The following is a 106,671-nucleotide window of genomic DNA, read 5'->3' as shown; positions in this document are numbered from 1 at the left end:
CTTTCTATCTGTCAAGCTGTTTTTCGAAGAATTTTTTCTTTCTACTCAACAACTTAGCGCTTCAGTTGACTTCGTCTTCTTCAGCGAGGGGCGCATTCTACATCACCCCGGTACCGCGTCAAGTTGTTTTTTGAAAATTTCTTTTCGTTTCAACAACTTACTCGCTTCGGCGGAGCGTTCCGCTTCAGCGAGGCGCGCATTCTACATGAGCGGGGATGGGTGTAAACCCCCATTTTGAAAAAAGCTGAATCTTTTGTTCAAACGGTCAGGAATCACCCTTCCCCTCTCTATATAGAAAGAGTCAGATAACCTGCTTGTCGCGCAGCGTCGCGATAGCGCCGCCGTCCAGCCTCAGTACCCGCGCGAGCACTTCATCGGTGTGTTCGCCCAAGCGCGGCGGCGCGAGGCGGTATTCCACAGGGGTGTCGGACAACCGCAGCGGGCTCGCCACCTGGGCAACCAGTCCCGACAGCGCGTGCGGCAGCTCCACCTTCAAGCCACGGGCCAGCACCTGGGGATCCTCGAACACTGCCGCCAGGTCGTTGATCGGCCCACAGGGCACGCCAACCTCCTCCAGCGCCGCCACCCACTCGGCTGTGGTCTTAAATACGGTGGCCTGGCGGATCAGCGGGATCAGCTCAGCCCGGTTCGCTACCCGCGCCTTGTTGGAAGAAAAACGCGAGTCGTCAGCCCACTCCCGGTGGCCGGCAACCTCGCAGAACTTGCGGAACTGCCCATCGTTGCCGACGGTGAGGATGAAATCCCCGTCTGCGGTGGGGAAGTCCTGATACGGGACGATATTGGGGTGCGCATTCCCCAGCCGACGCGGCGCGTTGCCCGTGGTGAGGAAGTTCATCGCCTGGTTGGCCAGGCAGGCCACCTGCACGTCCAGCAGCGCCATGTCGATGTGCTGGCCACGCCCGGTCGTCTCCCGTGCGGTCAATGCAGCGAGGATGGCGACAGAGGAATACAGCCCGGTGAGGATATCGGTCAGCGCCACCCCCACTTTCACCGGCCCGGCACCCTCCTCCACATCAGAGCGCCCGGTCAGGCTCATCAATCCCCCCAGCCCCTGGATCATGAAGTCGTAGCCCGCGCGCTTGGCGTAAGGCCCGAACTGGCCGAAGCCGGTGATGGAGCAATAGATGAGGCGCGGATTGATCGCCTTCAGGGATTCATAGTCCAGCCCATAAGCAGCCAGTCCACCCACCTTGAAGTTCTCGATGAGGATGTCCGACTCCGCCGCCAGCTTGCGCACCAGCGCCTGCCCTTCGGCCTGGGTGAAGTCGATGGTCACCGATTGCTTGTTGCGGTTGGCGGAGAGGAAGTACGCCGCCTCGCTGGTATCCCGGCCATCGGCGTCCTTCAGGTAGGGCGGCCCCCAGGAACGGGTGTCATCCCCCGCGCCCGGGCGCTCCACCTTGATCACCTCGGCGCCCAGGTCGGCGAGTATCTGCCCGGCCCAAGGGCCAGCCAGCACGCGGGAGAGATCGAGCACGCGGATATGCGAAAGGGCACCGGCCATGGAATCACCTGAAGGAGGAAGTAAAGGCAGGCACCACTCCCTCTATATATAGAAGGAGTGGCACGCCATGGATCAGAAGAACGCCTGGATACCGGTCTGCGCGCGACCGAGGATCAGCGCGTGCACGTCATGGGTGCCCTCGTAGGTGTTCACCACTTCCAGGTTCACCAGGTGACGGGCGATACCGAACTCGTCGGAGATGCCGTTGCCGCCCAGCATGTCGCGGGCCAGGCGGGCGATGTCCAGCGCCTTGCCGCAGCTGTTGCGCTTCATGATGGAGGTGATCTCCACGGCGGCGGTGCCCTCGTCCTTCATGCGACCCAGGCGCAGGCAGCCTTGCAGGGCCAGGGTGATCTCGGTCTGCATATCGGCCAGCTTCTTCTGGATCAGCTGGTTGGCAGCCAGCGGGCGGCCGAACTGGTGGCGGTCCAGCACATACTGGCGCGCGGTGTGCCAGCAGAACTCGGCGGCGCCCAGGGCACCCCAGGAGATGCCATAGCGAGCGGAGTTCAGGCAGGTGAACGGCCCCTTCAGGCCACGCACCTCGGGGAAGATGTTCTCTTCCGGTACGAACACGTTATCCATCACGATCTCGCCGGTGATGGACGCACGCAGTCCCACCTTGCCGTGGATGGCCGGAGCGCTCAGGCCTTCCCAGCCCTTCTCCAGCACGAAGCCACGGATATCGCCGGCATCGTCCTTGCCCCAGACCACGAAGACATCGGCAATCGGGCTGTTGGTGATCCACATCTTGCTGCCGCTGAGGCGATAGCCACCGTCCACCTTGCGCGCGCGGGTGATCATCGAGCCCGGGTCGGAACCGTGGTTAGGCTCGGTCAGGCCGAAGCAGCCGATCCACTCGCCGCTGGCCAGCTTGGGCAGGTACTTCTGCTTCTGCGCCTCGCTGCCGAACTCGTTGATCGGCACCATCACCAGGGACGACTGCACGCTCATCATCGAGCGGTAGCCGGAATCGACACGCTCCACCTCGCGGGCGATCAGGCCGTAGCACACGTAGTTCAGGCCGCTGCCGCCGTATGCCTCCGGGATGGTCGCGCCCAGCAGGCCGACATCACCCATCTCGCGGAAGATCGCCGCGTCGGTCTTCTCATGGCGGAAGGCTTCCAGCACGCGGGGGGCCAGCTTGTCCTGGGCGAACTGCTCGGCGCTGTCGCGCACCATGCGCTCTTCTTCCGTCAGTTGCTGGTCCAGCATCAGCGGGTCGATCCAGTTGAAAGCAGCTTTGGCAGCCATGGAGGAATCCTCGGTAAGCGGTGGATGCGGAACGGGTCGCGCCCGTCTTGTCGTATGCATTCATCCTAGACAGTGCTGGGCGAGAGGGGCAAACGAGGATTTCGCACCCTCTTGTGCTAATTTCTCACTCCGAAACCGCCATGACCGCCATTTAAGCCGCTCAATTGTGAGGCAGAGGTACAGCATGCGTCGCAAGATCCCCAGTACCAGCGCCCTGATCGCCTTCGAGTCCGCCGCGCGGCACCAAAGCTTCACCAAGGCCGCCGAAGAACTGGCCCTGACCCAGAGCGCGGTCTGCCGGCAGATCGGCGGGCTGGAAGAATTCCTCGGCCTGGAGCTGTTCCGCCGCTCGCGCCGTGGCGTGAAGCTCACCGAAGCCGGCCTCGCCTATTCCCGGCGCATCGCCACCCAGCTGGATGCCGTGGAACGCGACACCCTCGCCGTGATGGGCCAGCAAGGCGCCATGGCCATCGAACTGGCCGTGGTGCCCACCTTCGGCACCCAGTGGCTGGTCCCCCGGCTAGCGGACTTCCAGCGCCTGCACCCGGAAGTGACGGTCAACCTCACCAACCGCACCCGCCCCTTCCTCTTCGCCGACACCGCCTTCGACGCCGCGCTCTACTTCGGCGACGCCGACTGGTCCGGCACCGAATCCCACTTCCTCATGCACGAACTCTCGGTGCCGGTGTGCAGCCCGCGTCTGCTGGAGGGCCGCGAGCGGCTCAGCGCCAGCGAGATCGCCCGGCTGCCGCTGCTGCAGCAAACCACTCGCCCCTATGCATGGCGCCAATGGTTCGGCTCCCTCGGCCTCAACATCGCCCGCGACATGAGCGGCCCGCGCTACGAGCTGTTCTCCATGCTCGCCCAGGCAGCCACCCACGAGATGGGCATCGCTCTCATCCCGCCCTTCCTGATCCAGCGCGAGCTGGCCGACGGCAGCCTGGTCACCGCCCTGGACCACAGCTTCCGCAGCGACAAGGCCTATTACCTGATCATCCCCGAGCGCAAGGTCGAGTCCGCCGCCCTCGGCGCCTTCCGCGACTGGCTGGTGGAAGCCGCGCGCCTCTATCGCCAGCAGGCCGGGCAGGACTGAGGCGCCAGCGCCCCGCACTGTCACGCAAAGTAGCAGCGCACCCCGCCAGGCCATCCCGCGCCGGCGCCAGCACCCGGAAAAGCCCCCGCAAAGCCCCGCCCGGGTGACGGCGTCACCCACCCGGGTGATAGGCGAAATCGCCCGTTCAGGCAGTTATGGGCAGACTTTCGGCTGATTAGCATGAGGCCTCCTTCATCCTTCACTGGAGAGCCGCATGACAACAAGAACAATGCGCGGAATCTTCCGGCCGCAAGCGCTGGCCGCCGCCGTGGCACTGGGGTGCACCGCCCCCGCCTTCGCCATCACCTTCAACATCGGGGAAATAGAAGCGCAGTTCGACTCGTCGCTGTCCGTCGGCGCGAGCTGGGGCACCCGCGCGCCGGACCCGGAATTCATCTCCGTCGCCAGCGGGGGCGAAGCGCTGTCGCGCACCTCCGATGACGGCCGCCTCAACTTCAAGAAGGGCGAAACCTTCTCGAAGATCTTCAAGGGCATCCACGACCTCGAGCTGAAGTACGGCGACACCGGCGTCTTCATCCGCGGCAAGTACTGGTACGACTTCGAGCTGAAGGACGAGCATCGCGAGTTCTACGACATCGACGACCACAACCGCAAAGAGGGCGCCAAATCCTCCGGCGCGCAGATCCTCGACGCCTTCATCTACCACAACTACAACCTGGGCGACCTGCCCGGCAGCGTGCGCGTGGGCAAGCAGGTGGTCAGCTGGGGCGAGAGCACCTTCATCGGCAACTCGATCAACAGCATCAACCCCATCGACGCCGCCGCCTTCCGCCGTCCCGGCGCCGAGATCAAGGAAGGCCTCATCCCGGTCAACATGATCTACCTGTCCCAGAGCCTGACCGACAGCCTCTCGCTGGAAGCCTTCTACCAGCTGGAATGGGACCAGACGGTGGCCGACAACTGCGGCACCTTCTTCAGCACCGCCGACGTGGTCGCCGATGGCTGCGCCGACCGCCTGATCGTCAACGGCCCGGACCTGCCCCCCGGCGTCTCGCCCAACACCGGCGCCACCCTCTACATTCCCCGCGCCGGCGACAAGGACGCCCGCGACAGCGGCCAGTTCGGCGTCGCCATGCGCTGGTTCGTCCCGGAATTCAACGACACCGAGTTCGGCGCCTATGCGATGAACTACCACAGCCGCGGCCCGATCTTCAGCACCATCCGCACCACCACGCCGAGCGGCGCGGTGATCCCCGGTGCACCGGGCGCCCGCTACTTCATCGAATACCCCGAAGACATCCGCCTCTACGGCGTCAGCTTCCAGACCAACATCGAAGGCACCTCGGTCGCCGGTGAGCTGAGCTTCCGCCCCAACATGCCGTTGCAGCTGAACAGCACCGACCTGTCCTTCGCCGCCCTGGCCGTGCCCTCCTCGCCGATCTTCGAAAGCGGCCACGGCAGCAACACCTCCGGCGCCATCCTCCATGGCTATGAGCGCAAGCCCGTCACCCAGGCCCAGGTCACCGCCACCCAGTTCGTCGACCAGGTCATGGGCGCCAGCCGCCTCACCCTGGTGGCCGAGGTCGGCTACAACCACATCGGCGGTATCAGCGATGACATGGGCTCGCTGCGCTACGGCCGCGACCCCATCTACGGCCCCGGCCAGCTCTCCTCCGAAGCCACCTGCCTGGCGCTCACCGCCACCAGCCCGGCCCAGCGCGAGTGCAACGACAAGGGCTTCTACACCAGCAGCTCCTGGGGCTATCGCGCCCGTGCCGCCCTGGACTACAGCAACGTCTTCGCCGGCATCAACCTCACCCCCAGCGTCGCCTGGTCCCATGACGTCGACGGCTACGGCCCCAACTTCAACGAAGGCAGCAAGGCCATCAGCCTCGGCCTCAACGCCGAATACCAGAACACCTACACCGCCAGCCTCAGCTACACCGACTTCTTCGGCGGCCACTACAACACCACCACTGACCGCGACTTCATCGCCCTCAGTTTCGGCCTGAACTTCTGATCAACGACCGCATAGGACTCGCACAATGAGAACCACAAGAATCCTGCAAGGCGGTGTGCTGGCCCTCAGCCTGCTGGCCGCTACCGTGATGGCCGCTGTATCGCCCGACGAAGCGGCCAAGCTCGGCACCAGCCTCACCCCGCTGGGCGCCGAGAAGGCCGGCAACGCTGACGGCAGCATCCCCGAATGGACCGGCGGCCTGCCCAAGAACGCCGCCGCCATCGATGCCAATGGCTTCCTCGCCGACCCCTTCGCCAGCGAGAAGCCGCTGTTCACCATCACCGCCGCCAACGCCGCGCAGTACAAGGACAAGCTCTCCGAAGGCCAGCTGGCGATGTTCAAGCGCTACCCCGAGACCTACAAGATCCCGGTCTACACCACCCACCGCACCGCCGCCGCGCCGGAGGCCATCTACGCCGCCGCCAAGCAGAGCGCGGTCAACACCCAGCCGGTGGATGGCGGCAACGGCCTCTCCAACTTCGCCGCCAGCCACTACTACGCCTTCCCCATTCCCAAGGACGGCGTCCAGGTGCTGTGGAACCACATCACCCGCTACCGCGGCGGTAACGCCCGGCGCCTGGTGGTGCAGGTCACCCCGCAAACCAACGGCTCCTTCTCCCCGGTGCAGTTCCAGGACGAAGTCGCCTTCCCCGGCGACATGACCGACCTCGATCAGGACAAGGCCGCCAACATCCTCCTCTACTTCAAGCAGCGGGTCCTCGCCCCCTCGCGCCTGGCGGGCAACGTGCTGCTCGTCCACGAGACCATCGACCAGGTCAAGGAGCCGCGCCTGGCGTGGATCTACAACGCCGGCCAGCGCCGCGTGCGCCGTGCCCCCCAGGTCGCCTATGACGGCCCCGGCACCGCCGCCGACGGCATGCGAACCGCCGACAACTTCGACATGTTCTCCGGCGCGCCCGACCGCTATGACTGGAAGCTCATCGGCAAGAAGGAGATGTACATCCCCTACAACAGCTACAAGCTCGACTCCACCTCGCTCACCTACAAGGACATCGTCCAGGCCGGCCACATCAACCAGGACCTGACCCGCTACGAGCTGCACCGCGTCTGGGAAGTCGAAGCCACCCTCAAGTCCGGCGAGCGGCACATCTACGCCAAGCGCCACATGTACATCGACGAAGACAGCTGGCAGGTGGCCCTGGTGGACCACTACGACGGTCGCGGCCAGCTCTGGCGCGTCGGCGAAGGCCATGCCGAGTACCACTATGGCCAGCAGGTTTCCGGCTACACCCTGGAAGCCCTGTACGACATCATCGCCGGCCGCTACATCGCCCTGGGCCTGAAGAACGAGGAGAAGCACGGCACCGAATTCGGCTTCAAGGCCAGCGGCGCCGACTACACCCCGGCCGCCCTGCGCAACGCCGGCATCCGCTGATCCAGCCAACGCTCCAACCGCTGCAAACGCGCCCCGGCCTGTCCGGGGCGCGTGCGTTCCGGGGTTGCGTTATGGCGCACAATCATTCGCGGCCATAGCGCTTCAACTGTGGCCGCCTTGGGTCTAGTCTCAATGACCACGGTTCATCCCATAACAACAACATCCGCGAGAACCGCCATGCCCCGCAGCAGCTCCGGCGTTCCGTCCGTTCGCGCCCCCCACCCCAGCATCCCGCGCCTGCCGCCGGCCCACGTGCCGCGCCCCCGGCTCACCGAACGCCTGCTCGCCGAACAGAGCCGCCTGCGCCTGCTTTGCGCCCCCGCCGGCTTCGGCAAGAGCGTGCTGTTCAGCGAACTGCTGCTGGGCCTGCGTGACCCGGGCCAGGTGCTCTGGCTCAACCTCGCCGGCCAGGCGCTGCAACCCCAGCAACTGGTCGCGCAGATCGCCACCGCCCTGCAGCGCCCGGTGCCCGACCTGCCCGCGCCGCTGGCCCTGCTGCAGTTGCTGGACGGCGGCAACCAGCCCCTCTGGCTGGTGCTCGACGACTACCCCAGCCAGCCGCCCGCCGAGCTCGACGCCTGCATCGACCAGCTCCTCGCCCGCGCCCTGCCCAACCTGCAGCTGCTGGTCAGCGCCCGCCAGCGGCCGGACTGGAACCTGCCACGCCTGTTGCTGGCCGGCGAGCTGCAGGAGCTGGACGCCACCCAGCTCGCCCTCACCCGTGACGAACTGGAGCGCCTGGTCGACCAACTCGCCCCCCAGGCCAGCGAAGCCCAGCGCCAGGAGCTCTGGGAAGAAAGCGAAGGCTGGTGCGCCGGCACCCGCCTGCAACTGTCCAGCCGCAACCACCCCCACGCCGGCAACGCGGCAGCCACCACCCACTGCTGGCTCAAGGAATACCTCGACCACGAGCTCCTCGCCCGCCTGGGTGAGGAAGAAGCCCGCTGCCTGTTCGCCCTGGTGCACCTGCCCAAGGTCTCCGCCGACCTGTGCCGCCAGCTGTGGGAAGAAAGCGACGGCGCCGACCTGTTCTCGCGCCTGCTCGCCCGCCAGGCCTTCTTCATGCCGCTGGACGACGACGGCCACTGGTACCGGGTACTCCCCGCCGTGGCCAAGGTCCTGCGCAACCGCATCTCCGCCACCGCCGCCGCCCACCTGCACCTGGCCGCCTGCCGGGTGTTCATCGCCGCCGGCCAGGTGGAAGACGCCATCGAGCAAGCGCTCTGCGCCGGGCAACCGGAAGTCGCCGCCAACTACCTGGAACACCTGGGCCAGGAATGGCTCACCGGCGAACAGCACCTCGCCCACCTGCTGGCCTGGCGCGGCCGCCTCCCCGCCCTGCTGCTGGAAAGCACGCCGCGCCTGCTTACCCTCAACGCCTGGGCCCTGCTGCTGGCCTGGCGCCTGGACGAAGCCGAAGACTGCATCCACAAGCTCGGCCGCTTCCTGCCCCAGGCCGACGGCCGCCGCAACCGCAAGCTGCTGGCCAACTGGCAGGCCCTGCACGGCGTGCTCGGCGCCCTGCGCGGCCGCCCCGGGCAGGACGCCACCCTGCACTGCCAGCAAGCCCTGGAACACCTGCCCGAACGGGACTGGATGCCCATCCTGCTGTGCCACTCCGCCCTCGCCCGCATCGCCATGGCCAGCGGCCAACCCGACCTCGCCCCGGTGTGCCTGCACGACGCCCTGGAAATCGCCCGCCGCCAGGGCAGCCTGCTCTTCGAAACCCTGATCAACCTCGACCGCACCCGCCTGCTGCTGCTGCGCGGCGAACTCGCCCGCGCCCAGGGGCTGGTGACCCAGAGCTTCGCCCTGATCGGCCAGCGCAAGGCGGTGGACGGGCTGCTGCTCGGCCGCCTGCACCTGATCCAGGGCGAACTGCACCTGATCCACGGCCGCCTCGACGAAGGCGAAGCCGAGCTGCGCATCGGCCTGGCACAAGCCCTGGAATGCGCCGACCCCTTCGCCCTGCACGGCTACCTCGGGCTGGCCGAGCTCTGCTCGCGGCGCGGCGAGTTCGACCAGGCCTTCGTCCACCTGCGCGATGCCGAGCGGGAGATGCATTGCCGCCAGGTCTGGCGGCTGTCCTTCAACGGCGTGCTCAGCCTGCAGAGCATGCGCGTGCTCGGCCGCCAGCAGCGCTGGGATCGCGTCGAACCCGTGGGCCTGCGCATCCAGCGCTACTTCGAAGGCGACAGCCCCTGGATGCCACCCCTGGACTACCCCACCCTGCCGCTGCGCAACCTGCTCCTGCTGGCCCGTGTGCACCTCGCGGAAGGTCGCGCCGAACAGGCTGAGGCCATGCTGCGCCCGCTGCTGCAGCGCTGCGAATTCCTCCAGTTCCGGCCGCTGGCCTGTGAAGTGGGCCTCGCCCTGGCCGAATCGGCGCGCTGGCTCGGCCTCGAAGACGCCGCCAACCTGGAGCGCGATGCCCGGCAACAGGCCGCGAGCCTCGGCATGCAGGGCCTGCTGCAGGAATGGCCGGCCGCCGGCAGCGCCACCGGGCGCCCCGGCGTGGCGGGCGAGACCGACAACAGCAACCTGCTCAGCCAGCGCGAACGCTCGGTGCTGCAACTGCTCGCCGAAGGCTTCTCCAACCAGGAGATCGGGAGCTACCTGTTCATCTCGGTGAACACGGTGAAAACCCACACCAAGAAGATCAACAGCAAGCTCGGCGTGAAGCGCCGCACCCAGGCTGTGATGCGCGCCAAGAGCCTCGGCCTGCTGGTTTGAGGCCTACCCGCGACAATCCACCACAGGGCGCACCCGCCCTGCCTGTATATCCCCCTCTGGAATGGGCCTTTCGAGAATATTTGACCCTGTAGTCAAATATTCATCAAAGCTACAGAAGCCCCGTTTTCCAGACACTTATGGCAACTATAAAAAACGCTGACTAACAGTCGCGCCGCCAATAACGGCAGGATGTCGCGGCCTCCCCAGTGGGTCCGGCATGGCCTGATGGACAGCCATTCATGTCAGGGATGTCATTTCCCGCCCACAGGGCCTCCGGATAGGCTTCGCAGCCAGTCCGGGCGGTGCTTTGAATCAAATGGCCGTTTCACCGGTCAATTGGTGACTTGTAGTTACTGCCGCGTTTAGCTTCAGAACTCCTTGAAGCACTCGCGGTTCGCCTGCAAAATGCCGCGCCCGCCGGTTCGCACCCTGTGCACCAGCGGTTTTGTGCTGATCCGCCCCCGCCAGAGCGCCAACGTAGTGCGCTGGTCAATCACAACGATCACGCAGGAGAATTTACGTGCACATCGGTGTTCCTCTCGAAACCCTGGCCGGTGAAACGCGGGTAGCCGCGACTCCCGAGACCATCAAGAAACTGATCGGCCAAGGCCATCAGGTCACCGTCCAGAGCGGTGCCGGCGTCAGCGCCAGCATCACCGACGCGGCCTATGAAGCCGTCGGCGCCACCATCGGCAGCGACGCCGCCGCCTTCGGCGCCGACCTGGTGCTGAAGGTCGTGGCCCCGTCCGACGCCGAACTGGCCCTCATGAAGGCCGGCGCCGTGCTGGTCGGCATGCTCAACCCGTTCAGCAACGAGACCATCGCGCGCATGAATGCCCGCGGCATCACCGCCTTCGCCCTCGAAGCGGCGCCGCGCACCTCCCGCGCCCAGAGCCTCGACGTGCTGTCGTCCCAGGCCAACATCGCCGGCTACAAGTCCGTGCTGCTGGCCGCGCACCACTACCCACGCTTCATGCCGATGCTGATGACCGCCGCCGGTACCGTTAAGGCCGCGCGCATCCTCATCCTCGGTGCCGGCGTTGCCGGCCTGCAGGCCATCGCCACGGCCAAGCGCCTGGGTGCGGTGATCGAGGCGTCCGACGTACGCCCCGCAGTGAAAGAGCAGATCGAATCCCTCGGCGCCAAGTTCGTCGACGTTCCCTTCGAGACCGACGAAGAGCGCGAATGCGCCCAGGGCGTTGGCGGTTACGCCCGCCCGATGCCGGCCTCCTGGATGGAGCGCCAGGCCAAGGCGGTGCACGAGCGCGCCAAGCAGGCCGACATCGTCATCACCACCGCACTGATCCCGGGCCGCAAGGCACCGACCCTGCTGCACGAGGCGACCGTCGCCGAAATGAAGCCGGGCTCCGTGGTCATCGACCTGGCAGCGGCACAAGGCGGCAACTGCCCGCTGACCGAGGCCGAGCAGGTCGTGGTCAAGCACGGCGTCACCATCGTCGGCTACAGCAACCTCGCGGCCCTGGTGCCGGCGGACGCTTCGGCCCTCTATGCGCGCAACCTGCTGGACTTCCTCAAGCTGGTCCTCGACAAGGACGGCCAGTTCCACGTCAACCTCGAAGACGACATCGTCGCCGCGTGCCTGATGTGCCGCGACGGGCAAGTCGTCCGCACCAACGGCTAAGGGGCAGCGGACATGGATATGATTTCTGACGGCATCTACAACCTGATCATCTTCGTGCTGGCGATCTACGTCGGCTACCACGTGGTCTGGAACGTCACCCCCGCCCTGCACACCCCGCTGATGGCCGTGACCAACGCCATCTCGGCGATCGTGATCGTCGGCGCCATGCTGGCCGCCGCCCTCACCGTCACCCCGCTGGGCAAGGCAATGGGCACCCTGGCCGTGGCCCTGGCCGCGGTCAACGTCTTCGGTGGCTTCCTGGTCACCCGACGCATGCTGGAAATGTTCAAGAAGAAAGCGCCCAAGGCGTCGGCGGAGAAGCACTGACCATGAGCATGAACCTGATCACTGTTCTCTACCTCGTCGCCTCGGTGTGCTTCATCCAGGCACTGAAAGGCCTGTCGCACCCGACCACGTCCCGTCGCGGCAACCTGTTCGGCATGATCGGCATGGCCATCGCGGTGTTCACTACCGTCGGCCTGATCTACAAGCTCGGTGCCGAGCTGGCCACCCAGGGCATCGGCTACGTAATCGTCGGCCTGCTGGTCGGCGGCACCGCCGGCTCGATCATGGCCAAGCGCGTTGAAATGACCAAGATGCCGGAGCTGGTCGCCTTCATGCACAGCATGATCGGTCTGGCCGCCGTGTTCATCGCCATCGCCGCCGTCGTCGAGCCCCAGTCCCTGGGTATCGTCGCCGCGCTGGGCGACGCCATTCCGAAGGGCAACCGCCTGGAACTGTTCCTCGGCGCAGCCATCGGTGCCATCACCTTCTCCGGTTCGGTGATCGCCTTCGGCAAGCTCTCGGGCAAGTACAAGTTCCGTCTGTTCCAGGGCGCCCCCGTGGTGTTCAAGGGCCAGCACATGGTCAACCTGGCCGTCGGCCTGGCGATCCTCGGCCTGGGCCTGTACTTCACCTTCACCGGTGACATCCGCGCCTTCGCCCTGCTGGTGGCCCTGGCCTTCGTCATCGGCGTGCTGATCATCATCCCGATCGGCGGTGCCGACATGCCGGTGGTGGTGTCGATGCTCAACAGCTACTCGGGCTGGGCGGCGGCCGGTATCGGCTTCTCGCTGAACAACTCGATGCTGATCATCGCCGGTTCGCTGGTGGGTTCGTCCGGTGCCATCCTCTCGTACATCATGTGCAAGGCGATGAACCGCTCGTTCTTCAACGTCATCCTCGGCGGCTTCGGTGCCGATGCGGATGCCGGCGCCGCCACCGGCAGCAAGGAACAGCGCCCTGTGAAGTCGGGCTCCTCCGACGACGCGGCCTTCCTGCTGACCAACGCCGACACCGTCATCATCGTCCCCGGCTACGGCCTGGCGGTGGCCCGTGCCCAGCACGCGCTGATGGAACTGGCCGAGAAGCTGACCCACCGCGGCGTGACCGTGAAGTACGCGATCCACCCGGTTGCCGGCCGTATGCCGGGCCACATGAACGTCCTGCTGGCCGAGGCCGAAGTGCCTTACGAGCAGGTGTTCGAGATGGAAGACATCAACTCCGAGTTCGGCCAGGCCGACGTGGTCCTGGTGCTCGGCGCCAACGACGTGGTCAACCCGGCTGCGAAGAACGATCCGAAGTCGCCGATCGCCGGCATGCCGATCCTCGAGGCCTACAAAGCCAAGACCGTGATCGTCAACAAGCGCTCGATGGCCAGCGGCTACGCCGGCCTGGACAACGAACTGTTCTACCTCGACAAGACCATGATGGTCTTCGGCGACGCCAAGAAAGTCATCGAAGACATGGTCAAGGCGGTCGACTGACCCCTGCCTGGCTCCACCGAAAACCCCGGCCTCGTGCCGGGGTTTTTCTTTTATGCACGCCCACGGCACCTGCCGGCCCTGGCGACGCTACGCATCGCTTGGCGAATGAATTCGCCCCTACAGGCGTCTCCCTGGTGACGCGTAGGGCGGGTGAAACCCGCGGCTCCATCGCAGCGGAACGCCCCCTGTTCTCCTTCCTGCCTGCGTCTCATCGACCGTCGGCTCTTCGACCTTGGTATAGAAGGCGCCGGCCCCCGGAGCCCCTAGACTGCGCGGCTCGTCTCCCCCGTTGTCCGAGGTTCCACCCCATGTACCCTGATCGCGTACGCCTGCCCTCGTTGCTGGGCAAGGTAATGAGTGCGGCTGAAGCTGCGTCCCTGATCGAAGACGGCATGACCATCGGCATGAGCGGCTTCACCCGCGCCGGCGAAGCCAAGGCCGTGCCCCGGGCGCTGGCCGAGCGCGCCAAGCAGCAGCCGCTGCAGATCACCCTGATGACCGGGGCGAGCCTGGGCAACGACCTCGACAAGCAGCTCACCGAAGCCGGCGTGCTGGCCCGGCGCATGCCCTTCCAGGTGGACAGCACCCTGCGCAAGGCGATCAACGACGGCAGCGTCATGTTCATCGACCAGCACCTGTCGGAAACCGTCGAGCAGCTGCGCAACCACCAGCTCAAGCTGCCCGACATCGCCGTGATCGAAGCCGTGGCCATCACCGAGGAAGGCCACATCGTGCCCACCACCTCGGTGGGCAACTCGGCCAGCTTCGCCATCTTCGCCAAGCGGGTGATAGTCGAGATCAACCTGGCCCACGACACCAACCTCGAAGGCCTGCACGACATCTATATCCCCACCTACCGGCCGACCCGCACGCCGATCCCGCTGACTCGCGTGGACGACCGCATCGGCGCCACGGCCATTCCCATCCCGCCGGAGAAGATCGCCGCCATCGTCATCACCGAGCAGCCCGACTCGCTCTCCACCGTGCTGCCGCCGGACGCCGAAACCCAGGCCATCGCCGACCACCTGATCGCCTTCTTCGGCCGCGAGGTCGAGGCCGGGCGCCTGTCCAACAGCCTGGCGCCCCTGCAGGCCGGCATCGGCAGCATCGCCAACGCCGTGATGTGCGGGCTGATCGACTCGCCCTTCCAGGACCTCAGCATGTACTCCGAGGTGCTGCAGGACTCCACCTTCGACCTGATCGACGCCGGCAAGCTCAGCTTCGCCTCCGGCAGCTCCATCACCCTCTCCGCGCGCCGCAACGCCGACGTCTTCGGCAACCTCGAGCGCTACAAGGACAAGCTCGTGCTGCGCCCGCAGGAGATCTCCAACCACCCCGAAGTGGTGCGCCGCCTGGGCATCATCGGCATCAACACCGCCCTGGAGTTCGACCTCTACGGCAACGTCAACTCCACCCATGTCGGCGGCACCAGGATGATGAACGGCATCGGCGGCTCCGGGGACTTCGCCCGCAACGCCCACCTCGCCGTGTTCGTCACCAAATCCATCGCCAAGGGGGGTGCCATCTCCAGCGTGGTGCCCATGGTCAGCCACGTGGACCACACCGAGCACGACGTCGACATCCTCGTCACCGAACAGGGCCTGGCCGACCTGCGCGGCCTGGCGCCCCGCGAGCGTGCCCGGGCGATCATCGACAACTGTGTGCACCCCGATTTCCGCGCCGCGCTGGGGGACTACTTCGAGCGCGCCTGCGCCAAAGGAGGCCACACACCCCACCTGCTGCGCGAAGCCATGGACTGGCACATCAACCTGGAAGAAACCGGGCGCATGCTCGCCAGTTGAACACCGGTACAGCAGGCTTTTTACTGACATACAGGTCAAAAAACAGCTTGCGGTGAAAAGCCAACTGTACTGCTGACAAACCCTGCCGAAGTTCACTTCGGCAGGTAAAACTGCGGTTTCCGGTCGTTTGCCGAGGGTTTCAACGGGACACCATTACAGCTGATCGAAATATTGCCGGCACAGTTAGTTAGCTTGCTCAGTACTACCCGTACAATTTCAATCAGCTGTGACTACAGGGTCGTTTGTTCTGGACAGAAAATAGGCACCAGACAAACCCCTCTAGCCCCGCCACAAGCGGGAAGGAAGCGCCACCATGGAACGTACCCTCAGTTCCGACCTGATCTTCAACACCGAATCGACCGTCAAAGCCGCCTGGCCGCTGCGCGTCATCTCCACCCTGCTGATGTGGCAACGTCGTATCTCCAGCCGCCATCAGCTCGCGATGCTCGACTCCCGTCTGCTGGCCGACGCCGGCATCAGCGAGGCGCAGCGCGAACTGGAGCTGAACAAGCCCTTCTGGCGCTAAGCCCGAAGCGGCGCCAGCCGCACTGCAACACCTGACAGAACCCGCCGCAGATGTATTGCCGGCGGGTTTCGTTTTTTCAGGGCCGCGAAAAGCGAACGGAACAGCCCGGCGCAATAAGGCCGATACAGTTGCCGCCACGCAGCCACTGACCCAATACAATTGCGCCTTGCTGTCTCTGCCGCGCGGCGCACCCGCACGCCAATATGGTCTCCCATAACCCGAACCCGCCCTGGAGCGGGAAGGAAGACCGCCATGGAACGCAGCTTCGTTTCCCCTGCCCCCGCCGACTCCCCCCAGCAGCGCACCCCGCTGGCCATCCGCCTGTTCGCCCGTGTCGCCGAGTGGCAGCGCAACATGCGCACCCGCCATCAACTGGCACAGTTGAACGCACAGCAACTGGCGGATATCGGGCTCAGCGAGTGCGACCGCAGCCAGGAACTGGACAAGCCTTTCTGGCGCTAGGCAAGCAAGCCGTCGGGCACGGGGGCTTTTCGCCAGCACTGGAAGGGCTCCTGCCGCTTCGCTAGGCTTCACGCCATGGGGCGCCGCGCGTGCGGTGCCCTTCGTCCCGTACAGGAGTTATCCCCATGTCCCTCTCCCGCCTGCTTGGCGCGGCCACGCTGCTGGCCCTGGCCACCAGCGCCTCGGCCACCAGCTTCGTGGTCACCACCGATGCCGTCGTCGGTGCCGTCGGCGCCACCATGGATGCCACCTCGGATGTCACGTCCTCCCTGCGTGACGACAAGCTCGTGCTGGCCGCCCGCGACGACGCCGCCAGCTTCGTCGCCAGCTCCGGCGACATCCGTGGCGCGCGCCTCGAGGCCGCCCTCGTGCACATCCGCAGCGCCCAGCCGCAGCTGCTGGCCAGCGACCTGCAACTGGCCGAAGCCATCCTCGCCCTGTGACGCCCCTCCCGGCAGGCGCGCCCCGCGCCTGCCGGCCCTGGCCCTGAACCCCGCATTCCGCTAGCCTTGGCGCCCGCCGCGCCCCTGGCCCGGCAGCCCTTTGCGCCGCTTCGCTCGGTTGGAACTGCGCCCGGGGTTTTTCGTCCAATGACCCGTACAGTTTTCACCTTCGGAGAGACCCCATGCGTCGCACGCTGATTGCCGCCGCCACCGCCCTCACCCTCGTTGCCGGCGCCGTCCAGGCACAGACCCTGGTTGCCACCAGCAATATCATCGTCCGCGCCTTCGGCCGCAGCATCGACTTCACCTCCGACACCACCACCTCGGTCCGCGACATGAAGGTGGTCCGCGAGGCCCGTGACGACGCCGCCAGCTTCGTCGCCAGCTCCGGCAACATCCGTGGCGTGCAGCTGGAAGCCGCCTTCAGCACCCTGCGCGAGCGCCTGCCGGAGGCCCGCGACGCCAGCGACGAAGCCCTGGCCCAGGCCATCCTCGCCCTCTGATCAGCGCCTTGAACCCGCGCCTGCCCACTGTCCTGCGCTGGCTTTGCCTCGCGGGGATAGTGGCGAGCGCAACAGTTCGGGCCGACCTGCAACTGGACCTGAACAGTGATGGCCTGAGCGCTCCCCAGCGCCAGGCCAGCCAGCAGTTGCTGGATGAAGCCCTCGCCGCCCTGCCGCCGAGCTTCATCCAGCGCCTCGACCGCCGCGTCGAGGTCACCTGGGCCGATGACCTGCCCGACAACGCCTACGGCCGCGCCACCCGTATCGACGCCCTCGATCTCAACCGCGCCCTGCTGCCGGCCCTGGCCGATGGCAGCGCCGCCAGCGAGAAGACCCACCGCCCCCACGGCACCGTGCGCCGCGAACTGCTGGCCACCGTGCTCCACGAACTCACCCACCTCTATGACCGCGCCCGCTGGCGCACCGCGGCCGAGCGCAGCCAGCAGTTCCGCTGCGGCCTGGCGGCCAGCAGCACCGGCCTGGTGGGCCAGCGTGGCGAATGCCGGGGGCAGGTGGCGCGCCGCTTCAGCCTCAGCGACGACCCGCGCCTGCTCGACCTCGCCGGCTGGCCGCAACAGGTCGGTCGCCGTGGCGCGCGTGAAGCGGAGAACCACCAGGCCGCGCGCAGCCCGGATCTCTACGAGCTGAGCAACCCGCGCGAATTCGTCGCGGTGAACATGGAGTACTTCCTCCTCGACCCCGCCTTCGCCTGCCGCCGCCCGGCGCTGTACCGCTACCTGCGCCAGCACTTCGGCTGGGCCCCGGCGCAGCAGGCCGAGTGCGGCAAGGACCTGGCCTACCTCAACGCCGGGCGCGACTTCGGCCGCCAGCCCCTGGGCCGCCTCGACCCCGAGCGGGTCTATGAAGTGGATTACCTGTTCGCCGAGGCGAACGACAACTGGGTCAGCCGCTGGGGCCACAGCATGCTGCGCCTGGTCATCTGCGCCCCCGGCCGGCCCCGTGGCCCCGACTGCCGCCTCGACCTCGACCAGCACCTGGTGCTGTCCTACCGCGCCTTCGTCGGCGACGTGCAGCTCTCCAGCTGGGATGGTCTCACCGGCGCCTACCCCTCGCGCCTGTTCGTGCTGCCGCTGTCCCAGGTGATCGACGAATACACCAAGGTGGAAATGCGCAGCCTCGCCTCGGTGCCGCTCAAGCTCGACCGCGAGCAGGTGGAACAACTGGTGGAGCGCGCCGCCGAGATGCACTGGAGCTACGACGGCGACTACTGGTTCCTCTCCAACAACTGCGCAGTGGAAACCCTCAAGCTGCTGCGCAGCGGCACCGGCGACCCGCGCCTGAGCGATCTCGACAGCATCATGCCCAACGGCCTGCTGGCCCTGCTGGAAGGGCGCGGCGTAGCCGACCCGGAACCGCTGCGCGACCCCAGGGAAGCCCTGCGCCTGGGCTACCGCTTCGATTCATTCCGCGACCGCTACCAGGCCATGTTCAGCATCGCCCGCGAGCGCCTGAAGCTGCCGCAAGCCGACGTGGAAACCTGGCTCGACCTGCCCGGCGACCAGCGCCGCCCCTGGATCGCCAACGCCGACCTGCGGGCCAGCGCCGCCCTGCTGCTGCTGGAGCAGGCCGCCATGCGCAAGCAGATGCTCCTGGCCCAGGACGAGCTCAAGCGGCGCTACCTCGACAGCCGCGAGACACTCGGCAACGCCGAGTTCTCCAAGGCCGGCGGCACCCTGGAGCAGATCCTCGCCAACAGTGGCTTCCTCAGCCGCCCGGCGGACATGCTCGAAGGCGGCTACGGCCTGCCCCAGACCAGCGAATGGCAGCGCCTGGAAGCCGAGAGCAGCAACCGCCAACTGAAGCTGCGTGGCCTCACCGATGATCTCGACCGCGAGCTGCACCAGCTTATCGACCCGCGCATCCTCGCCGAACTGGACGCCGTGCAGCTCAACCTCGACCAGCTCAGCGCCCACCTGCGCCAGCTGCACAAGGACGCCGGCGGCATCGAGCTGCCCTGATGGCCTTGCCCTACAGATAGCCCCAACGGTGGGCTGAAGCCCACCCTACGAGCGGGCCGCAGGTCGGGTGCAACCCGACAACCCCGTGGCCAGACCCGGTCAGAGCGCCTCTTCCTGCTCTTCCGGCAGGCTCGGGTCCAGGTGCAGCCAGGGCAGACGGCTGCGCACCCAGATGTGCCGGTCCGGCAGGGCCTGGGCCACGTCGTCCATCGTCGCGGTGGTCACGTCCATGGTGTCCGGGGCCTGCTGGGTGAAGAGGCCGAGCAGGCAACCGCAGCCACCGCAGAAGTATCGCGAGCAGCCGGGGGAGGAGTGGTATTCCGCCGGCTCGCCACGGGTCCAGGTGAAGGACGCCAGGGGCACGGTGATCCAGGTGGTGACGATGCCGCCGCTGGTGCGCCGGCAGTCCGAGCAATGGCAGTGGGCGATATCGGTGAGCGGGGCGTCGAAGCGATAGCGCAGCCGTCCGCAATGGCAGCCGCCCATATGGACCTGGGTCATGGGTACATCCTCCTGTGCAGTGAGAAAACCTAGACGCTGAAATGCACCTCGGCCAATGGTCGGCTTGCGCACGGGCGCAGCCTTGCACAAGATGGCCGCCTCTCCAACCGGACCACCGGAAGTCGCTGTGATCCCATTGCTAGAGGCCCTCTGGCCCCTGTTCGCCCTGATAGTCGGCGGCTACGTGCTGCGCCTGAAGGGCTTCCCCGGCGATGCCTTCTGGCCTGCCGCCGAACGCCTCAACTACTTCATCCTCTTCCCCGCCCTGCTGTTCAGCAGCCTGGCCACCGCGCCGCTGGATAACCCCGCGCTGCCGCGCCTGGCCCTGGCGGTGCTGCTGGGCCTGGGCGCCGGCTGGGTGGCACTGCTGCTGGCCAAGCGGGTGCTGGGCTGGCCGGCGGCACGCTTCGGCGCCATCACCCAGGGCGTGCTGCGCTTCAACACCTACCTGGGGCTGGCGGCCATCGGCAGCCTGTTCGGCAAGGAGGGCCTGGCCATCGCGGCGCTGATGCTGGCGCTGATGGTGCCCACGGTGAACCTGCTGTCGGTGTGGTCGCTCACCGCCGAGCGCGGCGTCAGCTTCAAGGGCCTGCTGCTGCCGATCGCCAAAAACCCGCTGATCCTCGCCTGCCTCGCCGGCGCTGCGTATAACCTCGCCGGCCTCGGCCTGGGTGGCGGCATCGACCGCCTGCTCAACCTGTTCGCGGTGGCCAGCCTGCCCCTGGGCCTGCTCTGCGTCGGCGCGGCCCTGCAACCCCGCGAGCTGAGCGGCGAGCTGCCGGCCCTGGGCTGGAACTGCGCGATCCGCCTGCTGGCCATGCCCGCCCTGGCCTTCGCCGTGGCGCACCTGCTCGGCCTGCCGGCGATGGAGAGCAGCATCCTGGTGCTGTTCTTCGCCCTGCCCACCGCCCCCACCGCCTATGTGCTGACCCGCCAGCTGGGCGGCGACGGCCACCTGATGGCAGGGATCATCACCCTGCAGACGCTGCTCTCCGGGGCGACCCTGCTGCTGGTGCTGGCCCTGCTGCAGGCCATGACATGAGGGCCCGCTGGCTCCTGGGGCTGCTGCCCTGCCTTGCGGTCCAGCCGGTGCTGGCGGAGATCGAGAAGGACCCGCTTCTGCTGGGTTCGACCTACGCGGCGATCCTCACGCTGTCGCCCTTCTTCACCACCACCCTGAGCGTGCGCTCCATGGGTGGCGGCGAGCCCAAGCTGGCCCTGGCGCGTGACGATGCGGCGAGCTTCCTCGCCAGTGACGGGGCCATCCGTGGCGCCCAGCTGGAGAGTGCACTGCAGCTGCTGCGCCAGCGCGAGGAGCTGGCCGGGCACAGCGACCAGGCGCTGGCCGAGGCCATCCTCGCCTACACGCCCTGAGTGCCGCCCGTCCGGAATTCGCCGCACGTTCACCGCCCGTTCGCCGCGAAAGCTGGCTGAAAGCTTCGCCCCTTAGCATCGTCCCACTGCCGGCAAAGACCGGCCGCCGGGCGCTGCATCCGCTCCGCCCGGCAACCCCGACAACAACAAGATGGGTGATTGCCATGCTCCGCTCCTGCCGCCTTCACGGCCTCGTTCCGCCCCCTCTCCGTACCCGACCCGCGCGCTGAACCCGCCCCGCCCTCGTCGCCCCCTCGTCCGGAGATTCCCATGCTGACCTTCCTTGGCTTCGCCATGGTCATGACCTTCATGTACCTGATCATGACCAAGCGCCTGTCCGCGCTGATCGCGCTGATCATCGTCCCCATCGCCTTCGCCCTGCTCGGCGGCTTCGCGGCCGGCATCGGCCCGATGATGCTGGAGGGCATCGGCAAGCTCGCGCCCACCGGCGTGATGCTGATGTTCGCCATCCTCTACTTCGCCCTGATGATCGACTCCGGGCTGTTCGACCCCGCCGTGCGCGCCATCCTGCGGGTGGTCAAGGGCGACCCGCTGAAGGTTTCGGTGGGCACCGCCGCCCTGGCGCTGATCGTCTCCCTCGACGGTGACGGTGCCACCACCTACATGATCTGCGTCGCCGCCCTGCTGCCGCTGTACAGCCGCCTGGGCATGAGCCCGCTGATCATGGCGGGGCTGATCATCCTCGCCGGCGGCATCATGAACATGACCCCCTGGGGCGGCCCCACCGCCCGTGCCGCCAGCGCCCTGCACGTGGACCCGTCGGACATCTTCGTGCCGATGATCCCGGCCATGGTCGCCGGCGCCGTGGCGCTGTTCGCCCTGGCCTGGGTCTATGGCAAGCGTGAGCGTGCCCGCCTCGGCGTGCTGCAACTGCCGGACGAGCAGATCAGCCACGACGAGATCAGCGTTTCCCAGTACCCGGAAGCGCGCCGGCCGAAACTGCTGTGGGTGAACGCGGCGCTGACGGCCGCGCTGATGGTGACGCTGATCGCCGGCCTGCTGCCGTTGCCGGTGCTGTTCATGATCGCCTTCAGCATCGCCATGATCATCAACTACCCCTGCCTGCAGCAGCAGAAGGAGCGCGTCGCGGCCCATGCCGGCAACGTGCTGGCGGTGGTCGGGCTGATCTTCGCTGCGGGCATCTTCACCGGCATCCTTTCCGGCACCGGCATGGTGGAGGCGATGTCCAAGAGCCTGCTGGCAGTGATCCCGCCGTCCCTCGGGCCGTACATGGCGGTGATCACCGCGCTGGTGAGCATGCCGTTCACCTTCTTCATGTCCAACGACGCTTTTTATTACGGCGTGTTGCCGGTTCTCACCGAAGCGGCGGGCCATTACGGCATCAGCCCGGTGGAGATGGCGCGGGCCTCCATCGTAGGCCAGCCGGTGCACCTGCTCAGTCCGCTGGTGCCCTCCACCTACCTGCTGGTGGGCCTGGCGAAGATCGAATTCGGCGACCACCAGCGCTTCACGTTGAAGTGGGCGGTGATGATCTGTCTGTGTATCCTGCTCGCCGCACTATTACTCGGCGTGTTCCCGCTGTTCGGTACACACTGAACCGCAGGCGACGCGCCCTCGCCGAAGCCGGAAATGCCCTCGCGCAGATTCCGGCTTCGTCGTGCTCCAACCCCCTGAACGCAGCAACGCACGAGGAAACCGCATCATGGAATGGCTGACCAGCCCGGAAATCTGGGTCGCCTTCTTCACCCTGACTGCCCTGGAGATCGTCCTGGGCATCGACAACATCATCATGATCGCCATCCTCGTGGGCCGCATGCCGCCGCACATGCAGGCACGCACCCGCTTCTTCGGCCTGGCGCTGGCGATGGTCACCCGCATCCTGCTGTTGCTGTCGATCACCTGGATCATGCGGCTCACCGCCGACCTGTTCCACGTCTTCGACCAGGGCATCTCGGGGCGCGACCTGATCCTGTTCTTCGGTGGCCTGTTCCTGTTGTGGAAGAGCAGCACCGAGATGTACCACAGCCTCGAAGGCGAGGATGAAACCGAGCAGCCGCAGGCAGGCGGCGCCGCGCGCAACTTCATCGGCACCATCATCCAGATCGCCATCATCGACATCGTGTTCTCCCTGGACTCGGTGATCACCGCCGTGGGCATGGTTTCCCACGTGCCGGTGATGGTCGCCGCCATCGTCGTCGCCGTGCTGGTGATGATGGCCGCCGCCGGCACCATCAGCGACTTCATCGACAAGCACCCGAGCCTGAAGATGCTGGCCCTGTCGTTCCTCGTGGTGGTCGGTACCGTGCTCATCGCCGAGTCGTTCGAAGTCCACGTGCCGAAGGGCTACGTCTACTTCGCCATGGCCTTCTCCCTGGCCGTGGAAGCCCTGAACATCCGCATGCGCACCGCGCGCAAGCGCAAGGAAGACCCGGTCAAGCTGCGCAAGGACATCCCCGGGGAATAAACCCGGGCGTCATCGCCAGCTGAAATGAAGAACGGGGCCGAATGGCCCCGTTTTTTGTGGGTGGGTGAAAGCCGGCTCACACCGGCTCGAAGCGCTCGCCTCGGAAGCAGCGCACCGGGTTGCCCCGTTCCACCCGGTGGTGGAACAGGCGTCGCTCGGCGCGCAGGGCGTCGTCGGCCTGTTCGGCGCGTTGTGCCAGGCGCTGTCCGATGAGGAGGATGGCCAGGCGCTTGTTGGCGTGCTGGCTGCGCTCGCTCTGCACCTTGACGCTGATGCCGCTGGCCAGGTGGGTGGCGCGCACCGCCGAGTCGGTGGTGTTGACGTGCTGGCCGCCCGGGCCCGAGGAGCGCAGGGCTTCGAAGCGGATCTCGCCTTCCAGGCTGGCCGGTGGCGCGGCGAACCGCGCACCGCCGAAGAACCAGTTCTTGCGCCCGTGGTTGGGCCGGTAGGGGCTGGGGCAGGTCCATTGCAGGGAGCCTTCCCAGTGCCCGGCCAGCTCGTCCGCACGCGCGCCGTCCAGGGCCAGGAGCACGGAGGCGAGCGTGCCGCGACGGGCGCCCTCCTCCCGCTCCAGCACCTGGGCCTGCACATCCAGAGTGGCGGCTTCGTCCAGCAGCCGGTGCAGCGCCTTGGCCACCGCCAGGGCGCATTCGTCCGGCCCCTGGGCCGCCGAGAGTTGCAGGAGGATCATCAGCAGCAGCCTCCCTTGGTCTTGTAGGTGAGCACCGGCTTGAGCCGCGCCAGCACCCGTACCAGGCCAGCTTCGCGCAGGGCGCCGACCACCGAGTCGATGGCCTTGTAGGCTTCCGGCGCTTCCTCGTAAATCAGCGCGCGGTCGGCGCAGATCACCCGGCTGCCCAAAGCGGTGCGTTCCAGTTGCTCGACGCTGTAGCGCTTGGCGAGGCGGTCCTTGCACTCGCTGCGCATCCATTTGCGCCCGGCGCCGTGGGCCAGCGAGAGCAGGCTGCGCTCGTCGACCACCGGTGCCACCAGGTAGCTGTAGTCGCCCCGGGAGCCGGGGATGACCATCACGCCCTGGTCCGCCGGCGTGGCGCCCTTGCGGTGCAGCCAGCCGTCGACGCCGCCGATGGTCGCGGCGGAGACGAGGTTGTGGTTCACGTCCAGCAGTTGCTCGCCGTGGGCACGCAGGCGTTCCAGCATGCGTCGGGCGATCAGTTGCCGGTTGGCCTCGGCGAAGCGCAGGGCGCCGTCGTGGCGGGCCAGGTAGTGCTCGGCCTCGGCGCTGCCGGCTTCCAGGCCGGCGTGGCTGAAGCGGTCCACCTGCTCGCGCAGGATGGCTTCGCCCAGGCCACGGGAGCCGCTGTGCACCAGCAGGAGCAGGTGCTTGCGGTCGACGCCCAGGGCCGCCAGGGCCTCGTCGTCATAGGCTTCGTCGAGCTGCTGCAGCTCGGCGAAGTGGTTGCCGCCGCCGATGGTGCCCAGGGAACGCTCGTGCCCACAGGGCGGCAGGCCGAAGGCGGCGATCGCCTCCTGCCAACTGTCGTCCAGCGGTGCGTCGAGGGAGCCCAGGCGCTTCTCCAGCTTGTCGAGGTGCAGCTTGGCGACCGGGATATCGGTGCGCCAGAAGGCCATGCCGCAGCCGATGTCGTTGCCCACCAGCGCCGGGTAGAAGCGGCCGCTGGAGAAGAACGCGGCGCCCACCGGGTAGCCGCGCCCCGGGTGCAGGTCCGGCATGCCGGCCACCCGTTGCATGCCCGGCAGGCGGGCGGTGGTTTCAAGTTGCTGGATCGCTTTTCCTTCGATCCAGGTGTCGTCCGCGGCGATCAGGGTGATGCCGTCGGACAAATTGCGAATGCAAGTGCCCATAGTCCAATCCAAATGGGTTGAAACGAAAAATGCTTGGATTTGGCAGGTCTGGGTCGGGCAGTGCGGAACCGTCGCGAAGAAGGACGGAAGAAGCGATTAAGCCAGGCGCGACCTGCAAAGGGTGATCAGTGTTTGCATGATGGACCTCCTTTTGCTGTCGGTTGAGGGGAGAAGAAGGCGCGAATCCTAGGCCGATCCGCGCCGCTGCGCAATCCCCGTCATGCACGACTCATGATTGCCCGCACAAAGCCCGCAGGGCCGGGTCGCGCACCTGCAGAACCTCGAACAGCCCCAGCGCCTGCAGCGCCGGCAGGGCGGCCAGCACCTCCTGCTCGGCGGCGGCGCGCTGCTGCGCCGGGGTGGCCGGGTCGCACCAGCACCGGGCGTTGATCAGGAAGGCGCCCACCGTGCCCTTGCGCACGCGGGTGCCGTTGAAGTCACGGTGGTTGAGATGGTCGGGGAGCAGGTCTTCGGCACGCATGGCGGTGTCCTCCTGTGGATGAGGGCCCATTCTGCGGCCGGAGACTTGGCTAAACTGCCTTATCCATGCCGATCGATAATGTGAAATTGCCAATGTCGCAGCCCCTGGTTTCACCCTCCCTCGCCGAGGCCGACGGTGGCCCGCTGCTGGTCGCGGTATGGCAGCACAGCCCCCTCGAACGCCAGACCGCCCTCCACTCCCACGCCCGTGGCCAGTTGCTCGGCGCTGGGCGTGGCCTGCTGTCGGTGACGGCGGCCGACAGCCATTGGGTGGTACCCGCCACCCATGCGGTGTGGGTGCCGCCGAGTTGCGAGCATGCCCTGCGTTCCCACGGGCCCTTCGATGGCTGGAGCGTCTATGTGGCGCCGCAAGCGTGCCGGGAACTGCCGCAGGCGCCCCGGATCATCGCCACCTCGGGCCTGCTGCGGGAGGCGGTGCGGCGTGCGACGGACTGGGGCGAGGGGCCGCTGGATGAACGGCAGCTGCGCATCGCCGGGGTGATCCTCGACGAGCTGCAGGGCCTGCCGGAGGAATCCTTCGGCCTGCCGCTGCCAACGGACCCGCGCCTGCGGCGCATCTGCCAGGCACTGGCCGATGAGCTGGCGGACAACCGCAGCCTGGAGGCCTGGGCGCAGTGGACGGGGATGTCGTCCCGGACCCTGGCCCGGCGCTTCGTCGAGGAGACGGGCTTCGCCTTCGGCCAGTGGCGCCAGCGCGCACGCCTGCTGCGGGCCCTGGAGCGCCTGGCGACGGGCGATGCGGTGACACGGGTGGCGCTGGAGCTGGGCTATGACAACGTCAGTGCGTTCATCGCCATGTTCCGGCGCCACTTCGGGGTGACGCCGGGGCGCTATTTCGCGCGCTAGTCGTCGCCGCCCACGGCGAAGTTGGGCAGGGAATCCACCGGCTGGGCGAACTTGAAGGGGATGGATTCCAGCGCCAGGCCGACGTTGCGCTGGATGACGAAATGCAGGTGCGGGCCGGTGCTGTTGCCGGTGTTGCCGGAACGGCCGATCTGCTCGCCGATGGCCACGCGCTGGCCCTCCTGGACCTTCACCGAGCCACGCATCAGGTGCAGGTAGACGCCCATGGTGCCGTCGTTGTGGAGGATGCGCACGAAGTTGCCGGAGGGGTTGTTGCCCCGGCCGCTCTGCTGGTTCTCGATCTTCACCACCATCCCTGGGCGGGCGGCGACGATGGGCGTGCCTTCGGGCATGGCCACGTCCTGGGCGTAACGGCCCTTGGGGGTGAAGTGGCTGTACTGGCCGTTGGCGCCCTGGGTGAGGCGGAACGGGCCACCGAGCCAGGGCAGCGGGTAGTTGTAGAGCGAAGGCTGCTGCCGCGGGTCACCCAGGGCGTAGCGCAGGCGCGGCTTGTAGCGCATGGCCTTGCTGGAGTCGGCCGGGGCCAGGGTGGCGAGGCGGATCTTGCTGCGCGGCGGCAGCACCCAGCGGATGGGCTTGTCCGGCGCGCCCACGGCGTTGCTGACGTTGCTCAGGCTCAGCTCCACTTCCACCGGCGCGTAGAGGTCGTTGCGCACCAGCAGGGTTTCGCCGGCATCGTGCTTCTGGGTTTCCAGCTTCACCGAGAGGTCCAGGCGCTCGACCATGCGATCACGGAAAACGAACACCTGCGCGCCCGCGACGGCCTTGTCGGTGTAGGTGACCACGCCGTTGGCATCGGTGTACTTGTAGATGGTCAGCGCGCACGCCGGCAGGGCTGCCGCCAGCGAACCGCAGAGAAGAAGAATGCGCCCTAGCATGACTGCATGGATCTAGTGGTTATGGGTATCCCGGAGCTGGCAAGCCTAGCAGCGCCGCCGGCACCACGCGAGGCGCCGGCCGTCGGGCTGTGACGGGGTTGGCTCAGGCGCCGGGTACGAAATGTTTCTGCGCCGAGCCACGGGCGATCAGGCGCGAGAGGTAGTCGAGCTTCTGCGGGTCGCGGTCGACGAAGCGGAAGGTCAGTTGCAGCCATTCGCTGTCGGGCTTGGGCTCCAGGGCCGCCACCGAATGCAGGTAGCCGTTGAGGCGCGCCACCTCGCCGCCTTCGCCCTGCTCCAGGTCGAGCACGGCGCTTTCCAGCACCTGGGGCAGCGGCTCGCCGCGCTTCACCACCAGGTGGGCGTCCTTGAGGCTGATGGTCTTGATCACGCAGGAGAGCACGCCGCTGGGCAGGCGCAGCTGGGCCTGGCCACGACCACCCGGTGCCTGGCCGGCGGCCTTGGCCGACGGGGTCGGTGCAGCCGGCTTGGCAGCAGCCTTGGGTGCTGCGGCGGGCTTGACCACCTCGGCCTTGCCGCCGGTGAGGGCGGCCAGGGAATCATTGGCGAAGCCGCCGCTGCTGAGCATCTTCGGCGGCGCACCGGCGGCCAGGGCTTCGAGCTTGCCGGCGCGGGCCAGCTGCTTCTTCACCTTGGTCACCAACTGGTCGTTGGAGAAGGGTTTGCCGATGTAGTCGGAGACGCCGGCCTGGATGGCCTGCACCACGTTCTCCTTGTCGCCACGGCTGGTAACCATGACGAAGGGCGTGGTCTTCAGCGTGTCCTGGGAGCGGCACCAGGTGAGCAGCTCGAGGCCGGACATCTCCGGCATCTCCCAATCGCAGAGGATCAGATCGACGGCCGCACGCGCCAGCATCTGCTGGGCCTTGCGCCCGTTGATCGCTTCTTCGATCTGGATGCCGGGGAAGTGGTCGCGCAGCCCCTTCTTCACCAGATCGCGAATGAAGGACGCATCGTCCACTACCAGCACTGTCACCTTGCTCATCGACCACTCCTCAGAGAACGGGCGTAAGCATAGCCTCGGCTGATAGCGCTTTGCCAAACTGAATGCGACATCGCGCACCCTTTCGGGTGAAAGGTGGTTTCCGGGATGGTGCCGGGACATTGAAAGGCACGGGTTTCGCGAGCAGAGCTCGCTCCTACGGGGGGATGGAGCAGCCGGGGAAGGTGGTTGGGGCCACCAACGAAAACGCCCGGCATGGCCGGGCGTTTTCCTGAAGCGGGGCGGATCAGCTGGCGGGGGTGTCGCCGCCCTTGTTGGCGGTGCCCTTCACTTCTTCCTGCATGCGCGCCAGGCCCATGTGGCGGACGTCGGTACCGCGCACCAGGTAGATCACCAGCTCGGCGATGTTGCGTGCGTGGTCGCCGATGCGCTCCAGGGAACGCAGGGCCCAGATGATGTTGAGCACGCGGCTGATGGCGCGCGGGTCTTCCATCATGTAGGTGACCAGCTCGCGCAGGGCGGTCTTGTACTCGCGGTCGATGGTCTTGTCGTACTGGGCCACGGACAGGGCCAGGTCGGCATCGAAGCGGGCGAAGGCGTCCAGGGACTCCTGCACCATGCGACGCACCTGGTCGCCGATGTGGCGGACTTCGACGTAGCCGCGCGGCGACACGCCTTCTTCGCAGAGCTGGATGGCGCGGCGGGCGATCTTCGAGGACTCGTCGCCGATGCGCTCCAGGTCGATCACCGACTTGGAGATGCTGATGATCAGGCGCAGGTCGGAGGCCGCCGGCTGGCGACGGGCGAGGATGCGTACGCACTCCTCGTCGATGTTGCGCTCCATCTGGTTGATCTGGTCGTCGATCTCGCGCACCTGCTGGGCCAGGCCCGAGTCGGCGTCGATCAGCGCGGTGACGGCGTCGTTGACCTGTTTCTCCACCAGGCCGCCCATCGCCAGGAGGTGGCTGCGCACGTCCTCCAGTTCGGCGTTGAACTGCTGGGAGATGTGATGGGTGAGGCTGTCTTTGTCGATCATGTTTTCGCTCCGCGAAAGCCGCAAGCTTCAAGCCGCAAGCTTCAAGTCGGTTGATTCGTGTCCTTGAGCTACTTGCCGCTTGACGCTTGCGGCTTGCAGCTGTCGCGTCCCACGCGACTAGCCATAGCGACCGGTGATGTAGTCCTCGGTCTGCTTCTTGGCCGGGTTGGTGAACAGGGTATCGGTATCGCCGAATTCGATCAGCTTGCCCATGTACATGAACGCCGTGTAGTCGGAGACGCGCGCGGCCTGCTGCATGTTGTGGGTGACGATGACGATGGTGTACTTGCTCTTCAGCTCGTAGATCAGCTCTTCCACCTTGAGGGTGGAGATCGGGTCCAGGGCCGAGCAGGGTTCGTCGAGCAGCAGCACTTCGGGTTCGACCGCGATGGTGCGGGCGATGACCAGACGCTGTTGCTGGCCGCCGGAGAGGCCGAGGGCGGATTCGTGCAGGCGGTCCTTGACCTCCTCCCACAGCGCCGCGCCCTTGAGGGCCCATTCAACGGCTTCGTCGAGCACGCGCTTCTTGTTGATGCCCTGGATGCGCAGGCCGTAGACGACGTTCTCGTAGATGCTCTTGGGGAAGGGGTTGGGCTTCTGGAACACCATGCCGACGCGGCGGCGCAGCTCGGCCACTTCCTCGCCCTTGCGGTAGATGTTGTTGCCGTCGAGGCGGATCTCGCCATCGACGCGGCAGCCATCCACCAGGTCGTTCATGCGGTTGAAGCAGCGCAGCAGCGTGGACTTGCCGCAGCCGGACGGGCCGATGAAGGCGGTCACGCGCTGTTTCGGGATGTTCATCTGCACGTCGTACAGGGCCTGCTTCTCGCCGTAGTACAGGTTGAGGCCGGGCACTTCGAGGGCAACGGTTTCCTCGGCCAGGCTCAGGCTCTGCTTGCTGCGGCCGAGGGCGGAAATGTTGACGCCGTGGCTATGGCTTTCGTGTTGCATGATTTCACTCCGTTCGTAGCGCCTGGCTACAAGCTTCAAGTTTCAAGCGGAGCGGCGTGTGGCACGCCGCTCGGGGCTAACTCAGTTGTCCAGCGCCTTGTACTTCTCGCGCAGGTGGTTGCGGATGGCGACGGCCGAGAGGTTCAGCAGCGCGATCACCAGCACCAGCAGCAGCGCGGTGGCGTACACCAGCGGGCGGGCGGCCTCTACGTTGGGGCTCTGGAAGCCGACGTCGTAGATGTGGAAGCCCAGGTGCATGATCTTCTGGTCGAGGTGCAGGTAGGGGTAGTTGCCATCCACCGGCAGGCTCGGGGCCAGCTTGACCACGCCCACCAGCATCAGCGGCGCCACTTCGCCGGCGGCGCGGGCCACGGCGAGGATCAGGCCGGTCATCATGGCCGGGCTGGCCATCGGCAGGACGATCTTCCACAGGGTCTCCGCCTTGGTCGCGCCCAGGGCCAGGGAGCCCTCACGTACCGCACGGGGAATCCGCGCCAGGCCTTCCTCGGTGGCCACGATCACCACCGGCACCGCGAGGATGGCCAGGGTCAGCGAGGCCCAGAGCAGGCCCGGGGTGCCGAAGGTCGGCGCCGGGGCGGCTTCGGGGAAGAACAGGCGGTCGATGGAGCCACCCAGCACGTAGACGAAGAAGCCCAGGCCGAACACACCGTAGACGATGGCCGGGACGCCGGCCAGGTTGTTCACGGCGATGCGGATGATGCGGGTGAGCACGCCCTGCTTGGCGTATTCGCGCAGGTAGATGGCCGCCACCACACCGAAGGGGGTGACGATCACAGCCATGATCAGGGTCATCATCACGGTGCCGAAGATGGCCGGGAAGATACCGCCTTCGGTGTTGGCCTCACGGGGGTCGTCCGCCAGGAACTCCCACAGCTTGGCGAAGTAGAAGCCGATCTTCTGGAACACGCCCATGTTGTTGGGCTGGTAGGCATGCACCACCTTGCCCAGGGTGATTTCCTGCTCCTGGCCACCGGCTTCGCGAACCACCACGCTGTCGCGGTTGAAGGCTTCGTGCAGGCCGCTCAGCTGGGCTTCGAGGCCCTTGTAGCGGGCATCCAGCTCGGCGCGTTCGGCAGCCAGGTCGGCCTGGGCGGCGGCGTCGAGCTTGCCGTCCAGTTCCAGCTTGCGGCCTTCCAGGCGCAGGCGCTCGAGGCCATGGTTGATGGCGCCGATGTCCTTCTTCTCCAGCTGGTAGAGCTGGGCGTAGAGGTCATCGACACGCTTCAGGCGCTTCTGCAGCTCGGCCATGGCGGCCTCGCCCTCGGCGACGACCTGGCCGTTCTCCTTGACGCTCACCAGGCGGCCGTAGAAGTTGCCCCACTCGCGGCGCTCCATGGCGATCAGCTCGGCGGGCTTCTTCTGGTCTTGCAACCATTCGCCCACCACCCAGGTGAAGTCGCTGCCGTAAACCTCACGGTTGCCCACCTTGAGCAGCTCGCGGGTCATGAACTCGGGGCCTTCTTCGGGCACCGGCAGGCCGGCACCCTTGAGGCGCGCACGGGACACTTCCTCGATCTGCACCGCTTCGCCGATCAGCGCCTTGGGCGCCTGGCCCGGCACGCTGTACTGGGCTTCGATCAGGTCGGCCGGCCAGAAGTGGCCGAGGCCGCGCACGGCGATCACCGACAGCAGGCCGATGGTCATGATGACGGCGATGGACACGGCGCCACCGCTCATCCACACACCTGGCGCGCCGCTCTTGAACCAGTATTTGAGGGAAACCTGTTTCACGGAATTCTCCACCTTAAAGCGAGGCGTATTTCTTGCGCAGGCGCTGACGGATCAGCTCTGCCAGGGTGTTCATCACGAAGGTGAACATCAGCAGCACCAGGGATGCGAGGAACAGCACGCGGTAGTGCGAGCCACCCACTTCGGATTCCGGCATTTCCACCGCGACGTTGGCTGCCAGGGTGCGCATGCCTTCGAAGATGTTCACTTCCATCACCGGGGTGTTGCCGGTGGCCATCAGCACGATCATGGTCTCGCCCACTGCACGGCCGAGGCCGATCATCAGCGCCGAGAAGATGCCCGGGCTGGCGGTGAGGATCACCACGCGGGTCAGGGTCTGCCAGGGCGTGGCGCCCAGGGCCAGGGAACCGTAGGTGAGGCTGCGCGGCACGCTGAAGATGGCGTCTTCGGCGATGGAGAAGATGTTCGGGATCACCGCGAAGCCCATGGCCAGGCCGACGATCAGGGCGTTGCGCTGGTCGTAGGTGATGCCCAGGTCATTGCTGATCCACAGGCGCATGTCGCCACCGAAGAACCAGGCTTCCAGCAGCGGGCTCATGCCCAGGGCGAACCAGCCCACCAGCAGCACCACGGGGATCAGGATCGCCGCTTCGAAACCGTCCGGCACGCGCAGGCGGATCGACTCCGGCAGGCGGCTCCAGAGGAAGCCGGCGAGCAGGATGCCGATCGGCGTCAGCAACAGCAGGCTGAAGATGCCCGGCAGGTGGCCTTCGACATAGGGCGCGAGGAACAGGCCGGCGAAGAAGCCGAGGATCACCGTCGGCAGCGCTTCCATCAGCTCGATCACCGGCTTCACCTTGCGGCGCATGGTCGGGGCCATGAAGTACGCGGTGTAGATGGCGGCGGCGATGGCCAGCGGAGCGGCCAGCAGCATGGCGTAGAAGGCGGCCTTCAGGGTGCCGAAGGTCAGCGGTGCCAGGCTCAGCTTGGGTTCGAAATCGGTGTTGGCGGCGGTGGATTGCCAGACGTACTTGGGTGCGTCGTAGCTTTCGTACCAGACCTTGCCCCACAGCGCGCTCCAGGAGACTTCCGGGTGCGGGTTGCGCAGGCTGAAGGGCAACAGCTGGCCGCCTTCTTCGAGCACCAGGCGGTTGGCGCGCGGCGACAGGGCCATCAGGCCGCTGCCATCGGTGACCTGCTCGATCAGCAGGGTGCGTTCGGCGGTGCTGTGGAAGACGCCGAGCTTGCCGCTGGCATCCAGGGCGAGGAAGCCCTTGCGGCGTTCTTCGGGGGCGATCTGCACCACCGGTGCCTTGCCCAGCTGGAAGCTGCGGATATGGGTCAGGCGCGCTTCGCCGTCGGCGCCACGGACCATGAACCACTGGCTCACGTCGCCCTTGGAGTCACCGATCATCAGCGAGATGCCGCCCAGCAGCAGGCCGCTGGCGGAGACTTCGCGATCGCCTTCCTCGAACAGCTTATAGCGGCCGTTGAGGCTCTTCTCGTGCAGGCTGAAGACGTCTACCTGGGCGCGGCCGTTGACCACGTACAGCCATTGCAGGCGCGGGTCGACGTAGATCGCCTTGATCGGCTCGGTCATCTGCGGCAGCGCGAGGGCGTTCTGCTCGACGGTGACCTCGCCGGTCATCATGTTCTCTTCGCTGACCAGCTCCTGCACATGCAGCTGGTTACCGGTGGAGCCGGCCAGCAGCAGGGTCTCGTCGTTGTGGCTGACCGCCACATGCTCCAGCGCGCCGCCGGCCTGGTTCAGCACCAGGGGCTTGTCGCCGTAGGGGAAGTCGATCTGCGGGGTGATGACCCGTTTGTTGTCCGGGTAGGTCACCAGGTAGCTGTGCTTGAACAGCAGCACCTGGCCGTTGCTCAGGCCCAGGGCCACCAGCGGGCTGCCGGGCTGGTCCTGGCCGATGGAGGCGACGCTGACGCCTGCCGGCAGGGGCAGTTGGCTGCGCTTGAGTTCGGCGCCGTCCTTGGTGGAGAAGAAGACCGCTTCACCCTTGTCGGAAACACGCATGCCGACCTGGTTCTGCTCCTCGATGGTCAGCAGCAGCGGCTTGCCGGCGTCCTGCTGGAGCCAGGCGGGGCTCTGCACCTTCTTCGCGGTCAGCTCGGCACCCTGGAACAGGGGCAGCACCACGTAGGCGAGGTAGAAGAAGATCAGGGTAATGGCCGCGAGAACGGCCAGGCCGCCCACCAGTACGTACCAGCGGGTCAGGTTGTCTTTCAACGCACGGATGCGGCGCTTGCGCTGCAGCGCCGGCGTGTTGAAATCGATGCGCGCGGGGGGATTCGTCGAGGTCATGGGGGAACTGGCCAGATCATTCATGGGCACACCCTAAAGCCTTCGTATGACAGAAAGATTACAGCGAGGTGACGCAACGAGGCCCACCCTGGGCATGGTGCCGGGGGCGGGCCTCCATGGCGGGGGTCTCCCGCCATCGTCGCGTCCTTGCGGGGCGGTCTGCTAAGCGACCGCCCCCTTCATCTGTCCTGGATTACAGGCCCAGATCCTTCAGTGCTTTTTCAGCGACCTTGGCCGGCAGCGGGATGTAGCCATCCTTCACCACGACCTGCTGGCCTTGTTGCGACAGGACCAGCTTCACGAACTCGGCTTCCAGCGGGGCCAGAGGCTTGTTCGGGGCCTTGTTGACGTAAACGTAGAGGAAGCGGGACAGCGGGTAGGTGCCGTTCAGGGCGTTCTGCTCGTTGTCTTCAACGAACTCGCCGCCTTCTTTCTTGGCCAGGGCTACGGTCTTCACGCTGGAAGTCTTGTAGCCGATGCCCGAGTAGCCGATGCCGTTGAGGGACTGGCTGATGGACTGGACGACGGAAGCCGAACCCGGCTGCTCGTTGACGTTGGCCTTGAAGTCGCCTTTGCACAGGGCTTCTTCCTTGAAGTAGCCGTAGGTGCCGGATACCGAGTTACGGCCGAACAGCTGAACCGGCTTGGCAGCCAGGTCACCGGTCACGCCCAGGTCGCCCCAGGTCTTGACGTCGCTCTTGCCACCGCACAGGCGGTTGGCGGAGAAGATGGCGTCAACCTGCTGCATGGTCAGGCCTTTGATGGGGTTGTCCTTGTGGACGAAGATCGCCAGGGCGTCGACGGCAACCGGAACAGCGGTCGGCTTGTAGCCGTACTTCTGTTCGAAGGCCTGCAGCTCGACGTCCTTCATCTTGCGGCTCATCGGGCCCAGGTTGGCGGTGCCTTCGGTCAGAGCCGGCGGCGCGGTGGAAGAACCGGCGGCCTGGATCTGGATGTTCACGTTCGGGTATTCACGCTTGTAGGCTTCAGCCCACAGAGTCATCAGGTTGGCCAGGGTGTCCGAACCAACGCTGGAGAGGTTGCCGGATACGCCAGTGGTCTTGGTGTAGGACGGGATGGACGGGTCGACAGCGGCAACCGCGCTGGCGGTCGCAACGCCGGCGGCGACGAAAGTCAGGGCCGCCATCAAACGCTTCAGTTTCATGCCTTGCTCCTAGCAAAGGATCGGGTTGGATGAATCGGGGGCCAGTATCTGCAGGCCGTATGAACACTCTATGAACCGAATATGACAATTGGATGAATGGCCATCATGGCTGTCCAACTCTGCTTGAATGAGCCCGCACCCCTCAGGAGAACGCCCATGCACCCCCTACGACTGATGCCCCTGGCGGTCCTCGTCGCCGCCTGCTCGGCCTGCGGCGACAAGGCCAGCCTGGAGGTAAGCGACGGCACCGGCGCCAACCCGACGCTGCCGCCGCCGAACAAGACCCTGCTGCCCACGGTGAACGTGGCCCCGGCCAAGGGCTGGGCCGAAGGTGGCCAGCCCACCGCTACCACGGGCACCGAGGTGAAGGCCTTCGCCGCTGGTCTGGACCACCCGCGCTGGCTCTACCTGCTGCCCAATGGCGATGTGCTGGTGGCCGAGAGCAACGCCCCAGCTTCCGGTGAAGGCTTCAGCCTCAAGGGCTGGATCGCCGGCAAGGTGATGGAGAAGGCCGGTGCCCGCACCCCCAGCGCCGACCGCATCACCCTGCTGCGCGACACCGACGGCGACGGCGTGGCCGACCTGAAGACGCCCTTCCTGGAGAACCTCCACTCGCCCTTCGGCATGGCCCTGGTGGGTGGCGACTTCTATATCGCCAACGCCGACGCCCTGGTGCGCGTGCCCTACGAGGAAGGCCAGACGCGCATCGAGGCCACGCCGCAGAAGGTCACCGACCTGCCGGCGGGCATCAACCACCACTGGACCAAGAACGTCATCGCCAGCCGCGACGGCAGCAAGCTGTACGTCACCGTCGGCTCCAACAGCAACGTCGGTGAGAACGGCCTGGAGATGGAAGAAGGCCGCGCGGCGATCTGGGAAGTGGACCGCGCCAGCGGCAGCAAGCGCCTGTTCGCCAGCGGCCTGCGCAACCCCAACGGCCTGGCCTGGGAGCCCGAGACCGGCACGCTGTGGACGGCGGTGAACGAGCGCGACGAGATCGGCAGCGACCTGGTGCCCGACTACATCACCTCGGTGAAGGACGGCGGCTTCTACGGCTGGCCCTGGAGCTACTACGGCCAGCACGTCGACGAGCGTGTGCAGCCGGCCAACCCGGACATGGTCGCCAAGGCCCTGGTGCCCGACTACGCCCTCGGCCCACACACCGCGTCCCTCGGCATCGCCTTCGGCAAGGGCGGCGCCCTGCCGGACTTCCAGAACGGCCTGTTCGTCGGCCAGCACGGCTCGTGGAACCGCAAGCCGCACAGCGGCTACAAGGTGATCTTCGTGCCCTTCAAGGGCGGCAAGCCCAATGGCGAACCGGTGGACGTGCTCACCGGCTTCCTCGACGAGGACGGTAACGCTCTGGGCCGCCCGGTGGACGTGATGCTCGACGCCCGCGGCGCCCTGCTGGTGACCGACGACGTCGGCAACAAGGTCTGGCGCGTGACCTCGACCGTCAAGTGAGCAAAAGCACCGTAGGATGGGTAGAGCTCCGCGAAACCCATCACTGCGGAGCTCCCCACTGCGATGAAACCGATCAGCGCTTCTTGCCGATCAGGTACAGACCAATGAACACCGCCAACCCGCACAGGGCCGCCACGTAGTAGGCCGGGCCCAGCGGGTCCCACTTCATCAGCAACGAGACGATCATCGGCGTCAGCCCACCGAAGATGGCGTAGGCCAGGTTGTAGGAGAACGACAGGCCGGAGAAGCGCACCACCGGCGGGAAGGCCTTGACCATCACATAGGGCACGGCACCGATGGTGCCGACGAACAGACCGGTCAGCGCGTAGAGCGGGAACAGCCAGTCCGGGTGCGCCTTGAGGCTGGTGTAGAAGGTCCAGGAGCTGGCCGCCAGCAGCAGCCCGCCCACCAGGAAGGTACGCCCCGCGCCGAAGCGGTCGGCGATGGCGCCCGAGGCGATGCAGCCGACCGTCAGGCAGACGATGGCCAGGCTGTTGGCCTTGAGCGCTGTGGCCGCCGCGAAGCCGTACACGGTCTGCAGCACGGTGGGGGTCATGAGGATGACGACCACGATGCCGGCCGACAGCACCCAGGTCAGCAGCATGCTGATGGCGATGGCGCCCCGGTGCTCGCGCAGCACCGCCTTGAGCGGCACTTCCTCGGCCAGCGCCTTGCGCTGCTGCAGCTCGGCGAACACCGGCGTCTCGTGCAGCCAGCGGCGCAGGTAGACGGAGAACAGGCCGAACACGCCGCCCACCAGGAAGGGGATGCGCCAGGCCCAGTCCTGCACCTCGGCCGGGGTATAGATGCTGTTGATCAGGGTCGCCATCAGCGAGCCCAGCAGGATGCCGAAGGTCAGGCCCGAGGTCAGGGTGCCGCAGGCGTAGCCGATGTGCCGCTCCGGCACGTGCTCGGCGACGAACACCCAGGCGCCGGGCACTTCGCCACCGATGGCCGCGCCCTGGATCACCCGCAGCAGCAGCAGGGCCAGGGGCGCCAGGATGCCGATCTGTTCGTAGGTGGGCAGCAGGCCCATGATCAGCGTCGGCACCGCCATCAGGAAGATGCTCAGGGTGAACATGCGCTTGCGCCCCAGCAGGTCGCCGAAGTGCGCCATGACGATGCCGCCCAGGGGCCGCGCCAGGTAGCCGGCGGCGAAGATGCCGAAGGTCTGCATCTGGCGCAGCCATTCGGGCATCTCGGCGGGGAAGAACAGCTTGCCCACCACCGCCGCGAAGAACACGAAGATGATGAAGTCGTAGAACTCGAGGGCGCCGCCCAGGGCGGACAGGGACAGGGTCTTGTAGTCGCTGCGGGTCAATGGCCGCGCGGGAGCCTCGGAGGCGAGAACGGTGGACATGGGTGATCTCTTGTCAGTGCAGGCAGGGCATGCCCCGCCGCTGCGTTGGCGGCGGGTCGGTCCGCAAAATAGCAAAAAGCCGCCGGGCGCACACAATCTCTGACGTATGGGTGGTCAAAAGCGAAACCCGGCGGTCGTCGCCCGTCGCGGCGAGCTATATACTGCGCGCTGTTGCGCGCGGGCGACATGCAGTGGGTCGGCGGGCGCAGGGGGAATTTTGCAGGGCACCTTGCCCTTCCCCGTCCATAGACGCCATCCAAAGCAGCACAGGGGCAGAGGCACCCCAGGCATGATCGAGATCGAAGAAGAAGAAAACCTGACTCCCCAAGGCGACCTGGCCTTGCAGATCACCGCGCTACCCCGCGAAACCAACGGCTTCGGCGACATCTACGGCGGCTGGCTGGTCTCGCAGATGGACCTCGCCGGCACCGCCATGGCCAACAAGGTCGCCGGGGGCCGCGTCGCCACCGTCGCCATCGACCGCATGGCGTTCCTCGTCCCGGTCGCCGTGGGCGCCCAGCTCTCCTTCTATACCCAGGCACTGGAAATCGGCCGCAGCTCGATCCAGATGCTGGTCGAGGTATGGAGCGACGACCCGCTCTCCAGCGAATGGCGCAAGGTCACCGAGGCGGTCTTCGTCTTCGTCGCCATCGACGGCAGCGGTCGCACCCGCCCGGTTCCGCCGCGCCGCGGCTGAGCCCCGTCCCGAGGGGCGAGCGCACGCGCGAACGCCCCCTCCCCCATTGATACCCTTCATGCATTCGCCGGTTTCGGGGGAACCCCGCCGGCCCGCCCCTGCCCAATGCAGACGGCAAACAGCCAAAGGCCCAGGAGCACCCGGATGAACAGCGAAAGCAAGGTTCCGCAGATCGAGCGGATCGACATGGATCAACTGCCCTGCTGGCGCCTGCGCACCGCCGATGCGGAACTGCTGGTGGCCCAGCAGGGCGCCCAGGTGCTCAGCTACCAGCGCAATGGCGAAGAGCCGCTGATCTGGCTCAGCGAGCAGGCGGCGTTCCAGCGCGGCCAATCGGTGCGCGGTGGCGTGCCGGTGTGCTGGCCCTGGTTCGGTGACCTGCAGCGCAACCCCGAGGCGATCCAGGCCCACTACCAGGGCGATGGCGCAGCGCCGGCCCATGGCGGTGTACGCAGCCTCGACTGGGAACTGGAAGGGGTGGAAGCCCTGGATGGCGTGGCACGCCTGGTGCTGTCCTGGGACAGCCGCCGCACACCGCTGCCCGGCTGGAAGGGCGATGCCGGGCTGCGCCTGGAAATCCACCTGGGCCAGCGCCTGCAGCTGACCCTGGAAACCCGCAATCGCGGCGACGCGCCCCTGGCCCTGAGCCAGGCGCTGCACAGCTACTTCGCCGTCAGCGACATCCGCCAGGTGCGGGTGGAGGGCCTGGACGGCTGCGACTACATCGAAACCCTGGAAGGCTGGGAACGCCGCCAGCAGGTGGGCGAGGTGACCTTCGGCGGCGAGACCGACCGCATCTACCTCGGCACCCCGGCGCGCCTGGCCATCCGTGATGACGCCTGGCGCCGCCGGGTGCTGATCGAAGCCAGCGACTCCGCCTCGGCGGTGGTGTGGAACCCCTGGATCGACAAGGCCGCCCGCCTCTCCCAGTTCGCCGACGACGCCTGGCAGCGCATGCTCTGCATCGAAACCGCCCGGGTGCTGGACGACAGCCTGCTGCTGCAACCGGGTGCCAGCCACAGCATGGGCGTCAGCCTGTGGAGCGAAGCGCTCTGACCTGAGCGGGCGCAGGTCGGGTGCGACCCGACACAGGGTGTATCAACCCTCGCGGGTTTCACCCGCCCTACGAAGCCGATATCACGAGCGCTGTTCGCCTTACTGAATATCCTCATCCTCTACGACCCGCACCTCGCCCGCGTCCAGCGCGTAGGCGGCATCGGCCAGGTCGTTGCTGACCTGCTCCACCTTGAGGGTGCCGGTGACCCAGAGCGGGGTGTAGATATCGTCGAGGGCGATGCCCTTGGGGTAGCGCACCAGCACGATCTGGTTCGGCGGCGGCGGCGGCACGTGGATGCAGGCCCCCGGGTAGGGCACCAGGAAGAACAGCGTGCCGCGCCCCTTGGCGTCGGTCTCCAGCGGCACCGGATAGCCACCGATGCGGATCTTCTGGCCATTGAGCTTGGCCACCGTCTTCGCCGAATACATCACCGCCGGCAGGTCCTTGTCCTGCTGCTTGAGGCCGCCCTTGTTGTTGAAGGTGCCGTCCGCTTCCGGGGTGTCGTGGCTGATTTCCGGCATCTCCTCCAGGGCCTTGCGGTCCTCGGCGGGCATCAGTTCCAGCCAATCGGTTTCCGGCATGTCCAGCCGGGCATGGGCCAGGGTGCTGCACAGCAGCAGGGAGAGAAGCAGGGCACGGCGCATCAGGGAGAACTCGAGGGGAAGAAACAGGCGCTAAGACTAGCCGCGCCCGTTCCCGGTTCCCAGCCCTCAGTCGTTCTTCTTGATCAGGCCGTAGATCACCAGCAGCACGATGGCGCCCACCACCGCGCCGATGAAGCCCGCGCCTTCGCCGGCCTGGTAGATGCCCAGGGCCTGGCCGCCATAGGTCGCGGCGAAGGAGCCGCCGATGCCCAGGAGGATGGTCCAGATCCAGCCCATGCTGTCATCGCCCGGCTTGAGGAAGCGCGCGATGAGCCCGACGATCAGGCCGATGAAAATAGTACCGATGAGTCCCATGACGGTTCCTCCACAATGAAAAAGGGCGTGTCCATGGACACGCCCTTTTTCAGACTGAGCGCAGCGGCAGGGGTTCAGCCGGCGATCAGTGCCTCGACCGCGGCGATCTGCCGATCGAGGGTGGCACGGTCAGCGCAGCGCAGGGTGGCATGGCCGACCTTGCGCCCGGCCTTGAAGGCCTTGCCGTAGTGATGCAGGTGGCAGTCGGCGATGGTGATCACCTGGTCCACGGCCGGCACCTCGCCGATGAAGTTGAGCATGGCGCTCTCCCCCAGCTTGGCGGTGGAGCCCAGGGGCAGGCCGGCGACGGCGCGCAGGTGGTTCTCGAACTGGCTGCACTCGGCGCCTTCGATGGTCCAGTGCCCGGAGTTGTGCACGCGCGGGGCGATTTCGTTGGCCTTCAGGCCGCCGTCCACCTCGAAGAACTCGAAGGCCAGCACGCCGACGTAGTCCAGCTTCTGCAGCACGCGACCGACGTAATCCTCGGCCAGGGCCTGCAACGGGTGGTCGGTGCTGGCGATAGACAGGCGCAGGATGCCGTTGTCGTGGGTGTTGTGCACCAGCGGGTAGAAGCGCGTCTCGCCATCACGGGCGCGCACCGCCACCAGGGACACTTCGCCGGTGAAGGGCACGAAGCCTTCGAGGATGCAGGGCACGCTGCCCAGCTCGGCGAAGGCGCCGGTTACATCTTCCGGTTTGCGCAGGACCTTCTGGCCCTTGCCGTCGTAACCCAGGGTGCGGGTCTTCATCACCGCCGGCAGGCCGATGGCGGCCACCGCGGCGTCCAGGTCGGCCTGGGACTGGATGTCGGCGAACTCGGGGGTGGGGATGCCCAGCTCCTTGAACATCGACTTCTCGAACCAGCGGTCACGGGCGATGCGCAGGGCGTCGGCCGAGGGATAGACCGGCACGAACTGCGAGAGGAAGGCCACGGTCTCGGCCGGCACGCTCTCGAACTCGAAGGTCACCAGGTCCACTTCGTCGGCCAGCTGGCGCAGGTGGTCCTGGTCGCCGTAGTCGGCGCGGATGTGTTCGCCAAGGGCCTGGGCGCATGCGTCCGGGGCCGGGTCTAGGAAGGCGAAGTTCATGCCCAGCGGGGTGCCCGCCAGGGCCATCATGCGGCCGAGCTGGCCGCCGCCGATCACGCCGATCTTCATCTGTCAGGCCTCACGCGGGTCCGGATTGTCGAGCACCGAGCGGGTCTGCTCGTCGCGGAAGGCCTTCAGCGCCGCGTGGTACTGCGGGTGCTGGTGGCCGAGGATGCTGGCGGCCAGCAGGGCGGCATTCACCGCACCGGCCTTGCCGATGGCCAGGGTGGCGACCGGGATGCCCGCCGGCATCTGCACGATGGAAAGCAGCGAGTCGACGCCCGAGAGCATGGACGACTGCACCGGCACGCCGAGCACCGGCAGATGGGTCTTGGCCGCGCACATGCCCGGCAGGTGGGCGGCGCCGCCGGCACCGGCGATGATCACCTGGATGCCACGGGCCTCGGCCTCATCGGCGTACTGGAACAGCAGGTCCGGAGTGCGGTGCGCGGAAACCACCTTCACCTCGAAGGGGATACCCAGCTTTTCCAGCATCTCGGCGGTGTGGCTGAGGGTGCTCCAATCGGATTTGGAGCCCATGATCACGCCTACCAGTGCGCTCATCGTCGTGCCTCATCAAGAGTCGAAAAACCAACAAGCCACGCATATGGCGTGGCTTGTCTGCGATGTGGGCCGGCGTGCGCTGCCGGCCGAAGGCCGCGCAGTATAACGCAAAGCCCGGCCTTGCCTACCGTCCGTCCAGCGGCTTGCCAAGGCGCCCGGAAATTGCCCTGGAGCAAGGGTCGGGCGAGCGCGCGGGTGCACACTCCAGGCTCCTTTTTCAGGAGGTGCATGCCATGAACCAGACCATGAAAGCCGCCGTCGTCCATGCCTTCGGCGAACCGCTGCGGATCGAAGAGGTGAAGGTGCCGCTGCCCGGCCCCGGCCAGATCCTGGTGAAGATCGAAGCCTCGGGCGTCTGCCACACCGATCTGCATGCCGCCGAGGGCGACTGGCCGGTGAAGCCCGCCCTGCCCTTCATCCCCGGCCACGAAGGCGTCGGCTACGTGGCGGCGGTGGGCGCCGGGGTCACCCGGGTCAAGGAAGGCGACCGCGTCGGCGTGCCCTGGCTGTACACCGCCTGCGGCTGCTGCGAACACTGCCTGACCGGCTGGGAAACCCTCTGCGAGGGCCAGCAGAACACCGGCTACTCGGTGAACGGCGGCTACGCCGAGTACGTGCTCGCCGACCCCAACTACGTGGGCGTGCTGCCGAAGAACGTCGGCTTCGCCGAGATCGCGCCGATCCTCTGCGCGGGTGTCACTGTCTATAAAGGCCTCAAGGTCACCGGCGCGCGCCCCGGCCAGTGGGTGGCCATCTCCGGTATCGGCGGCCTGGGCCATGTGGCCGTGCAGTACGCCCGCGCCATGGGCCTGCACGTGGCGGCCATCGACGTCGACGACGCCAAACTGGAACTAGCCCGCAAGCTCGGCGCCAGCCTTACGGTCAACGCCCGTAACGAGAACCCGGCCGAGGTGATCCAGCGCGACATCGGCGGCGCCCACGGCGTGCTGGTCACCGCGGTGTCCAACAGCGCCTTCGGCCAGGCCATCGGCATGGCCCGTCGCGGCGGCACCGTGGCCCTGGTGGGCCTGCCGCCGGGCGACTTCCCCACGCCGATCTTCGACGTGGTGCTCAAGGCCATCAGCATCACCGGCTCCATCGTCGGCACCCGCGCGGACCTGCAGGAAGCGCTGGATTTCGCCGGCGAAGGCCTGGTGCACTCCACCTTCAGCACCGACAGCCTGGACAACATCAACAGCATCCTCGACCGCATGCGCGCCGGGCAGATCGAAGGCCGCGTAGTCCTGCAGATGTAACCCCGCCAACCGGCCCCGGCTCAGGCCGGGGTCGCCCCCTCGCTGCCCGCCCCGCCTTCCAGCTTGCGCCACAGCAGGCGGATCGCCGCCTTGCGCACCAGCGCGCAGCGGTACAGGCGGATCTCCAGCGGCACATGCCACTGCGACCCGCCACACACCACCAGTTCACCCCGCGCCAGCTCCGCCTGGGCACTGAAGCGCGGCACCCAGGCCACGCCCATGCCCTGCAGCGCCATGCTCTTGAGGCTGTCGGCCATGGCCGTCTCATAGACAGTGGTGGAGCGCAACGCCCGCTGGCGCAGCAGCAGGTTCACCGAACGCCCGAGGAAGGCCCCGGCGGTGTAGGCCAGCAGCGGCACGCTCTGCCCGTTCTCCAGGCTGTAGAGCGGCTCGCCATTCGCGTCCACCGCGCACACCGGCAGCATCTCGGTGCTGCCCAGGTGCATGGAGGGGAAGATTTCCGGGTCCATCTGCAGGGAGGCGTCCGGATCATAGAAGGCCAGGATCAAGTCGCAGCTGCCCTCGCGCAGGGAATGCACGGCGTCGCCGACGTTGGTGGCGATCAGTCGGCTGGCGATGTTCAGGCCCTCGCCGCGCAGCCGCGCGATCCACTGCGGGAAGAAGCCCAGCGCCAGGGAGTGGGCGGCGGCGAACTGCAGCACCTCGCCCTGCTGCCCTTCCAGGTGATGCAGGTGGCGCACCACCTCGCCCACCTGCTCGACCATGCTGCGCGCGGTGACCAGGAACAGCTGGCCCGACTCGGTGAGCTCCACCGGCGTGCGCGAACGGTTCACCAGGGTCAGCCCCAAGGCCGCCTCCAGGCTGCGGATGCGCCGGCTGAAGGCCGGCTGAGTGACGAAGCGTTTCTCCGCCGCCTGGGAAAAGCTGCGGGTGGCGGCCAGGGCGACGAAGTCCTCCAGCCATTTGGTTTCCAGGTTCATCTCGGCCCCCTTTGCCCGATTTTGGTGCACACGCTTCCCGAACGAAGCGGGTCACGGCCACATTATGCCGTTTGTGCATGACCCAGCGGATAACAGCATTGGTCGACGAACGGTTGCAAGCTTAGTCTATTGGGCATCGCGGCACTGGCCGTGTCTTCCCTGAGATGTATTACATCATGTCCTCCGCTGCATCCTTTCGTGTAGAAAAAGACCTGCTCGGCACCCTCGAAGTCCCCGCTGATGCCTACTACGGCATCCAGACCCTGCGCGCCGTGCAGAACTTCCGCCTGTCGGGCGTGCCCCTGTCGCACTACCCGAAGCTGGTAATCGCCCTGGCGATGGTCAAGCAGGCCGCCGCCGATGCCAACAAGCAGTTGGGGCACCTCAACGCGGAAAAGCACGCCGCCATCAGCGAGGCCTGTGCCCGCCTGATCCGCGGTGATTTCCACGACCAGTTCGTGGTCGACATGATCCAGGGCGGCGCCGGCACCTCCACCAACATGAACGCCAACGAGGTGATCGCCAACATCGCCCTCGAGGCCATGGGCCGCAACAAGGGCGAGTACGCCTACCTGCACCCGAACAACGACGTGAACATGGCGCAGTCCACCAACGACGCCTACCCCACCGCCATCCGCCTGGGCCTGCTGCTCGGCCACGACGCGCTGCTGGCCAGCCTCGACAGCCTGATCCAGGCCGTCGCCGCCAAGGGCGAAGAGTTCTCGCACATCCTCAAGATGGGCCGTACCCAGCTGCAGGACGCCGTGCCCATGACCCTGGGCCAGGAATTCCACGCCTTCGCCACCACCCTGGGCGAAGACCTCGGCCGCCTGCGCAGCCTGGCGCCGGAACTGCTCACCGAAGTGAACCTCGGCGGCACCGCCATCGGCACCGGCATCAACGCCGACCCGGGCTACCAGCACCTGGCCGTCGAGCGCCTGGCCACCATCAGCGGCCAGCCGCTCAAGCCCGCTGCCGACCTGATCGAAGCCACCTCGGACATGGGCGCCTTCGTGCTCTTCTCCGGGATGCTCAAGCGCACCGCGGTCAAGCTGTCGAAAATCTGCAACGACCTGCGCCTGCTCTCCAGCGGCCCGCGCACCGGCATCAACGAGATCAACCTGCCGGCCCGCCAGCCGGGCAGCTCGATCATGCCCGGCAAGGTCAACCCGGTGATCCCGGAAGCGGTCAACCAGGTCGCCTTCGAAGTGATCGGCAACGACCTCGCCCTGACCCTGGCAGCCGAAGGCGGCCAACTGCAGCTGAACGTGATGGAGCCGCTGATCGCCTACAAGATCTTCGACTCGATCCGCCTGCTGCAACGCGCCATGGACATGCTGCGCGAGCACTGCATCGTCGGCATCACCGCCAACGAAGCCCACTGCCGCGCACTGATGGAGAACTCCATCGGCCTGATCACCGCGCTGAACCCCTACATCGGCTACGAGAACTCCACCCGCATCGCCAAGGAAGCGCTGATCAGCGGCCGCGGCGTGCTGGAACTGGTGCGCGAGGAGAAGCTGCTGGACGAGTCCATGCTCGCCGACATCCTCCGCCCGGAAAACATGATCGCCCCGCGCCTGGTGCCCCTGAAGGCCTGACGCGACACCTGACTCACCAGGAGGGGCCCTGCCCCTTCATCCTTCAAGGATGGCGCCAGCCATCCTTTTTTTTCGCCTGTGGAAAAGGGGTTATCCACAAGCCCCGAATCCCACTGTCTGCCGAAGTCCGTGTAGGGGCGACTTCAGTCGCCAAGCGGGCCGCAGGCCCGCCCTGCGGAATCCATGGGACCGCTGCGCGATCCTTGGGCGAATGAATTCGCCCCTACAGGAAGCACCGCAAGCGCCGGTGAATCGGTGCCAACCCCAACGCCGAAACGGTGGACCGATGAAGCGGGGTCCACCCTACATCGACCGACGCACCGTGCCCGCACAAACCCTCCCGTTGGGTACGATGGATAACGCTCTTTTATCCACCGAGCGAAGCCGATCCCAGCACCTCTGCTCACCCCGTGGGAATTCATTCGCGATGGGGCCCCAGCCACCTGGAGCTATCCAGCGGGTTGCAAGCCATTCGCGGCTGAAGCCGCTCCCACAAGGGTCCCCCTCCATCTGCCGGGAGAACCGTGCGGGTGGCCCTGGGCGAATGAATTCGCCCCTACAACCTCCACGCCTTGCGCAATGCCGCCAGGGCCTTGGCGATCTCCGCCTCGGGCACCGCGGCGAAGCCCAGCACCAGGCCGGCGCGGTTATCCACAGGCGGCTCCTCCCCCGGCAGCCAATAGCTGCTAAGGCCGTTCAACTCCACGCCGGCTCCTTCGGCCGCCGCGATCAGCTCGCGCTCGCGGGCCAGGCTATCGACCCGCACGCACAGGTGCAGCCCGGCCTCCACCGCCGGCATCGGCGCGCAGCCGGGGATATCCACAGGCCAGCCGGCCAGCAACGCATCGCGTCGGCTGCGGGCGGCGGTGCGCATGCGCCGGATGTGCCGCTGGAAGTGCCCGGCGGCGATGAACTCGGCCATCACCGCCTGGGTGCCGATCTCCGAATGGCGCATGTCCAGGGCGCGGCGGAGAGCGAAGGGTTCCACCAGGGCCGGCGGCAGCACCAGGTAGCCCAGGCGCAAGGCCGGGAAGGCGATCTTGCAGAAGGTGCCGACGTAAAGCACCCGGCCCTGCCGGTCCAGCGCCGCCAGAGGGGCCAGGGGCGTGCCGCTGTAGCGGTACTCGCCGTCGTAGTCGTCCTCGACTATCCAGCCGTCGTGGCGCTCGGCCCAGTCCAGCAGCTCCAGGCGCCGCGCCAGGCTCAGGGTCACCCCGGTGGGGTACTGGTGGGACGGCGTGACATAGGTAAGGCGGCAATCCCCGGCCCGCTCCAGGGCGGCGGTATCCAGCCCATCCGCGTCCACCGGGATGCCGGCGAGCTGCGCACCGGCCACGGAGAAGGCATGGCCGGCGGCGCGGTAGCCGGGGTTCTCGATGGCCACCCGGTCCCCCGGCTCCACCAGCAGTTGTGCACAGAGGCTGATGGCCTGCTGGGCGCCACAGGTGACGATCACCTGCGCCGGGTCGCAGTGCAGCCCCCGGCTGTTGCGCAGGTAGGCGGCGATCAGCTCGCGCAGCTGCCAGTCGCCGGCCGGGTCGCCATAGCCCAGGCGCGCGGGCGAGGGTTTGCGCCAGAAGCGCGCCGAAAGCCGCGCCCAGGTCTCGAAGGGGAACAGGTCGAAGGCTGGCACGCCCACGCGGAAGGCACGGGGTGGCCCGATCAGCGGCCGGCTCAGGTGATGGGCCTGCAGACGCTGCAGCGCCTCGCTCGTCGCAGCCCTGGCCTGCACGGCGGGCGCCGGCCTCGAGGTTGTGGATAACTCCGCCACATAGGTGCCATCGCCGATGCGGCCCTCCACGTAACCCTCGGCGTAGAGCTGGTCGAAGGCGCGGGTCACGGTATTGCGCGAGATGCCCAGCAAGGCCGCCAGGTCCCGGCTCGCCGGCAGCCGCGTGCCGCTTTGCAGGCGGCCATCGAGAATGCGTTCGCGCAGCCCCTCGTAGAGCTGGCGGGCCAGGCCCTGGCGCGCATCGAGGCGGATGCCGGAAAGATCGACGGGGAGTGGCACGGCAATCGGCATGGATTGGCCCTATGGAAGTCGCAGGAAATGGCTCTTACAACGGGCCAATATCCTGCCTAGGATGTTTCCATCACGCCAGGAGATTCGCCATGTACCTGCCCGCCTCCTTCCGCCAGGAAGACCTCGCCGAACTGCACCTGCAGATGCACCAGAGCCGCCTGGCCACACTGGTCTGCCAGGGCGCCGACGGGCTGGTGGCCAGCCACCTGCCGCTGCTGCTGGAAGCCGGCGAAGGCGAGTACGGCACCCTCTATGGTCACTTCGCCAAGGCCAACCCGCAGTGGCGCGCGCTGGCCGACGGCGCCGAGGCGCTGGTGGTGTTCAACGGTCCGGACGCCTACGTCAGCCCCGCCTGGTACGCCGCCAAGGCCGAGCACGGCAAGGTGGTGCCGACCTGGAACTACATCGCCGTGCACGCCTACGGCCAGGCCGAGGTGTTCGACGACGCCGAACGCCTGCTGCAACTGGTCGGCCGCCTCAGCGACCAGCACGAAGCCGGGCGCCCACAGCCCTGGGCGCTGAGCGATGCGCCGCGCGACTACATCGACGCCATGCTCCGCGCCATCGTCGGCTTCGCCCTGCCGATCCGCCGTATCGAAGGTAAATGGAAGCTCGGCCAGAACCGCAGCCAGGCCGACCAGGCCGGCGTACGCGAAGGCCTGGCCGGCAGCGCCGACGGGCGCGACCGCGAACTGGCCCAGCGCATGGCCCCCACTCTCTGAACCACCCTGAAAGGAAGCAGCATGTCCCTCGAAATCCGCCCGGTCAGCGCCGCCGACCACGCCGCCTGGCTGCCGCTGTGGCAGGGCTACCAGCGTTTCTACAAGACCGAGATCGCCGCCGAGACCACCGAGCAGACCTGGCAGCGCTTCCTCGATACGGCCGAACCCATGCACGCCGCCCTCGCCTGGCAGGGCGACCGCGCCGTGGGCCTGGTGCACTTCATCTATCACCGCTCCTGCTGGACGGTGGGCGATTACTGCTACCTGCAGGACCTCTATGTGCAGGACGGCCTGCGCGGCGCCGGCGTCGGCCGCGCGCTGATCGAGCACGTCTACGCCCAGGCCCGTGCCGCCGGCGCCTCGCGGGTGCACTGGCTGACCCACGAGACCAACACCGACGCCATGCAACTCTATGACCGCATCGCCGATCGCTCCGGCTTCCTCCAGTACCGCAAGCTGCTCTGACCAGGAATCTTCCATGAACGACGAAACACAACTCGACTGGCGACCCGTACCCGCCCCGGCCCGTGCGCCCCTCGACGGCCGCTTCGTGCGCCTGGAACCGGTGGACGCCAGCCGCCACGGCGACGACCTCTGGCCTGCGCTGCAAAGCCCGGATGGCGACCCGCGCCTGTGGGACTACCTCGGCTACGGCCCCTTCGCCGAGCGCGCGGCCTTCGACGCCTGGCTGGCGGGCAACCAGGCCAGCATCGACCCGCAGTTCTTCAGCGTGATCGACCGCGCCAGCGGCCGCGCCGTGGGCCTGCTCAGCTACCTGCGCATCGCCCCCAACGACGGCTGCATCGAGATCGGCCACATCGCCTTCGGCGCCCCCATGCAGCGCTCGCCCGCCTCCACCGAGGCGGTCTACCTGCTGGCGCGCCTGGCCATGAGCGAGCTCGGCTACCGCCGCCTGGAATGGAAGTGCAACGCCCTCAACGCCCGCTCCATGCGCGCCGCCGAGCGCCTGGGCTTCACCTATGAAGGGCTGTTCCGCCAGCACATGGTGGCCAAGGGCCGTAACCGCGACACCGCCTGGTTCTCCATCATCGACAGCGAATGGCCGGCGGTACGCGACGCCTTCGAGGGCTGGCTGGCTGTGGATAACTTCGATGGCCAAGGCCAGCAGAAGCGCCGCCTTGAGGATTTCAGGAAAGCCTGAAGGCGAGCCACGCCTCGTAGGATGGGTAGAGGTACGAAACCCATCATTGCGGAGTACCCCATGACCGCATGGGTTTCGCTTCGTCGCCCAGCCCATTCGAATCAGCCCCCACGTAAACGGGAGCCCATCAAGAAAAAGCTCCCTTATTCCGGTAACCCTTCTGTTACGAAACCGTAAGACTTCTTCCTTATAAACAGCGGCCAGCCAACACAATCACTACAAAGGTTGCCGCCATGAACCGCACGCTGTCTCCGCTCGCCCGCTGCGTCGCCCTCGCCCTGACCGGTTTCTCCACCCTCGCCGGTGCCGCCACCGTCACCGTGAACACCGCCACCACCACCGGCCAGGTGCTCACCGGGGAAACCACCCTGCAGGTGGGCAGCAGCGGCAGCATCACCACCAGCGGCAAGAGCGTGGAACTGAAGAACGCCACCAGCGGCGCCGGGGTGATCGTCGACAACAGCGGCCTGATCAAGTCCACCGGCGATCGCGGCCTCGACAGCTCGGGCAGCAACGCCTCGCGCACCTACCAGATCATCAACCGCGAAGGCGCCACCATCGACGCCTCCAAGCAGGGCATCCGCATCAGCGGCGACCTGGCCGGCACCCACGTGACCATCGACAACGCCGGCACCATCATTTCCCAGACCGACCGCGCGATCATGCTCAAGGACCTCAAGACCAATGTGCAGATCGACATCACCAACCGCGCCACCGGCCTGATCCGCGGCGTACGCGAAGACGCCATGCGCGTCGGCAACAACGCCACCATCACCAACTATGGCGAGATCAGCAGCGGCGACATGACCAATGCCGACGCCAAGTTCGACGGCATCGACTTCGACGCCTCCACCGGCGGCAAGGTGGAGAACCACGGCACCATCTCCGGCGGCCGCCACGGCATCACCACCGATGTTGGCGCCGAGCTGATCAACTACGCCGATGGCGTGATCATCGGCCGCAACGGCTCGGGCTTCGGCTCCGACGGCAATGGCCGCGTCACCAACTACGGGCGCATCACCGGCGCCTACAACGGCCTGGTGCCGGACGGTGACGGCGATGGCGTGGACATCGACGGCGAGGGCTGGATCGACAACCACGGCATCATCGAAGGCACCGGTGCCGGCGGCTTCAAGGACGGCTCGGCCAACACCAGCGAAGGCATCGCCATGGGCGGCGGCACCATTTATAACCGCGCCGGCGCCAGCATCAGCGGCGCGGCCAACGCCATCCTCATCGACGACAGCGCCACCGGCGGCGCGCCCTATGCCACCTACCTGGAGAACTTCGGGCAGATCCTCGGCCTGGGCGGCGATGCCGTGCGCATCATCGGCGACAAGAACGACACCGTGATCAACGGCGGCCTGATCAGCAGCACCGGCGGCGTGGCCCTGGACCTGGGCGGCGGTGCCGACAGCCTGACCCTGCGCAGCGGCAGCCAGTTCGTCGGCCTGGTGGACGGCGGTGCCGGCCGCGACGTGCTGACCCTGGACGACGTCGGCGGTGGCAGCTTCGGCAACAGCGCCCACTTCGAGTGGCTGAAGGTCAGCGCCGGCCGCTGGACCCTGGATACGCAAGACTTCAGCGAAGGCGGCGAAGTACTGGCCGGCGCCGAATTGATCAACCTCGGCCGCATCGGCGGCACCCTGGGCGTCGCCTCGGGCGCCACCTACGCCGGCGGCGGCCATGTGGATAACCTCAACCTGGCCGCCGGCTCCACCCTGGCCTTCGCCGTAGCCGCCGATGGCAGCCACAGCCCGCTGCTAGCCGACGGGCACGTCGCCCTCGACGGCGCCCGCCTGGACGTGCGCGCCAGCGCCGGCACCTACCCGAACACCAGCCACTACCAGGTGATCCAGGCCGCCGACGGCGTCAGCGGCCGCTTCGCCAGCGTCACCAGCAACTTCGCCTTCCTCACCCCGACCCTGCGCTACGAAGCCGACAGCGTGGAGCTGGACCTGACCCGCAACGACGTTGCCTTCGCCGACGTGGCCAACAACGGCAACGGCGCCAATGTCGCCAACAGCATCAGCGCCCAGGGCAGCCCGCAGCTGTACAACGCCCTGGTCACCAGCAGCACCAGCGAAGCCCGCGACGCGCTCAACCAGCTGGCCGCGCCGAACAACGCCAGCCTCGCCGGCAGCACCCTGGGCAGCACCAGCCAGGTCAGCGGCGCCATGCTCGGCGCCCTGCAATCCCTCAGCGGCGGCCTCGGCGGCAACCTGCAGAGTTCGCTGAACGTCGAAGACGGCCCGCTGCTGGCCGCCACCGGCGTGCCGGCGGATGCCCGCAACCTCAACGACCCGTCCGCTCGCGGCCGCCTCTGGGTCCAGGCCCTGGGCAGCCACGGCAACCTCGACGGCAGCCAGGGCGGCCACGACCTGGACAGCGACACCCGTGGCGCCGTGGTCGGCGCCGACTGGGCCATGGGCAACGATTGGCGCCTGGGCGTGCTCGGCGGTTATTCGCGCACCGACCTGGAGGCCGGCAGCGGCTTCGAGGGCGATGTCGACAGCCTGCACCTGGGCGTCTACGGCCTGCGCCAGGACGGCCCGGTGGCCCTGCGCCTGGGCGCCGCCTACAGCCGCCACGACGGCGACAGCAAACGCGACGTGGCCTTCGGCGGCTTCACCGACCACCTGCGCGGCAGCTACGACGCCGAAAGCTTCCAGGCCTTCACCGAGGTGGGTTACGCCATGGGCAGCGGAAACATCCAGACCGAACCCTTCGCCGGCATCGGCTACCAGTACTACGCCCGTGACAGCTACGACGAGAAAGGCGGCGCCGCCGCCCTGCACGTGGACGACCAGGACCAGGGCAACCTCACCAGCACCTTCGGCGTGCGCATCGCCCGACTCGACACCCTGGACAACGGCATGGCCTTCACCCCGCGCCTCTCGGTGGCCTGGCGCCATGTCTACGGCAACGTCGACAGCAGCACCCGCCAGTCCTTCCTCAGCGGCGGCAGCGCCTTCAGCGTCGAAGGCAGCGCCCTGGACCGCAACAGCCTGCTGCTCGATGCCGGCTTCGACATCGGCCTGAGCAGCACCCAGAGCATCGGCCTCGGCTACAGCGGCGAGCTGGGTGGCAATGCGCAGAACCACGCCATCGTCGCCCAGTGGCAGATGGGGTTCTGAGGCACCGGGTACGGGGCGTGCTGAAACATGTCCCGGTGTGTAGGGTGGATAACGCTCTTTTTATCCACCAGCGGAGCCAGGGTCGGCACCGCAGTGGTGGACCGGTGAAGCGGGGTCCACCCTCGCCGGATGCATCATGCCGGCGGGGTGTGGGCCGCTGCGCGGCCTTGGGCGAATGAATTCGCCCCTACAACCGGCACGACCTACCCCGCGCCAGCACGAAGCGATAGTCGGGCCACGCGGGCCTATTCAATAGGCGCGGCAGGCCCCCAGGGCCACGGTTTCCAGCAGGCGCTCCTTGCGCTGGCTTTCGCCGTCGAACTCGGCGATCGGGGGTTGGTGGCTGGCGGGGTTGGTGAAGGCGAGGCTGACCATCAGCTTGTAGGTCTGGTAGCGGTTGCGCACCGGGCGGGTGCCGGGGCAGTCGGGGAAGTTGCCGCTCTCGGTCACCAGCACTTCCTGGCAGTTTTCATCGTCCAGGTGCTTTTCATAGCGGTCGGTGCCGCTGCGGTAGGTCTTGCCGGCGCATTTGAGGCGGCGCACCGACTTGCTGCAGAACCCCGGCGCCGTGCAGCTCTCGCTGCTGTCGCGCTCCGCCCGGTCTTCCTTGGACTCACGCCAGTAGGCGCGGATGTCGTAGCGCAGCCCGCTCTCCCGGCTGGCGAGGAAGAAAGAGCGGCCGGAATAGGCTTCCGACGGCACGCTGACGCTGAAGTCGCTGCGCTCGTTGTGCAGGCGCATGTCGGCGGACCACATGGGCTTCGGGTTGAACTCCAGCCCCATATGGCCCTGGCGCAGTTGCACCTCGTCGCTCAGTTGCAGGGGCTGGCTGTCGCGGGTGTAGAGGTAGCCCTGGCTGCTGAGGTTGTTGAGGCCGTTGCAACCAGCCAGGGAAAGGCCCAGCAGGCCCATGAGCAGGGAGGTCGGCAGCGCGCGTCGAATGCGGGCCGGTGGAACAGGAAGCATGGCGTTCATTCCTTGATCAGAAGATTGCAGTCCGTGGTCGGGGTCGCGGCCGGGCCGCTCACTCGATCTCGAACAGCCCGTTCTTCAACGGCGCGACATCCAGGCGCTGGCGGATGTCGGCGTCGATGCGCGGGTCGTCGGGGCGGTAGAGCATCACCTGGCGGTAGGCGCTGACGCGGTTGATCTCCGGGCCCAGGTATTCCCACACCACGCGGGTGCAGGCGGGGTTGCGGCGGTCGCCGCTGGAGACGCCGGTCTTCAGGCCGTTGAGGCGGGTGATACGGCTCTTGAAGCTGGGGATGAGGATGGTCTGGCTCATCTCGTTGACGGTGAGCGACTCGTAGTCCATCAGGAACACCCGGTCCTGCAACTGGAAGGCGGCGCCCAGGTAGCGGCAGCGCACCCAGTCCTCGGCCTGCACGTCGGTGCTGCTGGAGCGCTCCTGGCGTTCCTGGCGCTCGAAGAGGAAGGTGCCGCGCTCCTCCCACAGGTGCACCAGGGACAGCAAGATGGTGCCGGGCACCGACATGCAGTTGGAGTACTCGAAGTAGTAGCCGCAGTAGCGCGACAGGTTGCCGGACTCCTCCCGCAGCGGGCGCAGCAGGTCCAGCAACGGGTCGCTGGCCGGAACCGCGCCGCTTTCCGGGCGGCGCGCGCCGATCAGGCGGGCGAACTGTTCGGCCGGCAGGCTCAGTTCGTAATCCTCGACACCGAAGAAATCACCGATGCGCTTGAGGTTGTAGGCCGTCGGACGGCTCTGCCCGCTGAGGTACTTGTTGAACTGCGCACGGTTGATCGCCAGCTTGCGGCAAACCTCCGCGATAGAGCGGTAGTGGCTGCAGAGCAGCTTGAGGTTTTCCCCCAGATTGTCCGACAAGGTCTGAACTCCCCCGATGCGAGCGGCGCGAATATAGCATCAACTCGCGTCACCTCGAATAAACCTGCGAAATTGCCTGACCAATGGCCCTTGGCCAAACATGCGCGCCTTGGCCACGACCCGCTCGCGGCGTTCACCGTCCGAACAATAAGAATCGAGGAATTCTCCATGCTCGAAATGCTCAACGATTTCCTGTCCGGGAAAGTGCTCATCGTGCTGATCGTCGGCTTGGGCAGCTACTTCACGCTGCGCTCCCGCTTCGTTCAGTTCCGTCACTTCGGCCATATGTTCGGCGTGTTCAAGGAATCCATCCGTGGCCAGGCTGGCCAGCTGAGCTCCTTCCAGGCCCTGATGCTGAGCCTCGCCGGCCGCGTCGGCGCGGGCAACATCGCCGGTGTCGGCATCGCCGTGACCCTCGGCGGCCCGGGCGCCGTGTTCTGGATGTGGGTGACCGCCCTGGTCGGCATGTCCAGCAGCTTCTTCGAGTGCACCCTGGCCCAGGTCTACAAGCGCGCCGACGGCGACGGCCTGTACCGCGGCGGCCCGTCCTACTACATCCAGCACGGCCTGAAACTGCGCTGGATGGCGATGGTGTTCGCGGTCCTGCTGCTGGTCACCTATGGCTTCGCCTTCAACGGCCTGCAGTCCTTCACCGTCACCCACTCGCTGGAAAACGCTTTCGGCCTTCCGGTGCAGTACACCGGCATCGGCCTGGCCGTGCTGCTGGGCCTGGTGTTCATTGGCGGCATCAAGCGCATCGCCTCGGTCTCCGACCTGCTGGTCCCGGTGAAAACCCTGGCCTACATCGGCGTGACCCTGTACGTGATCGCCACCCAGATCGAACTGGTCCCGGACATGCTGGTGACCATCGTCAAGAGCGCCTTCGGCCTGGAACCGGCCTTCGCCGGCCTGCTGGGCAGCGCCATCGTGATGGGCGTGAAGCGCGGCGTGTTCGCCAACGAAGCCGGCCTGGGCAGTGCGCCCAACGTCGCCGCCGTGGCCGCCGTGAAACACCCGGCCGCCCAGGGCGTGGTCCAGGCGTTCAGCGTGTTCCTCGACACCTTCGTGATCTGCACCTGCACCGCGCTGCTGATCCTGCTCTCCGGCTTCTACACCCCGGGCTTCGAAGGCGACGGCATCGTCCTGACCCAGAACTCGCTGGCCGCCGTGGTCGGTGACTGGGGCCGCATCTTCGTCAGCGTGGCACTGAGCCTCTTCGTCTTCACCTGCATCCTCTACAACTACTACCTCGGCGAGAACGCCCTGCAGTTCCTCCTCGGCCGTAGCCGTGTGGCCCTGCTGAGCTACCGCGGCCTGGTCCTGGCGCTGATCTGCTGGGGCTCGATGCAGAACCTGGGCACCGTGTTCGCCTTCGCCGACATCACCATGACCTGCCTGGCCTTCGTCAACCTGATCGCCCTGGCCCTGCTGATCAAGGTCGGCCTGCGGGTGATGCGCGACTACGACGAACAGCGCAAGGCCGGTATCGATCAGCCGGTGTTCGACTCCGCCAAGTTCGCCGACCTGGACCTGGACCGCGCCGCCTGGCCGGCCAACCCGGCCGTCGAAGCAGCGCCGCAACAGGCCCCTGCCGGCCTGGCGGAAAGCCACCGCTAAGCGCTCCCCGCGCTGCACCGGATGCCGCTTCTCCGCCCTGCGGGGAAGCGGCATCGTCGTATCAGGCAACAGTTTCTGGTGGGATCGGCTCGCGATAGCGGCCAGATTCGGCGTTATGCTGGCCCACCGTTTTATTCCCCGAGTGAACCAGGACAAGGCATGAGCGCAGTCAACAACCTCTTCGTCCTCTATACCGGCGGCACCATCGGCATGCTGCAGACGGCCCAGGGCCTGGCCCCGGCCGGTGGCTTCGAGGCGCGCATGCGCGAGCACCTGGCCAGCACCGGCGCGCCGGCGCCGCAGTTCGCCTTCCACGAAATGCTGCCGCTGCTGGACAGCGCCAACATGACCCAGGCCCAGTGGCTGGCCATGCGCGACCGCATAGTCGAGGCAGTGGTCGAAGGCGGCCACGACGCCGTGCTGCTGCTGCACGGCACCGACACCCTGGCCTACAGCGCCGCCGCCTTGAGCTTCCTGCTGCTGGGCCTCGGCGTGCCGGTGGTGCTCACCGGCGCCATGCTCCCGGCGGGCGCCGAAGGCAGCGATGCCTGGCCCAATCTGTGTGGCGCACTCGCGGCCCTGCAAACCGGCGTGGAGCCGGGCGTGCACCTGTATTTCAACGGCGAGCTGATGCATGGCGCGCGGGTGAGCAAGCTGCGCAGCGACGCCTTCGACGCCTTCACCGTGCTGCCACGCCAACGCAACGGCGAACGTGCCGACGTGCTGCCCGCCCTGCTCGGCTTCAACACCCGTCGCGCACCGGTGAACCTGGCGGTGCTGCCGCTGTTCCCCGGCCTGCAGGCGAGCCATGTGCAGGCGCTGCTGGATTCCGGCGTGCAGGGTCTGTTGCTGGAGTGCTACGGCAGCGGCACCGGCCCCTCCGACAACGCCGAGCTGCTGGCTGTGCTCAAGGCCGCGCACCAGCGCGGCGTGGTGCTGGCCGCCATCAGCCAGTGCCCGGCCGGGCATGTGGAATTCGGCGTCTACGCCGCCGGCAGCCAACTGGCGGCCAGCGGCCTGGTCTCGGCCGGCGGCATGACCCGCGAAGCCGCCCTGGCCAAGCTCTTCGCCCTCATCGGCGCCGGCCTCGCCCCCGCCGATGTCGAACGCTGGTTCGCCCTGGACCTGTGCGGCGAACGGGTAGCGTGATGGACCTGTAGGGGCGACTTCAGTCGCCAAGGGCCGCACAGCGGCCCCAACCACCACCCGCACAACGTTGCCGACTTGCGTAGGGTGGACCCCGCTTCACCGGTCCACCATTGCGGAGCTCCGGGCGACACCGCCGGTGGACGTAAAAAGCGACGTCCACATCCGGCTCAGGTCACCTCACCCCGGATGTACTGCTCCAGGTGCTGGATCAGCGCGTCCTGTTCGGCGATGGCTTCCTTGACCAGGTCGCCGATGGACAGCAGGCCGACCAGTTGGCCGTCTTCCACCACCGGCAGGTGGCGCAGGTGGCGGTCGGTCATCAGCGCCATGCACTCGCGGATGCTTTGCCGGCCATTCACCGTCAGCACCGCTTCGGTCATGAATTCGCGCACCGACGTGCCCACCGACGAACGCCCTTGCAGCACACCCCGGCGGGCGTAATCACGCTCGCTGACGATGCCCACCAGGCGGCCCTCCTCGACCACCGGCAAGGCACCGATATTGTGTTCGGCCAGCAGGCGCAGGGCATCGAGCATCGGCACTTCGGCGCCGACGGTGTGCACCTGCTGGAGCGGCTTGGCGTGGAGCATCTGGGCAACGGTCTTCATCGGTGAACCCCTTCGGTGATCGTGATTGGCGCCCAGCATGCCGTCGCCGGCCGGTGCCCGGCCAAACGGTGATTTGCATGGCGGCCATTGAAAGTTTTGTGGCCGAGACCTGGAAAAAGCGCAAAAAAAGGGGAGCCCGTGGGCTCCCCAGGGGACTGCTTGCTCGGGATCACTCGATCTCGATCAGGACCTCGCCCGGGTTGACCCGGTCGCCCTTGGCGATGTGGATGGCCTTGACGGTGCCGGCGATGGGCGCCTGCACTTCGGTCTCCATCTTCATGGCTTCGGTGATCAGCACGGCCTGGCCGGCCTTGACGCTGTCGCCTTCCTTGACCAGTACGTCGACGATGTTGCCCGGCATGGTGGTGCTGACGTCGCCCGGTGCGCTGGCGTGCTTGCGCTTGCTGCTGCTGCCGGCGACGAAGTCGTTGAGCGGCTCGAACACCACTTCTTCCGGCATGCCGTCGATGGACAGGTAGAAGTGGCGCTTGCCGTCGGTCTTCACGCCGACGCCGGTGATGTCCACGCGGTAGCTCTCGCCGTGCACGTCGACCACGAACTCGGTGGGCACGCCTTCGCCGCCGACCGGGGCCGCACCCTGGCCGTTGGGGATGGGCAGCAGCTCCTCGGGCTTGAGGGTGCCGGCTTCACGCTCCTCGAGGAACTTGCGCCCGATGTCGGGGAACATGGCGAAGGTGAGGACGTCTTCCTCGCTCTTGGCCAGGGCGCCGATTTCCTTGCGCAGCTTGTCCAGCTCGGGCTTGAGCAGGTCGGCCGGGCGCACGTCGATGACGTCTTCGTTGCCGATGGCCTGGCGGCGCAGCTCTTCGTTGATCTGGCCCGGGGCCTTGCCGTAGCGGCCTTGCAGGTAGAGCTTCACCTCGTTGGTGATGGTCTTGTAGCGCTCGCCGGCGAGGACGTTGAAGAACGCCTGGGTGCCGACGATCTGCGAGGTCGGGGTGACCAGGGGCGGGAAGCCGAGGTCGGCGCGCACGCGCGGGATCTCTTCCAGCACCTCGCCCATGCGGTTGAGGGCGCCCTGCTCCTTGAGCTGGTTGGCGAGGTTGGAAATCATCCCGCCCGGCACCTGGTTGACCTGCACGCGGGTGTCGACGCCGGTGAACTCGCTTTCGAACTGGTGGTACTTCTTGCGCACGGCGTGGAAATACATGCCGATCTCCTGGATCAGCTCCAGGTCCAGGCCGGTGTCATAGGGCGTGTTGCGCAGGGCCGCGACCATGGATTCGGTGCCCGGGTGGCTGGTGCCCCAGGCCATGCTGGAGATGGCGGTGTCGATGCGGTCGGCGCCGTTCTCTATGGCCTTGAGCTGGCACATGCTGGCGACGCCGGCGGTGTCGTGGGAGTGGATCACCACGTCCAGCGGCAGGGCGTCCTTCAGCGCCTTGACCAGCTCGCCGGTGGCGTAGGGGGTCAGCAGGCCGGCCATGTCCTTGATGGCGATGGAGTCGACGCCCATGGCGGCCATGGCCTTGCCCTGGGCCACGAAGGCATCGATGGTGTGCACCGGGCTGGTGGTGTAGGCGATGGTGCCCTGGGCGTGCTTGCCGGCGGCCTTCACCGCTTCGATGGAGACACGCAGGTTACGCACGTCGTTCATGGCGTCGAAGATGCGGAACACGTCGATGCCGTTGACCGCCGCCTTGGCCACGAAGGCCTTGACCACGTCGTCGCTGTAGTGGCGGTAGCCCAGCAGGTTCTGTCCACGCAGGAGCATCTGCAAGCGGGTGTTGGGCAGCGCGGCCTTGAGCTTGCGCAGGCGCTCCCACGGGTCCTCCTTGAGGAAGCGCACGCAGGCGTCGAAGGTGGCGCCGCCCCAGACTTCCAGCGACCAGTAGCCGACCTTGTCCAGCTTGTCGCAGATGGGAAGCATGTCTTCCAGGCGCATGCGGGTGGCCAGCAGGGACTGGTGCGCGTCACGCAGGATGGTGTCGGTGACGCTGATCTTCTTGGTTTCGAGGGTCTTGCTCATGTTCTGCATCCTTCCCTTACAGGCCCGCGTGGGCGGCAATGGCGGTCGCAATGGCGATGGCCAGGTGCGACGGGTTGCGCTTGATCGAATACTGGGTCAGCTCCGGGTGGCTTTCGACGAAGCTGGTGTTGAACTGGCCGCTGCGGAATTCGGGATCGCGGAGGATCTCCTGGTAGTAGGCCGCGGTGGTCTTGACCCCTTGCACGCGCATGTCGTCCAGCGCGCGCAGGCCGCGGTCCAGTGCCTCTTCCCAGGTCAGTGCCCAGACGATCAGCTTCAGGCACATGGAGTCGTAGAAGGGCGGGATGGTGTAGCCGGTGTAGATCGCCGTGTCGGTACGCACGCCGGGGCCGCCGGGGGCGTAGTAGCGGGTGATCTTGCCGAACGAGGGCAGGAAGTTGTTCTTCGGGTCCTCGGCGTTGATGCGGAACTGCAGGGCGAAGCCGCGGTGGATGATGTCCTCCTGCTTCACCGAAAGCGGCAGGCCCGAGGCGATGCGGATCTGCTCGCGGACGATGTCGATGCCGGTGATTTCCTCGGTGATGGTGTGCTCCACCTGCACCCGGGTGTTCATCTCCATGAAGTACACCTCGCCCTCGGCGAGCAGGAACTCCACGGTGCCGGCGTTCTCGTAGCCCACCGCCTTGGCGGCGCGCACGGAGAGGTCACCGATGTAGGCACGCTGCTCGGGGGTGAGCTGCGGGCTGGGGGCGATCTCGATGAGCTTCTGGTTGCGGCGCTGGATCGAGCAATCACGCTCGAACAGGTGCACGGTGTTGCCGAAGCTGTCGGCCAGGACCTGGGCCTCGATGTGCTTCGGGTTGACGATGCATTTCTCCAGGAACACCTCGGCCGAGCCGAAGGCCTTGGTCGCCTCGGAGATGACCCGCGGGTAGGCCTGCTCCAGCTCGGCGCGCGAGTTGCAGCGGCGGATGCCACGACCGCCACCGCCGGAGGTGGCCTTGAGCATCACCGGGTAGCCGATGCGCTCGCCCTCGCGCAGGGCCTCTTCGAGGTCCGCCACGTTGCCTTCGGTGCCCGGGGTCACCGGTACGCCGGCCTTGATCATGCTGCGGCGGGCTTCGGTCTTGTCGCCCATGCGGCGGATCACTTCCGCCGACGGGCCGATGAAGCGGATGCCGCGCTCGGCGCAGATGTCCGCCAGCTCGGCGTTCTCGGAGAGGAAGCCGTAGCCGGGGTGCAGGGCGTCGCAACCGGTTTCCACGGCCAGGTTCACCAGCTTGCGCGGGTTGAGGTAACCGGCCAGCGGGTCCTCGCCGATGCTGTGGGCCTCGTCGGCACGCTTGACGTGCAGGGCGTGGCGGTCGGCGTCGGAGTAGACGGCCACCGAGCGGATGCCCATCTCGGCGCAGGCACGCACGATTCGGACGGCGATCTCACCCCGGTTGGCGATGAGGATTTTCTTGATCACGAGCGTTCCCTCGACCAAGTGGGCAGGCGAACGGCGGGCCGTTCGGCGAGTGACCGCCGGTGCTGTAGCGGTGCGTGATTAACCTACGCCCAGCCCTGGGATAACCCAAATCAATAATTATTGGGGTATCCATTAGGAAAGCCTTATAGTCGCCGCCGCGACCCCACGTTTTCGAGGCCCTACCCTATGCGCAAGACCCTGCTGCGCATGACGCTGCGCCAGCTCCAGGTGTTCCGTGCCGTGTTCGAGACCCGCTCCTACAGCCGAGCGGCGGAGGAAATGGCATTGACCCAGCCGGCCGTCAGTCTGCAGATCCGCCAGCTCGAAGAACTGGTGGGCCAGCCGCTGTTCGAGTACGTGGGCAAGAAGCTCTACCAGACCGACGCCGCCGAGGCGCTGTACGTGGCCAGCAGCGACATCTTCCAGCGCCTGGCCAGCCTCGACATGCAGCTTTCGGATCTGCAGGGCTCGCTGCAGGGCCAGCTCAACCTGGCGGTGGAATCCAGCGCCAAGTACTTCGTGCCGCACCTGTTCGCCGCCTTCAAGCAGCAGCATCCGGACGTCAGCCTGCACCTGTCGGTGGTCAACCGCGCCCAGGTGATCAAGCGCCTGGCGGACAACCGCGACGACCTGGTGATCATGTCCTTGGTGCCCCAGGACATGGCCCTGGAGTTCCTGCCCTTCCTCAACAACCCGATCATCGCCGTGGCGCCACCGGATCACCCGCTGTGCCACGCGCGCAGCCTGACGCTGAAGGACCTGGAGCCCTTCCCGTTGCTGATCCGCGAGGCGGGCTCGGGCACCCGCAAGGCCTGCGAGGAATACTTCCAGCAGAAGCGCGCGCACTTCGCCCAGACCCAGGAAGTCGCCTCCCTGGATGCCCTGCGCGAATGCGTGGTGGCCGGCCTCGGCCTGGGGCTGCTGCCCCGCCATGCGGTCAGCCTGGAGCTGGCCACCGGCGTGTTGCGCGAGCTGCCGGTGGAAGAGCTGCCGCTCTACCGCAGCTGGTGCGTGGTCCACGCCAAGGGCAAGCGGCTGTCACCGGTCGCCCAGGCGCTGATGGCCTTTATCCGCGAAGAACGCGCCCAGATCAGCACGCTTTCGCAGCGGTTCGACGGCGCTCTGCCGTTGACGACAACAGGTAGTTGATCGCGATCAGGTCGGGATAATCGTTCAGCTCCGCCAGCAAGCGGCGCTGTTCGGCGCGGTCCTCGATGGCCCGGCGGAACTGCATCCGGCGCTGGTCTTCGAGTTTGCGCCGGGTCTTGCTGTCGATGGCCGGCTCGTCAAAACGCTGTGCATGGTGTCGAGGCATGTCAGGTCTCCCAGGACGAAGTGCGGGAGCACCAGCATCGGCCAGCGGCGTGACGCTTTGACGGCAGGGGGGTGACGCTGCGGTGACCGTCTTGCGACAGCCACCGGCACCTTCAGAGCAACGCGTCGAGCAGGCGGTACCAGGCGATCCCCGCGCCCAGGTAGAGGCGTTGCAGGCCGTGCAGCGGGATGCGCCGCAGCGGCGTGATCGGGAAGGGGAAGTCCCCGCCCTGCCCCGCCAGGCGCGCGGCCATGTGCCGCCCCAGGCTGGTGGCCAGGGCGATGCCGCGACCGTTGTAGCCCAGCAGCATCGACAGCCCCGGCGCCGGCTCATGGACGTGGGGCAGGAAGTCCTGGGTCAGCGCCACGCGCCCGCTCCAGCGGTATTCGATGGGCACCCCGGCAAGCTGCGGGAACAGCCCGGTGAGCGAGCGCTCCAGGTGCGCCCAGTCGCTGGCCTGGCGTGGCTCGGGGAAGGGCCCGCGGCCGCCCAGCAGCAGGCGGCCCTGGGCATCCTGCTTGAAGTACAGCAAAAGGCGCCGCGCATCCGAGCAGACCTCGCCCCCCGGCAGCACGCTGTGGCGCAGGTGCGCGGGCAGCGGCTGGGTGGCGACGATGAAGCTGTTGGCGGCGATCAGCGTCTGTCGCAGGCCGGGCCAGAGATCATCGGTGTAGCCGTTGCCAGCCAGCAGCACGCGCTCGGCCCGCACCTGGGCACCGCCGGCTGTGGATAACATCCAGCCGCCCTCCTCGCGGCGCAGGCCGGTGACCCGACTGTGACCATGGACCTTCGCACCCCGCTCCACCGCCGCACGCGCCAGCCCACGGGCGTAGCTCAGGGGCTGGACGCTGCCGGCGCGCGGGTCGACCCAGCCGCCGAGGTAATTGACGCTGCCGATGCGCCGGGCCACGGCCGGTTTGTCCAGCAGCTCCACCTCCACACCGCGCGCACGCCATTGCCCGGCGCGCTGCTCCAGGCCACGCATGGCGACGGGGGATGCGGCCGGCTGGATCCAGCCCTTGCGGGTGGCGTCGCAGTCGATGCCGAGCCGTTCGATCAGCGCGAACACCTCGTCGGCGGCGCCACCGGCGGCGGCGATCATCGCCTCGCCACGGGCCGCGCCGAACTTGGCGATCAGTTGCTCGGGGTCGAACTTGAGCCCGGGGATCACCTGCCCGCCGTTGCGCCCGGAAGCGCCCCAGCCCGGCTCGCCGGCATCCAGCACGCAGACGCGCACGCCCGCTTCGGCCAGGTGCAGGGCGGTGACCAGCCCGGTGTAGCCGGCACCGACGATGGCGACATCGGCCTGGGTGCTCTCGCTCAAGGGCGGGGTGGCGACAGCGGGTTTGGCGGTGGCCGCCCAGAGCGAGGACGGCAGGGTGGGCACCAGGGGCGCATTCATGCCGGCACCTCGCCGCTGTTCAGCAGGCGCTTGAGGAAGTCCTGGGTACGCGGGTGGCTCGGTGCGCTCAGCACCTCGCGGGCCGGGCCCTGTTCGACGATGCGGCCGCTGTGGAGGAAGCAGACCTTGTCGGCCACGTCACGGGCGAAGCCCATCTCGTGGGTGACTACGATCATGGTCATGCCTTCATCGGCCAGGCGGCGCATCACCGCCAGCACCTCGCCCACCAGCTCGGGGTCGAGGGCGGAGGTGGGCTCGTCGAAGAGGATCGCCCGGGGCTTCATCGCCAGGGCACGGGCGATGGCCACGCGCTGCTGCTGGCCGCCGGAGAGTTCGTCCGGGTAGGCGTTCATGCGGTGGGAGAGGCCGACCTTCTCCAGCAGCGCCTCGGCCTGGCGCCGGGCTTCGCGGGGGTCTTCCTTCTTCACGTAGATCGGCCCTTCCATCACGTTTTCCACAGCGGTGCGATGGGGGAACAGGTTGAAGCGCTGGAACACCATGGCCACCTGGGTGCGGATCTCATGGATGCTGTCGTGGTGGCGGTCCACCGCCTGGCCACTGACCAGGATTTCGCCACGGTCGTGGGTCTCCAGGCCGTTGATGCAACGCAGCAGGGTGGATTTGCCCGAGCCCGAGGGGCCGATCAGGCAGACCACCTCGCCGCTCTCGATGTTCAGGTCGATGCCTTCGAGCACCGCCAGGCTGCCGAAGCTCTTGTGCAGCTGCTTGATCTCGATCATGGCTTGCTCCTCTTGCCGATTCGCGCTTCCAGCCGGCGCAGGCCGTAGGACAGCGGCAGGCTCAGCGCCAGGTAGAGCAGCGCCACCAGGGTGTAGACGGTCATGTTCTCGAAGGTCGAGGAGGCGATCAGCTGGCCGGCGCGGGTCATCTCGGCCACGGTGATGGTGGAAACCAGCGAGGAGTCCTTGAGCATCATCACCAGGGTGTTGCCGTAGGGCGGCAGGGCGATGCGGAAGGCCTGGGGCAGCACCACCCGGCGCATCACCATGGCGCCGCGCATGCCGAGGGATTCGGCCGCCTCGATCTGCCCCTGGTGGATGGCCTGGATGCCGGCACGGAAGTTCTCCGCCTGGTAGGCCGAGTAGGCGATGCCTAGGCCGATGACGCCGGCCTGGAAGGCAGTGAGCTGGATGCCGAAGTCCGGCAGCACGAAGTAGATGTAGAAGAGCTGCACGATGATCGGCAGGCCGCGGATGACGTTGACCACGCCGATGGCGAACAGCGAGATGGCGCGGACCTTCGACACCATCATCAGGGCGAAGACCAGGCCGATCACGGAACTGAGCAGGAAGGACCCGGCAGTGACCTGCACGGTGACCACCGCCCCTTTCAGCAGAATGGGGAGGAAGTCCAGAGCGTTCTGGAGAAACATGGAGGCTACCCGAGGATGGGTTCAGGGAAAGGCCCGCCGCGCCGGCGGGCCGCGAGCGGGATCAGTTGAGCTTCCACTTCTCGACGATGCGTTCCAGGGAGCCATCGGCCTTGATGGCGGCGATGCCGGTGTTGACCCGCTCCAGGGTCGCAGCATCGCCCTTGCGCACGATCAGGCAGACATCGCCCATGATCACCGGCTGGTAGCCCTGCACCAGGCGCACCTTGTCCTGGGTGCCCTGGGCCAGCTGGTAGGCGAGGATCGGGTGGTCGGCAAAGCCGGCCTTGATCCGCCCCAGGGCCAGGTCGCGCATCAGGTCGGCGATGGAGTCGTAGCCCCGCACCTCCTTGAAGATGCCGCGCTTGTTCAGCTCGTCGATGAACACGGTGCCGACCTGGGCACCGACCACCTCGCCCTCGAGGTCTTCCATGCGGGTATAGGCGGTGGCGTCGTCGGCGCGGACGATCAGCCCCTCGCCGTAGCTGAACACCGGGTCGGAGTACTGCACCACCTTCTCCCGCGCGGGGGTGCGCAGCATGGCGGCGGAGATGACGTCGATCTTGTTCGCGGTCAGCGAGGGGATCAGCGCGGCGAAGGTGGTCTGCTGGATCTCCACCTCGAAGCCGCCGGCCTTGGCCACCGCCTGGGCGGCATCGACCATCATCCCCTGGATGCTCTGGCTCTTGACGTCGAGGAAGGTGAAAGGCACGCCGGTGGCGGTGGCGCCGACCCGGTAGCTCTCGGCGCTGGCGGCGAAGGACGTGGCAAGGCCGGCGACGAGGGCGCAGGCACAGGTGAGGGCACGAAGGCGAGGATGCATGGCAAGTCTCCCATTGGACGCTGTTTATTGTCGTTGTGCGCTATGGATAGCCCCTTCTGAATCGGCAGGGGGCGTTTTCTCGAATATAAACAATTTACAAGAATCGTAAAGAGATTTATAAATATCGAATATCGATATTCAAAGCAGCAGAAAACCCGCTGAAAGGACGCGACATGAGCGATAACAACAATTCACTGTTCAACCAGTCGCTGGAGAAAGGCCTGGCCGTGCTGCGTGCCTTCAACGCCCGGCAGCGCACCATGAATCTGGCCGAAGTGGCGGAGGCGGCGGGCATCAACAAGAGCTCGGCGCAGCGCATGATCCACACCCTCGAAGAGCTGGGCTACGTGCGCAAGCACCCGCAGACCAAGCGCTTCCAGCTCACGCCCCGGGTGATGGAGATCGGCTACAACTACCTGGCCGCCGACACCCTGGTGGACGTGGCCAACCCCTTCCTCGCCGAACTGGCGCAGATCACCGGGGAAACCACCAACCTCACCGAGCCCGACGGCCTGGAGATGGTCTACGTGGCGCGCTTCGTGGCGCCCAAGTTCATCCCCATCCACATGCCCATCGGCAGCCGCATCCCCATGTACTGCACCGGCTCCGGCCGCGCCTACCTGAGCGCGCTGGGCGACGACGAGGTGCACGCAGCGCTGGCGGCGAGCGAACTGAAGCGCCACACCCAGCAAACCCTGACCGGCCCGGAGGAAATCTTCGCGCAGATCGAGGCGACCCGGCGCAAGGGTTATGCGATCAACAACGAGGAGCTGTTCCTCGGCGACATGACCATCGCCGCGCCCATCGTCGGCAGCCAGGGGCAGCCGGTGGCCGCCGTGCACGTGGTGGCACCGACCAGCCGCTGGAGCCTGGAGGAAGCGGAACGCAAGCTGGCGCCTGCGGTGATCGAGTGCGCGCGGGCGATCCGCACCTCGATCAGGACCCTCTGAGCGCCGCCTGGCGCCCGGGGCGGGGGACGTCGATCAGTCTTCCATCACCTTGATCGACTTGGGCGACAGACGCAGGCTGCGCAAGCTGCGCTTCACGCTCTTGAGGTGGTTGACCAGGGTCGGGCCACGGGCCATGGCCACGCCCATCGCCAGCACGTCGATCACCACCAGGTGGGCGATGCGCGAGGTCAGCGGGGTGTAGATCTCGGTGTCTTCCTGCACGTCGATGGCCAGGTTCACCGTGGCCAGGTCCGCCAGCGGCGTCTGGCTCGGGCACAGGGTGATCAGCGTGGCGCCGGCCTCGCGCACCAGGTTGGCGGTGATCAGCAGGTCCTTGGAGCGGCCGGACTGGGAAATGCAGATGGCCACGTCCGACGGCTTCAGCGTGACCGCCGACATCGCCTGCATGTGCGGGTCGGAATAGGCGGCGGCGGTGAGTAGCAGACGGAAGAACTTGTGCTGGGCATCGGCGGCCACCGCGCCGGAAGCGCCGAAGCCGTAGAACTCCACGCGCTGGGCCTGGGCGCAGGCGGCGATGGCGCGCTGCAGGGCCTGGGGGTCGAGCTTCTCGCGCACGTCCATCAGGGTGTGCAGCGTGGTGTCGAAGATCTTCAGGCTGAAGTCGGCGACCGAGTCATCCTCGTGGATCGCGAACTGGCCGAAGCTGGCACCGGCGGCCAGGCTCTGCGCCAGCTTCAGCTTGAGATCCTGGAAGCCGCCGCAACCGATGGCGCGACAGAACCGCACGATGGTGGGCTCGCTGACCCCGACGCTCTGCGCCAGGTCGGCCATGGAGCTGTGCATGACTGCGGCGGGATCGAGCAGGACGTGGTCGGCGACTTTCAGTTCCGACTTGCGCAGCAGGTGGCGCGACTGGGCGATGTGTTGCAGCAGATTCACTGGGCAGGCTCTTCGAAGTGGGGGATACGCCCAAAGGCTCGATCAACTCGGGGTGGCAACTCGGTTATGATCGACGGCCGTCGGGCTGTAGTGACCTTGTAGTTATACTACATGACCCGCTTTTCCGCTCAGCTAAACCACGCAGGAGTGCACCCTTGACCCAGCCTTGTGACATGTTGGTCTTCGGCGGCACCGGCGACCTCGCCCTGCACAAATTGCTTCCGGCGCTCTACCACCTGCATCGCGACGGGCGCCTGCATCCGCAGTTGCGCATCCTCGCCATCGCCCGTAATCCGCTGGACGCACAGCAGTACCGCGCCCTCGCCGAACGCCATTGCCGCGCCCAGGTGGCCCGCGCCGATTTCACCAACGAGGCCTGGGCGGGGTTCGCCGCGCGCCTCGACTACTTCGTCATGGACGTTTCCCAGAGCGCCGACTTCGGCCGCCTGGCCCGCCACCTGGGCCCGGCCGATGACCGTGGTCGGGTCTACTACCTGGCCATCGCCCCGCGCCTGTTCGAGGACATCGCCCGCCACCTGCAGATCGCCGGCCTCGCCGGGCCCCAGGCGCGCATCGTGCTGGAGAAGCCCATCGGCCACTCGCTGGAATCGGCCCTGGCGATCAACGCCGCCATCGGCGCGGTGTTCGACGAGCGCCAGGTGTTCCGCATCGACCACTACCTGGGCAAGGAGACGGTGCAGAACCTCATGGCCCTGCGCTTTGCCAACGCCCTGTTCGAACCGGTGTGGCGCGCCGGGCACATCGACCACGTGCAGATCAGCGTCTGCGAGACCCTGGGCGTGGAGAACCGCGGCAGCTACTACGACCACGCCGGGGCCATGCGCGACATGGTGCAGAACCACCTGCTGCAGCTGCTCTGCCTGGTGGCCATGGAAGCGCCGGTGCGCTTCGACGCCGACGCCGTGCGCAACGAGAAGGTGAAGATCCTCGAAGCCCTCAAGCCCATCTCCGGGCTCGACGTGCAGGACAAGACCGTGCGCGGCCAATACGGCGCCGGCAAGATCGGCGGCCAGGAAGTGCCCGCCTACTACTTCGAGAAGAACGTCGACAACGACAGCGACACCGAGACCTTCGTCGCCGTGCAGGCCGAGATCGACAACTGGCGCTGGGCCGGCGTGCCCTTCTACCTGCGTACCGGCAAGCGCCTGGCGCGCAAGTACTCGGAGATCGTCATCCAGTTCAAGCCGGTGCCGCACCGCCTGTTCAACGGTGGCGAAGCCAACCGCCTGCTGATCCGCCTGCAGCCGGAAGAGCGCATCAGCCTGCAACTGATGGCCAAGAACCCCGGCAAGGGTATGCGCCTGGAACCAGTGGAGCTGGACCTCAACCTCGCCCAGGCCTTCACCCAGCGCCGCTGGGATGCCTACGAGCGCCTGCTGCTGGACGTGATCGAAGGCGACTCGACCCTGTTCATGCGCCGTGACGAAGTGGAAGCCGCCTGGCGCTGGGTCGACCCCATCCTCGAAGGCTGGCACGAGTACTACCAGAGCCCGCGCAACTACCCCGCCGGCTCCACCGGCCCCGAGCAGGCCCACAGCCTGCTGGAGCTGCAGGGGCGGGAGTGGAACGACTGAGGCGAATGAGCCGCCTCCAAGAGGGTGGCTGCGCGAGGAAGAGCGGGCGAATGAATTCGCCCCTACAAAAAGCGAGGCCGCCCCACCCACGGCAACACAACGACGCCCGCCCCTTCGCGAATGAATTCACCCCCACAAAAAAGCCGGACCGCTGCGGTGGACGTCGCTCTTTACGTCCACCGGCTGAGCCCGGCCTGACGCCGCTGGTGGACCGGTGAAGCGGGGTCCACCCCCACGGCACCGAAGCCCCGTAGGTTGGCGCCGAGCGCAGCGAGGCCCAACACAACGACGCTCGCCCCTTGGCGAATGAATTCACCCCGCGCCTCATTGCTCCAGCGCAATACCCGTTCCCCGCGGCTTGCCTAGAATCCGCGGCTTTTCGCGCAACGAGCCCCGCCCATGTCCAGCCGCCAAGCCCCCGAACTGCTCTGCCCCGCCGGCACCCTCAAGGCCATGCGCCACGCCTTCGCCTACGGTGCCGATGCGGTGTACGCCGGCCAGCCGCGCTACAGCCTGCGGGTGCGCAACAACGAGTTCGACCACGCCACCCTGGCCGAAGGCATCGCCGAGGCCCATGCCCAGGGCAAGCGCTTCTACGTGGTGGTCAACATCGCCCCGCACAACGCCAAGCTGAAGACCTTCCTCAAGGACCTGGCGCCCGTGGTGGCGATGGCGCCAGATGCGCTGATCATGTCCGACCCGGGGCTGATCATGCTGGTGCGCGAGCACTTCCCGCAGATGCCGGTGCACCTCTCGGTGCAGGCCAACGCGGTGAACTGGGCCAGCGTGAAGTTCTGGCAGGCCCAGGGGCTGACCCGGGTGATCCTCTCCCGCGAGCTGTCGCTGGAGGAGATCGGCGAGATCCGCCGCGAGGTGCCCGATATGGAGCTGGAGGTGTTCGTCCACGGCGCCCTGTGCATGGCCTACTCCGGCCGTTGCCTGCTGTCCGGCTACATCAACCACCGCGACCCCAACCAGGGCACCTGCACCAACGCCTGCCGCTGGCAGTACAAGGCCGGTGAAGCCCAGGAGGACCCGCTCGGCGACCTGGTGCACCGCTGCACGCCGCAGCCGACCCTGGGCGAAGGCGCGCCCAGCGAGCGCCTGTTCCTGCTGGAGGACGGCAGCCGCCCGGGCGAGTACATGCCCGCCTTCGAGGACGAACACGGCACCTACATCATGAATTCCAAGGACCTGCGCGCCGTGCAGCACGTGGAGCGCCTGCTGGAGATGGGCGTGCATTCGCTGAAGATCGAAGGCCGCACCAAGTCGCACTTCTACGTCGCACGCACCACCCAGGCCTACCGCCAGGCCATCGACGACGCCCTCGCCGGCCGCCCCTTCGAGCCGCGCCTGCTGGAGCGCCTGGATTCCCTGGCCAACCGCGGTTACACCGAAGGCTTCCTGCGCCGCCACACCCATGACCAGTACCAGAACTACGAGCACGGCAGCTCGCGGCACTCGCGCCAGCAGTTCGTCGGCGAGCTGACCGGCGTGCGTCGGGGCGAGATGGCGGAAGTACGGGTGAAGAACCGCTTCGAGGTGGGTGACCGCCTGGAGCTGATGACCCCGACGGGCAACCTGGGCTTCATCCTCCACGGCCTGGAAGGCGCCAACGGCGAGAGCCGCCAGGTGGCGCCCGGCGACGGCCACTTGCTCTACATCCCGCTGCCGGCGGACCTCGACCTGGAATACGCCCTGCTGCTGCGCGACCTGCCCGAGGCGGTCAGCGCCACAGCGCCGTCGCCTGCTCCTTGAGCAGCGCGGCGAACACCGGCGCCTCCACCGGCGGGCTGATCAGGTAGCCCTGGATCTCGTCGCAGCCCTGGCTCTTGAGGAAGTCCATCTGCCCCTGGGTTTCCACGCCCTCGGCCACCACCTTGAGCTCCAGGCCGTGGGCCATGGCGATGATCGCGCGGGTGATGGCGGCGTCCTCGCCCCCGGAGGAGAGGTCGCGGATGAAGGTCTGGTCGATCTTCACGTAGTCCACCGGGAAGCGCTTGAGGTAGCTCAGGGACGAGTAGCCGGTGCCGAAATCGTCGATGGCCAGCTTCACCCCCAGGTCGCGCAGCTGGCGGAAGGTGGCGATGACGTGCTCGACGTTCTCCAGCAGGTGGCTCTCGGTCAGTTCCAGCTCCAGCAGGCGCGGTGACAGGCCGGTCTCGTCCAGCACCTGGCGCACCAGGCTGGTGAGGTTGCCCTGGCGCAGCTGGTGGCCGGAGAGGTTCACCGAGACGCGGATGTCCGCCAGCCCCTGGCGCTGCCACTCGCGGGCCTGCAGGCAGGCCTGGCGCAGCACGAACTCGCCCAGGGGGGCGATGAGCCCGGTCTCTTCGGCCAGGCCGATGAAGTCCCCCGGCGGCACCAGCCCCAGCTGCGGGTGGCGCCAGCGCACCAGCGCCTCGGCGGCGTTGAGGCTGTCGTCGGCCAGGCACAGCTTGGGCTGGTAGAAGACCTCCAGCTGGCCTTCCTCGATGGCCTTGCGCAGCTGGGTTTCCATCTGCAGGCGCTCCAGGGTGCAGGCCTGGAGGTTGTCGGTGAAGAACTGGAAGGTGTTGCCGCCCAGGTGCTTGGCATGCTGCATGGCCATGTTGGCCTGGGTGATCAGCGCGGAGATTTCCCGGGCGTTGTCCGGCAGCAGGCTGATGCCCAGGGAGGCGCTGACCACCAGCTCCTCGCCGCCCACGGTCATCGGCGTGCGCAGCTTGGCCAGCAGGCGGCTGGCGGTGCGCGCCAGGCTGGAGAGGCTGCCGTAGGAGTCGAGGATCACCGCGAATTCGTCGCCCGAAAGGCGGGCGATGGTGTCCGCCTCGGGGGCCGCCTGGGCCAGGCGCCGGCTCATCTGCCGCAGCAGCTGGTCGGCCACTTCATGGCCGAGGCTGTCGTTGAGCACCTTGAAGCGGTCCAGGTCGATGTGCAGCAGGGCCAGGCTGCGGCCGCTCTGGCGCGCGCGCTGGCTGGCCTCGTGCAGGCGGTCCTTGAACAGGGTGCGGTTGGCCAGGCCGGTGAGTTCATCGTAGTGCGAGAGGTAGCGCAGGCGCTCCTCGGCCTCGCGGCGCGCGGACAGGTCGGCGAAGAAGCCGACGATATGGCTGGCGTTGCCCCGGGCGTCGCGCACCAGGTTGAGCTGCAGCCACTGCGGGTAGAGCTCGCCGTTCTTGCGGGTGTCCACCAGTTCGCCCTGCCAGCTGCCGCTCTGCTCCAGCTCCTCGCGGATCAGGTGGTACTGGCGGCGGCTCTCGCGGGTGCTGTTGATCTCCACCACCGTGTGGCCGAGCACCTCGTCGCGGCGGTAGCCGGTGACCTCGCTGAAGGCCTGGTTGACCGCCAGCAGGCGGTATTCCGGGTCGAGCACCACGATGCCCTCGCTGGCCGCCTCGAACACCATCGCCGACAGGCGCTGCTGCTCCTCGGCCTGCTTGCGCTCGGTGACATCGCGCCGGGTGCCGAGCATGCGCAGCACCTTGCCGCGTTCGTCGCGCTCCACCACCCGGCCACGGTCCTCGACCCAGAGCCAGCGGCCATCGCTGTGGCGCACCCGGTAGTCGATGGCGTAGCCATCGCTGCGGCCCTTTAAGTGGTCCACCAGGGCACGGCGCAGCAGCGGCAGGTCGTCGGGGTGCAGGCGCGGCTTGAGGTCGCTGAGCACGCGGGTGACGTCGTCCATCTCGATGCCGAAGATTTCCTTCAGGTGCGAGTGATGGACTTCGTCTGTCTCCAGGTTCCAGTCCCACATCCCCAGCTCGCTGGCCTCCAGGGCCATGGCCAGGCGCGCCTCGCTCTTGACCAGGGCGTGGCTGGCGTCGGCCAGCTCCAGGGTGCGTTGGGCGACGCGGATTTCCAGGTCGTTATGGGCCGCGCGCAGCTCGCGCTCGGCGCGGCGACGCTGCTCCACTTCCCGCGCCAGCTCGCTGTTGAGCCCTTCGGCGCGGACCTTGGCGTGCTCCAGGTTGTCGATCAGCGCCTGGTTGTGGAAGCGCTGCAGCAGGCTGCGCTGCACCAGGCGGTTGACCTGCCAGGCCACCACCATCAGCGCCGCCAGGAGGATCAGGCTGAGCAGCCCCCAGCCCCGTTGCAGCGGCTCGCCGCTGGCCAGCAGCCAGGACACGGTGGGCACCAGGCACGGCAGGGCGAAGGTGAGGAAGGCCTGCAGGCTGACGGCATAGGCGACGCTGGCGGAAAGGATCGCAGCGGCGATCAGGCCATAGACCAGCGCCTGCTGCAGAAAGGCGTCGCCCGGCACCAGGAAGATCACCGGCAGGGCCAGGGTCAGGCCGGAGGCGGCGGCGCCGAGGAGGAAGGTGCGGCGCCACTGGGGCTGGGCCTGGCGCGAGGGCAGCGCAGCCTTGAAGGCCGCCACCTGGGTCAGGCGCAGCACCGCCAGCAGCACCAGCCAGACCAGCCAGCCACCCAGCAGCAAGCCGTTGGCGGGCTCCCACAGCAGGTAGGCGCAGACCAGGCCGTTGAGCAGCATGAACAGCGTCGGGGTTTGCGAGCCCTGATAGAGCAGGCGCGTGCGCTCCACGGCCAGATCCGTCGCGAAATGCTGGCTGATGGCGCGGCTGTCGTCGCCGTGCAGGTCGATTGGGGCTTCGTTGGGTGTCGCGGTCATAGGCGATTTTCTTGTAATGGTTGCCTAGGCGTCGGCGGAGCTTACCCGAGCAGAACGAGCTGCCAAAGCTTTATGTGCCCGGTTTTGACAGCGCGCCGCCTAACTTTCGGCGGGCCTTCGGGATGCAGCGCCCGCACCGTCTGGCTGACCATCCGGTCATCGGTTTGCCCTTGCCTGGGCCGGTCAATAGAATGCCGCGATGCATGACGATCTCTCTCTCCTCCTGAACTCCCTGAACGACGCTCAACGCCAGGCCGTAGCGGCCTCGCTGGGGCGTCAATTGGTCCTCGCCGGCGCCGGCTCGGGCAAGACCCGCGTGCTCGTGCACCGCATCGCCTGGTTGATCCAGGTGGAGCACGCCTCGCCCCATTCGATCCTCTCGGTGACCTTCACCAACAAGGCCGCCGCCGAGATGCGCCACCGCATCGAGCAACTGCTGGGCATCAACCCGGCGGGCATGTGGGTCGGCACCTTCCACGGCCTGGCCCATCGCCTGCTGCGCGCCCACTGGCAGGAGGCCGGCCTGGCCGAGAACTTCCAGATCCTCGACAGCGATGACCAGCAGCGCCTGGTCAAGCGGGTGATCCGCGAGCTGGGCCTGGACGAGCAGCGCTGGCCGGCACGCCAGGCGCAATGGTTCATCAACGGGCAGAAGGACGAGGGCCTGCGCCCGCAGCACATCCAGGCCGGCGGCGACCTGTTCCTCGGCACCATGCTGAAGATCTACGAAGCCTACGAGGCCGCCTGCGCCCGCGCTGGGGTCATCGACTTCTCCGAGCTGCTGCTGCGCGCCCTGGACCTGTGGCGCGACAAGCCGGGCCTGCTGGCCCACTACCAGCGCCGCTTCCGCCACATCCTGGTGGACGAGTTCCAGGACACCAACGCCGTGCAGTACGCCTGGCTGCGCCTGCTCGCCCAGGGCGGTGACAGCCTCATGGTGGTGGGCGACGACGACCAGTCCATCTACGGCTGGCGCGGCGCCCGCATCGAGAACATCCAGCAATTCTCCAGCGACTTCGCCGACGCCGAGACCATCCGCCTGGAGCAGAACTACCGCTCCACCGCCGGCATCCTCAAGGCCGCCAACGCCCTGATCGCCAACAACCAGGGGCGCCTGGGCAAGGAGCTGTGGACCGACGGCGAGGACGGCGAGCCCCTGGGCCTGTACGCCGCCTTCAACGAACACGACGAAGCCCGCTACGTGGTGGAAAGCATCGAAAGCGCGCTGAAGGACGGCATGGCGCGCAGCGAGATCGCCATCCTCTACCGCTCCAACGCCCAGTCGCGGGTGCTGGAAGAGGCCCTGCTGCGGGAGAAGATCCCCTACCGCATCTACGGCGGCCAGCGCTTCTTCGAGCGCGCCGAGATCAAGAACGCCATGGCCTACCTGCGCCTGCTCGACGGCCGTGGCAACGACGCCGCCTTGGAGCGGGTGATCAACGTCCCCGCCCGCGGCATCGGCGAGAAGACCGTGGAAAGCATCCGCGAATTCGCCCGCGCCCAGGACGTCTCCATGTGGGAGGCGATCCGCCTGCTGGTGGCCAACAAGGGCCTGCCGGGCCGCGCATCCGGTGCCCTGGCGGTGTTCATCGAGCTGATCGAGAACCTCTCCGCCAAGGTCCTGGAGATGCCCCTGCACCTGATGACCCAGACCGTCATCGAGCAGACCGGGCTGATCACCTACCACAAGGAAGAAAAAGGCGAGAAAGGCCAGGCCCGGGTGGAAAACCTGGAGGAACTGGTCAGCGCCGCCCGCGCCTTCGAGAACAACGAAGACGACGAAGAGCTCACCCCGCTGCAGGCCTTCCTCAGCCACGCCTCGCTGGAGGCCGGTGATACCCAGGCCGACGCCTTCGAAGACAGCGTGCAACTGATGACCCTGCACAGCGCCAAGGGCCTGGAATTCCCCCTGGTGTTCCTGGTGGGCATGGAAGAAGGCCTGTTCCCCCACAAGATGAGCCTGGAGGAATCCGGCCGCCTGGAGGAGGAGCGCCGCCTGGCCTATGTCGGCGTCACCCGCGCCATGCAGCGCCTGGTGCTGACCTACGCGGAAACCCGCCGCCTGTACGGCAGCGAGACCTACAACAAGGTCTCTCGCTTCGTCCGCGAAATCCCCCCGCAGCTGATCCGCGAAGTGCGCCTGAGCAACAGCGTCAGCCGCCCGGTGGCGGGCAGCAACCGCAGCAGCGGCTCGATGTTCGCTGGCGCGGAAGTGCCGCAGACCGGCTTTAACCTCGGCCAGCGCGTGCAGCACTCGCTGTTCGGCGAGGGCACCATCCTCAACTTCGAAGGCTCCGGCGCCCAGGCCCGGGTCCAGGTGGCGTTCGAGAACGAAGGCAGCAAATGGCTGATGCTCGCCTACGCCAAGCTCGAACCCCTCTGATGCCTTCCCGGGCCCCGTCGTCATGGCGGGGCCCGGCGCAACGCCCCTTGGCAGTTATCCACAGGCACGGCAGGATGGCCGCTTCGACCCTGCCTGCGGAAACACGGACGTGCGCATCGCCCTGCTGCTCAGCCTGATCATCGTCGCCAGCGCCACCCCCACCGCCGATGCCGCCACCGGCTTCGAGGTGAAGCGCGACACCGACAGCTACCACGACTGGAACACCGGGCAGCGCCGCGAGCGCACCGAAACCTCCCTGCGCCTGGACGGCGACACCCTCTCGACGAAAGCCCTCGCCCGCCTGCTGGCGCCCGACGGCGAGCGCATCTACCCGACCCTCTGGGATGCCCGCGTCATCGGCCCCGACCAGGCGCTGATCCTCTACAACCGCGGCAGCGGCCAGGATTTCGAAATGGCCCGGCTGTACCGCAAGGGCGGCCCGCTGCAGGCCGAGGTGCTGCTGCGCGACCTGCCCTACAACTGGTTCAACGATGCCCGCCGCGAAGGCTGGGTGGGGGTGGGCAGCGAGAGCCGGCTGTACCTCGTCCAGTTGCAGCCCCTGCGCATCGTCGACGCCGGCCCCGGTGCACTGCTGGATGTACGCGGCGACCTGGCGCTGCTCGCCGACCGTGGCTGGAACGAGCGCCCACCGGCCTTCCGCGCGCTGGACCTGAAGCGCGGCCAGGAGGTCGCGCGCCTGGAGCTGGACCCCGGCTGCTTCGTGCTGCCGGAGTTCGAATTCAGCCACCCGCTCATCTACTCCAAGCTGAGTGCCTCCACCCCCGAGCGCCTGCGCTTCCAGGACGGCCCCGCCTGGTTCGATCGCACCCTGGAACTGGTCACCACTCCCAAGCCGGCCTTGCGCCTGCGCCCGACCCAGCAACTGCCGCAACCCGATCCGGTGCGCTGGGGCGTGACCCTGCGCGAGGTGGACGCCGGCCCGCAACCGCGTACCCCGGAGTCCCTGGGCGACGCCTCCAGCCCGGAAATCGAAGAATTCGCCGACACCCTCGACCTAGTCCCCGAGCAATGCCAGGCCAGCAACCCCAACCCGCCGCTGCGCGCCGGCCAGGAGCCCTACCCCAGCACCAGCGTGGCGGCCGATGACCTGTGCCTGGGCGAGCCACTGAAGGGCGTGCCCGCCACCCTGCGCGAGCAACGCTGCGTGCTGCCGGCACGCACCCGCACCCTGGCCGGCAACACGCAGTGGTCGCTGGAAGAAGTGCGCTACGGCTATCGCCCGGGCGGCAAGGGCGCGGCCATCGAGCAGACGGTCTACCAACTGCGCCAGGGCACGAAGGTGAACCGCTACATCGCCGGCAGCCGGGGCTTTGACGAGGCCCTGGCGATCCGCGAAGTACTGCCCACCGGCAAGGGCGAGGCCCTGCTGAAGACCCGTGGCGACGGCGCCTATGAATTGCTGCGGGCCTCCACCGACGCCGGCGGCAAGCTGCGCCTGGAGTACCTGGACACCCTGCCCTACCCCGCCAGCCCCTTCGACGCCAGCCGCCCGGGCTGGGTCTACCTGCGCAAGCCGGGGCTGCTGGTGCGCCTCGCCCCCTTCGCCTATGAACAGGTGAGCAAGGGCCTGCTGGACATACGCGGCGACACCCTACTGTTCAGCTACGGCGACAGCGAGGACGACCGCCTCACCCTCGGCCAGCGCACCTTCGGCGACGAGCGCAGCGACGGCCCATCGCTGCCGGGCCTGGTGCTCAACGCCAAATGCCGCCGGGACGACGACCCTTATTGGGAGTTCACCCAGCCGCCGGTCAACGCCACGCTGGAGCAATCCGCCGCCTGGTTCGCCCGCAACTTCGACTACCAGCCCGGCGCCAAGGGCGCCATCCGTCTGCGCGCCGACCACCAACTGCGCGCCCGCCCAGGCTGTGCCGCGCGCTAGATTGTTGGCCGGGGTTCACCGTGGGAGCGGCTTCAGCCGCGAAAAGCCCGCCTCCTGGCTGTCGGTTCCGCGTAGCCGGCAGCCCCATCGCGAATGAATTCGCTCCTACAGGTAGCGGAGCTTGCGCCTCCAGCGCAGCCGTAAAAAATCCCGATACATTCTGCCGCTAGCCATCACGAACGCGACTGTGCAGCATGGCGCGCGTGGACCCTTAACCAAGAGATGCCTGTGATGCGCCGATTTCTCAGTATTGCCCTGGCCCTATGCGTCGGCCTGACGCTCAGCCTGGATGCCAACGCCAAGCGAATGGGCGGCGGCAAGACCTTCGGCTCCGCGCCGACCCACCAGACCCGCCAGGCGCAGCCCAACACCCCTGCCGCCACCCCGACCGCCCCCGGCCGTCAGCCCGCTGCCGCAAGCGGTGCTTCGCGCTGGCTCGGCCCGCTGGCCGGCCTCGCCGCCGGTGGCCTGCTCGCCTCCATGTTCATGGGTGACGGCTTCCAGGGCATGCAGATCTTCGACTTCCTGATCATCGCCCTGATCGCCTTCGTCATCTTCCGCTTCATCGCCGCCCGCAAGCGCCAGCAGCAGGGCCATCAGCCCGCCATGGCCGGCGGCCCGTTCCAGCGCGAGATGCCGCAACAGCAGCCGTCGCCGATCTTCGGTGGCAGCGCCGCACCGGCAGCGGTGGCCCAGCGTGCGTTCAACGCGCCGAGCTGGTTCAACGAAGAGCGCTTCATCGAAGCCGGCCGTGAGCACTTCCTGTCCCTGCAACAGCATTGGGACGCGGCCGAGATGGACAAGATCGCCGAGTTCGTCACCCCGCAGATGCTCAGCTTCCTCAAGGAAGAGCGCGCCAGCCTGGGCGACGGCTTCCAGTCCACCTACATCGACAACCTGCAGGTGCAGCTGGACGGCATCGACGAACTGGCCGACAAGACCGTCGCCACCCTGACCTTCAACGGCCTGTCGAAGACCTCGCGCTTCGACCAGGGTGAAGTGTTCAGCGAAAGCTGGCGCATGGAACGCGCCAACGGCGACGACCAGCCCTGGCTGGTGGCGGGCATCCGCCAGAACTGATCAGCGTTCGCGCAATGAAGAAACCCCGGGCATGCCCGGGGTTTTCTTTTGTGTGTTCGACCAGCCGCTGGGCTGATCGGGATGCAGGGTGGATGGCGCTCTTTTCATCCACCAGGCGATGCCACAGGAAACACCCTGCATCGGCCACAGCAGGGACCGCCACGCGGTCCTTGGCGAATGAATTCGCCCCTACAGGGTGATAGCCACCGCCATCAGACCGCCGCCTTGCGCATGCCGATATGGGGGATGTCGTCCTCCAGGTAGACCTCGGTCACTGGCACGAAGCCGTAGCGCCCGTAGTACTTCTGCAGGTGCGCCTGGGCCGAGAGGTACACCGGCAGCCCCGGCCAGCGCCGCTGGCAGTCTTCCAGGGCACGCTCCATCAGCTGGTGGCCCAGGCCGGTGCCGCGCGCCGCTTCGGCGATCACCACGCGGCCGATCACCACGTCGCCCTGGTTGCGCTGCGGGTCCAGCAGGCGCAGGTAGGCCACCAGCGCATCGCCGTCGCGGGCCATGAGGTGGCAGCTGTCGCCTACCAGGTCCAGGCCGTCCACTTCCAGGTAGGGGCACTTCTGCTCGACGACGAAGACCTGCGTGCGCAGGGCGAGGATGTCGTAGAGCGCCTGCTTGTCGAGTTCGGTGTGATGGCTGCTGCTCCAGACGATCGGCATTGGGGGCTCCGTGGTGGTGAATGGGAAGGCGGCAGTATGCAATGCACCACCACCGGACGAGCGGTCTGCCTGCGGTTTTTTTCTTCCGGGTGCCAGCTACTGTATAAAGCGCATCCCAATGCACGAGGGCCTGTCGCCGTGGAAGAAGTCATCGAACAGCTGCGTGAACTCAACGAACCCGTCCCCGTCCCGCTGGAGCTGCCGGACGAGGAGCTGCTGGTGGAGATCGAAGAGCAATTGCTGATCAACCTGCCCTTCGAGCTGCGCGAGTTCCTGCTCAAGGTCAGCGATGTGGTCTACGGCCGCCTGGAGCCGGTGACCGCGACCGACCCGCAATCCCACACCTACCTGCCGGAAGTGGCCTCGGTGGCCTGGGACCTGGGTGTGCCCCGCGACCTGGTACCCATCTGCCAGGACGGCCGCGATTACTACGTGGTCGACTTGGAGGGCGAAGTGCTGCTCTGGTCCGGCGACGAGGGCGACATGACCGACGAGAGCTGGGACTCCGTCTGGCACTGGGCCCGCGACGTGTGGCTGGCGAGCTGAACCGCTAGCGGTGGTGATCCTGGCTTTGCTCCAGGGTCTCCATCAGCGCGATCTGCATGCGTGAATGCACGCGGATCAGCCAGCGCCACAGCAGCGCGATCACCCCAGCCGCCAGCAGCGCGATCAGCACCAGCAGCTCCAGGGTCGGCAGGATGCTCGCCGACAGCGCCATGAGCAGCAGCATGATCACCACCAGCGACAGCGCCGGGATCACCTCGGCGATCACCTTGCGCACCCGCGCGGTATGGCGCCCGGCCTTCTCCGGGGTTACGCCCATCTCCGCCAGCAGCATCGACAGCGCCTTGAGCTTGCGGTACGCGGCGATCAGGAAGGGCAGCGACAGCAGCAGCGCGGCGCCCCAGATCATCCCTTTCTGCAGGTTCTCGTGGGCCACCCAGTCGCTCAGGTAGCCGGCCAGGGTGCCGGCGAAATAGGCTCCGGAGAGGAAGATCGCCACCACCAGCGCGATGTTCACCCCCACCTGCAGGAGGATCTTGCGAATCATCCCCGCCAATACCGCGCCCTGCCCCTGGGGCTGGATGCTGCGCAGCCAGTCGCCGTAGAGATTGAACACCCGGGCGATGCGTGAGGGGACGATGCCGGCGAGCGTCTGCGACAGCGGGTCGGCGGAGCGGATCAGGTAGGGCGTGAGCAGCGTGGTGATGGCCGAGACCGCCACCGCCACGGGGTAGAGGAAGTCGCTGGTGACCTGCAGGGTCATGCCCAGCGCGGCGATGATGAAGGAGAACTCGCCGATCTGCGAAAGGCCCATGCCGACCCGCAGCGAAGTGCGCCCGTCATTGCCGGCGATGAAGGCGCCGATGCCGCAGGAGACCATCTTGCCCAGCACCACGGCGACGGTGATGACCGCGATGGGCCAGGCGTACTCCACCAGGATCGCCGGGTCGATCATCAGGCCGATGGCGACGAAGAAGATGGCGCTGAACATGTCGCGCACCGGCTCCACCAGGCGCTCGATCTGCGCCAGCTGGCGCGACTCGGCGATGATCGCGCCGATCAGGAAGGCGCCCAGCACCATGCTGTATTCCAGCTTCACCACCAGCAGGCAGAAGCCGAAGCACAGCCCCAGCACCGTCACCAGCAGCATCTCGTTGCTCTCGAACTTCGCCACGTAGGCCAGCAGGCGCGGCACCAGCAAGATGCCGATGACCAGCGCGACGACCATGAACAGGCTGAGCTTGCCCACCGTGGCGAACACCTGGCCGGTCTCCACCGAGCCGGACAGGGCGATGCCCGACAGCAGCGCGATGATGCCGATGCCGAGGATGTCTTCGACTATCAGCACGCCGAAGATCAGCTGGGCGAAGCGCTCGTTCTTCATCTTCAGGTCGCTGAGCGCCTTGATGATGATGGTGGTGGAGGAGATGGCCAGGATGGCGCCGAGGAACAGCGAATCCATGGTGCTCCAGCCGAAGAAGCTGCCGATCTCGTAGCCGATCCAGATCATCAGCACGATTTCCAGGAAGGCGGCGATAAAGGCCGTGGCGCCCACCTTGAACAGCTTGCGCAGGCTGAACTCAAGCCCCAGGCAGAACATCAGGAAGATCACCCCCAGTTCGGCGAGGATCTTGATGGTCTCTTCTTCATGGATCAGGGCGAAGGGCGGCGTGTGCGGCCCGATGAGGAAGCCGGCGATGATGTAGCCCAGCACCACCGGCTGCTTGAAGCGGTGACAGAGGATGGTGACCATGCCGGCCACCAGCATGATCACCGCCATGTCCTGGATAAAACTTATGGCATGCATGGCGCACCGGCTCCTTCTCGCTGGTCAGTGCGCTGGACAGTGCCGCGCCCGGGGTTGCTCGCTTGGCTCCTTGGGAGCCCCTGTATGAATTAGGGAAGTTCTTAGTCAGAACTTTCGGCAGAGTAACACCGGGCGTTGCACCGTCATTTTCGGTGAAACAAACCGAAACAGCTTTGCTCGTCAGCTGCCATTCCTGGCCTGGGCGGTCTCCAGCTCCAGCAGGTTCATGAGGAAGTTGCCGAAGTAGGTCATGTCCTGCTCGATGGCCGCCCGGGCGCCCTTGGCGTCGCCGGCGAGCACCGCCTTGAAGGCGTCCTCGTGGAAATCGTTGAGGCGCAGGGACAGGTCGGCCTCGGTGAACAGCTGGTTGAAGAAGGGGCCCACCTGCAGCCACAGCGACTCGATCATGCGCAGCAGCGTGGGGTTGGCGCAGGCGCGGTAGAGGGTCATGTGGAACAGGCTGTTGTCGTCCAGGTAGCCCTGCACGTCACGCTGCTCCAGGGCGCGCTCCATGTTCTCGACGCAGCGCCGCAGCTGCGCGATGTCGTCCCCGGTGAGCCGCGGCGTGGCGGTCTCCACGGCCAGTCCCTCCAGGGACATGCGCACCAAGAAGATCTGCTGGAAGCGCTCGCGGGTCATGATCGGCACCCGCAGGGAGCGCTGCGGCTCGCCTTCCAGGGCGCCTTCGGCCACCAGGCGTTGCAGCGCCGCGCGCACCGGCATCGGGCTGGTGCCCCACTCGGCGGCGAGGTCGCGGATCTTGAGGCGCTCGCCGGGCTGGAAACGCCCCGCCAGCAAGCCTTCACGTATTCGTAGGTAAAGCTGTTCCTGCAGGTTATCGGCCATGGGTCACTCCTGGCGGGCCGGTGGAGCCGGCAGTTGGGCGAGGGTAAGGCTGCAATTGCGCATGGGTAGAACCTCGTGGCGCGGGCGGCTCGGGATAAGCGCCCGCTTGTGGATAAGTCGCTCGTGGCGGTGCCAGGCAGCGCCGGACGAGGCCGGATGGCCTCTGCTTTATGTGATCACAAAAGCAGTTCGATCATAAGCTTTTGCTGGAAACAGTCCAGCTATTGACATATCTGTGATCACAAAACAGGATGTGCGGAAATTCGAACGAGGTGTTCAAGCATGACCGCCAGTGGCATCGCAGAATCCGCAGTTGAAACCTTCGCCGCCGCCGAGCGTGCGCGCTTCATCGCCCAGAACCCCAAATCCCTGGCCCTCGCCGAGCGCGCCCGCCATTCGCTGTTCGGCGGCGTGCCGATGCACTGGATGAGCGACTGGTCGACGCCCTGCCCGCTGTTCGTCGAGCGTGCCCAAGGCGCGCGCTTCCATGATGTCGACGGCCACGAGTACGTGGACTTCTGCCTGGGCGACACCGGCAGCATGTTCGGCCACTCCCCCGAACCCATCGCCCGCGCCATCGCCGAACAGGGCGCGCGCGGCCTGACCACCATGCTCCCGGGCGAAGACGCCGTGGTCGCCGGCGAGCTGCTGGCCGAACGCTTCGGCCTGCCCTACTGGCAGGTGGCGACCACCGCCACCGACGCCAACCGCTTCGTCATCCGCTGGGTGCGCGCCATCACCGGGCGCAAGGTGCTGCTGGTGTTCGACGGCTGCTACCACGGCACCGTCGACGACGTCATGGTGCGCCACCGCGAGGGCCGCACCGTGCACCGCAGCGGCCTGATCGGCCAGGCGCGCAACCTGGCCAAGACCAGCCGTGCCGTGCCCTTCAACGACCTAGAGGCGCTGGAGCAGGCCCTGGCGCAGAACGACGTCGCCGCCGTGCTCTGCGAACCGGCGATGACCAACATCGGCATGGTCCTGCCCGATGCCGGCTACCTGGAGAAGCTCCGCGAGCTGACCCGCCGCCACGGCACCCTGCTGATCATCGACGAGACCCACACCATCTCCACCGGCCCCGGCGGCTGCACCCGCGCCTGGAACCTGCAGCCGGACTTCATCACCCTCGGCAAGCCCATCGCCGGCGGCGTGCCCTGCTCCGTCTACGGCTGCACCGCCGAGATGGCCCAGGCCATGAAGCTGACCCGCAAGCACGCCAGCGAGCAGTCCGGCGGCCATGGCCACAGCGGCATGGGCACCACCCTCTCGGCCAACGCCCTGGCCATGCACTGCATGCGCGCCAACCTGGAACAGGTGATGACCCCGGCCGCCTACACCCACATGCTGCCCCTGGCGGCGCGCCTGGCCGAAGGCTTCCGTGGACTTATCCACAAGCACCGCCTGGCCTGGTCAGTGACCGAGCTGGGCGCCCGCTGCGAGTTCCAGTTCTGCGCCACCTCGCCACGCACCGGCGCCGAGGCCGAGGCGGCCTTCCACGACAGCCTGCAGATGGCCCTGCACCTCTACCTGATCAACCGGGGCATCCTCATCACCCCGTTCCACAACATGACCCTGTGCTGCCCGGCCACCACCGAAGCCGACGTCGACCGCCTGATCGCCACCCTCGACCAGGCCCTGGCCGAGCTGCTGGCCATCCCCGGCGCCCGCCTCTGACCGCGAGAACACCCATGCGATTCGCCGAACCCCAGGAAGCCCGTGACTTCCTCGAACGCCACCCCGAGGTACGCAGCATCGAGCTGATGCTGATCGACGCCAACGGCATCCCGCGCGGCAAGCTGCTGCACCGCGACGAGCTGCTGGCCATCTACGAGAACGGCCGCCCGCTGCCCAGCTCCATCCTCTCGCTGACCATCCAGGGCGAGGACGTGGAAGCCAGCGGCCTGGTCTGGGAAGTGGCCGACGCCGACTGCTGGACCTACCCCGTGCCCGGCTCCCTGGCCCTGCAGACCTGGCGCGCCACCCCCACTGCCCAGGTGCAGGTCAGCATGCACCCAACCCAGGGCCTGCCGGCCACCCCCGGCGACCCGCGCCACGTGCTGGCCCGCGCCATCGACCGGCTCAAGGCCGACGGCTACCACCCGGTGATGGCGGTGGAGCTGGAGTTCTACCTGCTGGACAAGCAGCGCGACGCCAACGGCCGCCCGCAACCGGCGCTGCAAGCCAATGGCGTGCGCCCACAGGCACCGCAGGTCTACGGCGTGTACGAGCTGGAGCAGCTACAGCCCTTCCTCGACGACCTCTACGCCGCCTGCGAGGCCCAGGGCCTGCCGGTGCGCACCGCCATCTCCGAATACGCGCCGGGCCAGCTGGAACTGACCCTGGAGCACCGCTTCGACGCGCTGCAGGCCATCGACGAAGGCGTGCGCTACAAGCGCCTGGTCAAGGGCGTGGCCAACAAGCACGGGCTGGTGGCCTGCTTCATGGCCAAGCCCTTCGGCGACCTGGCCGGCAGCGGCATGCATCTGCACGTCAGCCTGGCCGATGAACAGGGCAACAACCTGATGGCCAGCGAAGACCCGCAGGGCACCCCGCTGCTGCGCCACGCCATCGGCGGGATGATGGCGACCCTCGACGACGCCCTGGCGATCTTCTGCCCCAACGCCAACTCCTACCGCCGCTTCCAGGCCAACAGCTACGCGCCGCTGGCCAAGAGCTGGGGGGTGAACAACCGCACCGTGTCCTTCCGCGTGCCCGGTGGCCCGGCCCAGAGCCGCCACGTCGAACACCGGATCTGCGGCGCCGACGCCAACCCCTACCTGGCCGCCGCCGCCCTGCTGGCGGGCATCCATAAAGGCATCCGCGAACAGATCGACCCGGGCGAGGCCATCACCGGCAACGGCTACGAACAGGCCCGCGAGACCCTTGCCACCGACTGGCTCACCGCCCTGCGCACCCTGGAGCGCTCGGCCTGGGCGAAGGAGGCCCTGGGCGAAGGCTTCCTCGACATCTTCCTCGCCATCAAATGGGAGGAATTCCGCCAGTTCGTCAGCGAGGTGGGCGAGCAGGACTGGCGCTGGTACCTGACCCACGCCTGAGCCGAGGGGCTGTGGATAAACGACTTGTCCACAGCCCCGTCTCCTCCGATCCGCAACTCGCAATCCGCAATCCGTAGGATGGGTAGAGCGAAGCGAAACCCATCAATTCCGAGTACCGACACGCCCCCGTGTTTATCCACAGGCGGTGCTCCTGTGGCTCCGTGCCTGTCTCGCTGCGTCTACAGTTTCACTTCCCAGCCCCGAGACAGAGCCCCTCCATGGAACCCGGCAACGCGCAACTGACGATGACCGTCCTCATGACCCCGGACATGGCCAACTTCTCCGGCAACGTCCACGGCGGCACCCTGCTCAAGTACCTCGACGAAGTCGCCTACGCCTGCGCCAGCCGCTATGCCGGGCGCTACGTGGTGACCCTCTCCGTGGACCAGGTGGTGTTTCGCGAGCCGGTGCACGTGGGCGAGCTGGTGACCTTCCTCGCCTCGGTGAACTACACCGGCACCACCTCCATGGAGATCGGCATCAAGGTGGTCACCGAGAACATCCGCGAGCGCTCGGTGCGCCACACCAACAGCTGCTTCTTCACCATGGTGGCGCTGGACGACGACCGCAAGGCGGCGCCCGTGCCACCGCGCCAGCCGGAAACCGCCGAAGAGAAGCGCCGCTTCGTCCAGGGCCAGCAACGCCGGCAGATCCGCCAGGAAATGGAACGCCGCTACCGCGAGCTGCGGGAGAACGGCAGCGAGCCCTCGCTACATCCTGAAAAATAATCTGACGGACTTTTCATACAAACATCGTCAGCCAACGGGTAACCTGACGCGCGCGGCGGCAGCCGCGTTCGCCACGGGCCAGGCCCCGTGAACCACCTTCGAACCTCTCCCCGCAGCGCTGCCAACCGCCGCTGCGGCCGAGTCGTTCCCTGCGTGCAAGGAGCCGCCGCATGCCCCACCACACACCGCTGATCGCCACCCTCTCCGCCGGCCTGGTGCTGGCCTTCCTGCTCGGCAGCCTGGCCAACCGCCTGCGCATCTCGCCGCTGGTGGGCTACCTGCTGGCCGGCGTACTGGCCGGTCCCTTCACCCCGGGCTTCGTCGCCGACCAGGCGCTGTCCCAGGAGATCGCCGAGCTGGGGGTGATCCTGCTGATGTTCGGCGTGGGTCTGCACTTCTCCCTAAAGGACCTGATGTCGGTAAAGAACATCGCCATCCCCGGCGCCGTGGTGCAGATCGCCGTCGCCACCCTGCTGGGCATGGGCCTGGCCTGGGGCCTCGGCTGGTCCCTGGGCGGCGGTCTGGTGTTCGGCCTGGCGCTGTCGGTGGCCAGCACCGTGGTGCTGCTGCGGGCCCTGGAAGAACGCCAGTTGCTGGACACCCAGCGCGGCCGCATCGCCGTGGGCTGGCTGATCGTCGAAGACCTGGTGATGGTGCTGACCCTGGTACTGCTGCCGGCGCTCTCCGGCATGCTCGGCGGCAAGGCCCACGGCGGTGGCGAGCTCAGCCTCGGCGTCGAGCTGCTGCTGACCCTGGGCAAGGTTACCGCCTTCGTGGTGCTGATGCTGGTGGTGGGCCGCCGCCTGATTCCCTGGGTGCTGGCCAAGGTCGCCGGCACCGGCTCGCGGGAGCTGTTCACCCTCGCCGTGCTGGCCATCGCCATGGGCATCGCCTACGGCTCGGCGATCCTCTTCGACGTGTCCTTCGCCCTGGGCGCCTTCTTCGCCGGCATGGTGCTCAACGAGTCGGAGCTGAGCCACGACGCCGCCGAGAAGACCCTGCCCCTGCGCGACGCCTTCGCGGTGCTGTTCTTCGTCTCGGTGGGCATGCTCTTCAACCCGCTGATCCTGATCCACGAACCGCTGCCGGTGCTGGCCACCTTCCTGGTCATCGTGCTCGGCAAGTCGGTGGCGGCCTATGTGATCGTGCGCGCCTTCGGCCACCCCAAGAGCACCGCCCTGACCATCTCCGCCAGCCTGGCGCAGATCGGCGAGTTCAGCTTCATCCTCATCGGCCTGGGGCTGGACCTGGAGCTGATGCCACAGACCGGCCGCGACCTGCTGCTGGCCGGCGCCATCCTGTCGATCCTGGTCAACCCGCTGCTGTTCATCGCCATCGGCCGCTGGCAGGCGCGCCAGGACCGCAAGGCGGCGGAGCTGCCCCCGGAGCAGGTGCCGGCCGAGGACGTGCCGCCCGCCATCGAGGAACACGACCACGCCATCCTCATCGGCTACGGCCGTGTGGGTCGCAAGATCGCCCTGCGCCTGCGCGAGGCGGGCACGCCGCTGGTGGTGATCGAGGATAGCCGTGCAGGGCTGGATGAATTGCGCGAGTCGGGCATCAGCGCTGTGCTGGGCAACGCGGCACGGCCCGAGGTGCTGGAACTGGCGCAGCTGGCGCGGGCGCGCTGGCTGCTGCTGGCTATCCCCAATGGCTTCGAGGCCGGGCAGATCGCCCAGCAGGCCCGCGCGGTGAACCCGCAGCTGACCATCATCGCCCGTGCCCACTTCGACGCCGAGGTGGAGCACCTGGAGCAGAACGGTGCGGACCTGGTGATCATGGGCGAGCGCGAGATCGCCCGCGCCATGATCAATCGCGTCGCCGACGACCAGGCCGCACCGGGCGCACCGGCAGCGGCCTGACCACGGCGGCGCGAGCCGTCACTCGGCGCCCTGGTGCGCGCCGTGGTCCATGTGCTCCATGTGCTGCATCTGCCCGTCGGCCTTGGCGGGCGCCTCCTTCTGTACGGCGATCTCCACCTGCAGGTCGCCGGCCTTCTCGAAGTGCAGGGTGAGCGGGAAGCGCTCGCCATCCTTCAGCGGCTGCTTCAGGCCGAACAGCATCAGGTGGTAGCCGCCCTGCTCCAGGCGCGCTTCGCCGCCGGCGGGAATGGCCAGGCCGCCCTGCACCTGCTGCATCTTCATCATGCCGTTGACGTGGGCGTGCTCGTGGATCTCGGCCTTGGCCGCGCGCGGGGTGTCGGCACCCAGCAGGCGGTCCGGCGTGTCGCCACCGTTGTGCACCACCAGGTAGGCGGCGCCGTTGGGCGAAACCGGCGGCACTTCCAGGGCCCAGGGGTGTTCGATGTGCAGTTTGCCCAGTTCGTACTCATGGGCCTGGGCGAAGGGAACGAAGCCCACCAGGGCGATCAGGGTCAGCAATGTCTTGCGCATGTTCAACTCCATCCATCGATAAGCAGATTGGGCGCCCGCCAGGCGAGCGCCGATAAAAACTCGTGGCAGGTTCAGCCCGCCATCACCCGGTCGCCGCCGAAGCGCGACAGCACCAGCCGGTCCAGGACCCAGACCAGTACCAGCGACAGGCCCACCAGGGGGAACGCCACCCCCAGCACCAGCATGATCACCACCGCACCGCGCCACAGAGGCAGGCCATGGGGCAGCGGCGGCACGCCGAGGCGGCCGCTGGGCCGGCGCTTCCACCAGAGCACCAGGCCGCTGACCGCGCTGAGCAGGATCATCAGGCACACGGCAAACATCAGCAGCTGGTTGGCTAGGCCGAAGAAGCGGCCCTCGTGCAGCATCACCCCCATCTCCACGCTCTTGGCCACCAGGCCATAGTCCTTCCAGCGCACATCGGCCAGCACCTTGCCGCTGTAGCGGTCGAGGTGCAAGGTCGCGTCCTGGCGCGGGTCGGCGGCGAACACGGCGATGCTGAAGACGCCCGTGGGCGTGGTCGGCAAGGTGATGCCGTAGCCGGGCACCACGCCGCGCTCGCGGGCGGTGTCCACCACCTGCTGCAGCGGGATGCTCGGCGCCTCGCTGGCCGGCGCCCTGTCGTGCCCGGCATGGGCACGGTGGGCAGCGTGGGCATCGGACTCCGGCAGCGGCGTGGTTTCCGCCGCCCAGGGCACGGTCTGGTCGCTGGCGCTGTTGAGGCTGCGCGCCAGCTCGCCGGACTTCGGCACCTCGTTCCACATGGCGGCGGGGAAGCGGTTCCACACATCAGCGAAGCTCGCGCCCCAGAAGCCGGTCCAGGTCATGCCGGTGAGCAGCATGAACAGCAACAGCAGGCTGCCCCAGAAGCCGGTGACGCCGTGCAGGTCGCGCCAGAACAGGCGCCCGCGTGCGGACAGGCGCGGCCACAGCACCCCGGCGCCGGAGCGCCCGCGCGGCCACCAGAGGTAGAGCCCGGACACCACCAGGACGATGCCCCAGCCGGCGGCCAGCTCGATCAGCCGATCGCCGACCGTGCCGATCATCAGCTCGCCGTGCAGGGCGCGGGTCGCCGCCTGCAGGTTCCAGAAGGCGTCCTGGGTGCCCAGCACCTTGCCGCTGTAGGGGTCGAGGAACAGGTTGAGGGTGCGGCCGCCGTCAGCGATGACGAACTGGGCACTGTGCCCGGCATCCACCGGCGGCAGATACTGGCTGACGCTGGCCTGTGGATAAGCCTCGCGCACCCGCTGCAGCTGGGCGTCGGCGTCCAGCGCATGGTGCCCGGGGGCGACCCGCAGCAGGTCGGCGTACATCAGCTCATCGAGCTGCGGCTTGAACAGGTAGATGCTGCCGGTGATGGACAGCAGGATCATGAAGGGAATGACGAAGAGGCCGGCATAGAAATGCCAGCGCCACGCCAGGTTGTAGAACGAGACAGCAGGTTTGCTCATGGTCGTGCTCGCCTGGAAAGCGCCTCTCTGGGCTCACGCGCAGCACGGTGGCTGGCGCAATGGAGGCTTGTCGTCAGCCGCCTTGCCCATAACGGGCGAAGGGGTGACGCGGTGCGTGGATCAGGCGAGGGATGCAGGCGGTGCGCGGGAGCGGGAGCCGGGGAAGATGGCCGAGCCGGCGTGGCCCGAGGCGACCGGCACCAGGCGCGGCGCGCGGACGGCATCCAGCAGGGTGGAAGCGATCAGCGGGGCAGAGCTCAGCGCCGGGCAATTGAGCAGCAGGGTGCAGTAGCCGCACTTGGCCCAGGCGGCCTCGTGGTCGGGCTGGCCCGGCGCCTTTTGCGCGGTGCCGTGTTCGGCGGAGCAGGCCAGCTCGCCCATCCAGTCCGGCACGCCCTGGCGGTCCAGGCTGCGCGCCTGGGACAGCAACGGACCGGCGAACACCAGCAGCATGGCCAGAAGGCCAAGCCAGGCGCCGCTGCGGATTGTCGTGTGTCGAGCCAAGGTGCCGTCCGGGACAGGGGATTGGAACGGGTGCAATGCTAGCCGCGCACCGCCATGGGTTGAAGCATAGCGGCTGAGTCACAAGGCCGCAGTGCGCGGCGGCAAATTCCCGTGGGGCCCGGTCAGCCCAGGCGCCGCGCCTCGAACTTCACCCGAGGGTGGACGAGGCGGTCCTGGGCGCGCACCAACTCCAGTTCGTAGCTGCCGCAGGCCTGGGTCTCCAACAGCACTTCATGCACGGCGGCGGCGCTGAATTCGAAGGCCTCGAGCAGATCGTTGCCCAGCAGCAGGCGCGCCAGGAACACCCCGGAGGTGAGGTCGCCCACGCCCACCGGCTGGCGCGGGAAGGCCAGCAACGGGCGGCGCAGGTGCCAGGTGCCCTCGGCGCTGACCAGCAGCATTTCGAAGTCCTCGGCAGCGCGGCCGGGGTAGTCCAGGTGCTTGACCAGGATCGCCTTCGGCCCACGCGCCAGCAGGGCCCGGGCCATGCCCACGCAATCCTCCAGAGAGGTGGGGCGGCGGCCGGCGAAGCTGTTCAGCTCCAGCTGGTTGGGGCACAGCAGGTCGGCCACGGCAGCGGCTTCCTCGAGGAGGAAGGTGCTGACTTCCGGTGCCACGATGCAGCCCTTCTCCGGGTGGCCCATCACCGGGTCGCAGAGGTACAGCGCCCGCGGGTTGGCCTGCTTGATGCGCGCCACCACCTCGAGGATCTCGCGGCCCTGGGCGGCGCTGCCGAGGTAGCCCGAGAGCACCGCGTCGCAATTGCCCAGTTCGCCGATGGCGGCGATGCCCTCCACCAGTACCGGCACCTGCTTCGGCGACAGCACCTCACCCGTCCACTGCCCGTACTGGGTGTGGTTGGAGAACTGCACGGTGTTCAGCGGCCAGACATTGACCCCGAGGCGCTCGACGGGGAACACCGCGGCGCGGTTGCCGGCATGGCCGAACACCACATGGGACTGGATGCTGAGAAGGTGGGGCGTTCGTGGCATTGAATAAACCCTGGTCTCGACGGGAAGAAAGGCGGCCTGACGTGCAACGACAGGTTCACTACCATAATGGCAAGATTCTCCCATCCTCCGCCGCCAGAGCCATCATGGAATCCCTGTATTTTTCGCCGATGCTGCTGGGACTCAACCTGATGCTCGCCAGTGCCGTGGCCTGTACCGGCCTGTGGTATTTCTCCCGCCCCTACCGTGGCCCGGGCTTCTGGATGGCCGGCGCCTGGCTGCTGATTCTAGGCATCTTCTCCTTCTTCATCTTCGTCGCCACCGGCAACCGCCCGCTCAACGTCTTCGGCAACGCCACCCAGTTGGCAGGCGAGGCGGTGCTGATGCTCGGCGTATTCCGCTTCCTCGATCGCCCGCTGCCCTGGTGGACGGTGCCGGTGAGCGCCGGCCTGATGGCCGCGGCCAACAGCTGGCACTGGTGGGTGGCACCGCTGAACAGCGAGTTGCTGATCGCCATCTACGCCGGCATCGGCGGGCTGCTGCCGCTGCAGGCCGCCGGCGCCCTGTTGCGCCACCCGCGCGATGCGGAGCTGCGCGTCGTCTGCCGTTGCGTCGGCATCGTCCTGCTCGGCTATGCCCTGGTCACCCTGCTGCGCGGCGGCATCGCCGTGCACGATTGGCTCAACGCCATCGAGCATCCCGACGTCACCCGCTCCATGGCGTACCTGCTGCCCTACAACTTCGCCATTCCGCTCTGGGTCATCGCCTTGGTCGGCCTGGCGCTGATGACCATGCGCCGCATCCTCCTCGACAGCCAACGCAACGCCCGCCAGGCGGAGGCCAGTGCCCAGCGTTTCGAACGCCTGATGAACGTCACCAGCTGCGGCATGCTGGTGCTGCAGGATGGGCGCATCCAGGACAGCAACCCGACGCTCGACGCGCTCTTCGGCCAGCCCCGCGAAGGCCTGCTGCAGCAGGCACCGGAGCAGCTGTTCGTCGACACCGAGCGCGCGCGTATCGGCCCGCTGCTCGCCCAGGCCGACGGCACCCCTGCCGACGTCACCGCCCTGCGCCGCGACGGCTCGACCTTCCCGGCCGAACTCTCGGTCACCCACCTTGATGGCGCCGGCCAGCAGTTGCTGGAAGTGCGTGACGTCAGCCACCGCAAGGCCCTGGAAGAACGCCTGCGCCTGCAGGCCACCACCGACCCGCTGACCGGTGCCCTCAACCGCCGGGCCTTCTACGCCCGCGCCGAGCACGAGTTGCAGCGCGCGCGGCGCCAGGGCCAGACCTTGTGCCTGGCGATGCTCGACCTCGACCATTTCAAGCGCATCAACGATGCCCACGGCCACGGCAGCGGCGACCAGGTGCTCTGCGAATTCAGCAGGCTGTGCCAACGCGAAGCCCGCAGTACCGACCTGTTCGCCCGCTTCGGCGGTGAGGAGTTCGTCTTCCTGCTGCCCGATACCACCCCCGACGCTGCCCGCAATTTTCTCGAGCGCCTGCGCGAATCGGTGGAGCAATTGCGAGTGGATGCCAATGGCATTTCCCTGCGCGTGAGCGTCAGCATCGGCCTGGCCGCCAGCCCGCCGAACGCGGACCTGCACCTGCTGCAGGAGGCTGCCGATACGGCGCTTTACCGCGCCAAGCAACATGGCCGAAACCGCGTCGAACTGGCCCTCTGAAATCGCTGCGGATGGGTTAAGCTTCTGGGTATTCCAGGGGAGTGATCATGATCAGTCTGGGCGATGTATTCCTGTTTATGCTCTTCGCCGCCGGTGCCGCCTGGCTCTGGCGTGGCCACGGCATTCGCGAGCGCGCACTGGCGCTGGTCAAGCAGCACTGCTCGCGTTTCGACATCGAACTGCTGGACGGCAACGTCGCCCTGCAGCGCCTGACCGTGGTCCGCGATGCCCGGGGCAACCGCCGCCTGGCACGCATCTATGGCTTCGAATTCACCGTCACCGGCGAGCAGCGCCTCACCGGTACCATCCAGATGTTCGGCAGCAACGGCGGCCGCATCGAGCTGGATGCCCACCCCTTCGAGCCGCCAGCGGCCTCGGAAGGCAACGTTATCCAGATCAGCGACTGGCGCCGCAGCCACCCGCGCCCGGATGAACAACGCCACGTCGAATGAAGCGACGGTTGTCCACAGCGCAGCCGCTGTGGATAAGCCCCGCGCTCAAGCGTCCTCGACCACCCTGTGGATAACCTGCTGCCACTGCTCGCGGTTGGCGTAGGTCATCGGCCGGCGCAGTAGCCGGCAACGCCAGCGGAACCAGCGGCTGGCACGCCGCGCCCGGTTACGTTGGCAATGCTCGAAGAGCCATTGGGGATCGAAGCCGCTCCATACCCCCGCCACACTCCAGGCATTGAGCCAGAGCACCGGCGCCACTTCATGCAGGTAGATGGCTTCCAGCTCGGCTGGCGGCAGCGCGCTGGTGCGCAATGCGTCGGCGATGCGGCGCAGGTCGGCATCGTCCAGCTCGGTGTCCAGCCACAGCTCGGACAGCGCCAGCCAGACCCGCTCCCGCGCCGCATCGCTCATCGCTGCAGGAGGAAGCCGGCGGCACGCTCGGCGGCGGCTTCGGGGAACTCCTGCATGAAGCAGTGCCCGCCCTCCACCACCTGGGCGCCGACATGGGGGTTCAGCGCGCTGATGCGCGCCACCGAGCGGGCGACGAAGGGGTAGCTGTGCTGGCCGTGGAAGATCTGCGTCGGCGTGACGATGCGCGCCAGCGAGGGCCACAGGCGCTTGGGGCAGGAACTGAAGATCTCCGCCTCGCGGCTGGGCCGGCATTTCAGCTCGACGCCGCCGTCCACCGCCTTCAGCGCGTGCTCCACGTAGGCACCCAGGGCGTCGTCCGCCCAGCCCTTGAAGATGCCGCGGCCATGCAGGGCGGCGAAGGCGGCGGGGCGATCCACCCAGTGGTTGCGCCGGGCCCGCGCGCGCTTGGCCATGGTGGTGCGGCGGTGCAGGCCGAGCACCTCGGAGAAGGCCATGACGCCGATCATCGCCGGGGTGAAGAGCACCGGGTCGAGCAGCACCGCGCGCTGGAACAGCTCGGGGTGGCGCGCCAGCACCAGGCTGGTGAGCACGCCACCAAAGCTGTGGCCGAGGGCGAAACGGGGAACGTCGCCGAAGATTCCGCGCCCGGCCTCGAAGGCCTCCACCGCCAGTTCGGCGTTGCGGTTCCAGCCGAGGAAGCGCCCGCCATGGTCGCTGTCGCCATGGCCCTGCACGTCGCAGAGCCAGAGGTCGAAGTGCTCGCTGAGGGCTTCCAGCATCGGCGAGTAGGCGCGGCCGCAGAAGCCGTTGCCATGGAGGAAGTGCAGTAGGGGCTTGCCACTGGGCTGGCTGTGCCAGCCGCGCAGGGTGAAGCCGGCAGAACTCGGGTGGGACCAGGCGGACAACTGCATCGCAACGCACTCGAAATGAACTGCGTGCAGTTTATCCGCCGCGCCGCCTCCGGCGCAGCCGTTGCGTTCAGATGGCGGCGTGTTCGCGGATGAAGGCATCCAGCAGGCGGTTCAGCGCTTCGGGCTGGTCCAGGGGCGTGGCGTGCCCGGAGTCGGAAATCACTTCCAGCCGTGCATTGCGCAACTGGCTGACGTAGGCCGCCTTGGCCGCCACCGGGGTGTAGTCGCGGTCGCCGCTGATCACCAGCAGCGGGGTGTTGGCCCGGCAGGCCCCCGCCAGCGCCGACCAGCCGGGGATGGCGCCCATGGCGTGCAGGTAGGAGCGCCGGTCGTTGCCGGCGATGCGCGCCATCACCCGCTGGCGCAAGCCGGCCTGCTCCGGCTTGGGAAACAGCTTGCCGGCCAGCAGCCGCGCCATGCCGGCGGGGCCGAACAGGCGCACCAGGGTGAAACGCAGCGCCACCTGCCAGCGCACCTGCCAGCTGTCCACGGGGAAGTTCGGCGAGCTGTTGATGACCGCCGCCGCGCGCACCAGGTGCGGGTGCTCGGCGAGCAGCTGGAAGGTGATCATGCCGCCCATGGAGATGCCCACCAGGATGCAGGGCTCCAGGTCCATGGCGACGATGAACTCGGCCACGTCGGCGGCCAGCTCGCCCATGCTCACCGGCGCGCGCAGCGGTTCGCTGGCGCCGTGGCCGCGCAGGTCCAGGGCATAGACGCGGAAGTGCCGGGACAGCGCCTCGACCTGGGGCTGCCAGTCCTCCAGGGAGGAACCCAGGCCGTGCACCAGCAGCACCGAGGTGCCCTCTCCCTGGCAGATATAGTTGAAACGTCCGCCCGACAAGTTGATCTGTTCCATGGTCGAGTTAATTCCCTTTTGAATATTCGATGGCAAATAAAAAGGCGCCGTTCCTTATTAAAAGGACCGATGAAAAGTTGGTTGATCGGATAACTTCCGAAGCGCCCGTAGAACAAGTTTCCGGTGTTTGCCTTTGCCCGCCCAAACCTCCTAGAATCGCCCAGCGCCGACTCGAGAAACCACCATGTACAGCATCGCCAGTCCGACCCAGGCACGCAGCAAGAAAGCCCTGGAGCGCTACCTCAACGTCGCCGCCGAACTGCTCGCCAACGACAGCTTCGAAGAAACCGGCATTTCCCAGATCGCCCAGCTCGCCGAGTCCTCGGTGGGCACCTTCTATCGCCTGCTCGGCGACAAGGACGTGCTGCTCTATACCGTCCACGAGCGCTTCGTCGAACAGAGCCGCGAGGCGGTCGACGGGGTCATCGCCAACCTGGAGAACCTGCCGCTGCCCACGCAGATCGAGGGCTTCATCGAGGGCGTGACACGCCTGTTCGATGGCAGCGAAGGCCTGCTCCGCGCCCTGATCCGGCGCAGCTCGATGGACGTCCAGTTCCGCGAGCGCTTCCACCAGCTCAATGCCTACATCGGCCAGTCCTTCTGCCGCATCGTCCTCGCCCATGCGCAGGAACTCGGCCATCCGCAGCCGCAGCAGGCGGCCGACCTGACCGCCCACATGCTGCTTGCCAGCCTGAATTACCTGACCATGGTCGGCACCCTCGGCGTCACCCCCCGGGAAGTTGTGCCGGGGGAACTTTCCCGCCTCGTTTGCAATTACCTGGAAGTTCGCCGGGTTTAACGCCGGCTGTCCCGCCTTAGTTGTGCCGGGGTGAAGTCGGACGCCTTCAGCGCTATATCGAATTCATCCGCCGGCTCTTCGTTGGACAATATGCCGATTACATAGCGGCCGCCGATCAGGTCATATACGGCGTCGCCCTTGGTCCATACCAGGGGCTGGTCGTAGAGGTTGATGGTGTAGGACTCGCCCACCCGCCACAGCTGGTCGCGGTTGTCGTAGTGGTCCACCAGCAGCACCTGGTAGCTGTCCTCGTCGAAATAGAAGTCGCGCTGCTTGTACTGGTGGCGCTGCCCATCCTTGAGGGTGGCGCGCACATGCCACACGCGGTGCAGCTCGTAGCGCAGCAGGTCGGGATTGACGTGGCCGGCCTTGACGATGTCGGCGTACTTGCTGGTGCGCGAGGCGAAGCGGTAGCTGTTGTAGGGCACGTAGAGCTCTTCCTTGCCCACCAGCTTCCAGTCGTACTTGTCCGGCGCGCCGGAGAACATGTCGAAGTTGTCGGTGGTGCGCAGCCCTTCGGAGGCGGTGCCGGGGGAGTCGTAGGCGACGTTCGGCGTGCGCCGCACGCGGCGCTGGCCGGCGGCGTAGAGCCAGGCCAGGCGCGGTTCCTTCACCTGGTTGACGGTCTCGTGCACCAGCAGCTCGGTGCCTGCCAGGCGCGCCGGCGCCAGCACCGACTGGCGGAAGTAGAACAGCACGTTGCCGTTGTCCTTGCTGTAGTCGCCGGCGTTCTGGTTGAACAGGAACAGGTCTTCGATGCGGGTCATGAAGTAGTCGCCGCTGGCGTGGGGCACGGCCTGGGCGTAATAGCGCTTGACGCTGTTGCCACGGAAGCGCACCAGGTGGTTCCACAGCACCTCCAGCCCCGACTGCGGAATCGGGAACGGCGTGGCGACCTTGAAGTCGGCGATGCCGTTGCCGTTCTCGATCAGCTTCGCGTGGGTGGCGTTTTCCTTGATCGCGGCGTACACCGCCTCGGGGTAGGAGGCCGAGCGGCGGGTCGGGTAGACCACCAGCTTCCAGCTGTCCGGGTAGCGCTTGAGCATGGCCAGCTGGCCGGGGCTCAGATGAGCGCGGTACTGCTCGGCGTTATTCGCATCGATGCTGAACAGCGGCTGGTCGGCGGCGAAGGGGTCCTTGTAGCCGGTCGCCTTGTCGTAGGCCGCGGCATCGCGGGCCAGGCCGCCGGTCCAGGCGGGGATGGTGCCGGCGGCGTTGCCGGCCTTCTCCGCGCCCAGCGGGGTCAGGTCGGCCCCCAGGCGCGCGGCCTGGTCGGCACCCACCTGGGCCTGGGCGAGCGGCGCGGCCAGCAGCAGGGCGGCGAGCAGACTGCTGTGGATAAGTCCTGGTCTGTGCATGGCGTCGAATCCCTTCTCAGAAGCTGTACTTGATGTTGAAGCTGACGAAGTCACGGTCGCTGCGCTTGTTGGAGACACCGCCGCCGCTGTAGCCCACGTAGCGGGTGCCGACGGTGAGGGACTCCTTGTAGATGGCGTCGATGCCGGCGGACCAGCTCTGCGCCTCTTCGTCCAGGCCATTGGTGAGCTGGGGCGCGACGCCGTTGATGCTGTACTGGTAGCCGAAGGACGGCACCAGGTTCACCAGGTTGAGCACGTTGGTGTAGGTCAGCTGCAGGCTGGCCTGGGCACCGGTGGCGGTGCTGGTGGCCTCGTAGTAGTCGACGTCGGATTCCAGGCCCTGCACGCGGCTGGCCACCAGTTCGGTGAACAGGGTCGCCGAGTCGGCGCCGAGCACGCCGGTGAAGTTGTAGATGGCGGCCAGCGACGCCTGGTACATGTCCTTCTCGCGGTAGCCGTCCAGGTGGGTGCCCACGGGCAGCCCATTGGGGTTGAACAGCGCGTCGGGCAGGTACTCGTTGAGGCCGAGGGCGATGGGCGTGTCCGGGCGGTAGCTCAGCTCGCCGGCCAGCGACAGGCCGTTGAAGATGCTGTCGCCACCGATGGAGGTGTTGAAGCTGATGCCGAACAGGTCGCGCTTCTCCAGGTACTCGGCGTAGTAGCGCGCGCTGCTGGCGTCAGGCACGGTGCCGACGACGGGCAGCGTCACCTGGCGGCCGACGGTGAGCCCGAGCATGGGCACCTGCATGTTGTAGCGCAGGTAGTAGAAGCCCAGTTCGGTGTCGTTCAGCTCCGGCACGTACCAGCGCAGGGCGAGGCCGTACTGGGCGGCGCCGTCGGCATCGATGTCCTGGGCGCGGGGGATGAAGGTGGTGGGCAGGTAGGCCTTGAGCAGGTTGTTCAGGCCGCCCGGCGCCAGGGCATCGGCGTAGGCCTGGGCCATGGCCGGGTTGTCGAAGGCGCGGCCACCGGCGACGGCTTCCTGCAGCGGCGAGACGGACAGGTAGTTGCAGCCTTCGCCGATCAAGTCGAGGGTCGAGTAGTAGGTGCCGCAGGGGTCGATCTTCGAGGCTTCCCAGGCCTTGCCCGGCTGCCAGTAGCCCTCGACGCTGAGGTTGTCGCGCAGCTCGAAGGAGGCATAGGCCATGAAGGTGGGCATGTACGCCTCCTTCACTTCGGAGCCCGGCGCGCGCAGGGCGTTGATGTCCACCGGGTTCGTGGCGCCGATGCCGTTCTGGTAGAAGAGCCCCTCGCCCCAGTTGATCACCTGGCGCCCCAGCCGCGCGTTGAGGGCGCGGTCGTTGACCGTCCAGCTGCCGTAGACGAAGGCGTCCAGCAGGTCGGCGCTGGAGCCCGCTTCGTCGAGGCCGGCGTGGCTGATCTGGCGGTGACGGCGCTCGTCGTCCTTCAGCTCGAAGTCGTAGAAGGCGCGGCCCCGGACGAACACGCCGAAGCGGTCCTGGTAGCGCAGGTCGAGTTCGGACACCGCCTTGACCACCTCGGAGAAGAGGTCGCCACGGCGGAAGTTGAGGTCGCCGTCGTCGGAGTTGATCAGCCCGGCGTTGTCGCCGGTACCGCCGTTGGCGCGGGCGATCAGCTTGCTGTCCTGCCCCTCCACGCGGTAGCTGAGCCCGTAGGACAGGGTGGTATCGAGCGAGGTGGTCCAGTCTCCGTCTCCGGAGCGCACCTGAAACGCCTGTGCGCCACCCAGGGGCAACGCGCCGAGCAACGCCAGGCCGGCTGCTGCCAGGCCTCTTCCTTGATTTGCCACGATGGTCTCCAGCTGTTGTTTTTATCGGAATCGGAACATCGGTTCCGAAATAATCTAATCCTGTGCTTCCGCGCTGACAAGACACCGCTCGAATTATTTTTTATCCACAGGAGCGGCACCGGGCTGGCCATTGCATAGCGGCGGCTCATGAGCTGTGGGTAGACACCCTTAGGCCCCGCCGTCCGTCGCCTTGGCGCACCTGTCCACAGGCTCTGGAACGCTGCTATCCCCCGCCACACTGAACGAATTTCGATCAACCCTATTGACGGAATCGGAATTTCTGTTTCGATTTAAAGGCGGTCGAACAACAACAAATAGGAGACCCGTCATGCCCCTTCGTACCCTGCTCTGCGGCCTGCTGCTGGCCGTCTGCCTGGGCCAGCACGCCCTGGCCGCTTCCCGTTGCAACGAACGCCCCCGTACCCTGCTGCGCCCTGCCGAAGTCAGTTGTTCCTACCAGAGCACCTGGCTGGATTCGGGCCTGGTGGGCCAGCGCAAGATCATCTACCAGACGCCCCTGGGCACCCCGCCGGCCGGCGGCTGGCCGGTGGTGCTGATCTACCAGGGCTCGTTCTTCCCCCTCAACGACTTCAGCTACCACAGCAACCTGCCCTTCGGCGGCTACTACGAAGGCAAGCTGGTGCAGAACCTGCTGGACCACGGCTACGCGGTGATCGCCCCCAGCGCACCGGCCGACCTGTTCTGGCAGACCAACATCCCCGGCCTCGCCCAGGCCTATGAGCTGAGCACCGACTACGACTTCCTCGGCAACGTGCTCGCCGCCATCGCCAGCGGTCACTTCGGCCCGCTCAACGCCCAGCGCCAGTACGCCACCGGCATCTCCAGCGGCGGCTACAACACCAGCCGCATGGCCGTGTCCTTCCCCGGCAAGTTCCGCGCGCTGGCGGTGCAATCCGGCTCCTACGCCACCTGCAGCGGGCCGCTCTGCGTGGTGCCCGACCAGCTCCCCGCCGACCACCCGCCGACGCTGTTCCTGCACGGTTTCGTCGACGCCGTGGTGCCCTGGTGGAGCATGGACCTCTACTACGACCGCCTGCTCCACCAGGGCATCGAGACCGCGCGCTACACCGAGCCCCTGGGCGGCCACGAGTGGTTCGCCGCCTCGCCGGCCAAGGTGCTCGCCTGGTTCAACGCCCACCCCTGATCCACCGCGGACGCAGCCCGGGCCGGGTCCATGCTATCGTCGCCGCCTATCGCGACACCCGGACCCCGCCCGTGCTGCCCCGTTCCCTGCGCATCGCCCTGCTGACCCTGCTGCTGTTCGCCGGCCTGCTGCTGACGATGCACCTGGCCGGCCGCCACGCCGAGCGCCAGGCCCTGCGCGAGGAAGGCCAGCAGGCCGGCGCCCAGCTCGGCCTCTACGCCGATGCATTGCGCACCCTGATCGACCGCTACCGCGCACTGCCCGCCGTGCTCGCCCTCGACCCGGAACTGCGCGAGGCCCTGCAGCAACCGCTGTCCCCCGAGCTGCAGCAGCGCCTCAACCTCAAGCTGGAACGCATCAACGGCGCCGCCCACTCCTCCACCCTGGAGCTGATGCGCAGCGACGGCCTGGCCATCGCCGCCAGCAACTGGCGCCTGCCCACCAGCTACGTGGGCCACAACTACGGCTTCCGCCCCTACTTCCTGCAGACCCGCACCCACGGCACCGGCCGCTTCTATGCGGTGGGCGTGGTCAGCGGCATCCCCGGCTACTTCCTCTCCCACGCCATCCACGACGACGCCGGCACCTTCCTCGGCGCCATCGTGGTGAAGCTGGAGTTCCCCGAGATCGAGCAGCAGTGGCGCGAGCGCCCGGACACCATCCTGGTCAGCGACGCCAAGGGCATCGTCTTCATCGCCAACCAGCCGCAGTGGCGCTACCGCGAACTGGCGCCGATCGACGCCGCGCAACGCGCCGAACTGGCCGCCACCCGCCAGTACGACAAGAAGCCGCTGACGCCCCTGGTGCACCGCACCCTCGATGATTTCGGCGACGACAGCCGCCTGGTGCGCGTACAGGGCCCCGATGGCGAGGCCGACTACCTGTGGGAATCCCTGGCGCTGCCCAGCGAAGGCTGGACCCTGCACCTGTTGCACCGCCCGCAGAACGCCGCCGGCAACGCCCGCGACGCCAGCCTGGCCGCCGGCGGGCTGTGGCTGGCGCTGTTCTTCCTCGCCCTGTTCCTGCACCAGCGCTGGCGCCTGGCGCGGCTGCGCCAGCAGAGCCACGACGAGCTGGAGCGCCTGGTGGAACAGCGCACCGCCGCCCTGCGCACCGCCCAGGATGGCCTGGTGCAGGCGGCCAAGCTGGCGGCCCTGGGGCAGATGTCCGCCGCCCTCGCCCACGAGATCAACCAGCCGCTCACCGCCCTGCACATGCACCTGGGCAGCCTACGCCTGATGCTCGACAACGGTCAGCTGGAGCAGGCGCGCAACGCCCTCGGCCGCCACGACGAACTGCTGCAACGCATGGCCGCCCTCACCGGGCACCTGAAGACCTATGCCCGGCAAAGCCCCGGCGGCCTGCGCGAGAAGCTGGAGCTGGGCAGCGTGGTGGACAAGGCCCTGCAGCTGCTGGCGCCGCGCCTGCGTGACGGTGCCGTGCACATCGAACAGCACCCGCGCCCATTGGCCTGGGTGCGCGGCGATGCCATCCGCCTGGAGCAGGTGCTGGTCAACCTGCTGCGCAACGCCCTCGACGCGGTCGCCGGCCAGGCCGAGCCACGCATCGACATCCGCCTGCAACGGGAGGACGGCCACTGGTGCCTGGAGGTCGCTGACAACGGCGGCGGCATCCCCGAGGCCACCCTGGCCCAGGTGTTCGACCCCTTCTTCACCACCAAGCCGGTGGGCGAAGGGCTCGGCCTCGGCCTGGCGGTTTCCTATGCCATCGTCCATGAACTGGGGGGCCGGCTGAGCGCCGGCAACCATGACGCCGGCGCGGTGTTCCGCCTGTGCCTGCCCATCTTTGATCCTGCCGAGGAGCAGCCATGACCCCGAACCTGATCTTCGTCGACGACGAGGCCGCGATCCGCGAAGCGGTGCGCGAGTGGCTGGAGCTCTCGGGCTTCACCGTACGCCTCTGCGCCAGCGCCGCCGAATGCCTGGACGGGCTCGACGCCGACTTCGAGGGCGTGGTGATCAGCGACCTGCGCATGCCCGGCATGGACGGCATGGCCCTGCTGGAAGCGGTGCAGGCGTTGGACCGCGAGCTGCCCTTCCTGCTGGTCACCGGCCACGGCGACGTGCCCCAGGCGGTGGAGGCCATGCGCCTGGGGGCCTACGACTTCATCGAGAAACCCTTCACCCCCGAGCGCCTGCTGGGCAGCCTGCGCCGGGCCCTGGAAAAGCGCCGCCTGACCCAGGAGAACCGCCGTCTGCGCCGCCAGGTGGACGACCGCACCCGCCTCGATGGGCAGCTGATGGGTTTCTCCCGCCCCATGGAACAGCTGCGCCGCCAGGTTCTGGACCTGGCGCAGACGCCGGTGAACATCCTCCTGCGCGGCGACACCGGCAGCGGCAAGGAACTGGTCGCCCGCTGCCTGCACGAGTTCGGCCCACGCGCCGGCAAGCCCTTCGTGGCGCTGAACTGCGCGGCCATCCCGGAGAACCTGTTCGAGAGCGAGCTGTTCGGCCATGAAAGCGGCGCCTTCACCGGCGCCCAGGGCAAACGCATCGGCAAGCTGGAGCATGCCGACGGCGGCACCCTGTTCCTCGACGAGATCGAGAGCATGCCCCTGGCCCAGCAGGTGAAGCTGCTGCGCGTGTTGCAGGAGCAGCAGCTGGAGCGCCTGGGCTCGAACCAGAGCATCCGCGTCGACCTGCGGGTGATCGCCGCCACCAAGCCGGACCTCAAGGAAGAAGTGCGCGCCGGGCGCTTCCGCGAGGACCTGCTCTACCGCCTCAACGTCGCCGAGCTGCAACTGCCCGCCCTGCGCGAGCGCCGCGAGGACGTACCGCTGCTGTTCGAGCACTTCGCCGCCCTGGCCAGCGAACGCCTCGGCCGCCCCGTCCCCAGCCTCACCCCCGCCGAGCTGGCGCAGCTGCTGGCCCATGACTGGCCGGGCAACGTGCGCGAGCTGGTCAACGCCGCCGAACGCCATGTGCTGGGGTTATCCACAGGCGGGCACGCAGCCGACAACGCCGCGCCCTCCCTCGCCGAGCTGATGGAAACCTACGAGGCCCAATGCCTGCGCCAGGCCCTGGCCCGCAGCAAGGGCGACATCAAGGCAGTGATGGAACTGCTGCAGCTACCCCGCCGCACCCTCAACGAAAAGATGCAACGCCACGGCCTGGCCCGGGGCGAGTTCCTGCCGGGTGATGAAGACTGAAAGCGGTCAAAAGCTGAGCACAGCCCTGAAAGCACCGTAGCGACTGGCGCATAGCAATCTATCCACAGGCCGTTCACAGTTGGCTCCACAGACATTGTGGGCAACTGGGGATGAATTCGTTCGCCTGGGGATTTCTTCGCGAATGAATTCGCTCCTACGGGTGCTCGCCTACCTGTGGGAGCGGTTTCAGCCGCGAATAGAAGGCGCTGATCGAAATCTGAGCACAAGCTTGAAAGCACCGCTGTGAATGGCTCTAAGCAATCTATCCACAGACAACCAACAGTTGGCTCCACAGCAATTGTGAGCAACTGGGGATGAATGCGTTCGCCTGGGGATTTCTTCGCGAATGAATTCGCTCCTACGGGTGCTCACCTGCCTGTGGGAGCGGTTTCAACCGCGAATAGGTGGCACTGGTCGAAATCTGAGCACAAGCTTGAAAGCACCGCTGTTGCTGGCATACAGAAATATATCCACAGTCCGCTCACAGTTGGCTCCACAGTAATTGTGAGCAACTGGGGATGAATGCGTTCGCCTGGGGATTTCTTCGCGAATGAA

92 protein-coding genes are annotated in these 106,671 nt (G+C 67.2%); 48 read left to right on the top strand and 44 right to left on the bottom strand.

Going from position 1 to position 106,671, the window contains the following annotated elements; all coding sequences use genetic code 11:
• Nucleotides 1–238, top strand: a 238-nt coding sequence (locus tag OEJ36_RS25560) for a hypothetical protein (RefSeq protein ID WP_263403900.1), incomplete at its 5' end; no start/stop codon positions are given.
• A 63-nt stretch (nt 239–301) separates the two neighbouring features.
• Here the strand turns inward: OEJ36_RS25560 and OEJ36_RS25555 are convergent.
• Nucleotides 302–1,525, bottom strand: coding sequence for a CaiB/BaiF CoA transferase family protein (locus OEJ36_RS25555; RefSeq protein WP_263403899.1), 1,224 nt, complete (start codon nt 1,523–1,525; stop codon nt 302–304).
• Nucleotides 1,526–1,597: 72 nt separating this feature from the next.
• Nucleotides 1,598–2,779: an acyl-CoA dehydrogenase gene (locus tag OEJ36_RS25550; RefSeq protein WP_021217419.1), complete on the bottom strand. Its 1,182-nt coding sequence runs from the start codon at nt 2,777–2,779 to the stop codon at nt 1,598–1,600.
• A gap of 184 nt (nt 2,780–2,963) precedes the next feature.
• On the opposite strand from OEJ36_RS25550, the gene OEJ36_RS25545 reads away from it, so the two are divergent.
• The 13 genes from OEJ36_RS25545 to OEJ36_RS25485 all read left to right on the top strand — a co-directional run bounded on the left by OEJ36_RS25545 (nt 2,964) and on the right by OEJ36_RS25485 (nt 19,105).
• Complete coding sequence (locus OEJ36_RS25545; protein WP_263403898.1) at nt 2,964–3,872, top strand: LysR family transcriptional regulator; 909 nt, start codon at nt 2,964–2,966, stop codon at nt 3,870–3,872.
• Between the two features lie 214 nt (nt 3,873–4,086).
• Complete coding sequence (locus OEJ36_RS25540; protein WP_263403897.1) at nt 4,087–5,853, top strand: DUF1302 domain-containing protein; 1,767 nt, start codon at nt 4,087–4,089, stop codon at nt 5,851–5,853.
• 25 nt (nt 5,854–5,878) lie between these two features.
• The gene (locus OEJ36_RS25535) at nt 5,879–7,249 is read left to right on the top strand and encodes a DUF1329 domain-containing protein (protein ID WP_263403896.1); all 1,371 of its coding nucleotides are present in this window, start codon (nt 5,879–5,881) and stop codon (nt 7,247–7,249) included.
• 177 nt (nt 7,250–7,426) lie between these two features.
• A complete protein-coding gene (locus OEJ36_RS25530) occupies nt 7,427–9,982 on the top strand; it encodes a LuxR C-terminal-related transcriptional regulator (RefSeq protein WP_263403895.1) in 2,556 nt (851 codons plus the stop codon).
• A 520-nt stretch (nt 9,983–10,502) separates the two neighbouring features.
• A complete protein-coding gene (locus tag OEJ36_RS25525; RefSeq protein ID WP_111263302.1) occupies nt 10,503–11,624 on the top strand; it encodes a Re/Si-specific NAD(P)(+) transhydrogenase subunit alpha in 1,122 nt (373 codons plus the stop codon).
• A gap of 12 nt (nt 11,625–11,636) precedes the next feature.
• The gene (locus tag OEJ36_RS25520; protein WP_021217425.1) at nt 11,637–11,951 is read left to right on the top strand and encodes an NAD(P) transhydrogenase subunit alpha; all 315 of its coding nucleotides are present in this window, start codon (nt 11,637–11,639) and stop codon (nt 11,949–11,951) included.
• A 2-nt stretch (nt 11,952–11,953) separates the two neighbouring features.
• On the top strand, nt 11,954–13,390 hold the full coding sequence (locus OEJ36_RS25515) for an NAD(P)(+) transhydrogenase (Re/Si-specific) subunit beta (RefSeq protein ID WP_263403894.1): 1,437 nt from the start codon (nt 11,954–11,956) through the stop codon (nt 13,388–13,390).
• Nucleotides 13,391–13,698: 308 nt separating this feature from the next.
• Nucleotides 13,699–15,192, top strand: coding sequence for an acetyl-CoA hydrolase/transferase family protein (locus tag OEJ36_RS25510; protein ID WP_263403893.1), 1,494 nt, complete (start codon nt 13,699–13,701; stop codon nt 15,190–15,192).
• A gap of 313 nt (nt 15,193–15,505) precedes the next feature.
• A complete protein-coding gene (locus OEJ36_RS25505; RefSeq protein WP_021222302.1) occupies nt 15,506–15,718 on the top strand; it encodes a DUF1127 domain-containing protein in 213 nt (70 codons plus the stop codon).
• Between the two features lie 252 nt (nt 15,719–15,970).
• Nucleotides 15,971–16,180, top strand: a complete 210-nt coding sequence (locus tag OEJ36_RS25500) for a DUF1127 domain-containing protein (protein WP_263403892.1) — start codon at nt 15,971–15,973, stop codon at nt 16,178–16,180.
• 125 nt (nt 16,181–16,305) lie between these two features.
• Nucleotides 16,306–16,623, top strand: coding sequence for a DUF2388 domain-containing protein (locus OEJ36_RS25495; RefSeq protein WP_021222304.1), 318 nt, complete (start codon nt 16,306–16,308; stop codon nt 16,621–16,623).
• A 182-nt stretch (nt 16,624–16,805) separates the two neighbouring features.
• Nucleotides 16,806–17,126: a DUF2388 domain-containing protein gene (locus tag OEJ36_RS25490; protein WP_021222305.1), complete on the top strand. Its 321-nt coding sequence runs from the start codon at nt 16,806–16,808 to the stop codon at nt 17,124–17,126.
• A gap of 20 nt (nt 17,127–17,146) precedes the next feature.
• Nucleotides 17,147–19,105 (top strand): DUF4105 domain-containing protein, encoded by a 1,959-nt coding sequence (locus OEJ36_RS25485; RefSeq protein WP_263403905.1) that lies wholly within the window; start codon nt 17,147–17,149, stop codon nt 19,103–19,105.
• A gap of 99 nt (nt 19,106–19,204) precedes the next feature.
• Here the strand turns inward: OEJ36_RS25485 and OEJ36_RS25480 are convergent, their stop codons facing one another.
• Nucleotides 19,205–19,606, bottom strand: a complete 402-nt coding sequence (locus OEJ36_RS25480; protein ID WP_263403891.1) for a GFA family protein — start codon at nt 19,604–19,606, stop codon at nt 19,205–19,207.
• A 91-nt stretch (nt 19,607–19,697) separates the two neighbouring features.
• On the opposite strand from OEJ36_RS25480, the gene OEJ36_RS25475 reads away from it, so the two are divergent.
• From OEJ36_RS25475 to OEJ36_RS25460, 4 genes are all read left to right on the top strand, one after another.
• The gene (locus tag OEJ36_RS25475; protein ID WP_263403904.1) at nt 19,698–20,648 is read left to right on the top strand and encodes an AEC family transporter; all 951 of its coding nucleotides are present in this window, start codon (nt 19,698–19,700) and stop codon (nt 20,646–20,648) included.
• The gene (locus OEJ36_RS25470) at nt 20,645–20,980 is read left to right on the top strand and encodes a DUF2388 domain-containing protein (protein WP_263403890.1); all 336 of its coding nucleotides are present in this window, start codon (nt 20,645–20,647) and stop codon (nt 20,978–20,980) included. The genes OEJ36_RS25475 and OEJ36_RS25470 overlap by 4 nt, the downstream gene beginning before the upstream one ends.
• A gap of 270 nt (nt 20,981–21,250) precedes the next feature.
• Nucleotides 21,251–22,558, top strand: coding sequence for a CitMHS family transporter (locus tag OEJ36_RS25465; protein ID WP_263403889.1), 1,308 nt, complete (start codon nt 21,251–21,253; stop codon nt 22,556–22,558).
• Nucleotides 22,559–22,664: 106 nt separating this feature from the next.
• On the top strand, nt 22,665–23,426 hold the full coding sequence (locus OEJ36_RS25460; protein ID WP_021222311.1) for a TerC family protein: 762 nt from the start codon (nt 22,665–22,667) through the stop codon (nt 23,424–23,426).
• 76 nt (nt 23,427–23,502) lie between these two features.
• Here the strand turns inward: OEJ36_RS25460 and prfH are convergent, their stop codons facing one another.
• The 3 genes from prfH to OEJ36_RS25445 all read right to left on the bottom strand — a co-directional run bounded on the left by prfH (nt 23,503) and on the right by OEJ36_RS25445 (nt 25,734).
• A complete protein-coding gene (gene prfH, locus OEJ36_RS25455) occupies nt 23,503–24,117 on the bottom strand; it encodes a peptide chain release factor H (protein ID WP_263403888.1) in 615 nt (204 codons plus the stop codon).
• A complete protein-coding gene (locus OEJ36_RS25450; protein ID WP_263403887.1) occupies nt 24,117–25,253 on the bottom strand; it encodes an RNA ligase RtcB family protein in 1,137 nt (378 codons plus the stop codon). The genes prfH and OEJ36_RS25450 overlap by 1 nt, the downstream gene beginning before the upstream one ends.
• Before the next feature lie 229 nt (nt 25,254–25,482).
• Nucleotides 25,483–25,734 (bottom strand): hypothetical protein, encoded by a 252-nt coding sequence (locus OEJ36_RS25445; protein ID WP_263403886.1) that lies wholly within the window; start codon nt 25,732–25,734, stop codon nt 25,483–25,485.
• Between the two features lie 92 nt (nt 25,735–25,826).
• Between OEJ36_RS25445 and OEJ36_RS25440 the strand changes: the two genes are divergently transcribed.
• The gene (locus OEJ36_RS25440; RefSeq protein ID WP_263403885.1) at nt 25,827–26,600 is read left to right on the top strand and encodes an AraC family transcriptional regulator; all 774 of its coding nucleotides are present in this window, start codon (nt 25,827–25,829) and stop codon (nt 26,598–26,600) included.
• Here OEJ36_RS25440 and OEJ36_RS25435 read toward each other — a convergent pair.
• The 7 genes from OEJ36_RS25435 to OEJ36_RS25405 form a co-directional block, all read right to left on the bottom strand.
• Nucleotides 26,597–27,496 (bottom strand): peptidoglycan DD-metalloendopeptidase family protein, encoded by a 900-nt coding sequence (locus OEJ36_RS25435; RefSeq protein ID WP_043243052.1) that lies wholly within the window; start codon nt 27,494–27,496, stop codon nt 26,597–26,599. The genes OEJ36_RS25440 and OEJ36_RS25435 overlap by 4 nt on opposite strands.
• Nucleotides 27,497–27,599: 103 nt before the next feature.
• Nucleotides 27,600–28,502, bottom strand: a complete 903-nt coding sequence (locus tag OEJ36_RS25430; RefSeq protein WP_263403884.1) for a response regulator — start codon at nt 28,500–28,502, stop codon at nt 27,600–27,602.
• Between the two features lie 244 nt (nt 28,503–28,746).
• On the bottom strand, nt 28,747–29,496 hold the full coding sequence (gene phoU / locus OEJ36_RS25425; protein ID WP_184491991.1) for a phosphate signaling complex protein PhoU: 750 nt from the start codon (nt 29,494–29,496) through the stop codon (nt 28,747–28,749).
• Nucleotides 29,497–29,613: 117 nt separating this feature from the next.
• On the bottom strand, nt 29,614–30,447 hold the full coding sequence (gene pstB / locus OEJ36_RS25420; protein WP_021222319.1) for a phosphate ABC transporter ATP-binding protein PstB: 834 nt from the start codon (nt 30,445–30,447) through the stop codon (nt 29,614–29,616).
• Nucleotides 30,448–30,528: 81 nt separating this feature from the next.
• The gene (gene pstA, locus OEJ36_RS25415) at nt 30,529–32,145 is read right to left on the bottom strand and encodes a phosphate ABC transporter permease PstA (RefSeq protein WP_263403903.1); all 1,617 of its coding nucleotides are present in this window, start codon (nt 32,143–32,145) and stop codon (nt 30,529–30,531) included.
• A 67-nt stretch (nt 32,146–32,212) separates the two neighbouring features.
• Nucleotides 32,213–34,501 carry an ABC transporter permease subunit gene (locus OEJ36_RS25410; protein WP_263403883.1) on the bottom strand — a complete coding sequence of 763 codons (2,289 nt, stop codon included), beginning with the start codon at nt 34,499–34,501 and terminating at the stop codon, nt 32,213–32,215.
• Between the two features lie 169 nt (nt 34,502–34,670).
• Nucleotides 34,671–35,642 carry a phosphate ABC transporter substrate-binding protein PstS gene (locus OEJ36_RS25405; RefSeq protein ID WP_021222322.1) on the bottom strand — a complete coding sequence of 324 codons (972 nt, stop codon included), beginning with the start codon at nt 35,640–35,642 and terminating at the stop codon, nt 34,671–34,673.
• A 156-nt stretch (nt 35,643–35,798) separates the two neighbouring features.
• On the opposite strand from OEJ36_RS25405, the gene OEJ36_RS25400 reads away from it, so the two are divergent.
• On the top strand, nt 35,799–37,106 hold the full coding sequence (locus OEJ36_RS25400; protein ID WP_263403882.1) for a PQQ-dependent sugar dehydrogenase: 1,308 nt from the start codon (nt 35,799–35,801) through the stop codon (nt 37,104–37,106).
• A gap of 73 nt (nt 37,107–37,179) precedes the next feature.
• On the opposite strand, the gene OEJ36_RS25395 is transcribed toward OEJ36_RS25400, so the two are convergent.
• The gene (locus tag OEJ36_RS25395; RefSeq protein ID WP_184491994.1) at nt 37,180–38,466 is read right to left on the bottom strand and encodes an MFS transporter; all 1,287 of its coding nucleotides are present in this window, start codon (nt 38,464–38,466) and stop codon (nt 37,180–37,182) included.
• A 289-nt stretch (nt 38,467–38,755) separates the two neighbouring features.
• Between OEJ36_RS25395 and OEJ36_RS25390 the strand changes: the two genes are divergently transcribed.
• Both OEJ36_RS25390 and OEJ36_RS25385 read left to right on the top strand, forming a co-directional pair.
• Entirely contained in the window at nt 38,756–39,163 is a 408-nt protein-coding gene (locus tag OEJ36_RS25390; RefSeq protein ID WP_021222325.1) for an acyl-CoA thioesterase, read from the top strand.
• A gap of 144 nt (nt 39,164–39,307) precedes the next feature.
• Entirely contained in the window at nt 39,308–40,219 is a 912-nt protein-coding gene (locus OEJ36_RS25385) for a D-hexose-6-phosphate mutarotase (RefSeq protein ID WP_263403881.1), read from the top strand.
• Between the two features lie 99 nt (nt 40,220–40,318).
• Here OEJ36_RS25385 and OEJ36_RS25380 read toward each other — a convergent pair whose 3' ends face one another.
• The 4 genes from OEJ36_RS25380 to purE form a co-directional block, all read right to left on the bottom strand.
• Nucleotides 40,319–40,864, bottom strand: a complete 546-nt coding sequence (locus OEJ36_RS25380) for a DUF3299 domain-containing protein (RefSeq protein ID WP_263403880.1) — start codon at nt 40,862–40,864, stop codon at nt 40,319–40,321.
• A gap of 66 nt (nt 40,865–40,930) precedes the next feature.
• Nucleotides 40,931–41,179, bottom strand: coding sequence for a GlsB/YeaQ/YmgE family stress response membrane protein (locus tag OEJ36_RS25375; RefSeq protein ID WP_263403879.1), 249 nt, complete (start codon nt 41,177–41,179; stop codon nt 40,931–40,933).
• A gap of 74 nt (nt 41,180–41,253) precedes the next feature.
• Nucleotides 41,254–42,336, bottom strand: a complete 1,083-nt coding sequence (locus OEJ36_RS25370) for a 5-(carboxyamino)imidazole ribonucleotide synthase (protein WP_263403878.1) — start codon at nt 42,334–42,336, stop codon at nt 41,254–41,256.
• A gap of 3 nt (nt 42,337–42,339) precedes the next feature.
• Nucleotides 42,340–42,831, bottom strand: coding sequence for a 5-(carboxyamino)imidazole ribonucleotide mutase (gene purE / locus OEJ36_RS25365; RefSeq protein ID WP_021220952.1), 492 nt, complete (start codon nt 42,829–42,831; stop codon nt 42,340–42,342).
• Between the two features lie 233 nt (nt 42,832–43,064).
• Between purE and adhP the strand changes: the two genes are divergently transcribed.
• On the top strand, nt 43,065–44,087 hold the full coding sequence (gene adhP, locus OEJ36_RS25360) for an alcohol dehydrogenase AdhP (RefSeq protein WP_263403877.1): 1,023 nt from the start codon (nt 43,065–43,067) through the stop codon (nt 44,085–44,087).
• 20 nt (nt 44,088–44,107) lie between these two features.
• Here adhP and OEJ36_RS25355 read toward each other — a convergent pair whose 3' ends face one another.
• Nucleotides 44,108–45,028 carry a LysR substrate-binding domain-containing protein gene (locus tag OEJ36_RS25355; protein ID WP_263403876.1) on the bottom strand — a complete coding sequence of 307 codons (921 nt, stop codon included), beginning with the start codon at nt 45,026–45,028 and terminating at the stop codon, nt 44,108–44,110.
• Between the two features lie 176 nt (nt 45,029–45,204).
• On the opposite strand from OEJ36_RS25355, the gene OEJ36_RS25350 reads away from it, so the two are divergent.
• Nucleotides 45,205–46,629, top strand: a complete 1,425-nt coding sequence (locus OEJ36_RS25350) for an aspartate ammonia-lyase (protein WP_043243088.1) — start codon at nt 45,205–45,207, stop codon at nt 46,627–46,629.
• 556 nt (nt 46,630–47,185) lie between these two features.
• Here OEJ36_RS25350 and OEJ36_RS25345 read toward each other — a convergent pair.
• Nucleotides 47,186–48,652, bottom strand: coding sequence for a PLP-dependent aminotransferase family protein (locus tag OEJ36_RS25345; protein WP_263403875.1), 1,467 nt, complete (start codon nt 48,650–48,652; stop codon nt 47,186–47,188).
• Nucleotides 48,653–48,741: 89 nt separating this feature from the next.
• On the opposite strand from OEJ36_RS25345, the gene OEJ36_RS25340 reads away from it, so the two are divergent.
• The 4 genes from OEJ36_RS25340 (at nt 48,742) to OEJ36_RS25325 (ending at nt 53,673) form a co-directional block, all read left to right on the top strand.
• Complete coding sequence (locus OEJ36_RS25340; protein ID WP_263403874.1) at nt 48,742–49,374, top strand: FMN-binding negative transcriptional regulator; 633 nt, start codon at nt 48,742–48,744, stop codon at nt 49,372–49,374.
• A gap of 21 nt (nt 49,375–49,395) precedes the next feature.
• On the top strand, nt 49,396–49,839 hold the full coding sequence (locus OEJ36_RS25335) for a GNAT family N-acetyltransferase (protein WP_263403873.1): 444 nt from the start codon (nt 49,396–49,398) through the stop codon (nt 49,837–49,839).
• Between the two features lie 13 nt (nt 49,840–49,852).
• Nucleotides 49,853–50,536 (top strand): GNAT family N-acetyltransferase, encoded by a 684-nt coding sequence (locus OEJ36_RS25330; RefSeq protein ID WP_263403872.1) that lies wholly within the window; start codon nt 49,853–49,855, stop codon nt 50,534–50,536.
• 233 nt (nt 50,537–50,769) lie between these two features.
• On the top strand, nt 50,770–53,673 hold the full coding sequence (locus tag OEJ36_RS25325; protein ID WP_263403871.1) for an autotransporter outer membrane beta-barrel domain-containing protein: 2,904 nt from the start codon (nt 50,770–50,772) through the stop codon (nt 53,671–53,673).
• A gap of 249 nt (nt 53,674–53,922) precedes the next feature.
• Here the strand turns inward: OEJ36_RS25325 and OEJ36_RS25320 are convergent, their stop codons facing one another.
• Nucleotides 53,923–54,639 (bottom strand): hypothetical protein, encoded by a 717-nt coding sequence (locus tag OEJ36_RS25320; protein WP_263403870.1) that lies wholly within the window; start codon nt 54,637–54,639, stop codon nt 53,923–53,925.
• A gap of 58 nt (nt 54,640–54,697) precedes the next feature.
• Nucleotides 54,698–55,516, bottom strand: a complete 819-nt coding sequence (locus OEJ36_RS25315) for a helix-turn-helix domain-containing protein (protein ID WP_021220962.1) — start codon at nt 55,514–55,516, stop codon at nt 54,698–54,700.
• A 168-nt stretch (nt 55,517–55,684) separates the two neighbouring features.
• On the opposite strand from OEJ36_RS25315, the gene OEJ36_RS25310 reads away from it, so the two are divergent.
• Both OEJ36_RS25310 and OEJ36_RS25305 read left to right on the top strand, forming a co-directional pair.
• Nucleotides 55,685–57,133: an alanine/glycine:cation symporter family protein gene (locus OEJ36_RS25310; RefSeq protein ID WP_263403869.1), complete on the top strand. Its 1,449-nt coding sequence runs from the start codon at nt 55,685–55,687 to the stop codon at nt 57,131–57,133.
• Between the two features lie 159 nt (nt 57,134–57,292).
• Nucleotides 57,293–58,282, top strand: coding sequence for an asparaginase (locus OEJ36_RS25305; RefSeq protein WP_263403868.1), 990 nt, complete (start codon nt 57,293–57,295; stop codon nt 58,280–58,282).
• Nucleotides 58,283–58,449: 167 nt separating this feature from the next.
• On the opposite strand, the gene OEJ36_RS25300 is transcribed toward OEJ36_RS25305, so the two are convergent.
• The 3 genes from OEJ36_RS25300 to OEJ36_RS25290 form a co-directional block, all read right to left on the bottom strand.
• Nucleotides 58,450–58,890 (bottom strand): CBS domain-containing protein, encoded by a 441-nt coding sequence (locus tag OEJ36_RS25300; RefSeq protein ID WP_263403867.1) that lies wholly within the window; start codon nt 58,888–58,890, stop codon nt 58,450–58,452.
• Nucleotides 58,891–59,059: 169 nt separating this feature from the next.
• Nucleotides 59,060–60,880: a sodium-extruding oxaloacetate decarboxylase subunit alpha gene (oadA, locus tag OEJ36_RS25295; protein ID WP_021220967.1), complete on the bottom strand. Its 1,821-nt coding sequence runs from the start codon at nt 60,878–60,880 to the stop codon at nt 59,060–59,062.
• A gap of 16 nt (nt 60,881–60,896) precedes the next feature.
• A complete protein-coding gene (locus tag OEJ36_RS25290) occupies nt 60,897–62,312 on the bottom strand; it encodes an acetyl-CoA carboxylase biotin carboxylase subunit (RefSeq protein ID WP_021220968.1) in 1,416 nt (471 codons plus the stop codon).
• A 201-nt stretch (nt 62,313–62,513) separates the two neighbouring features.
• On the opposite strand from OEJ36_RS25290, the gene OEJ36_RS25285 reads away from it, so the two are divergent.
• Nucleotides 62,514–63,461, top strand: coding sequence for a LysR family transcriptional regulator (locus OEJ36_RS25285; RefSeq protein ID WP_263403902.1), 948 nt, complete (start codon nt 62,514–62,516; stop codon nt 63,459–63,461).
• Here the strand turns inward: OEJ36_RS25285 and OEJ36_RS25280 are convergent.
• From OEJ36_RS25280 to OEJ36_RS25260, 5 genes are all read right to left on the bottom strand, one after another.
• Entirely contained in the window at nt 63,403–63,627 is a 225-nt protein-coding gene (locus OEJ36_RS25280; RefSeq protein ID WP_263403866.1) for a PA3496 family putative envelope integrity protein, read from the bottom strand. The two genes, OEJ36_RS25285 and OEJ36_RS25280, sit on opposite strands and share 59 nt — an antisense overlap.
• A gap of 112 nt (nt 63,628–63,739) precedes the next feature.
• On the bottom strand, nt 63,740–65,029 hold the full coding sequence (locus tag OEJ36_RS25275; RefSeq protein WP_263403865.1) for an NAD(P)/FAD-dependent oxidoreductase: 1,290 nt from the start codon (nt 65,027–65,029) through the stop codon (nt 63,740–63,742).
• Nucleotides 65,026–65,769: an amino acid ABC transporter ATP-binding protein gene (locus OEJ36_RS25270; RefSeq protein WP_021220971.1), complete on the bottom strand. Its 744-nt coding sequence runs from the start codon at nt 65,767–65,769 to the stop codon at nt 65,026–65,028. Before OEJ36_RS25270 ends, OEJ36_RS25275 begins: the two co-directional genes overlap by 4 nt.
• Nucleotides 65,766–66,422, bottom strand: a complete 657-nt coding sequence (locus tag OEJ36_RS25265; protein ID WP_021220972.1) for an amino acid ABC transporter permease — start codon at nt 66,420–66,422, stop codon at nt 65,766–65,768. The genes OEJ36_RS25270 and OEJ36_RS25265 overlap by 4 nt, the downstream gene beginning before the upstream one ends.
• A 61-nt stretch (nt 66,423–66,483) precedes the next feature.
• On the bottom strand, nt 66,484–67,242 hold the full coding sequence (locus OEJ36_RS25260) for an ABC transporter substrate-binding protein (RefSeq protein WP_263403864.1): 759 nt from the start codon (nt 67,240–67,242) through the stop codon (nt 66,484–66,486).
• 173 nt (nt 67,243–67,415) lie between these two features.
• On the opposite strand from OEJ36_RS25260, the gene OEJ36_RS25255 reads away from it, so the two are divergent.
• Nucleotides 67,416–68,192: an IclR family transcriptional regulator gene (locus tag OEJ36_RS25255; RefSeq protein WP_263403863.1), complete on the top strand. Its 777-nt coding sequence runs from the start codon at nt 67,416–67,418 to the stop codon at nt 68,190–68,192.
• A gap of 33 nt (nt 68,193–68,225) precedes the next feature.
• Here OEJ36_RS25255 and hexR read toward each other — a convergent pair whose 3' ends face one another.
• Nucleotides 68,226–69,092, bottom strand: a complete 867-nt coding sequence (gene hexR / locus OEJ36_RS25250; protein ID WP_021220975.1) for a transcriptional regulator HexR — start codon at nt 69,090–69,092, stop codon at nt 68,226–68,228.
• Between the two features lie 173 nt (nt 69,093–69,265).
• Between hexR and zwf the strand changes: the two genes are divergently transcribed.
• Nucleotides 69,266–70,687, top strand: coding sequence for a glucose-6-phosphate dehydrogenase (zwf, locus tag OEJ36_RS25245; RefSeq protein WP_263403901.1), 1,422 nt, complete (start codon nt 69,266–69,268; stop codon nt 70,685–70,687).
• 399 nt (nt 70,688–71,086) lie between these two features.
• Entirely contained in the window at nt 71,087–72,445 is a 1,359-nt protein-coding gene (gene yegQ / locus OEJ36_RS25240; RefSeq protein ID WP_263403862.1) for a tRNA 5-hydroxyuridine modification protein YegQ, read from the top strand.
• Here yegQ and OEJ36_RS25235 read toward each other — a convergent pair.
• Nucleotides 72,414–75,299: a putative bifunctional diguanylate cyclase/phosphodiesterase gene (locus OEJ36_RS25235; protein ID WP_263403861.1), complete on the bottom strand. Its 2,886-nt coding sequence runs from the start codon at nt 75,297–75,299 to the stop codon at nt 72,414–72,416. The genes yegQ and OEJ36_RS25235 overlap by 32 nt on opposite strands.
• 199 nt (nt 75,300–75,498) lie before the next feature.
• Here OEJ36_RS25235 and uvrD point away from each other — a divergent pair, with 199 nt between their 5' ends.
• The 3 genes from uvrD (at nt 75,499) to OEJ36_RS25220 (ending at nt 80,665) form a co-directional block, all read left to right on the top strand.
• Nucleotides 75,499–77,682 (top strand): DNA helicase II, encoded by a 2,184-nt coding sequence (gene uvrD, locus OEJ36_RS25230; protein ID WP_263403860.1) that lies wholly within the window; start codon nt 75,499–75,501, stop codon nt 77,680–77,682.
• Between the two features lie 109 nt (nt 77,683–77,791).
• Nucleotides 77,792–79,585, top strand: coding sequence for a hypothetical protein (locus OEJ36_RS25225; RefSeq protein WP_263403859.1), 1,794 nt, complete (start codon nt 77,792–77,794; stop codon nt 79,583–79,585).
• A 231-nt stretch (nt 79,586–79,816) separates the two neighbouring features.
• Nucleotides 79,817–80,665: a Tim44 domain-containing protein gene (locus tag OEJ36_RS25220; protein WP_263403858.1), complete on the top strand. Its 849-nt coding sequence runs from the start codon at nt 79,817–79,819 to the stop codon at nt 80,663–80,665.
• Nucleotides 80,666–80,877: 212 nt separating this feature from the next.
• Here OEJ36_RS25220 and OEJ36_RS25215 read toward each other — a convergent pair whose 3' ends face one another.
• On the bottom strand, nt 80,878–81,336 hold the full coding sequence (locus OEJ36_RS25215) for a GNAT family N-acetyltransferase (RefSeq protein ID WP_021220982.1): 459 nt from the start codon (nt 81,334–81,336) through the stop codon (nt 80,878–80,880).
• A 138-nt stretch (nt 81,337–81,474) separates the two neighbouring features.
• On the opposite strand from OEJ36_RS25215, the gene OEJ36_RS25210 reads away from it, so the two are divergent.
• Nucleotides 81,475–81,882 (top strand): SMI1/KNR4 family protein, encoded by a 408-nt coding sequence (locus OEJ36_RS25210; RefSeq protein ID WP_263403857.1) that lies wholly within the window; start codon nt 81,475–81,477, stop codon nt 81,880–81,882.
• A gap of 4 nt (nt 81,883–81,886) precedes the next feature.
• Here the strand turns inward: OEJ36_RS25210 and OEJ36_RS25205 are convergent, their stop codons facing one another.
• Both OEJ36_RS25205 and OEJ36_RS25200 read right to left on the bottom strand, forming a co-directional pair.
• Nucleotides 81,887–83,647, bottom strand: a complete 1,761-nt coding sequence (locus tag OEJ36_RS25205) for a cation:proton antiporter (RefSeq protein ID WP_263403856.1) — start codon at nt 83,645–83,647, stop codon at nt 81,887–81,889.
• Nucleotides 83,648–83,827: 180 nt separating this feature from the next.
• Nucleotides 83,828–84,493 (bottom strand): GntR family transcriptional regulator, encoded by a 666-nt coding sequence (locus tag OEJ36_RS25200; RefSeq protein WP_263403855.1) that lies wholly within the window; start codon nt 84,491–84,493, stop codon nt 83,828–83,830.
• Between the two features lie 282 nt (nt 84,494–84,775).
• Between OEJ36_RS25200 and OEJ36_RS25195 the strand changes: the two genes are divergently transcribed.
• From OEJ36_RS25195 to ybaL, 4 genes are all read left to right on the top strand, one after another.
• A complete protein-coding gene (locus tag OEJ36_RS25195; protein WP_263403854.1) occupies nt 84,776–86,167 on the top strand; it encodes an aspartate aminotransferase family protein in 1,392 nt (463 codons plus the stop codon).
• A gap of 14 nt (nt 86,168–86,181) precedes the next feature.
• A complete protein-coding gene (locus OEJ36_RS25190; protein ID WP_263403853.1) occupies nt 86,182–87,549 on the top strand; it encodes a glutamine synthetase family protein in 1,368 nt (455 codons plus the stop codon).
• Nucleotides 87,550–87,767: 218 nt separating this feature from the next.
• On the top strand, nt 87,768–88,277 hold the full coding sequence (locus OEJ36_RS25185) for an acyl-CoA thioesterase (RefSeq protein WP_263403852.1): 510 nt from the start codon (nt 87,768–87,770) through the stop codon (nt 88,275–88,277).
• 170 nt (nt 88,278–88,447) lie between these two features.
• Nucleotides 88,448–90,139, top strand: coding sequence for a YbaL family putative K(+) efflux transporter (gene ybaL / locus OEJ36_RS25180; protein WP_263403851.1), 1,692 nt, complete (start codon nt 88,448–88,450; stop codon nt 90,137–90,139).
• Nucleotides 90,140–90,157: 18 nt separating this feature from the next.
• Here the strand turns inward: ybaL and OEJ36_RS25175 are convergent, their stop codons facing one another.
• The 4 genes from OEJ36_RS25175 to pdxY form a co-directional block, all read right to left on the bottom strand.
• Entirely contained in the window at nt 90,158–90,670 is a 513-nt protein-coding gene (locus OEJ36_RS25175) for a copper chaperone PCu(A)C (protein ID WP_263403850.1), read from the bottom strand.
• A 71-nt stretch (nt 90,671–90,741) separates the two neighbouring features.
• A complete protein-coding gene (locus OEJ36_RS25170; protein ID WP_263403849.1) occupies nt 90,742–92,121 on the bottom strand; it encodes a PepSY-associated TM helix domain-containing protein in 1,380 nt (459 codons plus the stop codon).
• 120 nt (nt 92,122–92,241) lie between these two features.
• The gene (locus OEJ36_RS25165; protein WP_263403848.1) at nt 92,242–92,625 is read right to left on the bottom strand and encodes a DUF2946 domain-containing protein; all 384 of its coding nucleotides are present in this window, start codon (nt 92,623–92,625) and stop codon (nt 92,242–92,244) included.
• Between the two features lie 122 nt (nt 92,626–92,747).
• Entirely contained in the window at nt 92,748–93,617 is an 870-nt protein-coding gene (pdxY, locus tag OEJ36_RS25160; protein ID WP_263403847.1) for a pyridoxal kinase PdxY, read from the bottom strand.
• A gap of 104 nt (nt 93,618–93,721) precedes the next feature.
• On the opposite strand from pdxY, the gene OEJ36_RS25155 reads away from it, so the two are divergent.
• Entirely contained in the window at nt 93,722–95,260 is a 1,539-nt protein-coding gene (locus OEJ36_RS25155) for a sensor domain-containing diguanylate cyclase (protein ID WP_263403846.1), read from the top strand.
• Nucleotides 95,261–95,307: 47 nt separating this feature from the next.
• Complete coding sequence (locus OEJ36_RS25150; protein ID WP_263403845.1) at nt 95,308–95,712, top strand: DUF3301 domain-containing protein; 405 nt, start codon at nt 95,308–95,310, stop codon at nt 95,710–95,712.
• 45 nt (nt 95,713–95,757) lie between these two features.
• Here OEJ36_RS25150 and OEJ36_RS25145 read toward each other — a convergent pair whose 3' ends face one another.
• The 3 genes from OEJ36_RS25145 to OEJ36_RS25135 form a co-directional block, all read right to left on the bottom strand.
• The gene (locus tag OEJ36_RS25145; protein WP_263403844.1) at nt 95,758–96,123 is read right to left on the bottom strand and encodes a hypothetical protein; all 366 of its coding nucleotides are present in this window, start codon (nt 96,121–96,123) and stop codon (nt 95,758–95,760) included.
• Nucleotides 96,120–96,995 carry an alpha/beta fold hydrolase gene (locus tag OEJ36_RS25140; protein ID WP_263403843.1) on the bottom strand — a complete coding sequence of 292 codons (876 nt, stop codon included), beginning with the start codon at nt 96,993–96,995 and terminating at the stop codon, nt 96,120–96,122. Before OEJ36_RS25140 ends, OEJ36_RS25145 begins: the two co-directional genes overlap by 4 nt.
• Before the next feature lie 67 nt (nt 96,996–97,062).
• Nucleotides 97,063–97,854, bottom strand: coding sequence for an alpha/beta fold hydrolase (locus OEJ36_RS25135; RefSeq protein WP_263403842.1), 792 nt, complete (start codon nt 97,852–97,854; stop codon nt 97,063–97,065).
• A gap of 184 nt (nt 97,855–98,038) precedes the next feature.
• Here OEJ36_RS25135 and OEJ36_RS25130 point away from each other — a divergent pair, with 184 nt between their 5' ends.
• Complete coding sequence (locus OEJ36_RS25130) at nt 98,039–98,653, top strand: TetR/AcrR family transcriptional regulator (protein WP_263403841.1); 615 nt, start codon at nt 98,039–98,041, stop codon at nt 98,651–98,653.
• Here OEJ36_RS25130 and OEJ36_RS25125 read toward each other — a convergent pair.
• Nucleotides 98,650–100,011, bottom strand: a complete 1,362-nt coding sequence (locus tag OEJ36_RS25125; protein WP_263403840.1) for a DUF1329 domain-containing protein — start codon at nt 100,009–100,011, stop codon at nt 98,650–98,652. The two genes, OEJ36_RS25130 and OEJ36_RS25125, sit on opposite strands and share 4 nt — an antisense overlap.
• Before the next feature lie 16 nt (nt 100,012–100,027).
• Complete coding sequence (locus OEJ36_RS25120; RefSeq protein ID WP_263403839.1) at nt 100,028–101,782, bottom strand: DUF1302 domain-containing protein; 1,755 nt, start codon at nt 101,780–101,782, stop codon at nt 100,028–100,030.
• A 328-nt stretch (nt 101,783–102,110) separates the two neighbouring features.
• Between OEJ36_RS25120 and OEJ36_RS25115 the strand changes: the two genes are divergently transcribed.
• The 3 genes from OEJ36_RS25115 to OEJ36_RS25105 all read left to right on the top strand — a co-directional run bounded on the left by OEJ36_RS25115 (nt 102,111) and on the right by OEJ36_RS25105 (nt 106,116).
• Nucleotides 102,111–102,947, top strand: coding sequence for a plasmid partitioning protein (locus OEJ36_RS25115; RefSeq protein ID WP_263403838.1), 837 nt, complete (start codon nt 102,111–102,113; stop codon nt 102,945–102,947).
• A gap of 71 nt (nt 102,948–103,018) precedes the next feature.
• Nucleotides 103,019–104,779 (top strand): ATP-binding protein, encoded by a 1,761-nt coding sequence (locus tag OEJ36_RS25110; RefSeq protein ID WP_263403837.1) that lies wholly within the window; start codon nt 103,019–103,021, stop codon nt 104,777–104,779.
• Nucleotides 104,776–106,116, top strand: a complete 1,341-nt coding sequence (locus OEJ36_RS25105; RefSeq protein WP_263403836.1) for a sigma-54-dependent transcriptional regulator — start codon at nt 104,776–104,778, stop codon at nt 106,114–106,116. The genes OEJ36_RS25110 and OEJ36_RS25105 overlap by 4 nt, the downstream gene beginning before the upstream one ends.
• The last annotated feature ends 555 nt before the right edge of the window (nt 106,117–106,671 follow it).

Source organism: Pseudomonas sp. PDM13 (assembly GCF_025685765.1).
GTDB lineage: Bacteria > Pseudomonadota > Gammaproteobacteria > Pseudomonadales > Pseudomonadaceae > Metapseudomonas > Metapseudomonas solani.
Note: the sequence above shows the minus strand (reverse complement) of the source record. Positions and strands in the feature narration are given on the sequence as shown.

What these genes read in the sequence shown, in the direction of transcription:
- OEJ36_RS25555 (WP_263403899.1), bottom strand. Translation starts at nt 1,525, where the DNA reads ATGGCCGGTGCCCTTTCGCATATCCGCGTGCTCGATCTCTCCCGCGTG.
- OEJ36_RS25550 (WP_021217419.1), bottom strand. Translation starts at nt 2,779, where the DNA reads ATGGCTGCCAAAGCTGCTTTCAACTGGATCGACCCGCTGATGCTGGAC.
- OEJ36_RS25545 (WP_263403898.1), top strand. Translation starts at nt 2,964, where the DNA reads ATGCGTCGCAAGATCCCCAGTACCAGCGCCCTGATCGCCTTCGAGTCC.
- OEJ36_RS25540 (WP_263403897.1), top strand. Translation starts at nt 4,087, where the DNA reads ATGACAACAAGAACAATGCGCGGAATCTTCCGGCCGCAAGCGCTGGCC.
- OEJ36_RS25535 (WP_263403896.1), top strand. Translation starts at nt 5,879, where the DNA reads ATGAGAACCACAAGAATCCTGCAAGGCGGTGTGCTGGCCCTCAGCCTG.
- OEJ36_RS25530 (WP_263403895.1), top strand. Translation starts at nt 7,427, where the DNA reads ATGCCCCGCAGCAGCTCCGGCGTTCCGTCCGTTCGCGCCCCCCACCCC.
- OEJ36_RS25520 (WP_021217425.1), top strand. Translation starts at nt 11,637, where the DNA reads ATGGATATGATTTCTGACGGCATCTACAACCTGATCATCTTCGTGCTG.
- OEJ36_RS25515 (WP_263403894.1), top strand. Translation starts at nt 11,954, where the DNA reads ATGAGCATGAACCTGATCACTGTTCTCTACCTCGTCGCCTCGGTGTGC.
- OEJ36_RS25510 (WP_263403893.1), top strand. Translation starts at nt 13,699, where the DNA reads ATGTACCCTGATCGCGTACGCCTGCCCTCGTTGCTGGGCAAGGTAATG.
- OEJ36_RS25505 (WP_021222302.1), top strand. Translation starts at nt 15,506, where the DNA reads ATGGAACGTACCCTCAGTTCCGACCTGATCTTCAACACCGAATCGACC.
- OEJ36_RS25500 (WP_263403892.1), top strand. Translation starts at nt 15,971, where the DNA reads ATGGAACGCAGCTTCGTTTCCCCTGCCCCCGCCGACTCCCCCCAGCAG.
- OEJ36_RS25495 (WP_021222304.1), top strand. Translation starts at nt 16,306, where the DNA reads ATGTCCCTCTCCCGCCTGCTTGGCGCGGCCACGCTGCTGGCCCTGGCC.
- OEJ36_RS25490 (WP_021222305.1), top strand. Translation starts at nt 16,806, where the DNA reads ATGCGTCGCACGCTGATTGCCGCCGCCACCGCCCTCACCCTCGTTGCC.
- OEJ36_RS25480 (WP_263403891.1), bottom strand. Translation starts at nt 19,606, where the DNA reads ATGACCCAGGTCCATATGGGCGGCTGCCATTGCGGACGGCTGCGCTAT.
- OEJ36_RS25475 (WP_263403904.1), top strand. Translation starts at nt 19,698, where the DNA reads ATGGCCGCCTCTCCAACCGGACCACCGGAAGTCGCTGTGATCCCATTG.
- OEJ36_RS25470 (WP_263403890.1), top strand. Translation starts at nt 20,645, where the DNA reads ATGAGGGCCCGCTGGCTCCTGGGGCTGCTGCCCTGCCTTGCGGTCCAG.
- OEJ36_RS25465 (WP_263403889.1), top strand. Translation starts at nt 21,251, where the DNA reads ATGCTGACCTTCCTTGGCTTCGCCATGGTCATGACCTTCATGTACCTG.
- OEJ36_RS25460 (WP_021222311.1), top strand. Translation starts at nt 22,665, where the DNA reads ATGGAATGGCTGACCAGCCCGGAAATCTGGGTCGCCTTCTTCACCCTG.
- prfH (WP_263403888.1), bottom strand. Translation starts at nt 24,117, where the DNA reads ATGATCCTCCTGCAACTCTCGGCGGCCCAGGGGCCGGACGAATGCGCC.
- OEJ36_RS25450 (WP_263403887.1), bottom strand. Translation starts at nt 25,253, where the DNA reads ATGGGCACTTGCATTCGCAATTTGTCCGACGGCATCACCCTGATCGCC.
- OEJ36_RS25445 (WP_263403886.1), bottom strand. Translation starts at nt 25,734, where the DNA reads ATGCGTGCCGAAGACCTGCTCCCCGACCATCTCAACCACCGTGACTTC.
- OEJ36_RS25440 (WP_263403885.1), top strand. Translation starts at nt 25,827, where the DNA reads ATGTCGCAGCCCCTGGTTTCACCCTCCCTCGCCGAGGCCGACGGTGGC.
- OEJ36_RS25435 (WP_043243052.1), bottom strand. Translation starts at nt 27,496, where the DNA reads ATGCTAGGGCGCATTCTTCTTCTCTGCGGTTCGCTGGCGGCAGCCCTG.
- OEJ36_RS25430 (WP_263403884.1), bottom strand. Translation starts at nt 28,502, where the DNA reads ATGAGCAAGGTGACAGTGCTGGTAGTGGACGATGCGTCCTTCATTCGC.
- phoU (WP_184491991.1), bottom strand. Translation starts at nt 29,496, where the DNA reads ATGATCGACAAAGACAGCCTCACCCATCACATCTCCCAGCAGTTCAAC.
- pstB (WP_021222319.1), bottom strand. Translation starts at nt 30,447, where the DNA reads ATGCAACACGAAAGCCATAGCCACGGCGTCAACATTTCCGCCCTCGGC.
- pstA (WP_263403903.1), bottom strand. Translation starts at nt 32,145, where the DNA reads ATGAGCGGTGGCGCCGTGTCCATCGCCGTCATCATGACCATCGGCCTG.
- OEJ36_RS25410 (WP_263403883.1), bottom strand. Translation starts at nt 34,501, where the DNA reads ATGAATGATCTGGCCAGTTCCCCCATGACCTCGACGAATCCCCCCGCG.
- OEJ36_RS25405 (WP_021222322.1), bottom strand. Translation starts at nt 35,642, where the DNA reads ATGAAACTGAAGCGTTTGATGGCGGCCCTGACTTTCGTCGCCGCCGGC.
- OEJ36_RS25400 (WP_263403882.1), top strand. Translation starts at nt 35,799, where the DNA reads ATGCACCCCCTACGACTGATGCCCCTGGCGGTCCTCGTCGCCGCCTGC.
- OEJ36_RS25395 (WP_184491994.1), bottom strand. Translation starts at nt 38,466, where the DNA reads ATGTCCACCGTTCTCGCCTCCGAGGCTCCCGCGCGGCCATTGACCCGC.
- OEJ36_RS25390 (WP_021222325.1), top strand. Translation starts at nt 38,756, where the DNA reads ATGATCGAGATCGAAGAAGAAGAAAACCTGACTCCCCAAGGCGACCTG.
- OEJ36_RS25385 (WP_263403881.1), top strand. Translation starts at nt 39,308, where the DNA reads ATGAACAGCGAAAGCAAGGTTCCGCAGATCGAGCGGATCGACATGGAT.
- OEJ36_RS25380 (WP_263403880.1), bottom strand. Translation starts at nt 40,864, where the DNA reads ATGCGCCGTGCCCTGCTTCTCTCCCTGCTGCTGTGCAGCACCCTGGCC.
- OEJ36_RS25375 (WP_263403879.1), bottom strand. Translation starts at nt 41,179, where the DNA reads ATGGGACTCATCGGTACTATTTTCATCGGCCTGATCGTCGGGCTCATC.
- OEJ36_RS25370 (WP_263403878.1), bottom strand. Translation starts at nt 42,336, where the DNA reads ATGAAGATCGGCGTGATCGGCGGCGGCCAGCTCGGCCGCATGATGGCC.
- purE (WP_021220952.1), bottom strand. Translation starts at nt 42,831, where the DNA reads ATGAGCGCACTGGTAGGCGTGATCATGGGCTCCAAATCCGATTGGAGC.
- adhP (WP_263403877.1), top strand. Translation starts at nt 43,065, where the DNA reads ATGAACCAGACCATGAAAGCCGCCGTCGTCCATGCCTTCGGCGAACCG.
- OEJ36_RS25355 (WP_263403876.1), bottom strand. Translation starts at nt 45,028, where the DNA reads ATGAACCTGGAAACCAAATGGCTGGAGGACTTCGTCGCCCTGGCCGCC.
- OEJ36_RS25350 (WP_043243088.1), top strand. Translation starts at nt 45,205, where the DNA reads ATGTCCTCCGCTGCATCCTTTCGTGTAGAAAAAGACCTGCTCGGCACC.
- OEJ36_RS25345 (WP_263403875.1), bottom strand. Translation starts at nt 48,652, where the DNA reads ATGCCGATTGCCGTGCCACTCCCCGTCGATCTTTCCGGCATCCGCCTC.
- OEJ36_RS25340 (WP_263403874.1), top strand. Translation starts at nt 48,742, where the DNA reads ATGTACCTGCCCGCCTCCTTCCGCCAGGAAGACCTCGCCGAACTGCAC.
- OEJ36_RS25335 (WP_263403873.1), top strand. Translation starts at nt 49,396, where the DNA reads ATGTCCCTCGAAATCCGCCCGGTCAGCGCCGCCGACCACGCCGCCTGG.
- OEJ36_RS25330 (WP_263403872.1), top strand. Translation starts at nt 49,853, where the DNA reads ATGAACGACGAAACACAACTCGACTGGCGACCCGTACCCGCCCCGGCC.
- OEJ36_RS25325 (WP_263403871.1), top strand. Translation starts at nt 50,770, where the DNA reads ATGAACCGCACGCTGTCTCCGCTCGCCCGCTGCGTCGCCCTCGCCCTG.
- OEJ36_RS25320 (WP_263403870.1), bottom strand. Translation starts at nt 54,639, where the DNA reads ATGCTTCCTGTTCCACCGGCCCGCATTCGACGCGCGCTGCCGACCTCC.
- OEJ36_RS25310 (WP_263403869.1), top strand. Translation starts at nt 55,685, where the DNA reads ATGCTCGAAATGCTCAACGATTTCCTGTCCGGGAAAGTGCTCATCGTG.
- OEJ36_RS25305 (WP_263403868.1), top strand. Translation starts at nt 57,293, where the DNA reads ATGAGCGCAGTCAACAACCTCTTCGTCCTCTATACCGGCGGCACCATC.
- OEJ36_RS25300 (WP_263403867.1), bottom strand. Translation starts at nt 58,890, where the DNA reads ATGAAGACCGTTGCCCAGATGCTCCACGCCAAGCCGCTCCAGCAGGTG.
- oadA (WP_021220967.1), bottom strand. Translation starts at nt 60,880, where the DNA reads ATGAGCAAGACCCTCGAAACCAAGAAGATCAGCGTCACCGACACCATC.
- OEJ36_RS25280 (WP_263403866.1), bottom strand. Translation starts at nt 63,627, where the DNA reads ATGCCTCGACACCATGCACAGCGTTTTGACGAGCCGGCCATCGACAGC.
- OEJ36_RS25275 (WP_263403865.1), bottom strand. Translation starts at nt 65,029, where the DNA reads ATGAATGCGCCCCTGGTGCCCACCCTGCCGTCCTCGCTCTGGGCGGCC.
- OEJ36_RS25270 (WP_021220971.1), bottom strand. Translation starts at nt 65,769, where the DNA reads ATGATCGAGATCAAGCAGCTGCACAAGAGCTTCGGCAGCCTGGCGGTG.
- OEJ36_RS25265 (WP_021220972.1), bottom strand. Translation starts at nt 66,422, where the DNA reads ATGTTTCTCCAGAACGCTCTGGACTTCCTCCCCATTCTGCTGAAAGGG.
- OEJ36_RS25260 (WP_263403864.1), bottom strand. Translation starts at nt 67,242, where the DNA reads ATGCATCCTCGCCTTCGTGCCCTCACCTGTGCCTGCGCCCTCGTCGCC.
- OEJ36_RS25255 (WP_263403863.1), top strand. Translation starts at nt 67,416, where the DNA reads ATGAGCGATAACAACAATTCACTGTTCAACCAGTCGCTGGAGAAAGGC.
- zwf (WP_263403901.1), top strand. Translation starts at nt 69,266, where the DNA reads ATGTTGGTCTTCGGCGGCACCGGCGACCTCGCCCTGCACAAATTGCTT.
- yegQ (WP_263403862.1), top strand. Translation starts at nt 71,087, where the DNA reads ATGTCCAGCCGCCAAGCCCCCGAACTGCTCTGCCCCGCCGGCACCCTC.
- OEJ36_RS25235 (WP_263403861.1), bottom strand. Translation starts at nt 75,299, where the DNA reads ATGACCGCGACACCCAACGAAGCCCCAATCGACCTGCACGGCGACGAC.
- uvrD (WP_263403860.1), top strand. Translation starts at nt 75,499, where the DNA reads ATGCATGACGATCTCTCTCTCCTCCTGAACTCCCTGAACGACGCTCAA.
- OEJ36_RS25220 (WP_263403858.1), top strand. Translation starts at nt 79,817, where the DNA reads ATGCGCCGATTTCTCAGTATTGCCCTGGCCCTATGCGTCGGCCTGACG.
- OEJ36_RS25215 (WP_021220982.1), bottom strand. Translation starts at nt 81,336, where the DNA reads ATGCCGATCGTCTGGAGCAGCAGCCATCACACCGAACTCGACAAGCAG.
- OEJ36_RS25205 (WP_263403856.1), bottom strand. Translation starts at nt 83,647, where the DNA reads ATGCATGCCATAAGTTTTATCCAGGACATGGCGGTGATCATGCTGGTG.
- OEJ36_RS25200 (WP_263403855.1), bottom strand. Translation starts at nt 84,493, where the DNA reads ATGGCCGATAACCTGCAGGAACAGCTTTACCTACGAATACGTGAAGGC.
- OEJ36_RS25195 (WP_263403854.1), top strand. Translation starts at nt 84,776, where the DNA reads ATGACCGCCAGTGGCATCGCAGAATCCGCAGTTGAAACCTTCGCCGCC.
- OEJ36_RS25190 (WP_263403853.1), top strand. Translation starts at nt 86,182, where the DNA reads ATGCGATTCGCCGAACCCCAGGAAGCCCGTGACTTCCTCGAACGCCAC.
- OEJ36_RS25185 (WP_263403852.1), top strand. Translation starts at nt 87,768, where the DNA reads ATGGAACCCGGCAACGCGCAACTGACGATGACCGTCCTCATGACCCCG.
- ybaL (WP_263403851.1), top strand. Translation starts at nt 88,448, where the DNA reads ATGCCCCACCACACACCGCTGATCGCCACCCTCTCCGCCGGCCTGGTG.
- OEJ36_RS25175 (WP_263403850.1), bottom strand. Translation starts at nt 90,670, where the DNA reads ATGCGCAAGACATTGCTGACCCTGATCGCCCTGGTGGGCTTCGTTCCC.
- OEJ36_RS25170 (WP_263403849.1), bottom strand. Translation starts at nt 92,121, where the DNA reads ATGAGCAAACCTGCTGTCTCGTTCTACAACCTGGCGTGGCGCTGGCAT.
- pdxY (WP_263403847.1), bottom strand. Translation starts at nt 93,617, where the DNA reads ATGCCACGAACGCCCCACCTTCTCAGCATCCAGTCCCATGTGGTGTTC.
- OEJ36_RS25155 (WP_263403846.1), top strand. Translation starts at nt 93,722, where the DNA reads ATGGAATCCCTGTATTTTTCGCCGATGCTGCTGGGACTCAACCTGATG.
- OEJ36_RS25150 (WP_263403845.1), top strand. Translation starts at nt 95,308, where the DNA reads ATGATCAGTCTGGGCGATGTATTCCTGTTTATGCTCTTCGCCGCCGGT.
- OEJ36_RS25145 (WP_263403844.1), bottom strand. Translation starts at nt 96,123, where the DNA reads ATGAGCGATGCGGCGCGGGAGCGGGTCTGGCTGGCGCTGTCCGAGCTG.
- OEJ36_RS25140 (WP_263403843.1), bottom strand. Translation starts at nt 96,995, where the DNA reads ATGCAGTTGTCCGCCTGGTCCCACCCGAGTTCTGCCGGCTTCACCCTG.
- OEJ36_RS25135 (WP_263403842.1), bottom strand. Translation starts at nt 97,854, where the DNA reads ATGGAACAGATCAACTTGTCGGGCGGACGTTTCAACTATATCTGCCAG.
- OEJ36_RS25130 (WP_263403841.1), top strand. Translation starts at nt 98,039, where the DNA reads ATGTACAGCATCGCCAGTCCGACCCAGGCACGCAGCAAGAAAGCCCTG.
- OEJ36_RS25125 (WP_263403840.1), bottom strand. Translation starts at nt 100,011, where the DNA reads ATGCACAGACCAGGACTTATCCACAGCAGTCTGCTCGCCGCCCTGCTG.
- OEJ36_RS25115 (WP_263403838.1), top strand. Translation starts at nt 102,111, where the DNA reads ATGCCCCTTCGTACCCTGCTCTGCGGCCTGCTGCTGGCCGTCTGCCTG.
- OEJ36_RS25105 (WP_263403836.1), top strand. Translation starts at nt 104,776, where the DNA reads ATGACCCCGAACCTGATCTTCGTCGACGACGAGGCCGCGATCCGCGAA.